Below are 115343 nucleotides of genomic sequence, written 5' to 3'. Positions count from 1 at the left end.
ACAATCAGATTGAAGCGTACCAGAAATCAATTGCGGACAAAGATGATCACATTCGCCAAAAGAATGCTTTGATTATCGTGTCTGTAGTCGCCGCGCTATTATTTGTTGCTGTTAGCGCTTTGATTTTTAAAATGTATCGGCGAAAAGATCATGACAATCGCCGACTTGATCGGATGGTCAGTGAAAGAACACAACAACTCGTTGAATTAAATAATCGCACGCAAAGTTGCTTAAACTCCGAACGATTATCTTTTGCTAAACGCGTGTCAGAAGTCGAAAACCTGCTCGTGAAAATTGACACACTCTGTGCAATGGGCCAACGGCAAAATCGAAATGAGTATCTCGACAAGATTAAGAGTGCCGTGTGTCAAGCACGATTGCGTTAATCATTGTTACCTCTCTTCATTATTTATTTGTGCGTCTCGCAGTGTACAACCGTCAACTGAGCCTACAATCCAGGTTTGCGCCGTCTTCCCTCATAAGGTAAGAGAACCTTGGGTTTGATGTGGTAACCATTTTTTGGCGACACTTTTCATCTTGAACAGCCCAGCGTATTGTAATTCACGAATCTTTCCTCGCTTTGAATAATCCATGGCCAGAGGCTAGCAATTTGCCATTTACCTAACGCATGTAAGCTTCTTAAAGCAACAATTCTACATGTAATGTTTGCTGGCGATTCGTCACTTTTACATACATAAAGTATTACTTTAAGTATGCTATTACATCGTTAGTTAAATTCACTGGAATGAATCTTCCAGCTCTAGTCCGCCAACGGATTGGCTAGTTATAGAGCCGTTATCATCTTTGGGAATACGAGATTTTTGAGGCGAACTGATAGTAAATGAAAGGGTTGCGATTGCGATTATTCCCATAATACTCAGGATGGCATATTTTGTTTTCATAATTTTTGACAGTTTAAATGTTCAACATTGTATACATTATCTACCAGAGATTAACGTTTGTCATCTTCAGCTGTGCCTCCGGAAATTATAGTCGATTGGGGCGTTGGCTCAATCTGTTCCTCAGTACAAGAAACGAAAGTGGTAGAAGCCACGAGAACGATAGTAAGAACGTAAAGGACTTTTTTCATAGTGTAAAGGTTTATAGGTTTTTCAATCTTTGTGATTAAATTGTGAGTTCAAAGATGGTTGGTAGTATGCAAATTTTTCGTTTATTAAATTTTTGAAAATCACCTGTGTACCAATTTTTTTTCAAAGGGATCAAGCACGCGTCTCCATTAATTTTTATTTTTTTATCGCTGCATCTCTCGGCGCAAAACTTTTCCGTAATTGATTCGCTGAGAGATGCTGTAAGGGCGGCAAATGGTTCAGGTAAATTTGACCCGCTATATAATCTTTCGTACGAGTTACTCGATGTTGATAATAAGCAAGCATTAAGCTATGCGATTGAAACATTCAGAGTTGCACTTGAAGCGGGAGATAGCTTGAATATTGTCAAGGCAGGTCGGCTGCGAGGATTAGCGCAAAGAAAAGCTGGAGACTTGGATGGCTCTGTCCAAACATATCAAATGGTTTTACCCATTGCGTCACGAAATGGTTTCAATGATGAGGAAAAAAAGAATCTGAATGGTTTGGCAATTGTCTACACATTTAAAGCCGAGTATGACCTGGCACTCAAAGTCCATTTTCAATCGTTGGCTATCAGGGAAGCTCAGGGATTAAAAAACGAGATAAGCATTTCGCTTAATAACATTGGACTTGTTTATTTTAAACTAAAGAATTTTGACAATGCTCTTAAATATTATTTTCGAGCTCTTGAAACCAAGAAAAGTGCGGGCGATTCTACTTTTTTAGAAAGTCTCTATGTTAACATTGGTCTTTGTTACAACCAACTGGCGGACTATAGTAAAGCGAGGACATTCATCAACGACGGACTCAAAATCTGTAAGGATCATTGTTCTGGGAAAATATTAGTCGAAGCGGAAGCCGGACTTGGCTTTTCGTACCTAACTGAATTTAGATCCAAAAAGTGGAAAAAAGATGATCAAGATAGTGTTGAACTTCTTGCTGACGCTGAAAGACATCTGATGGCGTCTTACAAAACAGCGACGGAAATTGATGATAGCCAGTTTCGACTAGAAAATCTACTGAACTTGGGACGGGTGTTTCTCAATCGCAAAAACTATAATGTGTCACGAGACTATCTTTTTCAAGCAGAGTCGTTGGCAAAAGAAACGATGTACAATCAAATCTTAATCGACGTTTACAAGGAGTTGTCGGTGTCTTATGGGGAAAACTCTGACTTTGAAAAAGCATCCTACTACCAAAAACGCTACATCGACCTCAAAGACTCCGTCTACTCCGAGCAACTCATTAAAAACATCGCCGAAGTCCAAACCCAATACGCCGAGCGCGAAAACATTGCAACCATTGCAGCCAATGAACAAATCATCAAACAACAACGTGATCTCAATATCGCCGTTGTTGTAATCGCGATGCTCGCAGGACTTCTCATTCTCGTACTACAACGCAGTAACCGTACCATCAAACGTGTTAACGCGCAGCTCTCTGAAGCGAAAGAAGTTATCGAGGAACAGAACAAACAACTCGAAGGAAAAAATAAATACCTCGACCGTGAAGTCGAGGCGAAGACCATCGATCTCGAACGCGCTAATCAATCGCTCAAACAAGTTAACGACGAACTCGATAATTTTATTTATAAAACGTCGCATGATATTCGAGGCCCGCTGGCAAGCTTGAAGGGAATGTGTAACGTCGCTTTGATGGACGTGCAAGATCCTGTCGCGTTGGATTACCTGCGAAAACTTGATAGCACTGCAGAACGACTTAACACAATCCTCACACGACTGCTCATCATCAATCAAATTAATAACTCGAAGTTGTCTATCACGCGGATTGATTTTGAGGGTGTTGTTCGTGATGTGCTCTTGCTTGAAAAGAAGAAAGGACTTCCACAGAAGCTCAACATCACGCAGCGCATCGAGAGTCATAATACAATTCAATCAGATAAAGAATTGATCAGGATCATCCTTGAGAACCTCATCGATAATGCGATCAAGTTCTATAACGACTCTGATCGTGTTGATTCGTTTGTTCAGATTCATATCGATCCACTTGAGGCGGGGCATGTTCGTATCCGCGTGCTCGACAACGGTATCGGTATCAGCGAGTCCAATCCGGGTAAGTTGTTTAGGATGTTCTTCCGCGCATCAGAGCGATCGGAGACAGGCGGAATTGGTCTTTACATCGTGAAGACGGCGACTGCAAAACTTGGCGGAAGGGTAGGACTCCGAACGACGCCGGAAGGCTACACCGAGTTTTACGTTGACTTCCCACCAACGCCGCCATCACCGGAAGACGGCCCTGACAAACCCTCAATCTACTAACGCCTCACCAACCCCAACCGGCAACAGAAACCGAAACTGACGACGGGAACCGGCAACTAGAAACTGGCAACTGAAGCCGGTAACTGAAACTGGAACCGGAAACCGCGAGCTCGTAACTCGAACTATTTACTATCTTTACCCCCCATTAGAATCGACAAGTCTTAGGAATGAAAGAATTTAAACGTACCACTGTAACGGCGGCGTTGCCTTATGCCAATGGACCACTTCACATCGGTCACATTGCCGGCGCTTACTTGCCAGCCGATACCTACGTGCGCTACTTACGCCTTCGTGGTGATGATGTGATCTTTATTTGTGGCTCCGATGAACACGGTGTGGCCATCAACCTGGGTGCAAAAAAGGAGGGCGTTACCCCTCGCCAGTTTGTAGACAAGTACCATGGCATCATGCAAAAGGCTTTCGCAGACTTCGGCATTGGCTTCGATATTTACTCGCGTACGTCGAACCAGGTGCATTATGAAACAGCACAGGCATTCTTTAAAAAGATTTACGATAAGAATCTTTTCATCGAAGAAACATCGGATCAATACTACGATGAGCAAGAAAAGATTTTCTTGGCCGACCGTTATATCATTGGCACCTGTCCTAACTGTAGCAACGCGAATGCTTATGGCGATCAATGTGAAAAGTGCGGCACTAGTTTAAGTCCGAAGCAGTTGATTAATCCGCGCTCTACAGTGTCGGGTCAAACACCTGTGCTCAAGGCAACAAAGCACTGGTATTTTCCACTCGATAAGTTCGAAGCATGGTTGAAAGAATGGCTTATCGAAGGTCACAAGGAAGATTGGAAGACAAACGTGTACACCCAATGTAAAGCTTGGATCGATCAAGGTCTGCAGCCACGTTCGATCACGCGCGATTTGGATTGGGGTATTCCAGTGCCGCTGCCGGATGCGAATGGAAAAGTTCTCTATGTGTGGTTCGATGCACCGATCGGCTACATCTCAGCAACAAAAGAATTAAAGCCCAACGACTGGGAGAAATATTGGAAAGACAAGGACACGAGACTAATCCACTTCATCGGAAAAGATAACATCGTTTTCCATTGTATCATCTTTCCATCAATGTTGAAGGCAGAGGGAGATTTTATTCTTCCTGACAACGTGCCTGCAAATGAATTTTTGAATTTGGAAGGAGAGAAGTTGTCGACGTCACGCAATCATGCGGTGTGGCTTCACGAATATCTGCAAGATTTTCCTGGCCGTCGCGACGAGTTGCGTTATGTGCTGAATTCTATTTCGCCTGAAGCCAAGGACGCAGACTTCACTTGGAAAGATTATCAGCAGAAAGTGAATAGCGAGCTGGTCTCCATCTTCGGAAACTTTGTTAACCGCGTGATGGTACTTACCTGGAAATATTTCGATGGTAAAGTTCCTTCAGAACATGAATTGCCAGTCACTAGCGACAAGCGAAATAAAGTGTTGGCGTCGTATAAACAAGCGCATGAAGATTTGAATGCGTCCATCAAATTGATGACAGATGCATTGAAGAATTTCCGTTTCCGCGAAGCACAATTTCAGATGATGAATTTGTCGCGAATTGGAAATAAGTTTCTTGCAGATACTGAACCTTGGAAACTTGCAAAGGAAGATATGGAAGCTGTCGGTTGTATTTTGAACTATGCAATCACAGTGATCGGTAACATTGGTATCGCATGTAATCCATTCTTGCCGGATGCTTCTAAGAGTATTTCACGACAACTTAATGGCGCGTCGTATGAAGAAGGATGGAAGAAGTTCTGGAAGCAAGAAGAATTGATTCACATCGTTCCACCACAACATCAATTGGCGCAACCTGAGTTGCTGTATAAAAATGTGGAAGATGCCGATATCGAAAAACAAATCGAACGACTAAAGAAATCAAAAGCACCAGTGGCAACAGAAAATACAACGGCTGAAGTAAAACCTTTGAAAGGTGAAATCGTCTTTGATGATTTCGCGAAGATCGATATTCGCATTGGGAAAGTAATCGCAGCAGAGAAGATGGAGAAGTCTGACAAGCTGTTGAAGCTTACGGTTGATTCAGGCGTCGATAGGCGCACAATCTTAAGTGGTATTGCCAAGCACTACACCGCAGAAGAGATGGTCGGTAAGCAGGTCACGTTCGTTGCCAACCTGGCCCCACGCAAGATGATGGGCATTGAATCACAAGGAATGATTCTCATGGCAGAAGACAATCAAGGCAAACTGAGATTGGTAACACCAGATGCTGACGTGAATCCAGGTGCTGGCGTGAGCTAACAATTTAAACATGATCATTGGCAAGGCTGTTTCGCAAGAGACGGCCTTTCTTATTTATTAGCGATTGTCGCCTTATCAATGCGTACTTCCGGCAACGTTTTTTTTGCACGTGAAGCAAGATCATCAATTCAGGTTGCACAAAGTCTTCAGTTAGGTTGAGACGATTTGTTTAGCTTCTCGTCTCAATCTTAGCGACGCTTACACTTTGGATCTCCTTGGTGTCAACGTCTAACGTTAATCAATTATCAATCTTAAGTGTACTAAAGTATGATCAAGTATTTAATCGCAGGATGTATCTGTCTTGGTGCCGTTGGCAATCAACTGCATGGACAATCAGCATCATGGAAAATCGCGGAAGGCAAAATAACAACGCCGTGGGCCGATGAAGTAAATGCCAATAATCCGCTGCCGGAATATCCTCGTCCGCAGATGGTGCGGGAAAACTGGGTTAACTTGAACGGTCTGTGGGATTACGCTATCATTCCGAAGGCAGCGTCAGTAAAAAATTACGATGGAAAAATTCTCGTTCCGTTTGCAGTTGAGTCTGCGTTGTCAGGGGTTTCAAAAACTGTAGGAAAAGACAGCAAACTCTGGTACAAGCGCACCATCACGTTGCCTTCAGGATTTAAAGGTAAATCGGTACTCTTACATTTTGGTGCGGTTGATTGGGAGTGTGAAGTGTTTGTGAATGGTCAAAAGATAGGCACGCATGCAGGCGGATATGATCCTTTTTCGTTTGATGCAACCGCCGCATTAAAGAAGTCTGGTGCACAAGAAATTGTTGTCAGCGTTTGGGATCCATCTGACAATGGACCACAGCCAAGAGGGAAACAAATTGAAAAGCCCCACGGTATCTGGTATACACCTGTGTCTGGTATATGGCAAACGGTGTGGATGGAAGCAGTTCCCAAAACATATGTGCAATCCACCAAACAAATTTCTAATCTCGACGAGTCATCGTTGAATGTTAGCAGCGTTGTTCAGAACGCCCAAGCGGGAGACGTCTTGCGTGTATCTGTATGGGAGGGCGCGCAAAAGGTAGCGGAAGGTGAAGGTGCCTTCGACAATGTAACGGTCAAAGTTCCGAATGCGAAACACTGGTCGCCACAAAATCCTTTTCTCTACGACCTAAAAATTGCTGTTGTGCGAAAAGGCAAAGTCGTTGATGAAGTGAAAAGTTATTTTGGGATGCGGAAAATTTCTGTTGGTGTTGATGCGCAAGGTATTCAACGGATGCTGTTGAACAATGAGTTTTTGTTTCAGTATGGTCCGTTGGATCAGGGATGGTGGCCTGATGGATTGTACACGCCGCCGACAGAGAAGGCTTTGCTTTTTGATATTGAAAAAACAAAAGCGATGGGCTTTAATATGATTCGTAAACATGTGAAAGTAGAGCCTGCGAGATGGTATTACCACTGCGACCGTCTGGGGATTTTAGTGTGGCAAGATATGCCGAGTGGCGACATTGGTAATCGCTGGGAGAACCGTCCTGGTGTTTATGGACTAGCAACGGATAAAGATCGCTCGCCTGAGTCAGAGTCTATTTTTAAGAAGGAATGGAAAGCCATCATGGATGCGACGATGAACTATCCAAGTGTTGTCGTGTGGGTTCCTTTCAACGAAGCATGGGGACAATTTAAAACAGAAGAGATCGTACAATGGACCATGAAGTATGACCCATCACGCTTAGTGAATGCGGCAAGTGGCGGAAACTTTACGGATGCCGGACATATTCTTGATCTTCATAACTATCCTGAACCTGCCATGCCCGCGCCAACACTATTTGGCGCGAAACAAATATTGGTACTCGGCGAGTTCGGTGGTTTAGGACTTCCGTTGGATGGACATACTTGGCAAACAAAAAATAACTGGGGCTACCAGAGCTTTACCTCGAAAGAAGAATTGTTTAAGAAGTATGAATCATTCATGGGTATGATGGAACCATTAATTAAGAAAGGACTTTCTGCCGCAGTCTATACCCAAACAACGGATGTCGAAGTTGAAACCAACGGGTTGATGACATACGATCGAAAAGTTGTAAAATTTCCAGAAGATAAGTTAAAGCAACTTCATGAGAAGTTCTACAATGCTTCACTTGTGAAATTGAAGAAGTAGCAAAAAAAACTTTGATTGAAATCAAAAGAAATGAGTACCACGATTGATGGTACTCTTTTTTTTAACCTTACAATTCAGGGGGAACCCATTGTCAAGAATCAACCACACAATTGCCTGGCCCGAAGTTTTTTAGCATGAATGAAAGACTTAAATTTTTTACGATATGGCAACAAAACAATTATATCCGGGAAATGCTTCGAGTGATCAGGGAGGCGGGAGTAGTAAAGATTTCCATGATGAAGAAGTAAATAGGAAATCTGGCGGAAGGAAACGCATTCGGACATCAGCAAGCCTTGCGTATTCTACAGACAAAGGTGCGCGTAAGTTTTCTGCGTAGCGTACTCAAAGAGTGCCGATGATGGCAATGAGATGTGCGATGCCGCTTTGAGCGCAGCGGGAGGGTTTTGGGTAACAAAAAAAATGGTGTGATCGTCCCGATGGCGGCGCTATTTTCGTCTTCTATGAGATGACGAACTCGTTTCATCCAAACCCTCAATCATGAAATTCAAAATTCTTTTCACTGCGGCCATTGTTGTCGGTATAACAATGCTTTCAGCGTTTGTATTTGATAGCCGCATATCACAAAACAAAACAACTTATCGTTGGACTGGCGCATGGATGCCGATGCGGATCAGCGCGGCAGATGGTGTAACTGCATTGGATACAAAAATTGGTCACTTTACGCATTTGGATAAAAAGCAATCTTACCTCAATGCGGTTAGCAACATACATAAGAAGTTTCCGACATCGCAGCCGTGGGTAACATGGACTGTAAGTGATTTGGCGCGCGCAATTCCTGTAGGCCAGAATTTAAGCGACGCACAGCATGATCAATATTTATCCGCCATGGATGAGCATAAGGTCGCTGTGTTTCTCGAAGTGTTTCCAATAAAAGGCGATAAAGCCAATAGCGCGGTGGATGCCGTCGCTGAAATCGATAAGTGGTTAAGGAAATTGAAACACCATACTTCAATTGTAGGTGTAGGTGTTGAACTTGAATATTTTGGTAAAGCGACAGATTCACTGGCCGCAGTTTGGGATCGTAGAATCAAACAACACAATCCAAAGTACAGAATGTTCCTTCGTCACTACAGCAAAGATTTTATGCCACCAACATATCGTGGTGCAGGCGATTTGATTTTTGTTTGTGATGCGTCAGAAGCATCGATTGCTGACCTCAACAACGGATTCGCAAACTGGGCAAATCATTTTGCGCCGACAGCCTGTGCATTTCAAATCGGTTATCCCGCCGACGAAGATGGTATGGATGGTAGCAACAAAACTGGCTGGTGGAGATTGAAAGATCCTGTACGTGACTGGGGGAGTGCTATTCTTCCGTTAATAAAGGATGAAAAACAGGAACTTGGTTTAATATGGGTAACAGCAAAATCGGGGAAGTCTTACCATAAAGATTGGGATCTCACGAAATAGTGAAGCTTGCTGGTGATTTGTTATCTTTGCTCCGAATAAACACGCTTATGTATTCGAGAAACTGGCAAGTGATAAGAGATGATACGAAAAGAACGTTTGAGGTGTGTGGTCATGAGAGCAGTACCAATGGATTTACGAATAGTGTTTATGCGATGCAGCGTGCGGGTATGAATGTGAGTTACGTAACGCCACCGGTAACCAATAGAACGTCGAGTGCCGAACTGATTAAATTAACGGGTTATACAAAAGAAGTTGGACTGCACGAGCGATTGAAGAAAGAGTTTCGTGAGATCACCATGGGGTCGATAACTGAGTTTGATCTTGATGACGAGGGGTAATGCCTAACGCTAAATGAAAATAAATGAAGAAGCCCGAGATACCGGGCTTCTTTTGTTATCTGTGACCTATGACTACTTCTTCACGGCGAGCCGCTTGTTCACCACTTTTCCATCTTCAACTGTGGAAACGTAGTAGATGCCTGCGGGTAAAGAGGAGATATCGATCTTTCCGTTTTGCGATTTTGCACGTAAGAACTCTTTGCCACTGGTGCTCATAATTTTTACATCGATGTCTTTGTCGGTAACGATGTTTATTTCATTGCGTGCTGGGTTAGGATAGACATCAAATGACCGCTTGCTGTCGACTGCAATCGCTTCCTCGGGAGCCAATGCGGTGGTTGCCAAACGCGCGGAGCTCAGCCTTGTAATCCGGAACCAATTGATATTCCATCCACCAGTGGAAGCGAAGATGCCGAAATTATAAGTGCCCGCGTTGATGTTCACGGTATGCGATACAGTGGTCCAGTTTTGCCATCCCCCTGTGTTTGGAATACCAACTTGTCCAAGTACAATCGAACCGGCGTTAAGATCCGCCGATAATGTTCCGCCACTTGGACTCGCTACACGATATTCGATTTGATATGATCCTGTCGTCGGAATGTTGATGCTGTTGTAAGCCATCCAATCATTAGCTTCAATGTATCCTACGTTCTGTCCACCACCAGCATCGGTTGTTGTTTCTACTTGCACACCATTCATGGCGCTAAAGTTTTCAGCCTGAATGGTGGTTGAGAATCCGCTGGTAACTTGAGAAACGACAACGGAAGTTGCCTGATCATTGAAGTTATCATCAACTAAACAGGCATCGTCGCCAGTTTTAAGAACAGACGTTCCGGTGAAGTTATCGTTCGCATAAAGTCTGATCTGGTAGCCGCTTTGAACGCGTAGTGACGAGATATAGTCGTTCGCGATGCCGCGTGCCTGAAGTTGTGATAGCGTATAACTTCCTACAGGGAGTGCCGCTGCAAAGCCACCATAATTACAATCCTGATACGCCGTTACAGGACCGGTAGGCGTACCGTTGTTTTGATAAACGCGTACATAGTCTACATACATGTTTGTTGGGAAAGCGTTGTTGTCGATGGTAAAGCCAGGCCAATTTCCGCCCACGGCAAGGTTAAGCAGGAGGAAGAAGTTATTGTGAAATTCACTCGTGCCGTTAACACCATTGGCGATACTGGCCTCGTGGAATTTCACACCGTCTACAAACCATTTGATCAATGAGCCATCCCACTCGATGGTGTAAACGTGAAAGGTTGTGATGTTGTTTGCTGTCGTGTTTCCGGAGTACTGTGCGTAAGTATTGTTGTGATCTTGCCAGTGAATCGTTCCGAATACTTGGTTGCCGGTGTTCACGTGTTCCATAATGTCGATCTCACCGCATGCAGGCCATCCTACCGACGTGATGTTGTCGCCGAGCATCCAGAATGCAGGCCATATTCCTTGGAAAGAAGGCATCGCGATGCGGGCTTCGATCTTACCATACTTCCATGATTTTCTGCCCTGTGTTTTCATTCGTGCAGAAGTATAGTTCATGCCGCCAAAAGATTCGCGTCGTGCTGTGATTACCAATTGGCCATTAGAGACTGTTGCGTTTTCGCGGCGGTAGTACTGTAACTCGTTGTTACCCCAGCCTCCAGAGCCTGTTCCTGTTTCGAATACCCAATCAGAACTGATTCCATTGGTGAATTCATCTTGCCAGACAAGCTGCCAATTTTGAGCCTCCAATGAGCCTGCAGCAAAGAGTGAGACGAGGAGAATAGCGTGTCTAAGTTTTTTCATAGCAGTTCGGGTTTGTGTTTGGTTATTGGTTTAAGTCGCAATCGTTTGCGAATGCTATCGAATTTGCATCATTCATCTCTAGAATGAAAAAATATAGCTACTACAAAAGCTCACATACCGGTACATCACGGGTACGTCAGGAGGAAAAATCCGCTGGATTATTACCCATGCGTAGTTTTACATTTGCATCGACCTTATTAATACCCTCTGCTGTAATTGATCGCTGTAACATCCCTTAGCTGAAAATAAAGGTGGCAAGCGGCAAATTATTTCGTCATCAGTCTACTTTAACTTTGTGCTCATGTTCCCCAGAACCCTCTTGACACTCGTGTTTGTCATTGTAGTCGCGTACGTCCATGCGCAGCAGATACAGGCTAACGACAAACCTCACAATGGTCTCCTTAGCAACGTACCGGCTAAGCGCCAAAATGTTTTGACACGCTTGGTAGAACGGAGTACACCGTTCGTCGTGCTGCAATATCAACAGCAAGGGCGTTATCTTTTAGTGGATATAACGCCTGGACTGAAATACCAGCTTTCTGAAAAACTATCCCTCGGATTAGGCTGGAATCGACGTGTTGCCTTCAACGAATATTATCGCGCGTTTTCTAACATGCCAAGAACATTCGGGCCACGCAGTTTTCTAGCGTATGATATGGGATGGGGATTATCGCCACGCATTGAATGTGAAATGATGAATGCTCCTGTACCACCCATCGTGCAAAAGATAAGATCAGAATTTCACGATCGTCAATGGGTACCCGGCGTTTTTATAGGGGTGGAGAAAGGATGCAAATTATCGAAACACGTCCGTGGCAATCTATTGGTGATGGTGCGCACATTCAATCCGCAAGGCAAGGGTCCATATAACGACGTAATCAATATTCGTTTGGGGGTGGACGTGGTATCTAATACTACTCGTCGTAGCGCGTCGTCGTTGCCCAAGCAGTAGCGACTCGCAGATCAGTTGTTGAAAAGACTCATTGTTTTGGCAGCGCCAGCAAGGCAGAATGACATAATCATTTCATTAGCTTTCTTGATGTGTCCAGGCATTGCGTCAAATTCTTCTTTCGTAAAATTGCTCAATACAAAATCGGCCTGTTGCCCTTTACCAAATTCGTTTCCAATACCGAAACGGAGACGCGAGTATTCTTGCCCACCGAGTATAAGTTCGATGTTTTTTAATCCGTTGTGTCCTGCAGAGCTCCCTTTCGTTCGCAGACGCAAACTTCCATAGGGGAGGGCTAGGTCATCAACAATCACTAAGAGATTCTCTTTTTCAATCTTCAACTCCTGAAGCCAATACGCAACAGCTTTTCCGCTCAAGTTCATGTAAGTGGAAGGTTTGATAAGATGTATTGTTTTGCCCTTGAATTTAAATTCTGTTTTGTCGGCTAGCCGTTGCGTTGTGAACGTAGCCTTGTGTTCATCCGCAAGTTGATCAAGGGTAAGAAACCCGATATTGTGGCGCGTGAGTTCGTATTCAGGGCCGATGTTTCCGAGACCAGCAATCAGGTATTTCATTGAGTAAAGTTCAAAGTTGAAAGTTCAAAGTTGAAAGTTGAAAGTTGAAAGTTCAAAGTTAAAAGTTAAAAGTTCAAGGTCTTTGCTTCAGAATTGTGCAGGTCTTTTTGCTTCGGATTGTTCCGCAGAATTCCGCAAGGAAGTTGAAAGTTCAAAGTTCAAGGTCTTTGCGTCGATTGTTCCGCAAAGCTTCACAAAGAAATGCTCAAAGTTTCGCTAAGTAAATACCGCCAGTGTCTTTACTATTCACCGATAAGCGATAACGAAAAATGCGTTCCTCGGTTCTATTAAGATTTTCCCCGGGTTTAAACCCGGGGAAAATCGGGACCGTTACTCATAACCGTTAACTGATAACCGTTAACTGATAACCGTTAACTAAAAAAGGCCGCTCTTTCGAACAGCCTTTCTCGTATCAGTTGAATAAGAATTACTTCTTACCTTCTTCTTTCTTAGCAGGAGCAGCAGCTTTAGCAGGCTCAGCTTTCTTAGCATCTCCTTCAGCAGGTGCAGCAGCAGCTTCTTCAGCAGCAAGTTTAGCAGCGCGAGGAACTTCTACAGCAGCGATCGTAGCTTGCTTAGGATCGAGGAACTCAAGTCCTTCGATTTTCATATCACCAACTTTAATAGCGTGGTGGAAATCGAGGTGTGATACGTTCACATCGATATGATCAGGCATATCTTTCGGGAAACCGTAAACTTTCAAAGATGCTCTCTTGCGGATAAGTGCACCACCTTTAGCAACACCAGGAGCGTTACCAACAAGACGTGCAGGAATGCTCATCTTGATCTTACGATCTTCGGCGATACGAAGGAAGTCAGCATGAAGAATGATCTCACTTACTGGGTGGAATTGAACTTCTTGAAGAATAGCTTGTCCTTCCACGCCTTCAACGTTAAAGTGTACGAAGTGAGCTTCGTTCGTGTACACTAGATCACGGAAAAGAATCGCAGGAGCGTAGAAATGGATTTGCTCATTTCCACCATAAATAACGCAGGGAACATAGCCTTCAGCACGCAGTCTTTGTGAATCAGACTTGCCGAGATTTGCTCGTTTATACCCTATAATCTCAACAGTTTTCATAATTGTATAAATTTAATTTAGAGTTTCTATTACAGTTTCATGAACAGCGAACTGATCGATTCGTTGTCATGGATTTTTCTGATCGCTTTCGCGAACAGGTTCGATACCGTCAATACTTTGATCTTCGAGCTGTCACCTTTCAAGGGAATGGTGTCCGTTACGACGATCTCTTCAAGTACCGAGTTGTTGATGTTATCGTAAGCTTTTCCGGAGAGTACGCCGTGTGTACAAACTGCTCTCACAGATCTTGCACCTTTCTCTTTCAGTAGCGATGCGGCTTTGCAAATGGTGCCTGCTGTATCAACAAGATCATCTACCAGAATAACATCTTTTCCGTCAACCTCACCGATGAGTCTCATCGATTCGATTTTGTTTGCTTCTTTTCTATGCTTATCGCAGACGGCAAGTTCTGCATCGAAAAACTTTGCAAAACTGCGTGCGCGCTTAATACCACCTACATCGGGAGAAGCGAACATGATGTTGTCTAGTCCTAATGATTTGAGGTATGGAACGAAGATGTAGGCACCATCGAGGTGATCTACTGGAATATCAAAGAATCCTTGGATTTGGTCCGCGTGAAGGTCGCATGTCATGATTCTGGAAGCACCCGCTGCGGAGATCAAGTTTGCATGAAGTTTTGCAGCGATAGCAACCCGCGGTTTGTCTTTTCTGTCTTGACGTGCGTAGCCGAAGTAGGGGATGACCACATTCACGCTTTTTGCACTTGCGCGTCTGCAGGCATCGACCATGAGGAGAAGTTCCATCAAATTATCCGACGGCGGAAAAGTAGATTGGATAAGAAACACCTCATGTCCTCTCACAGAGGTCGCGATAAACGGAGACATTTCACCATCGCTGAATTGCTGGTAGATTACTTCACCTAACGGTTCACCGTAGGCGTTGGCAATTTTATCTGCCAAGTAAGCGGTAGCTCTGCCACTGAAAATTTTTACAGCCATGGGAGTCTTTGTCCTTTTATCCGTAAGAAAGCTTAAAACGATTACGGTCGACTTCTAACGAAAATCCCGATCCCCTTTCATTGGGATCGGGACTTCGTTTTAGTTGTCCGACCAGGGCTCGAACCTGGACTTTCTTGAATCAAAATCAAGCGTGTTGCCAGTTACACCATCGGACAATTTCACCCAAATCAGCATTAGCTGCCTCATTTTGGGATTGCAAAGGTAGAATTATTTTTTGAAAAACGAATTACTGCCTCTAAAAATTCGCCCTTTTTGAGGCAAAAAATAAGGAGTAGGCTGAAATAGCTTACTCCTTAATATTTTCAAGATTTTAATGGCCATTACAGCTCGTTTTCATTCTGCGCAGAAGCCGTATTACCCTCCATAAATCCTTCCGCCCAGAATCGATATTTATCCAGAATCGAAATCACAGCATTTCGCAAATGCCTGCTGTTATTGAAGTCAATCGATCCATACATCGTCGTAGCGTATCCTTGCCAAATCGAACGGTTCTGACGCCTGTCGTAAAACTGGATCAACAGTGTACCCGTCTTTAAGCTGAATTTCTGCGGATCGTAGTCGATCTCTGAATTTTGTGTTTTCACCCATTCTTCAATGTCGGGCTGGTTATAGCCGTTAAATCGAAGACTATCATTAAACATCTTAAATCCGACAATCAAATGAGGGCGATTATCAGACTGTTTGTACCCTAAGAATTTCATCCTGGCAACGATGGATTTTTCAATCACCTCGTTTACCATTGACGAATCCGTTGGGCCCGCCGGTTTCATAATGTCAAAAGTGCGATACCGCTTGAAGTTGCCTTTATAGCTGTAATCGTACTCAACAGGTAGTTCCTTGTAGCCAAGACATGAAGCTAGCAGAACAAGCAACAACAACGCAGGTAGGAGCTTCTTCATAGTAATAGACAGGTTATTAAGCTGATGAATATAAGGGTATTCGAACTGCGGAACAACAAAGGCAATTAACCTTTTGTTTTACATCGATTAAAAAATCGATGCCGGGCGCGCTTACCTCTTAAATATCTACGGAATTAGCCTGCTATACCGATTTCTGCTCAGTGAAAATTATTTTTGGTTTTTTATCCACTCACGGGCGTTAGCGAATGCCTCAATCCATGGTGATATAATGTCTCCTTTGCGCTCAGATGGATAATAGCCCCAATTCCAAGGGAAAAGCGATCTTTCAATGTGCGGCATGATCGCCAAATGGCGCCCATCCTTCGAACACAAAGCGGCAACACCAAAATCAGAATCATTTGGATTGCCCGGGTATTCCGGATGGCTGTACTCTGCTGCAACTTGGAACAACGACTTATCTGCTGGAAGCATGAAGCGTCCTTCTCCGTGAGCAACCCACGCACCCAGTCGTGTGCCTTTTAAACTACCCAGCATTACCGAGTTGTTTTCTGGAATTGTCAAGTTGATGAAGATGGATTCGTACTTGCCAGAACCATTGTGATGCATGCGTGGATGATCTTTGATTTCTGGATAGAGTAATCCGAGTTCCATCGACAATTGACATCCGTTACATACACCGAGACTCAACGTGTCTTTGCGTTTGAAGAAGTTATCAAGGGCTTCTTTTGCTTTCGGATTGTAAAGGAAAGCACCTGCCCAACCTTTCGCAGAACCCAATACGTCGGAGTTTGAGAAACCACCTACGAATACAATGATGTTTACATCTGAAAGATCTTCACGACCAGAAACCAAATCGGTCATGTGCACATCTTTCACGTCGAACCCTGCGAGGTAAAGTGAGTACGCCATCTCGCGGTCGCCGTTCACACCCTTTTCACGAATGATAGCAGCCTTAACGCCTGATGGTGTTCTACGTTTTTGGTCAATGTTGTATGATTCTAACTTGCCGTTAAAAGTTTTCGGAAATGTATAGTCAAGAACTTGGTTCTTGTAGTTGTGAAAACGCTTCTCGGCGTGTGCCTGCGGACGTTGTAAACTATCGAGTAAATACGAAGTGCGGAACCATTGGTCACGAAGCTCATCGATTGCCAACGACAACATTTGCTGCTGATGGTTGATGGTCACTTTGCGCTCGCCCGTAACATGTCCAAGAATTTTGTAATCAACACCTTCTTTTTCAAGCAATGCTTGCAATGCTTTTTCATCGCGAGCCTGAACGATTACGCCAGGATTTTCAGCAAACAAATCTTTTACCAAGTCAGTGCCGAGTACGTTCAAGTTGAGCGTGAGCCCAACATTCGGACGTGCAAAAGTCATTTCGAGCAACGCCGTAATCAATCCGCCTTCGGAGATGTCGTGTCCTGCCCACAAAAGATTTTGTCTCACCGCCTGTTGAATAGCACCGAATGCTTTCGCGAAGTAGGTGTCATCTTTTACAGTAGGTGCATCGTTGCCCAGCAAATTGAGTATTTGAGCAAAGCTGCTACCACCTAATTTTAATTCATCTTTAGAGAAGTCGATGTAGAATATTTTTGATCCTTCTTCCGCTTCGAGTACAGGAGAGATCGTTTTGGTAATGTCTTCTGTTTCGCCAACCGCAGAAATGATTACTGTTCCAGGCGCGTAAACGACTTTTCCATCAGGATATTTTTGCGTCATCGACAACGAATCTTTTCCTGTCGGAATGTTGATGCCGAGATTGATCGCAAAATCACTGACAGCTTGCACGGCATCGTAAAGTCTTGCGTCTTCACCCGGATTACGTGCTGGCCACATCCAGTTTGCACTGAGTGACACACCTTTCAATCCATACGTGAGCGGTGTCCAAACAATATTCGTGAGTGACTCAGCAATGGCAAGTTTACTTCCAGCAGCTGCATTGATTAGCGCAGCGCCAGGAGCGTGACCAATACCAGTCGCCACACCTTTCTTACCAATGTAGTCGAGCGCCATTACCGACACGTTATTCAATGGAAGTTGAATTGGGCCACACGTTTGTTGTGTTGCAACACGACCCGTTACAGAACGATCGACTTTGTTTGTAAGCCAATCTTTACAAGCCACCGCTTCTAGCTGTAATACGTTGGCGATATAGGCTTCAATTTTTGTAACGTCATACGTAACACCTTCGAACGCCGAAGATTTATGAACGTCATTCAATATGGTTTTTGGCGACGATCCAAAAAGATGAGAGAGTTGTAAGTCGACAGGTTTTTGAGCTTGGCCAGCTTTTTCGAAAATAAGTTTCTTATCACCGGTAGCTTCGCCGACAACATAGAAAGGTGCGCGTTCGCGTTCTGAAACTTTTTGAAGTGTATCAAGATCTTTCGCTTTTATCGCGAGGCCGATTCTTTCTTGTGATTCGTTGCTGATGATCTCTTTATCTGACAGCGTCGGATCTCCTACAGGAAGTTTGTCGATGTGAATCGTACCGCCTGGTTCTTCTAAGAGTTCAGACAAGCAGTTCAAATGTCCGCCGGCACCGTGATCGTGAATTGAAACGATAGGATTGTTATTCGATTCGACCATTGCGCGAATAGCATTCATGACACGTTTCTGCATCTCTGGATTCGAACGTTGAATAGCGTTCAGTTCAATCGCATTTCCGTACTGGCCAGTAGCGACGGATGATACCGCACTTCCGCCCATTCCGATGCGATAGTTATCGCCACCGAGAAGTACAATTTTATCGCCAGCTTCTAATTGTTCTTTCTTGCTATCCTTTTCTTTTCCGTATCCAACACCACCGGCAAGCATGATTACTTTATCGAAACCATATTGTTTGCCATCTTCGAAATGTTCGAACGTAAGAAGACTTCCGCCGATGAGTGGCTGACCAAATTTATTTCCGAAATCAGAAGCACCATCAGAAGCTTTGATGAGAATTTCTTCCGGTGTTTGATAGAGCCATTTTCTTGCTTCGAATTTCTTTTCCCATTCACGACCGCCTTTTAAGCGCGGATAGGACGTGATATAAACCGCCGTTCCTGCCAGTGGGAGGGAACCCTTTCCGCCAGCAAGCCTGTCGCGAATTTCTCCACCTGAGCCGGTAGCCGCACCGTTGAAAGGCTCTACCGTTGTAGGGAAGTTGTGTGTTTCTGCTTTCAACGAAATAACGGAGTCTACATCTTCGATCGTAAAGAAATCAGCGACGTCCTGACGCGCAGGAGCAAACTGTTCAATACGCGGACCCTTGATGAAAGCAACGTTATCTTTATACGCCGATACGATGTAGTTCGGATTGGCTTTCGAGGTATTCTTAATGAGTTGGAAAAGCGTCGATGTCTTCTCTTGACCATCGATGATGAACGTCCCGTTGAAAATTTTATGACGGCAGTGTTCTGAATTCACCTGCGAGAATCCAAACACCTCGCTATCGGTGAGCGGTCTTCCCAGTTGCTTACTAACTTCTTGCAAGTAATCAACTTCTACCTGACTAAGCGCAAGACCTTCTTGTTGGTTGAAAGAACTGATATCCGTTACTTCTTTGATCGACTCAACCTGATGATGAATGGTGAACAGATCTTGATCGAGACCCTTATAAAGGAATTGGAGCATGCGGTCGAAACGAATGTTTTCGGTAGCATCAAAAAACTCTTCAATGCGCTGAATACCTGCAATGCCCATGTTCTGGGTAATCTCCACGGCATTGGTGCTCCACGGTGTAATCATTTCCTTTCTCGGACCAATGAATTCTCCCGGTAAACGGTCCTCGGAGACCAACTCGGCACCGGCAAAGAGCCAGGTAAGTTTTTGAACATCAGTTTTTTGCAATGGCTGTACCGTACCAACGGCGTAGGTGACCTTGGCTTTCGAGCGGAAGAATAAAATCATGTTGGAGATTTGACGCTTTAAAGATTCGGCAAAATTAACAGGTTCTATGGTATTTAGGGATTCCAGCCAATCTTTTTTACGCACGGTTTTCAAAAGCGCTGGTTGCTTTATTTTTTTCTATCTTTCACGGTCATTTTAACCCTTACCCGATGAGTCGTCTCTTTTATGCTGTTGTATTAACGATATCGATTGTTCTCCCAGCAAAAGCACAAGAGGTTGTAGGCGATGACCGTGTGAGTGGAAATGTAGGAGCAGGCATTGGCTTAGAGTACGGCGGAATTGGAATTCGTGTGAGCGGACCGATAGCCAAACATTTTGCACTCTTTGGCGGCGTTGGCCATAATACCCTCGATATCGCACTTGCTGGTGGATTAAGTTACGAACCTTTGCTGAAAGGAACCATTCGACCTGAAGTGATCGCTATGGTAGGTGCCAATAATGTGGTCACTGATGCCGGTGATTTTCATCCGCGGTATGAACGCACTTATTACGGAGCATCGGTCGGTGCCGGTATACACTACTACGTCGGGTCAAACGATAATTTTATCAACATCAAAGCAGTTTATCCAATCGCTACCTTTCATTACAAAGAAGTGATGGACGATGCTGTCGGTGTGAAATCAATTCCGTTTTATTTCAGCGTCGGGTTTCACCTCGACTTGGGTGACTAATGCTTTGCAGCCGTTGTCCAATCATCCTGGCTTCATCCTCTAGAGAAGCTATAGATGTTCTTTCATTTTCTCCAGATGTTCTCCATACGCGTCCAGTACTTCTTTCATTAATCTATAGATGTTTATTCATTCGCCTACAGATGATCTATCATAAATTTCCATACTTGGTTCATTTTTCTATCATCGCGCGTTCATTGTTCTATCATTAATACGCGTGTTTCTCCATACATTCTCTCATTGTGCACCCATTATTCTCCCTATCGCTCCAGTAAAACCCTAGTGTTTGTTTCATAGAATGCGTCGTTTATGAAGCAAATAGACCGGCTTCATTGGAGAATGACTGAAGGATCGTGGTAGGTTGTTAGGAAGCTGCGAGTTGCGAGCTACGAGTTGCGAGAGATGCCGTAGGGTGAAAGGAGTGGCTCGGGCCACACAAAAAGGTGCAATACTTTGTTAGAAAGCTGCGAGTTGCGAGCAATGCCTTTAGGGTTAAAGGAGTGGCTCGGGTTATATAAAAAGTTGCAATAGCTTGTTAGAAAGCTGCGATTAGCTGAGGCAGTAGCTACTTTAAGCTTTCTGCTTTCTGCTTTACGCTTTACGCTTTACGCTCTCCGCTCAGCTTCCAAGATTTGAGCAGTCCGTTATGTCCCGTAGGCAAGATGATTAACTGTGGATTACGTAAATGCCTTGTCAGGCGACGCATACTTTTTACTTTAATGACGCGGTCGAATTTACCCACGATTATTTGTGTATCGATGTTTCTCGAGTTGATCACCTGCGCAATTTTTTTCATGTCGAAAGTAAGGTGCCGAAATACCACCCACGAATAGTATACACGTTCGCGTTGTTCTTCTGTATTCATTTGGCTGGCAGCGAATCGGATTAACAATTGATCGATCAACCCCATCTGACGAAGGAAATTGGCGACCGAAAAGAACAACTGAGGTTTAGTGATCATGCGCTTGAAAATCTTCCGTAAGAGAAACGGATACGTCGCTGCGCCGTACCAGAAACTGGGTTTAATTCCATCCGATGCCAGCAGGTAAAGGTGTTGTATGCGATCCGGAAAACTTTCGATCATGGCGAGTGCTAACTTTCCGCCGAGACTAAATCCGCCAACATCAAATTGATCGATTTGATTTTCTTTGAGAAACTGTGCGATGATCGCCTCCCACGCTGATTTTTCGATAGGCTTTTCGCCTTCCTTCCAAACACTATTGCCATGAAAATAAAGATCAAACAGGTAGCAGGTGTGCGTACGTTGAAGCGCTTCGGCAAGCGGGAGAAATACTTCGTGGGTTTGACCAAAACCATGAAATAACAATAGCGGGCGTGGGCCATGGCCATGTTTATGGTAAAAGAGTTGAGAGCCATGAAGCGCCGTAATCATAACGAATTCAAAGATTAAAAGAAGTTATTAAACGACCTTGCACGATAAGCGCTACTTTTTTTGTTTTCTTTAAAATAAAAAGACACCTGTCGTCGTCTCTACCATTAAAATAGGCGAAACGGCGATGGACCTGGCCATGCAAATAAAAGAACAGACATTCCTCAAGGAGAAGGACCGGCTGCTGAGCTTCATCCGCAACCGTGTGAATACCGTGGAGGAAGCGGAAGACATTCTCCAGGATGTGTTTTTTCAATTTGTCTCCGGTTTTGAAACCATTGAATCCATCGATCGCGTCACCTCATGGTTATTTTCTGTAGCGCGGAATAAAATAATAGACCGCTATAGAAGAGAGTCAACGCGACCTAAGCGCGCAGATTTTGGTGGACAAGCAGGGAAGGAGGAAGATGCGCCGCTGACATTGCAGGAGATACTGCCAGACTTCGGTAACACACCAGAAGATTCTTATTTGAGAGAAACAATCTGGGATTCGATCATGGACGCACTTGATGAGCTGCCTGCTGAGCAACGTGAAATTTTTGTGCTGAATGAAATTGAAGAGAAGGGCTTCCGTGAAATTTCGGAGGAGACCGGCGTATCAATCAACACGCTGTTGTCGCGAAAGCGTTATGCGATATTAGCGCTTCGGAAAAAATTACAACGACTTTATAACGATATATAATAGTAGACAGATCCGCTATGAAAGGATGGTATATTTTGAAATGTGTAGTGATGGGGATCATCTTCGTTGCCTTGATCGTTTGGGCAACGATGTGGTTATGGAACTGGCTTGTGCCAGTGTTGTTCAACGGTCCGCACATTACGTATTGGCAAGCATTAGGTCTTCTCGCCCTCACCAAAATCCTGTTCTGGGGATTTGGCGGGAAGCATCATCATTACCGAGATGGAGATCATCCTTGGAAAAGCAAGTTTGAAAAGTTCTCAAACATGACACCAGAAGAACGCGCAGCGATGAAACTGAAAATGAAGCAGAAGTGGTGTAGCTGGGAGAAAACGAAGCCCGACGATAACACGCCAACCTCGTAAATCGGGTTGCAGGTTTCCAGTTACCGGTTGTCAGTGTGAATCGGTAAAAGCCGGCCAACCGGAAACCGGAAACCGGAAACTGGTAACTGTAACTGGTAACGGAAACCGGCAAACTGGTACCTGGCCAACCGGAAACTGGAAACTGGTAACACTCAAACCGGAAACTGGCCAACTGGTAAACTGGCCAACCGGAAACCGGGCAAATCCTAAAAAATAATCGAAAAAAGGCCAACCAATGCCAAAAAAGGGCGTTAAAGGAAACGTTGGAAACTTTTGTAATGTTAAAAGTTTCCGTAGTTTTGCGACCCTATGGAAGAATTGGATACCAAAGAGAAAATATTAAGAGGTGCGGAGAGCCTTTTTATGCGATATGGTGTACGGAGCATTTCCATGGATGATATTGCTCGACATCTATCGGTTTCAAAGAAGACGCTCTACCAACACTTTGCAGATAAGGAAGATATTGTAACGATGGTGGCACGGGGCCACATGGAACGTAGTCAAGCGGAGTTCGAGGCAATCAGGGTGAGTTCAGAAAATGCGATTGACGAGTTAGCGCGAATATCTGTAGCCATGAAGAAGCACATGGAGGAAATGAATCCAACATTGCTGTTCGATCTTCAAAAGTATCATCCGAGAGCGTGGGGCGCATGGAACGATTACAAAGTGAAGTTCATCGCTGACTCGGTGCAGCGGAATTTACAACAGGGCATTGATGAAGGACATTTTCGCGCCGAGATCAACCCCGAGATTATCAGCATCGTGCGGGTCGCTTTAGTGGAGTTGGCGTTTGATGATCGCACGTTTCCCCAACACAGATTTAAACTTTCAGAAGTTCAGATGCAGATCTTCGAACACTTTGTTCATGGCATCTTAACGGAGAAGGGAAAAAAACAATATCAGAAGTATAAAGAGAATTTAATTGTAACAATCACGCGATAACTAACCTACTATGAAACGAGTCTATCAGATTATTTTACTACTACTATTAATAACCCCGTTGTGGACGCATGCGCAGACGGATTCAACATCGTCTTTTTCTTTGGATGATTGTATCAAGTATGCGTTGGAGAATTCTGTTGACGTGAAGAATGCAAAAATAGAAGAGCAGATTTCACAAGCGAAGGTAAGAGAGACAACAGGTATGGGACTTCCACAGATTGATGGAACGGTGAATGTTACGCATAATCCTAAATTACCACGCATGTTTATGGAGTATCCCGGTTTTTTTGCTCAGCAACCGACTCCGGAAAACCCCAATCCACCACCAGCAACGCCAGGGATTGAGGACGGCGAGGTGTTTGCTATGCCGAATCTTTTTCAATTGAAAAGTAGCGGTGACGCTGGGATCAATGCCACGCAATTACTGTTTAGCAGCACGTATCTTGTTGGATTAAGGGCTGCGAAAACGTATAAAGAATTGTCGTACAAAACGACTGAGCAAACCAAGATACAAACCGTTGAAAATGTAACGAAAGCTTATTACGGTGTCTTAATCAATAATGAACGTGTTGCTCTTTTTGATAATAATATTGGAAGGGTGGATTCATTGTTGAAGACCACCAAAGCGCTTAATCAAAACGGGTTTGCAGAGGAGATTGACGTTGATAGAATTCAGGTTACGCTCAATAATTTGAAGATTGAAAAGTTGAAGTTTCAGAATTTACAGAACCTCAGTTTGGCCCTTTTGAAGTTTCAAATGAATTATCCCATGGATCAACAGTTGGCGATTGATGGTGATTTAACCGCGATTGAAGTAAATGAAGAAACGCTCAACCAATATGTTTCTGGGTGGGATTTCAAGAACAGAATTGAATACAGATTGTTGGAAACGCAACGTGATCTTCAAAAACTCAATATCAAAAGGATGTATTCTAATGGTTTGCCTACTTTAAGCGCCTTCGTGGGAGCGGGATATCAAACAGGATCAAAAAACATCGCCGGGTTATTTAAAACTGAAAGTAGTTTTACAGAAACTCCGGATATGGGTGTTGACAAATGGTATCCATATACGAGATTCGGTCTGAACCTCAGCATTCCAATTTTCAGTGGCATGCAACGAACATACAAGATTCAGCAAGAGAAATTAGCATTGAAGAAGATTGAAAATAATTTCCAATCACTTCAACGTTCATTTGATCTGAACATTCAGCAGAACTCAATAACTTTTGAAAATGCATTGGAGTCATTGAAGTCTCAAAAAGAAAATCTCACGCTTGCGGACAAAGTAGCACGCGTTACAAAAATCAAATACGAGCAAGGTGTAGGCTCTAACATCGAAGTGATTGATGCAGAAAGCAGTCTTCGTGAATCACAAGTGAATTACTACAATGCACTCTATGACGCGATCATTGCGAAAGTAGATCTCGATAAAGCGTTTGCTAAGATCAATCCTGCGAATTACTCAACAACCGACACCCAAAAATAACACCCTATTAACAACGAAAATACTACCTATGAAACGTACTGCATATAACCATCTTTCTGTTATCGCACTGGTCGCGTTGCTTGCGGCATGTGCTCCTGATAAAAAAGAGAAGCTTAAGGAATTGAAAACCAAGCAAGCTGAACTCAACAAGGAGATCGTTGCCCTGGAAAAAGAAATTGAGGCAGAAAACCCAGACAGTGCTGATGCAAAAGTGAAGAAGAAAGAAGTATCCATCACAGAAGTAGCACCCAAACCTTTCGATCATTATATCCAGACACAAGGAAGAGTTGAAGCGGAGAACAATGTTGCCGTTACGGCGCAGTCTCCTGGTGTTGTTACACAAGTTTATGTGAAAGAAGGACAGCAGGTAAGCAAAGGCCAGGTGTTGGCGCAAACTGAAAATTCGATGATCATTCAGGGTATCGAAGCGCAGAAAGCTCAACTTGATTTGGCAACAGCAGTGTTCCAGCGTCAGAAAAATCTGTGGGATCAGAAGATCGGAACAGAAGTTCAGTTCCTTCAGGCGAAGTCAAACAAAGAAGCATTGGAGAGACAAATCGCTTCACAGCAACAGCAACTGGAGATGACGAAAATCAAATCACCGATCGCCGGTACAGTTGATCAGGTTGTTGCAAAAGCTGGTGAAGCTGTATCACCAGGGATGCCTGCATTCCGTGTGGTGAATGTTTCCGATTTGAAAGTTGTCGCTGAAATTTCTGAAGCGTATATCAACCAGGTAAAATTAGGCAACAAGGTAATCGTACAGATTCCTGAACTGAAAAAGGACATTACCTCTAAAGTCACCTTCGTTGGTAAAACAATCAATTCTCTTTCACGCACTTTCACAGTTGAAGTGAAACTCGACTCACGCAGCGAGTTCCGTCCGAACATGACAGGTGTGATCAAACTCGTGTATCAAACAGCACAGGACGCCATTACTATTCCGGTAAGTGTTGTTCAGGAAATCAAAGGTGAGAAAGTCGTATACATCGCTGAGACGAATGGAAAGCAAACTGTAGCCCGCAAGAAAGTAGTTACAGTAGATGGTGTGTTTAATGGTGTAGCCCAGGTTCAGGGTCTTGGTTCAGGTGATAAAGTAATCACCTTTGGATATCAGGGTCTCAACGATGGCGAGTTCATCAAAATCTAAAAAGCGATAACCCTAATCGAACTTATTATATGAAAGACTTAGACAATAAAGGGTTTGGGCCCACCAACTGGGCCATTGATAATAAGATGACCATTTACGTTGCCAGCGTACTCTTAACGCTGGGTGGTATCTGGGCTTATATGACACTTCCGAAGGAGAGTTTCCCAGAGGTAGTGTTCCCGCAGATTTATGTTGCTACAGTGTATCAGGGTGCGCCACCAACAGATGTGGAGAATCTGATCACAAAGCAGATTGAGAAACAAGTGAAGTCGATTGCCGGTGTGAAGAAAATCACCAGTAATTCAGTACAGAACTTTTCGAATGTTATCATCGAATTCCAAACGGATGTTGATGTAGACGTAGCCAAGCGCGATGTGAAAGATGCGGTAGACCGTGCCAAGCCTGATCTTCCGACGCTCGAGGATGATCCTGAAGTAATTGATATCGACATTTCTGAAATGCCAATCATGTTTGTGAACCTTTCGGGAGATTTCGATCTTCAGTCGTTAAAAAGGTATGCTGAACAGATGCAGGATCGTTTCGAAGCGGTTCGTGAAATCAGAAGAGCAGATATCGTGGGTGCGTTGGATCGTGAGTTTCAAATCAACGTAGATCTCTATAAAGCATCGCTTGCTGGTGTTTCGATGATGGACGTGATGATGGCAGTGTCGAAAGAGAACGTTGTCATTCCCGGTGGTCAGCTTTCGGTGAACGGTGTGAAACGTTCTATTAGTGTGAGTGGTGAGTATGCCGATGCAACCGAAATATCTGAAACAGTAGTAGGATCAACCCCCGGTGGAAAAATCCTCTTGAAAGATATCGCCGAAGTATTGGATACACATAAGGAACAGGAAAGCTTTGCACGTCTTGACAAGAAGAACGTAGTAACGTTGAACATTGTAAAACGTAGTGGTGAAAACCTTATCCTTGCTTCTGATCAGATCAATGCGATCGTCAAAGAATTTAAAGAAGGTGTTTTACCTCCTGGTGTAGAGGTTACAATCACAGCCGATCAATCGGATAATACGCGTGTTACTTTACACGATCTGATCAACACAATCATCATCGGGTTTATCCTTGTAACCGTGATCCTGATGTTCTTCATGGGCGCAACCAATGCGATCTTCGTAGGACTTTCAGTGCCGCTGTCGAGCTTCATCGCTTTCCTCGTGTTTAAGCCAATTGGTTTTACGCTCAACATGATGACGTTGTTCTCTTTCTTGCTCGCACTCGGTATCGTTGTGGATGATGCGATTGTGGTAATTGAAAATACACATCGCGTATTCGATAATGGTAAAGTGCCGATTCGCAAGGCAGCAAAAATTGCAGCAGGCGAAATATTCTTCCCGGTATTCTGGGGAACAATGGTTGTACTTGCACCATTCATTCCATTGGCATTCTGGCCCGGTGTGATCGGTAAGTTTATGATGTATCTTCCGGTAACGTTGATCATTGCTTTGCTGGCGTCACTCGTGGTTGCTTATCTTATCAACCCGGTATTCGCGGCTGATTTCATGTCAGAGCATGATCACGATAACCACAAGCCAACAGCCACCCGTGGATTCAAAATCACAGCCGTAATTTTCGGTTCGATCGCGCTGGTGTCTTATATCATAGGCGCATTTGGAATGGGGAACTTTGCAGTATTCCTTTTTGTGATCTATGCGCTGTATCACTTCTTCATCGTTGGTGTTATTTCAAGATTCCAAACGGACACATGGCCTGGCGTACAACGTCGCTATAAAAAGATTGTGACCTGGGTTGTAAAAGGACGCCGTCCTATATGGGTAGTCTTAGTGGTATTCGGATTGCTTGTCTTCTCTGTCATATTTACTGCAATCAGAAAACCGCCTGTAGTTTTCTTCCCGAACGGTGATCCTAACTTTATCTATACCTATGTACGGATGCCAATTGGAACGGATCAGCGTGTGACGGATTCGGTTACCCAAATTGTTGAAAACAAAGTAATCGCGGTTGTAGGAAAAGATAACCCGATCGTTGAGTCTGTAATTTCCAACGTAGCAATCGGTGCCTCTGAAGATCCAATGGAAGGCGGTAACAATGCGAGTCCTCACCTTGGTAAGGTAGGTGTAGCATTTGTGAAATTCGCACAGCGTGATGGTCAGTCTACGAAAGTATACATGGATAAAATCCGCGAAGCTGTAAAAGGTATCAAGGGAGCAGAGATCTCTGTAAATCAGGAACAGAATGGACCGCCGACAGGTAAGCCGATCAACATTGAAATTGCTGCTGAAGATTTCGAACTACTGACTTCAAGTGCGGATCGTTTGAAACGTTATCTGGATTCACTTCAGATTCCTGGCGTCGAAGAATTGAAATCAGATTTTCAAGCCAACAAACCTGAAGTAACAATTAAGATCGATCGTGAAAAGGCAAATCGCGAGGGTATTTCAACAACAGATATTGGACAATTACTCGGTTCTGCGGTCTACGGTGTTGAAGTATCGAAGTATCGTGATGATAACGATGACTACCCTATTCAACTTCGGGTATTGGAACGTCAACGAAATGATGCCAATGCATTGATCAATCTGCCCGTGATTTATCGTGATATGAGTGCTGGCGGACAAGTTCGTCAGGTGCCATTGTCTGCGATTGCTACCGTAGAGTATACGAACAGTTATGCCGGTATCCGTCGTATCGATCAGAAGCGTGTAGTGACATTAGCATCAAACGTACTGAGTGATTACAATGAGAACGATGTGGTGGCACAGATCACACAGCATATCAATGACCTCAATTTTCCTGACGGGGTAACCGTGAAAATGACAGGCGCCCAGGAAGAGCAGGCTGAAACTGGAGCATTCCTGTTTATGGCATTAATTGTAGCGATATTGACGATCTTTATGATCCTCGTAATTCAGTTCAACTCAATCAGCAAGCCGGTGATTATTATCGTCGAGATTTTGTTCAGTATCATTGGTATTCTGATTGGATTTTCACTTTTCAAAATGGAGATCTCAATCGTAATGACTGGCGTAGGATTTATGGCGCTTGCAGGATTGGTTGTACGCAACGGTATCTTGTTGGTGGAGTTCATCGACTTGCTCCGTGGTCAAGGTTTGGAGTTACGTGAGGCAATTGCCGAAGCATCCATGACACGTATGACACCAGTAATGTTAACAACCATTGCCGCAACGATTGGTCTTATTCCACTCGCTGTAGGTTTGAACATCGACTTCGTAACAATGTTTACAGAGTTGAACCCGCACATCTACTTCGGTGGTGACAACGTAGCATTCTGGGGACCACTTTCATGGACGATGATCTTCGGATTGATTTTCGGAACGATCCTCACCCTTACTGTTGTACCTGCGATGTATTTGCTCATCACGAGACTAAAAGAGCGCGTCTACAAAACTTTTGGTTGGACAATGCCTCAGATTGCGATGGATAAACCATCAGAAGAAGTTAAACCAGCGGTTTAATCTGAGTGATAAAATAAATTATTCAAAAAGTCGTCTTACCTAGTAAGGCGACTTTTTTTATGAAAGCAAGAATTATGGTGATGGTGATAGCGCTGTTGATCCTGTTGGCGATCGACTATTATGTTTTTCAGGCAGTACTTGTGGTAAGCAAAGATTGGACATCCGTTTGGAGAAATGTAATGCGTATTGGTTTTTGGGTTCCGACGGTGTTGTCCTTTTCGGCTATCGCGTGGTGGGCGTTTGGTGATCAGTATACGATGACACCGCAGATGCGAACAGTAATCTTCACGAGCCTGATCGGACTTTACTTCTCGAAAATTTTCGGCGTGCTTGTATTGTTTGCTGAAGATGTTTTCCGCGGAATGAAATGGGTTGTTAACTATTTCTACAAAGGAACGGAAGAAAACTTGCCAGGTGTTTCCATATCACGCTCGGAATTTATTTCTAAAGCGGCACTCGTGGCATCTGCAATTCCCTTCGGCACGATGGCTTACGGAATCATTTCCGGTGCACATGATTATCGTGTGAGGCGTAAGACAATTTATCTCCCGAACCTACCGAAGGCATTTGATGGTATTCGACTCGGACAGATTTCGGACATTCACTCGGGAAGCTTTTTTAACAAGACTGCCGTTAAAGGTGGCGTGGAAATGATGATGCAGGAGAAACCTGATCTGATCATGTTCACCGGCGATCTGGTGAACAATGAAGCCAGTGAGGTAAAAGATTACATTAACATCTTCGATAAGTTCAAAGCGCCATTAGGTGTTTATTCTGTAACGGGTAATCACGACTATGGTGATTATGTGATGTGGAAGTCGAAGCAGATGAAGCAGGATAATTTTAACAATCTCATCGAAGCACATCGGCTGATGGGATTTGATTTGCTCATGAATGAAAATCGCTTTGTTGAAATCGGCGGCGAAAAACTTGCCATCATCGGTATCGAGAATTGGGGCGGAGGGCGGTTTGCTAAGTATGGCAAGTTGGATGAAGCATACAAAGGAACAGAAGAAGCTGCTACCAAGATTTTGCTCTCACACGATCCAAGTCATTGGGATGCACAAGTTCTTTCCATGTATCCCGATATCGACCTTGCACTCGCTGGACATACACATGGTTTTCAATTCGGTGTTGAGATAGGTGACTTCAAATGGAGTCCTTCGCAATACGCGTACAAGCAATGGGCAGGTTTATATCAAACCGGCTCGCAATATCTATATGTGAATCGTGGCTTCGGTTATCTTGGCTATCCGGGAAGAGTTGGTATGCCACCGGAGCTAACGATCCTGGAATTGAAACGAGCTTGATGATGAACGTGTTGATGTGTTGACACGTTGGCGTTGGAAAATGTTATTCGATATCGGACTGCTCGTCAGCGACTTCACCTTGAAATCAACACACTACTTACTTATTCTTCATCATCTTCATCGTGAAAAATCCAAGCACAAGGATCATGATACCCATGATCGACCAAAGCCAAACGGGGTTTTGAAACAGCGGCGTTTTTGTTTCAACTACATCTTGCTTCAATGCGATTTCATCTTGGAGTTCAAGCGTGGGTAATGTATCCGGAATGTTTTTTTCAAAGTGAACGATATCGTAAGCAGGTGCAGTGCCAAATTCATCTCCATAAAAAAGGTAGTAGTCCTGGTTCGGTTCAAGTTGTGATGCCAACGTTACTTCGGGTCTGCTTGCAGAAATAGATTTAATTTCTAGCGGTGCATTATCTTCATTGAAAACAGTAAGTTTCAATTGACGTGCTTTCGTAAGTTCGAAGTTGATGTTATTCGACTTGATAGAAGTGATGTAGCCTGTGGTGAGCGTGTTGTAGTAATAGCGAATTCCTTTGTCAGTTTTTGCACTGTCTATTAAAACTTCAAGCGTATAGTTTCGATAAAAATCGGCAGAATGCTCGATGTCTATGTTTATAAAATTGATTGGCTCTTCATACTTAAATTTGATTTCGACTACACTTTGACGCGCAGTCTTTAGGTCTGTGGCTTTCCAGCGATGTGCAACATGGTGGTGAAATCCTGTGACGAGTTTGGTAGACGTGAGAGAAGCATCTACGAATGTTACCGGTGTTCCGGAAATGGTGGCGCGTAAATAGCGATAGTTCGTCGACGGAACTAACACTTCATTGTAATTGAACTGCATTCCATTTTTGTCGAGGGCAGCAATACGTTCGTTCTCAGCAAGCGTAAACCACTCTTTTTGATCATGGCTGCCTTCGAGCGTAACCATCTCATCAAAGTTTTTTTCTTTGAAGTTGAATTGAATGTGATCGATGGTCTCGCCTTTCGGAAGCTCAAACGTGATGAAAAGCTTTCCATCGCGCGTACTTTTGTTGAGCTGCTTTACCGGAATCGTATTGACTTCTGCCGATGCTTCCCGTATTCTAATAATGTATGGTATTTCAGTGGTGTCTTTTTTGGTGACCTTAAATATTCTGATATCACCATAGTCACTTTTAATATGTTTAAAAATTTCTGAAGGAAGATTTATACCGTACCAGCCTTTGCCAGTGGGTGCCGGTATTTGTCGTGCGTAATGGTATGATGATTGCGCATGGCAAAGTATTCCAATGAAAGTAAACAATACGGCAAGCAGGTCGCTACGCTTCATTCTTTGTTTTTTTGAGTTTGTTGTAAATAAACGATGCGACAAGTAACAACACACCGAGAATGATCAGCACAACGGTGTTACCAACCGCAGATAAGTCGTCGTATAAGAAAAGTTTAATAATGGTTATGCCAAAGATTACGATTGCAACGATACGAATCAGTTTTATATCTTTTTTCAATCCATAGGCAATGAGCGCAAAAGCGTATACACTCCACAACAGAGAAAGCGCGAGTCGATCGCTATTCTCAATAGATGCATGGTCGAGTAGACTGATCATTTCACTGCTGAGAATAATCAAAACGACAAAGATTGAGAATACTTTCATCACGTTTTTGAGACGTGCATCCATCGATGGATCGTTTGTTATACTATAATTTATCCACAGCAGCGGGAGTATAATAACAAGGGAGATGTAGCGAATGACAATGTTCCCAGCACCATGTATGAATGGATCTTGATCAGAAGGATACAAATAACTTGATCTCAGCTCATACAGGGCATTGACACCACCAGTGAGGAACGAAACGATGATCAGCATATTGAAGGCTAATACTGCGTTGTCAACATACTTGTTGTGGAACCATTTACGATTGAGTAGCCACAAACTGATCATGAAGAGCGCAGCATAAAGAATACTCGACAGCGTGTTGAAATATAAATAGTCATCGTTATAGGTCGAGATATCATATTCGCTAGCAGGTTTTATTGCCGTGTCATGGTAGCGTAGGCTCCAGAAAGCATCGATTTCTTGGTAGAAGGTGCAGAATAAAACGAATCCCATAAAGATCGGAACGATCCAATTGAATGCGGTAAGCAACTTGTTTTTGGCTGTGTCAGAAGTGGGGTGCGTATCTTTGATATACAAGATAGCTCCCCATGAGGCCACGACGAGTAAAGACGACAACACTGAAATGTTAAAGAATGGACGAAGCGAACTCTGTTCGCCATCGAATTCGTAGTGCATGTAGTACATCTGCCAATCGTAGAGTAAGCCTACGAAAGTGAGTACGACTAATCCGTACGATATCTTTTCGTATATCGGGAGGTTCTTTGTTCGTCCGATCCAAAACATCAACGCAGCTTCGAGCGCCCAGATTAGCGTTACCCAGCTTCCTTCAAATTGTACAGGAACAGCAAGCGTGAGGAAAACTAAAACCATTCCGGCAAGGAGATAAAACGTCTCTCGTGGTCCTTCTTGTCGTTTGTGAATCACGAGGCACGCGACAAAATGAAGTAACGCATTGAATACGGTAAATAATCCTAAATAAAGTTCACCATTCTCCGCCATGTCAATCGCGGCATAGCCAAATCCGTAGTATAAAAATGTATTAAAGGCCAGCAGAATAACGTCGGGAATATTGAGTGATTCCTTTCGCACGAGTTTGTAGGCAAGGAATGTTGTGTAGAACGTTGCAAAAAATAGTGTCGAAAATAGAAGACCGGTTACGATATGTTTTTCCGGATCATAGTCGCCGGCAAACCAAGCCATGTAAATCAGCCATGTAAGGCCAAAGGCGATATAATAAAGAACCTTCCATGCTTTTTTGAAACTCAGTATAAGTATACCGATGTTGATAATGGTCATGTAGCTGAAAAGGATATGCACTCTTCCTGAACCATCGCTGAGCATGAACGGCACGGCATAAGCGCCGACAAGGCCAATGATAGCGATAACCTTCATGTCATATTGTAGCGCAGCAAAGACGGTGAACCCTGTAAATACAACCATCAGTACGAATGCCATTGCTTGCGGAATGAGATCGTAAAACGCATACGCGGCGAAGGTCATAAAATACAAAGTGGCCATACCTCCGCTTAACAGCACAGCACTAAATGCAAGGTATTTTGGATTCGGCTTTAAGCGCATAGCCAAGGCGATTAAAACACCACCCGCTACATAGCCTAAGATGATTCGTGTTACCTCGTTGATAAGCTCAAGATCGATTGCGTATTTTGCACCGATACCTAAACCGATCACCACCGCGGCAATACCAATTTTATTTAAGATGTTGGTGCCGATAAATTCTTCTACGGCGTTACGATCGTCGGGCGATCTTCTTGGCTTAAACCCGCCACGTGTGGGTATGGGTGGCGGCATCGCAGGCTTGTTAGCAACAGGTGGCGGCGTGACCGGAGGTAGCGTTTTCTTTTCTTCGACTGGAATCGGTTTGATTTCCGGTGTCTTTTCGGCAACCGTAATGGACGGCTCATCGACAGTGGTTGGTGTTGATAATATCTTCAACTCCTGCCGTATTTGTGTGATATCAAATGCAAGTTTCTCTTGTTGCTTGCTGAGGATGTCCACTTTATCCGTAAGGTCTTTGAGCTTTTGGCGTTGTAATTCGTCCATGCTAGAAGTTTGAGGTCCTTATAAAAAGCTAAAATACATTATTCGTTCGACAATCCTTTGACGTTCGCGATCATGACTCCTGTGAGAACTGACGTCGAGCATCTCCACAAAGTCCGGTGTAATGATAGTTCGGTTCATCGAATGCCTTTTTAAGTATGGGGATGCAATAGTTGTAAGCGAAACGATTTCCCCCGATCCAGAGTTTTAACGTTGGATCAGAATGTACTAAAACGGCGTCCATAAGATCTATTTGATATCCTTGGGCATATCGCAATCGTGCCCCCAATTCATGGGGTGTTGAATGGCTACAATCAATTAAGATATCGCTCACCGCGAAGTAGCTGATGTAGTTTTCCAAAAAAAGGTCGAGTTCTTTTCCATCATTGAGAAAACTCCATACAACCCGTTTGGTGTCAATAGCATCAAAGAATTCGTCAACGTAAGCAGCAACGCGTGTGTTACCTATGGTGAAGGCTTCACGTATAGCCTTATCGTTGTCGAATGCGATAATGCGCAACCCGGCTTGGTAAAGTTTGGTGGCGAATGCAATGGATAGGGGAGTGAGCCCGATAATGCCAATCGTGTTTGTCATCGTTATTTTCGTTCGGCGATCACCATATCGTCATGTTGCATGCGTTGAAAGTCAGACCAAATCGCCATATCGAGCATGAGGTTCTTATATAGATTTTTGTACAACGGAAAAATGCGTTCTTGGTATACGCGATGGTTGTCTAATTGTGGTTTAAAGATCACGGGATCTGGTTGCTTAAGTTCATGATAATCTTGTATGACGCCAAGAGATTTCATAGCCATATAAACGGCGCCGATAGCTGAGGCATCTTCTGTGCTGATGAGTACGATTGGTTTTCCAAAAATATCAGCGAGTAGTTGAAGCCATTCTTTCGAGCGAACAAAGCCTCCACTCACGCGAATTTCTTGAATCTCAAGACCTGATTCGATGAGTGCATCACCGATGTGGTATAGTGAGAGACAAATGCCTTCGAGCAATGCGCGTGTGAAATGTGATTGTGTATGTTGTGTGCTGATGCCAAAGAAGACGCCACAGGCATCACTGTTCCAAATCGGTGCCCTATCGCCGAGGAGATAGGGGAGAAAGATCAATCCATTTGCTCCTGCAGGCGTTTCAAATAAATCATCGAAGATTTCGTGATAATCGTCGGCAGACTTCAACGCGCGTTTTAAAAAATGTTGCACATACCATTTTAAGATTACGCCACCATTGTTAATCGGTCCACCAGAGATGAACGTCTCTTCATCAAGGTGGTAGTTGAACGTCATCGCCTTAAAGTTGAAAATGGGTTTTGGGCTGGCAACGCGGATCGCACCACTCGTGCCAATGGTAAGGGCAGCAATTCCAGGGTTGATTGCAAAACTGCCAAGATTGGCCATGCATCCATCACTTGCGCCAATGACAAACGTTGTGTCAGTACTGATTGAAAGCTTTTCGGCGATAAGCTTATTGGTGAGTGTTCTTTTGAACGATGTTGATACGGGCGTAGACAGTTGGTTTATGGATATGCCGCAAAGATTCATGGCCGTTTCATTCCACTGCCTTAATTCAAGGTCGAACAATCCGGTAGCGGATGCGATGGAATGATCAACTTCAAATGTTTCAAAAAGCTTGAACCAAATAAATTCTTTGATGGAAATAAATGTCGAGGTGTTGGTAAAACATGTCGGATCATTTTCTTTCAACCACAGGATTTTACAGAGCGGCGACATGGCATGGATGGGCGTTCCGGTTTGCGTATATAATTTATCACCCAGAGCACTATTCTTAATTCTTTCAGCAATAGATGCGCTGCGGTTATCAGCCCAAGTAATCATATTGCTGACGGCATTCCTGTTGTGATCCATGCAGATTAGACTGTGCATGGCACTGCTTAGCGCGATGGCTACCGGTGTATGCTTCAGTTCTTGGATTGTATTTTGAATGCACGTTACGAACGCATTCCAGATTACATTTGGATCTTGTTCGTGGTGCTGCGGTTGAGGAACGATGGACGGGTAGGGGACCTGCGCGATGTGAATGACCTCGCCTTTACTATTGAGGGAAACGGCTTTGGTGCTACCCGTTCCGATGTCGATGCCTATAAAGTACTTCATGCGGTTGTTACAAGGCTTCAAATTACGGATTCTGAAGGCACAAATAAAAAGGGCATCTAACGGTTAGATGCCCTCTCGGTTTAGGTTAAATGAATAGGTGGTTAATCGTGCTTAGAAGTTTGAAATTCCCATTTCTTTTCTACGTTTCGCGTCAATGGAATAACGACCTGCACCAAAGATCATAAAGACGATCAAGCCCACGAGCACGATCAGTGAAAGCCATAACTCCATGTGTTGTGCGATAGAATAAAATCCTTTCGGATAGTTTACTAAGAAAACGGCACCGACAAGTATCGGTAACTGGATCAATGATGCAATTCGTGTGAAGAGGCCAAAAGCGATTAGTGGCCCGCCGAGAATATGTGCGAACACAACATAATGTGCGAGCGCAGCGCCAGCGAAGTAAACATTCACGCCAGATGTGGTTGTCTCGAGCATCTGCATGTGGGTGATAAAATATAAACCTTTGTACGTTATGAAAACACCCAATACAATTCTGAAGATATCAAGAAAACCAGGGCGGTGACTGTTACCCCATTTTTCTACATCGGTGATAACACTCATAAACTTGTGATTTGTTTATACAAAGTTTACAAAAAAATGAGCACAAGCGCAATTGAAAGTTGCAAACGATTTTGCTTCCAAAGTTGAGCGCACGGTATAAAAAAAATACCGGCTTCAATCGTTAAACCCATGATCGACTAACATTGATTTTGTTTCCGTCATGGGCTCTGACGAAGCCGGTATCGTTATGAAAGCTAAGCTTGTGGTGTATCAGAGGTTCCGCCGATATCTCTCACATCGGGGCCATTTACTTTCTTTTTAAACAGCTTCCACAGTGCGGTGATGGCAGCCATTACAGCAATCCCAATCAATTTGATATTCTTCAAGATCACGGCGAAGAAGCCTGCTTTGGCAAGAACCTTTCCTGCTACGAGTCCACCAATCGTCCAAGCTGCAACTTCGTCGATGTCTGGATCGAAATCACTATAGCGCTTGCCTTCTGCATAATTGAATGCAGTAAGAACCGATGGAATATTTTGTTGCACCGTCGCCAATTGATTGATGCCTGCAACGGCTTGTAGTTGCAAGTGTCCTTTGCGTCCGAGGATGCGAACATCGTAATTCAAAGTATTCAGTTCTGCTTCACCAAACTTAAGTTCCTTTGCCCAATAGAGTACCTTTTTATCAGCATCATAGTATGGTGTCGATGCCCAGCCAACAAGTTCAATAGGTTCGTACCCTTGCTTCTTGCGCTCTTCATTCCAAGTTGCACCGTCTTCGCGCATTTGTGTGAGTAGTTCTTCATAGTCGATATCATCGGCGTCACCATCTTCTACATAACCAGATTCATCATACGTTATGATGAATGCCCAGCTTTCGTCGTGCATCACACCACCGTTTTCAGGAACAAGCATACCCAATGTTCCTTCTCCACCCGGATTTCCCCAGAGGTCATGAATTACATACTGTGATTGCTCGGGATCTACGTAAGCAAATCCTTTCGGAACGCTGAGTGTGCCGATGTCGTCACCGATTTTTATTTCGCCAGTTTGATAGTGGAATTTTGATTCGAGGCTGTCGATAAATGCTTGAGCACTGTCGAATTCTTGTGCTTGTATGTTGAACGCGAATGCAAACAACAAAAGACAGAACAATATCTTTTTCATTGGGGTTAGATGTTAGTGGCAGCAAGAACGTATTTTATTTTTGAATTTGACGAGCCGCGTAAGTTTTTGAGTTTTCTCGTCGCGATTCAATGCGCAAAAAAAAAGCTGCCCTAGTTGGACAGCTTTTCTTCATTATCTCAGTGATTAATATTCGTTGTTGTTTCTGCGATTGAAGCCTCCACCGCCACCGCTTCTGAAACCACCACCGCCAGAGCGAGGAGCATCAGTTTTAGGTCTAGCTTCGTTAACTACAAGAGTCTTGCCTAAGAAATTAAAACCGTTGAGGCTTGTGATGGCCTGTCGGGCAGCAGCTTCATCAGCCATTTCGATAAAACCGAAACCACGGCTGCGTTGAGTAACTTTGTCCATGATGATTTTGGCAGAAGAAACTTCGCCATACTCTTCGAATAATCCCCTCAATTCCTGTTCGGATGCCTTAAAAGGGATGTTGGCAACGTAAATGTTCATTGTACTAGTAATAAATGAGAAATTAATTTTTTTAACTGACTGACTTTACAATGATCTACAAGTAGTATCGCGTGAAGAAAATCAATTAGTCGATAAAGGTAATTAGATTTTTCGAAAATAAAAGCGGGGGTTCATTTACCGCATTTCTGCAGTGATTTGGCCGTTTTTCTGCTTTTTTCAACGCTTTTAAAAGCACAATTCTCCATCGGATGTGCACCGCAATGGCCATGTTTTTGGTGATTTTGTGATGTACTATATCGCATGCGATCACGAGAATTTTTGACCTAAAATTTTTTGATTAGATGTCGTCATCATCACCGAACAATCGCACGATAAACGTTGTGTGTGATCGCAAATATTCAACCGATATGTTGAAGCATATTGAGGATGTGCGCGTGTGTTCAATAGTTTTTGTAAATGTGTCTGTGTGCTTGCTAAATTTCATTCACGCTATGAAGGGTGAATGTTCAAATCAATTTATATTGACTGCCGAATTTTCAGACACCGCTACACCACAATGATCAAAACAATTTTTACAATTATCATGCTCATGATTTCGAGCGTTACATTTTCACAACAACTGCCCGACGTTAGCAAATTGTATATCGAATGGGAGGTTGTTGAGAACAACCATCAAAATGAAACCGCTACGCTTTCAGCTTTCACCATTACCAATAAAGGCAAACAGATCTTTCCATCATCGGGATGGAGCATGTATTTCAATTTTATTCGCGATATAAAATCATCAACCGGTAGTGTGCGCGTTGAACGGTTGAACGGCGACTTATTCCGTGTGTTTCCACTAAAAAATTTCGAAGGCATAAAACCTGGAGCTTCGTTACGAATTGAATTTGTGTCGGGTGATTGGGTGGTGAACTTTACCGATGCGCCTGCGGGTTTGTATTTTATTTTTGATGCAGCACCAACGAAAGGCTATTCAATTTCTCATTACACCGTCAAGCCCTCGACTACTCCAAAACAATATCTACGTTTTGCAGCCGACAAAATCGGATTGATCACACCGGAGATGTTGTACGAGCAAAATAGAATTATAACAACGTTGCCTGAAAAGGATATTGTAAAAATTTTTCCAGCACCGCTACAATACCAAGTATTAACGGGTTCAGTTGAACTTAACGCGCATGTAGAAATTGTATCCGACCAGACTTTCTCCAATGAGGCGAGCTACCTTGCAGAAACATTATTCGGCATTCTTGGAAAGAAACCGGTTGTAGTACCCACTGCCACGTCTGGGAAAATGAAGATTCAATTTGTAAAATCAGATTTCCCGGAAGAAGCCTATGAACTAAACATAAATGATACTGGTGTAACGATTACGGCGTCTTCTGGTCATGGCATCTTCAACGGTGTACAATCTTTCTTGAGTCTGATGCCGCCGTCCACGTGGGCGTCAATAAAATCAGAGGTGGTGGTTCCGTTTGTTTCAGTGAAAGACGAACCACGTTTCCCTCATCGTGCTTTCATGCTGGATGTATCGAGAAATTTTCAGACGAAGCAACAGATCCTGCGCCTCCTTGATTTGATGGCAATGTATAAATTAAATGTATTTCATTTTCATCTCACCGAAGACGAGGGCTGGCGTCTTGAAATTCCGTCCCTTCCTGAGCTAACAGAGGTGGGTTCAAAACGTGGACATACATTGGATAGTAAACAGTTTTTACCTCCCTCTTTTGGATCTGGACCTAATGTAACAACGCCTTATGGTAGCGGATACTACACACGCGCTGACTTTATTGAAATCCTCCGTTATGCGACGAAGAGACACATCACCGTCATTACAGAAATCGAAACGCCTGGTCACGCACGTGCTGCCGTGAAATCCATGGACGCGCGTTACGAATGCTTGATGAAGGAAGGGAAGAAAGCGGAAGCTGAGAAATATTTGCTTCGCGACCTACAAGATGCCTCTGAGTATCGTTCGGTACAAGGATGGACAGACAATGTGATTAACGTCGCCGTTCCTTCTGTGTATACTTTTTTGGAAACTGTAGTTGATGATGTACTTGCGATGTACAAGGAAGCACAAGCGCCGATCAATACAATTCACTTTGGCGGCGATGAAGTGCCAGCAGGTGTTTGGGAAAAGTCGCCGGCGGTTGAGCAGTTAATGAAAGTCAATCATAACATTAAGTCGACTGATGACTTGTGGTACTACTACTATGGCAAGGTCAATGATATCGCGAAAAAGAGAGGACTTACATTGTATGGTTGGGAAGAGATTGCCATGCGCAAAACAATGCTTGACGGAAATAAAGCATACATTCCAAATCCTGATTTTGTGAGGGAGGGACTTCAAGTAGACGTTTGGAATAACGTGCTAGGTTGGGGTGCGGAAGATCTCGCGTACCAACTTGCAAATGCTGGATATAAAGTTGTTCTCTCGTGCGTGTCGAATTTGTATTTCGATATGGCCTATCATAAATCCTTCGAAGAACCAGGATACTATTGGGGCGCATTTACAGACTTGGACAAACCATACTACTTCATCCCGTATGACTATTTTAAAAACTCGAAGGAGGACAAATTAGGCAATGCGTTGGATCGTAAGATATTCATCGGCAAAGAACGTTTAACGGATTACGGAAAGAAGAACATTGTAGGCATACAAGGGTTGCTGTGGTCTGAAACGGTACAAGGACCTGATCGCATGGAATACATGATTCTACCAAAGATGCTTTCGCTGGCAGCAAGAGCTTGGGAGAAAGACCCAGCATGGGCACAAGAGAAGGATGAGAAAAAAAGTGAGGCAATGTATCAGGAGGCGTGGTCGTCATACCTCAACGTTGTTGGTCAACGCGAGCTTGTTCGTCTTGATAATTTTAGAGGCGGATACCATTATCGGATACCATCGCCAGGCGCCATTGTTGCCAACGGCAAAGTTTTAGCAAACATTCAATTGCCGGGACTAACCATTCGTTATACGACCGATGGTAGTGAGCCCACACCGAAGAGCAAAGTGTACACAGGTCCGCTGGCGGCGAAGGGAAACGTTACGCTAAAAGCATTTAACACGAAGGGCCGTTCTGGAAGATCATCTACTATTTCTAATCCCTAATCATGAGCATTTACAATTCACTGACCACACAACGCATCTTGTCGATTGATGCACTTCGCGGGATTACAATTCTTGTGATGATATTCGTAAATGAACTTGCAGGTGTTGAAGGCGTGCCACTGTGGATGAAGCACATGCCCGCTGATGCTGATGCGATGACTTTCGTTGATGTTGTATTCCCTTCTTTCCTTTTTATTGTTGGCATGTCGATACCTTTCGCGATTAACAATAGAATTGTGAAAGGCGATGGATTATTTCAACTGCAATGGCATATTCTCTTTCGAGCGATAGGCTTGCTGGTGCTTGGTGTATTCATGGTCAATGCAGAGACAGGATACAACGAAGCCGCTATGGGTATGTCAATATCCACATGGTCGTTGTTGTTTTATGTCTGTGTAATCTTGGTGTGGAATGTTTACACCTTCGACAACAAAACGTTTAAATACATCTTGCGTGGTATCGGTGTTGTAGGACTCGTAGTGCTTGCGTTTATATTTCGAGGCGGAGAAGATGGAACCGAAACACTGCAGCCGCAGTGGTGGGGCATCTTAGGACTTATTGGTTGGGCCTATCTGATTGCAAGCATGCTTTATCAATTGGTGAAAGGGAATCTAATCGGCTTGATCATTTGCTTTGTCGCTTGTATCGTATTTTTTATTGTTGGAAAGATGCCGTCGCTACAGGAGATCGATGTGCTTGCTTGGATGAAAGGTCAGACGGGGCACGCGATCCATACGCTACTCGTGTTGGGTGGAATCATTCTTTCGTTGTTGTTTTTTGATCACGCAAAACCAAAATCGATATTGCGCCGTTCTGTGGAAGCGTTTTTGTTCGCTGCGATTATGATTGTAATAGGATTCTTCTTAAGGCCGTATTACCAAATCTCGAAAATTTGGGCAACACCAACATGGGCGTTATACTCAGCAGCGATCTGTACGTTGATTTTTATTTTCTTGTACTGGTTGATCGATATTAAAAAAGTAAGTGGCTGGACAGGCTTCTTCCGACCCGCAGCAACCAATCCTTTGCTCACATACATCATTCCGTTCATTCTGATGCATTTGATGAGCATACTACACTTACATTGGCCAAGTGAACTTCATCGTGCGCCAGTAGGTATAGTATGGTCAATCGTTTTTGCCGTAATGGTGATGATGATCGCGACAGGCTTGAATAAACTTAAGGTGCGATTACAACTTTAGCCATCACGATCAACATACTATGGAGGCGCGTCATCAACCGGTTCATGTATGGGCCGGCGACTTATAACTTGAGATAGGTGTCTAGTTTTCCTTCTTGTTGCGCGGCCAGGGCCCTGTTGAGTTCCTTAAACTTTTTAATGCCATACGCATCGTTTCCACAGTAGTTTAGAAATATTTCATAAGAGCCTTTCTTTAGCTGAGCAGCATTGGATTCATTCGGGTTTGATAGGAAATACTTCGCCATTGAAGCCATGAATACTCCGAGCAGTTTGTCGTTCTTCTCCATGAAGGGTTGAAAGCTTGCATCAATTGCAAATTGATGATCGGGCGTGCCACTCATCCAGAGAATGATAAATTTGAAAGCAATCCGTTGATTTTTGTCGGTGTCGCTAGGTTTGGTAGTGAGGACGTAATTCGACATTTCCAAGATTGCAGGTTCAACCGGCTTATAATCTTCTTTTACCTTGAAGGTATAGTTGTCGTACTGGGCGAAATCTTGCGCGTGGAGAACGGTTGCGGCAAGGGCAAAGCAGAACATTCCAATAATGGCTTTCATGATCAATTGGGGTTTGTAAAAAAAAATAATCAGACAATCTCAAGTTAAGGATTATCTGATTACTTAAAAATTTGAGAAGAACCTAGTATGCGCGCTCGACGCTTCCGGATCCGTAAATCTTCTTGGTAGCGTTTTTGGTGTTTCCTTTATGCTTGATTTGACCGCTTCCCATGATTGTTGCATCGATGTTGGTAGATACATTCAGTTGAGCCGTGCCCGTACCGCTTACTTTTACTTTTGCCGTTTCGAGTGGGCAATTAAACCCAGCGATTGTTCCTGATCCACTGACAAACGCATCGATTGAAGTGGCATATCCGCGAAGGGTTAGTGTTCCACTTCCGCTAACTTCAGCCTTCACCGTGTTACCTTTTACATCGACATCAAGGCTACCATTACCTGATACGCCAACATTGATGTAATCGGCTGCGATTGAGTTTTCGGAAATAATTTTGCCACCACCATTCACTTGAAGTTCATTGATGTTTTTTACACTCACCCAAATTTTCATGGTCGGGTTAAGTTTGATGTCATCAATTTTAGCCCACAAGCTTTTGTTGGGACTTTCTGGCTTACGTTCGATGTTGATCATCAAGATGCCATTCTCTACCTTAACTTCTGTCGCTGTAAAGATTTCTGTAAGAGCCTCGATCACTACTTCCTGCTTATTGGTTTGTTTCAGGTAAACAGTGTAGTTAGAGTTAACATAAATGCCTTTAAACTCAGGTAACTCAAGTGTCTTTTTGGTGGTTTGCGCGAAGGCTACGGTGGTCACGAGGAGCAGGGCGCATAAGGAAAGTACCTTTTTCATAAGTGTTTTCAATTATTAGAAGTTCAAATAACGATTCATCGTTGAAATTATGGAATCATCCTGACGATTAAAAGGTTAGCTGGTCGGCAGTTGCACGTGTTTTTCGGTGGAAAACGCTAGAAAACTTACTTGGGGTTAGTTTCCGTAATGCGAGGTGAACGGCGAACACGAAAGCTAGCGACCTTAATCCCGCTTGCGAAAGATCGCGCGCATAATCAAGATAAATGCGATCCCGCCGATACACATCACCAACAGGGTTTCGGGCGTAATCAATTTAGTAGCGTGCATAGAAGGTGTTCAAGTTTGGAAGTGTTCATGTGTTCAAGTGAGCTTGGTATTCACTGGAACACATGATACATTAATCTCTGAGCTTCACCCGAAGGATATACATATCGTTGGTGATGAACAATGTTTTTTCGTCGTCACTAAGTGCGCAGTTGGAAGCCGGTTCTGTAAGCTTAATTTTGCCAAGGACTTTGCCTTCGCGGCTGAAGATCCAAATACCACCCGGTCCACTCGCGAAGATGTTGCCGTTCTTGTCTACACGGAAACCATCAGGAAGTCCTTTCTCTCCTGCTTTTGATTCTTTGGTGGCATCATAAAATACACGCGCATTGGTTACGGAATCATCTTCCGTTAAATCGAACGCGTACCAGATTGCTTTTTCATGATCTGAGTTCGCTACGATAAACGTTTTTTCACCCGGAAGGAATGCGATACCGTTTGGTCTTGTTAATGAGTCGACAAGCAATGTAGCTTTTCCTTGAGACGCTTTGTACACGCCATTGAACGAAGTCTCTTTTGTCGAATCATTCACGCCATTCGGTAGGCCATAGGGTGGATCTGTAAAAAAGATGTCACCGTTGCTGCGTACAACCGCATCGTTGGGACTGCTGAATTTTTTTCCATCAATATTATCGACTACCGTGATATACTTTGGTTCGGGTTTATTGAGTGGCGCATCCATGATCGCTATACGACGATCGCCATGTTGGCAAAGCACAAGCTTTCCGTCTTTGGTGAGGGTGAGACCGTTCGATCCCATTTCGCCACCACGGGGAATGGTGCCCGTGTAGCCAGAGGGCGTTAGGTATACTGATGTTCCTTTTTCTTCTGACCACTGGAAGATGGTATCGCGCGGCACATCAGACCAGATCAATGTTTTTGTTGACTCGATCCAGCAAGGGCCTTCACTCCATTCGAACCCTTCAGCGATAATCTCAGGTTGTGCCGTGGCACTCACAATTGCATCTAGTGCAGGGTCTAGTCTTTCAATGGTTCCCATCGTTTTCTTCGTTTCTTTTGGTTGGCATGCCACTGCTGCAAAAAGCGTGAGGATGCCCAGCGTCTGATATCTCATGGTTTAAATTCGGATTTCTCGGCGGTGAAGATAATACGTTTAGGCTTTTGAACACGGTCGGCCTGAAAAAATCAATCGCGTTCTAGGCGACAGGTGGGTGCTGGCCAATCGCTATTTTTTTGTTATTTGCATGGTTTTTCCAGAGCAAAGTAGCTAGGCTGAGATTTAATAGCGGTGATCAGTAAGAAATTCATTAAAAGCTCACTAACCTATACGTTGGCAGGCGCCCTTCCTATGGCGAGTGCCATCATATTGCTGCCGTTTTACATAGTCTACTTACCGCCAGAGTCTTACGGAGCCTTATCGATGTGCCTTGCATTTTCGATCTTCGTTCAGATTGTCGTCACTTATAGCTTTGACACCTCACTATATCTCCACTATCACGAACTTAAAGGTCGACCTGAAGCGCTACGATCATTCATCAGCGCGTCGTTTGTCTTTATGCTTGGATGGGGACTTCTCGTGAGCCTTTTTCTTTGCATCGGTGGTCAATTGATTTTTAGTTACTTCATCCCGAAGAAGACGTTGTCATTCTTTCCGTATGGATTGATTTCTGTTGGCGTGGGAATGTTTCAAGCGATCATCAAAGTCCATGGCAACTTGCTCCAAACGCGCGAGAAACCAGAGCCTTTCCTTTGGTCGAACGTTGGCTACTTCATCTTAATCGCGGCCACTACCATTATTGGGTTAAAAGTTTTTCCCAACTCCCTCATCGGACCCCTCGGCGGGAGACTTGTTGCTGGTTTAGTCGTATCGATATGGGTTTACTCTCGTGTGTTTGGAGAATTTGGTATTCATCTCAAAACTCCTTGGGAAAATACTTCTGCGCGCTTCAATGCTTTTACATTTATGTATCAGCTTCAGCAGTGGGCTATCAACTATTTTGATCGATTTCTCCTCGGTATTTTTTTACCACTCGCGCAAGTTGGTATCTATGACTTCGCGGTAAAATGCCTCGCAGGAATTGATTTGCTTCTCAATGGATTGAACGCTACGATTACTCCTAAGGTGATTCAATTGATCAATAAACAGGAAGTGAAAGGTACAAGTCCTGAACTTAATCGGTACTACTATGGGCAACTGTCGGTGATGATGGTGCTGATCGTTGTTTGCATTCTACTGCTTCCCATTGCTATTGTTCTACTCATTACTTTTTTTGGAAAGAAGTCGGCGTATGCACAAGCCATTCCTTACTTGCCATACCTTGCCGTTCTCTACATCTTTAAATCGATGCGTTTGTATTTTGTAATTCCTTACAACGTACTGAAGAAGATGGATCGTTTAACGCTTATTAGCATTGGGGTGTCGTTGACAAAAATTGTTTTGCTAGTGGTGATGATCAAGCGTTGGGAGATTTCTGGCGTAATCGGCGCAGCCTTTATTGTTGCTGTGCTTGAAATCTTCTTGCTCCGAATGTTATTGGCGAAAGATTACCAGTATTCATATAATGGATTTAAACTTATTGGTGCACCGCTGTTGTTGATGAGTGTAATCATTGTTTTCGAAAGCGTAGTGCTTCAGCAATATGCTTTATATGTACACATATTCTACAATGTGCTTTGCTTTGGATTGCTTTACTATGCCTACAGAAACGAATTGATGTTACTCAAGTCTACTAAATTTATAAAGTAACGATGCCTGGGTTTGTTGCGATATGTACGTCAAGAAAAGAGACCTCCAGACAAGGTGTTGATCAGGCATTGGCTTCAACAATATTTTCGTCGAAGACAAGCTCACAAAAATTGCATGATGATGCACAACTGGTAATTCATAAATCATTTTTTGATTTTATGGAGATACCGAAGCCGTCTGTAACATTGAGCGGTGTATCGGCATGGATTGATGGAGAGATTTTTAATGATCATAATTTTGTAGAACGGGACAGCGACTTCCTCTCCACACTCATTTCAAATTATGAGCGCGGTACGTTGTCACAATATTTGGCAAAGGTAGACGGCGTATTCATTGTGGTCTTGTACGACAGCGTGAAAGAGATTCTGCTTGTTATTACGGATCGTTTTGGATTAAAGCCTTCATACATTAGCCAGCAAAATGGTGCATTGATGTTGGCCGCTGACTTAAAATGTTTCACCTACCTGAAGCATTTTAGTATGAAGTTTAGAAAGGAATTAATAGACTGTTTCATCCAGCTTGAACATCTCATTGGATCGGTTACGTGGTTTGAAGGCGTAGATTTATTAAAACCAGCGTCGATCTATCAGTACGATATTAAAAACGATCGATTGTCATCTGCGGCCTATTGGACGTGGGGCGCAATTCAATACAATAGCAATATTTCTTTAGATGATGCTGCGGATCAAATGGCGGTATTGCTCGAGCGTGCCATACAATCGCGAAGCAAGACAACATCACCCAAAGTACAGTTGGGTGTATCGCTCAGTGGAGGCTTAGATTCGCGTGCGATCATGGCGAGTATTCATGGTAAGAGACCTCGTGCATATACATTTGGTCTGCCCGATAGCGAAGACGTCATCGTTGCCAAGCTCGTTTCGGCGAAAGCAAATGTTGAACATCACTATTACGACATTCGAACGGACCATTGGCTCGAGCGACGTTTTCCTAGTGTGTGGCGAACGGATGGGATGGAGAACATGTACCACTTTCATTTCTCTCACATCATTGAGCGTATTGCTGATGTTATCGATGTTAATGTAAACGGTTTTCTTGGTGACGCCGTTTTTGGTGGCTCGTATCTTGGTAAAAAGAGAAAACGATTTTTAGATACACGTGTAACGCCCGAGATTGCACGGTATTACTATGGCGCACACGCGCAATATGCTGATGCAAATGATCCTTACTTTGATATTCAAAAAACGGATCCATATTTGGTTTACAATAGGGGGAGGAGATTTGTGAATATGGGGACAGAAGATAACGCAAAATACATTCCACAGCGGCTTCCTTTTTTTGAAAATACAATCATCGAATTTGCGTATTCGCTGCCGGATGCCTATCGCGCCAATAGCTTTGTGTATAGCAAAGCGTTGGTTCGCGCGTATGGCGATTACTTTACGACGATTCGTAACGCGTCATCAGGTGTGCCGTTATCGAATGATAACGTGTTGAAGTATACGCTCATCAAGAAGTTTAATAAAGTTCGTGATATGGTGCGCTACAAGTTGGGTATGCCGGTGTCATATACCGATGTTTATAATTGGATTAAAGCGCCTGCATCATCGAAGGTGATTCTTTCTTTGCTAGATCCAAAACATGCTTTGTACAGTCAGTTTACTGAAACCAATTTCGTTGATAAATATGTTTTGCCGCATTTAAATCGACGCATGAATTATTCGAAACAGATTATGGGCGCGATCACGCTTGAAATCTGGTTGCAAGAAATTATGTTGGGAAAGTATAAGACTTCGGGACTTATCGAAAAGTCGCTATAAATACACGTGAAAAAACTATTTTTGAATTGACATGATACCTGTTACAAAACCATTTTTACCGCCAATTGAAGAGTATCAGGCATACTTGCGTGATATCTGGACGAGAAACTGGTTAACGAATAATGGACCTTTGGTAAATGAACTGGAGCTTAAGTTGAAGGATTATCTCCAGTTGAACCATTTGTTGTTTGTGACCAACGGAACGATTGCTATTCAAATTGCTATTAAGGCGCTGGGTTTAAAAGGGAAAATAATCACGACGCCGTTTTCGTACGTAGCAACAACGACAAGTATTGTGTGGGAAGGTTGTGAGCCATTGTTTGTGGATGTCGATCCTAATACTGGTAATATCGATCCTTCACGCATCGAAGCCGCGATTACCCCCGATACATCAGCCATCTTGGCGACACACGTTTACGGAAATCCATGTGAGGTTGAAGCAATTGATGCTATCGCAAAGAAGCGCAATTTGAAAGTGATATATGACGGCGCACATGCCTTCGGCGTAACCTTCAAAGGTAAATCCATATTCGAATATGGTGATGTGAGTACATGCAGTTTTCATGCAACGAAATTGTTTCATACCGTTGAAGGAGGGTCGGTATCGACGAAAGATCCGGAAGTGCTCAAGCAGATGGCATACCTGCGAAATTTTGGCCACGATGGCCCCGAGAAATTTGCAACGCTCGGTATCAATGGAAAGAACTCAGAGTTTCATGCGGGAATGGGATTGGTCAACCTCAAACACGTGAACCGTATCATGGAACGCCGTGAAATGTTGTGTAAGCACTATGATGATTTTTTGCGAAATGTGAAAGGTACACGCCCGCTGATTGCAGCGCATGTAAAATACAACTATGCTTACTATCCTGTGATTTTTGAATCAGAGGAGTTGGCGTTGAAAATCTTTGATGAACTGAATCGTAATTGGATCTATCCACGCCGCTATTTTTATCCTACACTGGAAACACTTTCGTACCTGAATAACAAAGAAGTAAAATGTGTTCACGCAGCGTCGATGGCATCGCGGGTACTTTGTTTGCCTTTGTACGATACATTATCGAAAGAAGAAATCGATATGATTTGTCGAATTATACTCAGGGTTCAGAATAACTAACATATCGTTATCGTCGAACATACTTTAGAAATAAAATACTCATTTTATAAGCTCGGTTCTAGACAGTAGATAATGAATCTTCACATCGTTCCTGATAATGTATTCATCAACAAGTTCTACGATAATCTGGAGGAGCTTGGCTTGACTAACAATAACAAAATTGTTGCGCGCACGCAGGGTGCATTAAAGTTTATCAAAAGGCCTGTATTGTCGGCCAAGTTGTATTCAAAGGACTTTGATAACCTCGTGGGAGATACGCATGCTTACGATAACGTATTCATACATCAATTCTCACCGCTGTTGTATCGCTGGGTGGCGAAGAATCATTTCAGAAAACTACATTGGATGTCGTGGGGCGCTGATATTTATAATCTTCCGGCATTGGATCATGGATGTTATGAGCCAGAAACTTATGCACGATATGTGAAAGGGGGTGTTTCTCTACATGATTGGTTATACCGTCTTAAAGTAAAGTTTACACAGTCGCCGTTTGAAAGCAAGGCCTATAGTAAGGTGAGCAACCTGTTGACATGGATGGATAGTGAATTCAAATTTGCAAAAGATAATTTACCCTCACTTAACGCTGCTCATCAATTCTTCTTTTATGAGAATCAAATGCCGTATCAGCAGTTGGATAATGTGGTGGGTACTATAGCGGAACAGAAACGCAGTCCTTTATTAATTGTCGGCAATTCTGCATCGCATGCTTTGAACCATCTTGATGCGGTGAGAAGTTTGCAAACGCAACAAGTAAAGGCAGACTTGTTGATACCGATTTCGTATGGCGATAAAAAGTATGCATCCTTTCTAAAGGGCAATCTTTCTTTCTATACGGGCGGTGAGATTACATATCAAGAAAATTATCTTGACTTTGACGGCTATCTGAAATTGCTATCGACCTCGGATGGTTTGGTGATGAACAACATTCGCCCCCAGGGTTATGGCAATATTTTTATGATGATGTATTTGGGAAAGAAAGTCTATCTAAACCCCAAGAACATTTCGATTCCTGATCTTAACGCGAATAACTTGAAGTGGATTTCGATCGATGACGTTGCCACTACGCTCAACCAATCTGCAATAAGCAATAAACAAAGTGTGAGAGAGTTGTTATCCCACGAGCGTGTTTTAGAAATCTATCCGAAGTACTTCGCTTAAAAATTTAGGCGAGCAATTTTTTGTACAGCGAAATCAAAGAGATTTGTTCGTGTTCCCAATTCAACGTTCCCTTCAAAGTCGCATTCACGCCATTGTTGCCAAGCGTTTCTCGAAGCTTTGGATCGCGATACAATTCTTTAATCTTTGCCGCCATATCTTCAGCATCATCGGCTTTAAATACGACGCCAGATTTAGCAGCGGACACCACACGATTGAGCGGTGCGCTTGAGCTCACCAATACGGGCTTTCCAACCATCATGGTTTGAAATAGTTTGTGCGGAATCGTATTGTCGGTATGACCGTTTGATTTATGTGGGATTGTATTAACATCAGCAAACTTCATGAATGAATAGAACTTCTGAAATGGCTGACGCCCTAGAAAGTGTACGCTGTGTTGAACGTTCAATTTTTCAGTGAGGCTCTTTAAATGCGCCATCACGGCCTTGCTTCCTGATCCGATGATCACGAAAATAATTTCAGGGATGTCTTTCAAATAAGCCATGGCTGAAATTCCGGTATCAACACCCCGGTGCGGTCCGATATTTCCAGAATACACCATGATAAATTTTCCGGCGTATGCCTGATAAATGGTGGGATCTTCTTGCTGTTTTACGAACGACATCTCTTCGGTATTGGAAACGATGGTGATTCGCTGCGCATCGGCGTTGTATTGTTTGATGAGTCGTTGTTTCATTTCATCAACAACGGCAATGACATGATCAGCTTGAAGAGTGGCTTGTCGTTCGAATTTTGTCCAGCGATCGGCATTCATGAACAAAGCATTCTTCAGCCTTGATAATGGATTTTTTTTCCATGCAAACCAAGTACGCAGCGCATCTGGATAGTTCTCATGGAAATCGCAGACGACAGGGATTTTAAGTGTGTCGCGTAGCTTCAATGCTGTTCCCGCCAGCGGCAAGTCGTGTACGTGGAGGATCTGAATGTTATTGTTTTTTACCCAGTTTGGAATTGCCTTCTTAAAGCGTGGGTGAACAAAAGTCATCGATAAGATGACATCCCAAAATGCCAGATGAATATCATTGGTGCCGGCATCAATACGCGTGATTTGAATTCCTTCAAACGACTCCTCGTATTTTTCGTCGGCGCGACGAAGGCAGAGCAAATGTATGGTGAAACCTGCGCGGAGTAATGCATCAGTCTCTTTTTTCACCCTAAGATCGCTGGGGTAGGGCGCGTTCAAGAGCATTCCTATGGTCATGGCAATTCGATAATGATTCGCTTACTTTGCCGCAAAGAAAGTCAATTTAATAAGATTTATAACGGTGAGAATCACATTAATAGCGGGTGCAAGGCCCAATTTCATGAAAATCGCGCCGATCATTCGGTCTATCCATAACCATAATCAAAAGCATCAGAACCAGATTACTTTTCGATTGGTGCATACTGGCCAGCATTATGACGATAAACTCAGCAAGGTTTTCTTTGAAGAACTTGCGCTGCCAGCACCAGATGTCAACCTTGGGGCCGGATCTGGCACGCAGGCAGAGCAAACGGCTCGAATTATGATCGAGTTTGAGCGTGACCTACTCCAAAATCCGACAGATCTCGTGGTGGTAGTGGGTGATGTTACATCAACACTTGCTTGTACTATCGTCGCCAAGAAGCTTAATACAAAAGTCGCCCACGTTGAAGGCGGTATTCGATCGTTTGATATGACCATGCCGGAGGAAGTAAATAGACTCGTGACCGACTCACTGTCGGACTACTTCTTTACCACGACCGATATCGCGAATCAAAATCTCAAAAAGTCGGGGGTAGCAGATGAAAGAATTTTTTTCGTCGGCAACACAATGATCGATTCGTTGCACTACAGTCTTGATAAGTTGAAAGCACCTGCAATCTGGAATACACTTCAACTAAAGGCGAAGGATTATTATGTGCTCACGCTTCATCGGCCTTCAAATGTTGATGATGGAGAAAAATTATTTACGATTTTGAAAACGATCGAGCAAAGTGCTGGGCACAAGCCAATCGTTTTTCCTGTGCATCCACGGACAAGAAAAAACTTTCAATCTTTTGAAGCAAAGTTGCCTGGGATTAAAGCCATCGATCCGTTGAGCTATTTCGAATTCATTTATCTCGTGCGCGATGCCGTTGGTGTAATCACTGATTCTGGCGGCGTTCAAGAGGAGACGACCGTGCTTGGTGTTCCCTGTGTGACCCTACGCGCAAACACAGAACGCCCTGAAACTGTTTTCACAGGAACTAACGAATTAATTGGCGACGACTATCATAAGCTTGGCGACGCGCTTGAAAAAATTGAGCGTGGAAATTGGAAAAAGGGTGAGATCCCTGCGTTGTGGGATGGCAAGACTGCGGATAGAATTGTGCAGGCAATCGCGACAACGGTTTAATAATATTGCACGGCGCTCATCATAAAGTAACACGGACAGTCGCAGTAATGGCAATCCATTTTACGATTTACATGGCGCAATGACTTACCTCAACCGACCAGGGTTCTCCTTCAAGAAAGACTCCCATGATTTTGTTTTTCCGCCGGTGAGGTCGCCATTCTGAAAGTGATGACACACTGCTACGGCGAGCGCGTCGGTAGCATCGAGCAACTTGGGAAGTTCTTTAATTCCGAAAAGCATCATCAGCATTTTTGCAACCTGCTCTTTCGATGCATTTCCATTGCCGGTAACAGATTGTTTAATTTTGCGTGGCGCGTACTCTACAATGGCAACTTCCCGCGACAGCGCTGCAGCCATCGCGATTCCTTGTGCACGGCCCAGCTTAAGCATCGACTGAACATTTTTGCCGAAGAAGGGCGACTCCAACGCGACCTCGTCAGGATGGTATTCATCGATCAAGCCTGTAACACGTTCAAATATTTTTTTCAAACGCAGTTCGTGGCTATCGTATTTGCTAAGTTGAATAACGCCGAACTGGAGCAAGGAGAGTTTGGGCTTTTTGACTTCAATAATGCCGTACCCCATCACACTCGTTCCAGGGTCTAATCCGAGAATTACTTTTTCTTTTGCTTGCTTTCCCACGTGTAATTGCCAAGTTCGACTTCAAATATGGCTATAAATTGACGTAACCCTTTGCTTTTTTGACGAATTATTCTGGTCGAAACTCCGTAAAATTGTAAGATGTATTTTCTCTTTTTCGCGGTCATATTGGCGATTGGCTACAACGTTCTGCTCACAATCATTTTGGTAGGGTGGCGCAAGGCTCTGCAAAAACCTCTGCCTGATGAAATGGATACACAACATTCGATCAGTGTCGTCGTTCCCGTTCGCGATGAGCGGTCTACCATAGGCACACTTTTACAACAACTTCAACAATCGATTTATTCCTCATACGAAGTCATTATTGTCGATGATCATTCTTCGGATGGTACTTTTGAATATGTGAAGCAGTGGATTGCAGGGAGGGCGAACTTTCGTTGTATAGCCTCGTCGGGAGAGGGAAAGAAGGCAGCACTCACGGCAGGTATCGCCATGAGTGATAGCGACATCATTGTGACAACAGATGGTGACTGTGAAGTTCACGCATACTGGCTCAAACGCATCAACGCATGCTTTCAGTCTAAGTCGGTCATGTTTGCCTTCGGCGGCGTGGCGATTCAATCGGATGGTAAATTGTGGAGTGATGTGCAAGCTATTGAGTTTGCAAGTTTAATTGGCAGCGGCGCTGCTTTGTGGGCGCATGGATATCCCGTCATGTGTAATGGCGCAAACCTTGCTTTTCGTAAGCACGCCTTTGAACGCGTGAACGGTTACGTGGGCAATATCGACATTGCTTCTGGAGACGATGAGTTTTTGATGCGGAAAATAGTACGTGAATTTCCAAAGTCAATTGTATTCGTTCCTGAAGAAGATGCCGTCGTCAAAACTACGCCTAAGTCTTCAATAGGCGCGTTTCTTCTACAACGTTTTCGTTGGGCGGGAAAGTGGAAGCACAACGATTCGGTTGCCGCTAAACTCGTGGCGGTCTATGTGTTCGCCGTGCAACTTGCACTTCTATCGATGCTTATTTTGTTGTGTACACGTACGGAAGTCAGGATCATGGTCTCTATCGCGTTGCTGTCGCGTGCCATTGCGGAAGCGATTGTGCTGCGATTTGTTTGCCGATTTTTATCGGTGCGCTGGCGTTGGGGAGCATTCATTTTACTTCAGGTATTCTATCCCTTGTATGTTGTAGTAACTGGAATGTTTTCTAACTTCATAACCGTGACATGGAAAAAAAGGAAAATTGTATGACAGTAAAGAGAGTTTTATGGATCATCGTTTGTGTTGCTTGGGTAAACGTTGCGCAGTCGCAGTCGTTGGTCAAAGCAAGTGCAATTCATTATCAGGTTGAAATTGATATCCGAAAATTTGACCCTGCAAATGGGAAGGCGTTACCCGATCCAATCATTAAGTTCGAAACCGACGCCTACTATTCCGATAGTCATGTTAGAACGTTTAACCGCCGGGTGAAGAGTGTTGAAGACTATGATCTTACGCTACGGCAACGGTTGTACGATCAGGCTTCTACCAGTGAGTATAACGTAGATCATGAGGCGAAATTCATGGTGTTAAAGGAAGCTCATGTTTACAAGCCTAAGTCGACCGGCAAGAAAAAAACGATCTTGAATTACGCGTGTAAAGAGTACACCGTCACCGACTTTCAAGGGCGACAGTTGTCGTTTTGGGTTACCGACAAGTTAGGGAAGAATGTAAGTCCTTGGGGTAACTTTCAGATCGAGGGCACGGCCTTGGAGATTACATCTTCGTTTGGCGTGCATTTTATAGCCGCTGAGTTTGCGACAGGGGAGGTCGATGGCCATTTTTTCGACGTACCCTCAGACTACCAGATCGATAAGATTCCTTTCCCAACGAAAGCTAAATAAGTGCTCAAATCACAACCTTTTCATTCGCTCCTTTCCTGAATGTAAATTAACTTTACACAAGAATACTATGGAGCAACTTGACATTCGTAAGCAATTTGAGATCAAAGAGCTTGAGCTTAACGCCCTCCTCGAGATCACTCAGGCTATCAATAGTAATTTATCGGAAGAGTCGTTGTACAAAATTTACAACTTCACGCTTCGGTCGAACCTGAATATTAAAAAGTTGGCGTTGTTCGTGTTGGATGCCGACTGGAGCTGTAAGGCCCATTTTGGAACGAAACATCATTACAACAAGGTAAGGTTGTTGCCGGAATTCAAAACGATTCAGGATATCACACACTTGAAGGATTTTGATGCCAATGAGTTCGCTGAATTCGACATCATTATACCTGTAGCGCACCAGCGGAATACACTGGCGCTCGTTTTTGTTGGCGGACTCGATAAGTATGATGTAAGCTATGAAAATGAAGATGGCATTCGGTTTATACAGGCGCTGAGCAATATCATTATCGTTGCTATCGAGAATAAGAAGCTTGCGTCTAAGCAGCTTGAGCAGGAGGCACTCCGGAAGGAACTGGAAATTGCCAGCGATGTGCAGCAGTTTTTGTTCCCTAAGAAACTACCCAACACCGATCGCCTGAAAGTCGAAGCAAGTTACTTGCCACACGATCGCGTTGGTGGCGACTACTACGACTATATTCCGATCAATAAAAACCAATTCCTTATCTGTGTGGCGGATGTAAGCGGAAAGGGAATTCCCGCAGCGTTGATGATGTCTAACTTTCAGGCTTCCTTGCGTACGTTATTGAGACAAACACCGAACCTGACTGACATTGTTGAAGCGTTGAATTTTCAGGTGTTGGAAAATACGAAGGGGGAAAAGTTTATCACTTTCTTCGCTGCCATCTACGACATCAATTTGAAAACAATGGTGTATGTAAACTCCGGCCACAATCCGCCAATACTGTTGGATCGTACACATGGAATCCGTTTGTTGGAAGATGGTTCTACCGTGCTCGGAGCGATGCATCCCTTGCCATTTTTGAACGAAGGCTTCATTACCGATCTTGAAGACTTCTTGATCTTCTGTTATACCGATGGACTCACGGAAACAATCAACGAAGAGGATAAGGAATTCGGTGCCGATGCGTTGCTGAAATATTTTCAAGAGGATAATGTCTTCAACAAGAGTTTGAAGACGATACATCAAGATATTATTGTTGCATTAGATCATTTTAAGGGACGAAACGGATATCATGATGATATCACAATATTATCGTGTAGGGTGCAATAGAGAATAACATTGTGCTCGTGCGCGATAGGCTAGATATGTACATTTCTTCTTGAATGTAAACACTGCAGATTTAACCTATAACTGAAACCAATGCCGATCATTAAGGCTTATCTGTTCGGAGCTCACGCATGATTCATCGCACGCCTTTCTTTCTTCCATGGCTCTATCCTTCACTGGTGTGGCGAATGCCAACAAGAGAGAAAGTGTTGTATCTAACGTTCGACGATGGTCCTGTTCCCGGACCGACAGAATTTGCACTTCATACGCTCGGTATATTCAAAGCAAAAGCAACGTTCTTTTGCATTGGCGATAATGTCGGAAAATATCCTCAGGTCTTCCAAAAGATAGTTGATGATGGTCATGCTATTGGAAATCATACGTTCAATCACCTCAACGGTTGGAAGACGAGCGCAGAGAAATATCTGGATAATGTGCAGCAATGTGATACAATCATGGATAGTCAGCCTGTATTATCCAAGAATCGCAGACTATTTCGTCCGCCTTATGGGCGCATCACGCGAAAGCAAATAAAAGGGCTGCCATCTTGTTCGATCATCATGTGGGACGTGTTGTCGATGGACTACAATAAATATTTGTCGCCCGAAAGTTGCTTGCGCAATACGATCAATGCGTGCAGGTCAGGTTCGATTGTTGTATTCCATGATAGCTACAAAGCCGAGCGCAACATGACCTATGTGCTTCCGCGAATGCTCGATCACTTCGCATCGATGGGATATGCATTCAAATCGATCCAACCATGAAAAGCGTGCTGGTCGCGCCACTAGATTGGGGCCTTGGTCATGCCTCACGGTGTATACCAATTATTCACGCGTTATTGAAGAAGGGCTGCGACGTTATCATCGCGGGGAATGGTAGATCACTAGAATTGTTGAAACTAGAATTTCCGCATCTGCAATTCGAAACGTTACCTGCTTATGATCCGAAATATCCCTCGCGTGGATCCATGGTATGGAAGATGCTATGTCAGATACCGAAGTTCTGGAACGTCATTCGAAGGGAACATCAGGTGATAGAACAGCTGGTGAATAAACATCACGTGGACATTGTGATTGCGGACAATCGTTATGGCTGCTGGTCGACGAAGGCGCTGTCGGTATTTATTACGCACCAAAGCAACATTCTAATGCCCAAACGCTTTGGTTGGCTGAGTGCACTTGTTCGGAGGCAAAATGAAGCATTGATCAAAAAATTTTCTTATTGCTGGATTCCGGATTTCCCAGGGCAGCATAGTTTGGCGGGCGCGCTAGCCGATGTAGAAGAAGTAAAGCGGCAAATGCCCGTGCGTCATTTGGGAACGTTAAGTAGGTTCTCACGGTCGCGACCCTCGCCGAAAAAATACGATCTCCTTTGTATACTATCAGGTCCGGAGCCGCAGCGATCGATGTTGGAAGAGATTCTCATTGCGCAATTGAAGCCGCTATCACTCGTGGTAGCTGTCGTGAGAGGTGTTCCGTCAAGAGAAGGTAAAACAAAAATAGCTGTTGAGGGAGATGTGTTTGACATGTTAAATACGGGGCAGCTTAAACAATTGATCGATCATTCAGAGATCGTTCTTGCACGCTGCGGATTTAGCACCGTCATGGATTTGGCCTCGTTGCGCAAGCGGGCAATTTTTATTCCGACGCCTGGGCAAACCGAGCAAGAATATCTTGCCGCAAGGTTGCACGAACGAAGTATCGCTTATCGCGCAACACAAAAGGCTTTCGACTTGAAAACAGCCTTGGTGGAGGCGCGAACTTTCAATGGGTTTGAAGAATTGCCAGAAGAAAGTACCTTGCTGGATGAAGCACTAATGGAAGTATTGCGATAAAGACAAAACGACTTTCGTTGGAGATTTACTATTGATTGTTTTGCCAGACAACTATTTTTCTAAAGAACTTGTTAACGCTGCAATTGACGATCACGATGATCGCGCTTCTTAGATGGATTTAAATTTTAGAAAGTATCTCGGTTAATAATGGATTTTTTTATTGATACCCATGCGCATGTTTATGCTGACGATTTTCAAAACGATCGAATGGACATGCTTCAGAAAGCAACGGAGGCAGGTGTAGGAAAAGTATACATGCCAAATGTCGATCATGCATCGATCGATAAGATGATGGAGATCGAAAGTAGATCAAATGGACAATGTATAGCCGCCATGGGATTACATCCATGCTCTGTAAAGAAAGATTTTCAGCGTGAACTCTACATTGTTGAAGAATGGCTGGCGAAAAGGAAATTTGCCGCGGTGGGAGAGATTGGTACAGACCTTTATTGGGATAAAACGTTTTGGGAGCAACAGAAAGAAGCTTTTACGATACAGGTGAACTGGGCGAAGCAATACAAGTTGCCTATCATTATTCATTGTCGTGAAAGTATTGATCAGACGATTGAATTGGTTGAGCAACTAAAAGACGAAAATCTCACGGGTATATTCCACTGCTTTTCGGGGAATGTTGATCAAGCCTATCGAATTACGCGACTAGGATTTATGCTTGGTATCGGCGGCGTAGCAACCTTTAAAAATGGTGGACTGGATAAAGTTCTTCCGCAAATCGAACTTGATCACCTCGTCCTTGAAACGGATAGTCCTTATCTTGCGCCTGTACCTCATCGCGGAAAACGTAATGAGCCGTCGTATGTTCCGTTAGTCGCCCAACGGATAGCCGACATCATGAATGTCTCTGTTGACGAGGTTCAACGAAAGACCACACACAATGCCTTGAAGATTTTTGTTTAATCGCATGCAACGTATTGCCGTGTAGGCCGAGCGTTGCAACCAATACTACAGCCAGACAACTACAGCCACCCATGAATTTAAAAACCATCCAGATTAACACCGCGCTGCCTGGAAAAGCGCGATCCCGAATTCTTATAATTTATACTGGCGGAACTTTTGGAATGATGACCGATAAAGACGGCGTTCTCATTCCGTTCGATTTCGCCTCGATTATCGAGCACCTTCCTGCACTAAAAAATCTTCACCTCGAGATTACTGTGGTGTCATTCGAATCTCCAATCGATTCCAGCAATATCAATCCTTCGCACTGGCAACTGATCGGTAAGATCATCTACGAGCATTATGATGAGAACGATGGTTTCCTCGTACTGCATGGTACAGATACTATGGCATTTACGGCATCGGCGATGAGTTTCATGCTGGAAGGGCTTCAGAAGCCAGTAGTATTTACAGGGGCGCAGTTGCCGATCAGTGAACCGAGATCTGATGCACGCGAAAATTTGATTACGGCTTTGGACATTGTGTCGAGCCGAAGAGATGGTAAGACGCTGGTTCCTGAGGTATGCATATACTTTGATTATGAGTTGTTGCGTGGCAATCGTTCCAAGAAAACGGAGAGCATGCAATTCGATGCGTTCGACTCAGGGAATTATCCTTTGCTCGCGAAGGTTGGTGTGAAAATCGATTATAATTTTTCAGCCATTCGTCCATTACCTAGCGATGATAAGTTGGTCTTGCGCAGTAAGATCGATCCTAATATTTCAATTCTTAAATTGTTCCCAGGCATTACGCAAGGAACTGTCAATGCAATTTTGAATACACCGGGATTGAAAGCCGTCGTGCTTGAGACTTATGGTTCGGGCAATGCACCCACATTGCCTTGGTTAATGGAAGAACTGCAACGCGCCATCGAACGTGACATTATCGTTGTTAACATTTCGCAATGCGGTGGCGGTCGTGTATTGCAGGGCCGATACGAAACCAGCAAGAAATTACAACAGATCGGTGTAATTGGTGGTGCCGATATGACCACGGAAGCTGCTGTTACGAAGTTGATGCTTCTGCTCGGCGAATATGGAACGGCGAAAACAAAATCGTTGATTGGTCTTTCACTAGCAGGAGAGCTAACAGCGTAGGCACTCAAATTTGCTTGTTAAGCAACAAGAAAAAATAACGATATGGAAGCGCGTAAAAGTTTTGCAGATCTTCTGGCTAGCGAATCGCTTGTGTTGGTCGATTTTTTTGCCGAGTGGTGTGGCCCCTGTAAAATGATGAAGCCTATTCTCGATGAAGTTAAATCCGCGGTAGGAGATCAGGCAAAGATCATCAAGATAGACATCGATAAGAACAACGGTGCAGCGATGCAGTATCAAATTACAGGAGTGCCAACTTTGATACTATTTAAGCATGGAAAAATCGTGTGGCGTCAATCGGGTGTTGTACAACCCGCGCAGTTGAAGCAGGTTATTCAGGCAAATGCTTCGTAACGAAAGCAGTTATTGAATGAAACGTTTGTCGATTGGCGTAGCGCTAATACTCTTGATTGCGTTGACAACATATACGATCCTTTCTCAACGCTATTACGATGCGGGAGAGGGTGATACTTTTACGCTTCGTGTCGGCGAAACGTTTTCTGTCCGGACACATTTAAATGGTTCGACAGGATATCATAATTGTTGGGTCAATCGAAAGAATGCTAAGGTGATCGAGACGAGTCGCTCATATCAATCTGGGTTAAATGAGAAGCTCGGTCTTATCGGTTCCGGTGGGGTAGAGACGATCTCTTTCCAAGCCATCGCGTCGGGAACTGATACCGTCTACATTAGTTCAATTCCGCCGAGTCGTGGTGAATGCGGTGGTGATCAGTGTATCGAGGTAGATTTTCCTATCAAACATGTGTTCATTGTAGAGGTCGTGAGTAAGCCCTAATTCATGTATTTAGACTAATTACAAATAAAACCTGCTGATTTATTGGAAATTGCCGTTGGTTACACTTAATTCGCGCTGTTTAGAATAAATCTAAATAATGCGAGCCTTTTCTTTTTCCGATTTTCGACAACGCGCATCAACGCTCTTGGTGTTACTCACCATGCTTACGTCGGTGAATGTGATAGCCACTAATTCCGTTGCTCAGGCTCGCTTTGAGGGCAAAGTGGTTGACAGCGATGGCCCTGTCGCATTCGCCAGCGTCTTTATTAAAGAAATCGGCAAGGGTGTATTGACCAACGAGGTAGGGGAATTTTCTTTTTCTGAAATCCCTGACGGCAAGTATACGGTTACAATTTCTGCGATCGGTTACACGCCGCAAATCTTAAACGTCACCATTCCAGCAAAGCGTCTAGCCGTCACGTTGCAATCAGTCGATCATCAACTTGATGAAATAGTTGTCGAGGGAAAATCGGATACACAACTCGCGATAGAAAGTCCGATCAAGTCTGCGGTAATTGATACAAAAGTTTCGGCGCGTATGCCATCAACGATGATCGAGTTGATGAATCGTTCTGCGGGTGTTCGTGTTCGCCAAAGCGGTGGACTAGGATCTAATACAAGCATCATATTAAATGGTTTTCAGGACCGCTCCATTCGATACTTCCGAGACGGAATACCCATGGACTACCTCGGCGGTGGGTACAATTTTGCCTTGGTTCCTGTAAATCAGCTCGAGCGACTGGAGATCTACAAAGGTGTTCTTCCTGTTAGTCTTGGTGGTGATGCATTAGGCGGTGGCGTTAATATGGTAACGCGACGATCGGCAACCAAGTCGCTTGACGCATCTTATGAAATTGCGTCGTTCAATACACACCGCGCCACGCTCAATCTGTATTATCCGGATACTGCGCGTCGTTTTTTTATTGGTGCTGAGACATTTTTTAATTATTCAGACAACGACTATTCGGTTACGCCTGAAACGTTTCATAAAAAAGTAAAACTCTTTCACGCTCAGTTCGAGCATTACTACGGTGAAGTCTTCGGTGGTGTTAGAAATACGTCTTGGGCTGATGAGCTTCGCGTGGGCCTGGCTGGTTTTTGGATGTTTAGAGAGAATCAAAACGGCCCTAGAATGACTGAAGTGTTTGGGAAATTTACCAGTGAACAGTATTCAGTGGTGCCAACGCTTCGCTACAAGAAAACATTTTTAAACAAGAAGATTTCCCTTGATCAATTTCTGGAGGCGAACACTATTCGCGTAAATCAAGTGGATACAGTGAAAGGATTCTACGAATGGGATGGTTCTTTTACGCCATCGGAATCTGTTAACGGCGAAACGTCTTCGACGGGGTCACTTGCCAAAATTGATTTCTCGTACATGACATCGAGAACATACGTTTCTTACCAAGTGCACCCTGCTCATAAGTTGGAGGCAAACTTTGTTTACGTCGCGAATAAACGTGTCGGCGTAGATCCTTTCGGACAAACCTTTACAACTTCTGGACGCGACATTCTTTCGATTGCTGCCAAGTACAATAAGATGGTTGCAAGTATTGGCTTAGAATCTTTTTTCTTCAATGAACGACTTACCAATACCTTGATTGCTAAATATTATCGCTTCGACGTCGAGGCTGTTGATGCCACATATCAAGGTGATGAAGTAGATCGGAGTATTGTAGCAGAACGATATGGTATTGGCGATGCAATAAAGTTTACGCTCAATGATAATTCGTTTGTACGCGTCGGCGCAGAACTCGCTACAAGATTGCCTGAGCAAGATGAATTATTTGGAGATGGAAATTTTCACGTGTCGAATTTGGAGCTCATACCAGAACGCAGTACAAATGTGAATGTCGGTTACCTCTTCACATCGAAAGGAAAGAAAACAGCACTTGAGGTTAATGCTTTTTATCGACGTACAAAAAACTTGATCAAGAACGTGCCATACAATCTCATATTCAATCGATATGAAAATGTCGATAATGTGCGCGGTATTGGTTTTGAAACAGATGTGACAGTGATACTGTTGCCATGGCTCAAAGCGAACGGAAATTTCACATACCAAGATTTTCGCTTATTCGACACAGGGAATGATCTGTTAGAAGATTCACGTCTTCGGAATACACCGTACTTCTATGCTAATCTAGGGTTACAAGGTAATGCCAAGCACTTGTTGGGAAAAAACGACGTGCTTGAAGCTTACTGGTTTTTCTCTTTCGTGCGTGAGTATTATTTCGCACCAATTGCAAAAGAGTTTGAGCCTGATTCATTTCTAGGCCTTTGGGGACGTGCGAAGATTAACGCGCCTAATTTGATTCCAGACCAAACGATCCACACGACCGGATTTACATACTATCCATTTGATCAAAACTTTGCCATCGGTGTGCAAATGAAAAATGTATTTGATGCTAAAGTTTACGACAACTTCAAAATTCAAAATGCAGGCCGGAGTTTCCACTTAAAATTGACTTATACCTTAAAATAATTAGATCGTACAAACCATACATTATGAGAAAACTACTATTCACTCTTCGATACGCGTTTGTCGCAACTGCGATCGTACTATCTTCATGCAGCGATGACAACGATGAGACAACGCCACCAGATGAAACGACTGGTCCTAAATATGTTATTCTTAATGCATCTGAGAAGTGGGAGGATGGATATTTTACCGCGTTTGATGAACTTCCGTCAGGAATTGTTAAAGCTCCTGTTTCTAAATCGTTACAAGTCGCGGCTTCTTTTGGATTTCGTACATTTAAGAACGCAATTTTTGTACGTACTAACCCTGCAGGTACTGCTGGCTTGCAGAAATATACGGTGAACGCTGATGGGTCAATCAATGTGGGTGGATTCATTAAAGATGCAACACAGTTTGTTGTGGTTGATGAAACGAACGGATTTTACTTAGACGAAAAACGTGGTACAATGAAACTTCAAACGTTTAATCCATCGACGATGGAACGTACCGGTGAAGTTGATTTGTCGTCGCTAAGAAATGCAGAAATCTCCGAATACCAAGTAGTAGGGAAGCACACACTCGCTGTTAAAGAAGGTAAACTCTATGCTGGTATCACCTATGGTACAATTAAGAACGCAGGTTATGGTGATGACGTGGTGGACTACATTGAGTTTGCCGTGATTGACATTGCGAAAAAAGAACTTGAGAAAACGATTAAGTACGAAGATACTGACGACGTTGAAAATGAACGCATCAACACCATCGGTTGGGGATCTTCTGGAAACAAAATGTGGACTGTGGGTGACGATGGCGCACTTTATCTTTACAGCACTGGACTAACGAATGGATTTTTGTCGTCGAAGGTAATTAGAATCAAGAAAGGTGAAACTGACTTTGACAAGGCGTGGGTACTTGATGCAGCAGACTTTGGAGAAGGAAAGAACACATCTATTGCGACTGGGCTCGTAAAGAATGGTAAGTTTTATCTTGAACTTGCATCTGAAGACGTAACGTTCGGTAATATGGAAACGATGATCTTCGATTATTATGTTGTAGATCTTGCAACGGGTGATGATACAAAAATTACAGGCATGCCGAAGCACCACTATGTATGGGCGAATGAGCACGCCATCACAGAGATCGATGGCAACATTTATTTCTGGGTAAGAAATACTAGCGAGGAAGGCGATTTCGATGGATACTACAAGCTCAACGCTAACGGAACAAGTGCGACAGAGGCTTTCAAAGTAGATCACGATGGATTTGTGTGGGGCTTCGCCAAGCTTGAAGAATAAGAAATAGATTTTCAAAGAGGTCCTGATAGCCGACATGGTTGTCAGGACTCCTTCATTTTAAATACAATCGCTATGGGCATCTCCAAAAAATCTGTGCGGGCATGGTTTGAAGTTCATAAATGGACGAGTCTGATCTGTACGCTATTTCTATTGATGTTGTGTGTTACCGGGCTACCCTTGATTTTCTATGAAGAAATTAATCATCTTTCTGGAAACGAAGCCGAGGCACCTGTAATGGCGGAGGGTACACCGAAGATGAAAGTTGACGATGTGCTTGCCAAGGCGAAAGCAGTTCATCCTGATAACGTCATTCGTTATGTGTTCTGGGAAGAAGAACATCCGAACATCGTTACGGTAAGCATGGCTGACTCCATCGATTCACCACCTGATGTTGCAAACTTTGTGGCACTGGATGAGCGCACGGGTGAAGTGTTGAAACAACCCAAGTTCGATGAAGGATTCATGTACGTCATGTTCAAACTTCACGTTGATATGTTTGCGGGCATACCCGGTAAATTGTTTCTCGGTTTAATGGGAATTCTTTTTGTCGTAGCCATTGTATCAGGTATCATGTTGTATAGCCCGATTATGCGAAAGTATAATTTCGGTATGGTGCGTACAGAAAAATCAACACGTCTGAAATGGCTCGACATGCACAACATGCTTGGCGTAGTCACGCTGTCGTGGGCGCTCGTCGTTGGAGCCACCGGCGTGATTAACACACTTTCTGATATCGTGCTCGGGTTGTGGCAGGTAGGACAACTATCAGAAATGGTAGCACCTTATAAAAATGCAGCGCCGCTCACAGGCGAGTTAAGTGATTTGCAAGGTGCAATTGAAGTTTCTAAAAAGGCGGCACCGGAAATGCATGTTTCTATTGTGGCTTATCCAGGAACGCCGTTCACGAGCCAACACCACTATGCAGTGTTTATGCGCGGGAACACGCCGCTCACCGCACGACTGATTAAACCAGCTTTGATCGATGCAAAGAATGGATCGTTGACCGATATGCGCGACATGCCTTGGTATGTTAATGCGCTCTTTATCTCACAACCGCTTCACTTTGGAGATTATGGTGGTATGCCACTCAAAATCCTTTGGACAATTTTCGATATCGTGACCATTATTGTACTCGTCACGGGATTGTATCTTTGGATTGCGCGTCGTAAAGCGCAAGAAGCGCAGATTGCAAGAATGGAAGAGGAAGAAGAAGAACTTGAAACCGTTAATGCTTAGCTATGAATACATTTTTTCACATCTGGAAGTATCCAATCTTGTTGGCTTTGCTTACCATGTTCGGCCTGCTGGCAGCTTTGATCGGAACAGGAGTATGGCATGTGTTGTCGTGGATCACGTTAACCATTCCGGCTATTGTGTGCATTCGTTTTGGAATGTTTCCCAAGAATAAGTAATTGATAAATTTTATACTTTGTTGAGGCTGGGATTAAATATTCCCAGCCTTTTTTATTCGTGCAACTTTCAATTTTTTGCTCCCTTGCTCTTAACCGTAGTCGAACTTTCACATTATATACAGCAATAGTCATGTTTTGTCATGTATGTTATTGTTTCACTCTCTGCAATTTTACAATTAAAAAAAACGCAGTCAGTACGATCTTTTTTCTCGCTTTTCCGTTAATGACCAGTCTTCGCGCTAACATGAATAGCGGTATTTAGTCGGAAGCCTTTTTTCGATCGTAGTGGTGAATGGCAAATGATGATGATGATGATGAGAAAAATATTCTTTAAGGCAATGTCACAGAATAAGGTTGCAATCGTTGGAATAGTAGTTTTGCTAGGGGCTTGTTCGTTGTTTGAGTACCACCCCTATGAAACCAATGTTGCGTATCGGAATCTGAACGCAAAAGCCATCGAACGTATTGCCAAGAGCGTCAATGATAAAGATACCATCACGGTGATTTCCATTGGAGATTCTCAGCGGTTCTATGATGAATTAGAAGACTTTGTTCAAAGTGCCAATCAACAACGCGCAGATTTTGTGTTTCTCAACGGTGACATCACGGACTTCGGCATCAAGGACGAATACGAATGGATTCATGACATCATGAAGAAGTTAACAATTCCCTACGTCGCTGTGATCGGAAACCATGATCTGTCGGGAAATGGCGAGGAAATATTCGAGAAGATGTATGGACCGTTGAACAATTACTTTGTGGTGAATAGACATAAGTTCATTCTATTGAATACGAATGGCAGAGAGTATCACTTCAATAAAAAGATTCCAGATATTTCTTGGCTTCAAGAACAGTTGACGAGCAACGACACCTTTGATCATGCGACGGTCGTCTCACACATTCCGCCTTTTGATAGTGATTTTGATTTAAGTCTTGAACACGATTATGTAGCTGCGCTGCAGTCGAGTGAGAAAGTTAAGTTGTCACTGCATGCACATAAGCATACGTTTAAAGATACTATCCCATATAGCGATGGGATTCGGTATTTGGTGTCAACGAGCATGGATGAACGTATGTATTTGATCATTAAAATTTATGGTGATCAATATGAATACAAAAAAGTTTATTTCTGATGAAAAGATTGATTGTCGTGTTGGGGATGCTGTGTTGTATCACGTTCAATAGCGTGAGTCAGTCACTTAATCGTCGTTGGTATATGCCGGACTTTTTAACGGCACAGTATGCTGGTAGTATCGGATTTATTTCTGGTGGCGCCGGCTATGAAATTTTTCGAAAGAAAGCAGGCGTCGAATTGTTGGTTGGTGTTGTACCTGGCTTTATTGACAGCGCACCTTTGGAAACAATCAACCTTAAATTTACAGGATCGATCATCAATGTGAAAATTAACGAGGCCGTAACGTTAACCCCGCTTACAGCAGGATTGTTTTTCTGCTATACACCTGGTATTGAATATTCGTCGGATTTGCCGTCATGGTATCCCGAAGGATATTATTGGTGGAGTGAAGCGGTACGTGTCAATATTTTTATTGGTGGTCATGTTAGTGCGATGACAGATCGATTCGGAAGATCAAGGAAAGTACAAGCCTATTATGAAATCGGTACAAACGAAATCAAATTGGTAAGCTACATCCAAAATTCTGATGCGCTTACCGTGTGGAACATTCTTCACGCAGGAATAGGTGTTCGGTACTTTTTTTCTGATATCCACCGGTGATCTTTCATTTGTTATCAGTGAATGAAGATGCCAGTTGCTTACGACAGTAGCTTAAGTTGATGAGCGGTTTTGATAAGGCTTGCAACATTCTTTACGTCGAATTTCTGCATTAAATTTCTCCTATGCGTTTCAATGGTGAGTGGACTCACTTGAAGTTCTGCTGATATTTCATTGCTCGTGCGTCCATCGGCGATCATTTTTAAAATTTGTTGTTCACGCTTGGTGAGTGGTGGAACAGTGCGTAGGTCACTAGGCGACGGCTTGGAGATGATCGTTTTAATTTCTTCGCTGAACGTGATTTGACCATTCATCGCATCCGTAATGCAACGCATAATTTCTGAGGCTGATGCATTTTTCAAAAGGTAACCGTTTGCTCCGTTGGCTAGTAATTGCATTACCAGTGCGCGATCATTGTGGTTGCTGAAACCAAGGACCTTTGTGTTGGGTGAAAGTAATTTAATTCGTCGGCATAGCTCAACGCCGTTTGTATCGGGTAAGGTGATGTCGAGTAGAAGTACATCTATCGTGTTCCTTTGCTTCGCTACATACTCAATGAAATCGTGCCCGGTGTGAAATTCCAAGAGTTCTTTCAATTGGAAATGCGTGTGTAGGATTTTTCTCAATCCCTCAATCACTACGGGGTGATCGTCTAAAATCGCGATGGTAATGCTACTGTTCATGGCCGGTATAAATTTCAATGTTCACGGTAGTTCCCTGCGATGATGAGGCGATGTCGAGCTTCCCTTTGAGATATTCAACACGATTGCGAATACTTGTAAGTCCAATCCCTTTCCCCTGCGGACTGCCAATGTCGAAACCGCTTCCGTTGTCTTCTATGGTTAGGAAAAAAACATTTTCGTTCTGGCTACATTGTACAAGTACTTGCTTCGCGTGCGCATGGCGAAGTGCATTGGTGAGCAGTTCTTGTACGATTCGATAGGTGTGTACTTGTATTTCTTGTGGCAAAGCTTCGCTGACGGAGTACGATTGGAAAACGACCTGAGTGTCTACAGTGCTCATCAGGTCGCACATGTCTTTCAGCGATGATGTAAGGCCGACTTTTAACAATGACTCCGGCATCATGTTGCGTGCAATTCTTCGCAGCTCATTCGATGATACATCCAGTTGTTCAATTACTTTTTCGAGCTCTGTTGTTACAGGGGTTGGTCCGGTGACAATACGCGATAAATTAATTTTTATTCCAGCAAGACGACCGCCGAGTCCGTCGTGTAGATCAATTGCAAGTCGCTTTCGTTCCATTTCTTCTCCTTGCATGAGCGCGCGTGTCAATTGTATTTGTTGCTTTTGTTCAACGTCTTGAATTTGTTGTTGGTAATGCAGGTCCTTTTGCTGTGAGAGTCGTTTACTGTTTCTGTAGAGTGCGATGACAAAAAATCCAGAAGCTGAAAGGAACAGAATGATTGTGGCAAGTAACCAATTTAGCAATCGGCTGTTGCGTGATTCGAGTGATGCTTTTTCTTTTTCAGTTTGCAGCGTAGCGATCTGCTTCTGATTCTCCGACTCGCGATATTTCTTTTCAAGTTCGATTATATCCTTCTGAAACTTAGCTTCATAGAGACTGTCGCTTACGTTGATGTATCGGGTAGCCCAGAGGACAGCCTCTTTTGAATCGCCCAGCTTTGAATACGTTGTGAAGAGATCTTTGTAGTAGATTTTTTTGTCGGTAACAAAAACCATGGGACTTTTGATCAAATCTTTCAAGACGATCCCCGCTGCGTGATGTTCGTTTTTGTTCGATAGTGATTTAAACTTTGCGTATTTAAGACGATTCAATGAATTAAATGATTGCAATTTGGTAGCCAGCGCAATACCCTTGTCGAGTGTCGTGATCGCGAGATCGTACTGTTTAGTTTTATGGTAGGTTACGCCTCTAGCATGGTACAATGATAGATATAAGTTCGAAGTAGGATAGTCGTTCAAAATATTTTCTGCCTTGCTGAGCACAATATTAGCGGAGTCAGTTTGCTCAAGGTTTGCGTAATTTTCTCCAGCGACAATATACGTGTCCACCAGTTCAGTTAAACTGATCGGGTTGTCGTCGGATAGCCCTTCCGTTGTTTTGATCGCTTTTACTAAATAGGCGGATGCGTTTACGCGTTGGTTGGCATTCATGAATACGATGGCGATTGCCTTGTATGCTTTGCCAAGCACGGTGGCGTCTCCGGACTTAGCGGCATAAACAACTGCCTTTTGTGTAAACGCATCCATTGCAGCTTTTTCATCGCTTTTCATTTGTTGAATGATGCCATAATTATTCCACAGTATACCACGGAGTTTGTTTGATTCGGGATTTTCGAAGTGGCTGAGCATCGAGTCTGCGCGGAGAAGTTCCTTTTCCAACGCCACCATATCGCTAGACGCAAATTGTATGATCGCGTTGTAATAAACCGCGGCAGCATTGATAAACGGATAGCGCGCACCGAGTTCTCGTCCTTTGGTTAAGAAATGTTTGCTCTTGTCGATGTCGTTCACCCTTCTCATCAGGAGCGATAGACGTAGCCAAGTGTAGGCACGAACGCTATCGTTGGTACTTTGTGTTGCTTGCTTTTCAAGCGCTGTAATATAAGATCGTTCGTCGCCGAGTGAATAGATATTCTGCGCGGAACAAAGATGCCCCCAAAAGAACAGCGCACAGAACGCAGCGATAATTGATATTCGGAAATAGCGAGGAGGTGTGGTCATGTGAAATGCGAAAGAGCGAAATTTCTTTGGTAAGATAGAATTTATGCGAATTGAATCACGCGTGTGGGGGTAAAACTACTGGAAAACCATTAGAAAAAAACAGCGCTTTTTGATGATTGATCATGAACGATACGCAACCTTAGTTTGTGCATAAAGTCATAATTAAAAATGCACATATGAAAGCAATGTTAAGTTATTTACTATTGGTGGTCGTTACAATTTCAATGTTCGGTTGTGGAAGCGATGACGATGATTCACCAAATAGCGGCGGAGGTGAATTGGGAAGTTTCATCGGTCACCTACAGGTCTCAGATGATCCACAAACAGATTTGGGGTATGTGTTCAACGCGAAAGTAACGGTAACGAAAAGCGGATCGAAAGCTACCGTGAAAATTACGGGTGATCTTGGGTTTGATCGCGAATACACAGGAGATGTGAACACGCATGTTGGTGATATGTTTGACATGACGATTACGAAGCAGACAAAGCCTACTGAAAAGAATGCCGGCGATCGCCTTGTGATATCATCTAATAAGTTGACGGTCCAATTGGATGTGGCAAATGATAAAGTGCAAGTGAAGGAAAGTGCGGCTGCCACAACCGGGTTTGAGATTGTAGGGAAGCTTCAAATGATTGGTACGGATCTTCTCAGAGAGTAAATGCTATTCTAAAGCATTAATAATCATAAGTGAATCTAAATCTTAATAAAGTTTATGCGTAAAATATTTTTGATTGTCGTTCTCGCAATTTGCTGTTTACCGGCATTTGCTCAGGGTACGCTCGGTAAAGGTGGAAAGCAGATTAATGCAGGACTAGGCTTTTCGTCGTGGGGTGTTCCAATTTATGTCGGGATGGACTTCGGTGTGCATGAAGATATTTCCGTCGGACCGAAAATTTCTTACCGAAAGTATTCTGACAACTATGGGTTTGGAGATTACAGTCAGACGTTGGTTGTAGTGGCGGTGCAGGGAAATTATCATTTTAACAGACTGCTCAAACTTCCCGAGCAGTGGAATGTATACGCGGGACTATCACTTGGTTATTACACCTGGTCCGACGTGAAGTGGGATGGAGGATCATACGATTTCGGCGGAGAAGCGTCCGGCATAGGCTTCGATGTTCAGGTTGGTGCGCGTTACTTTTTCAATGAAAACTTTGGTGTTAATCTAGAATTAGGCGGCGGTACAGGCTCTGGCGGAAACGTTGGAATTACCTACAAGCTCCAGTAGATTCACTTAAGTATTGAGTGTAAGAAAAACTCGTGAATCGAAAGCTTTCACGAGTTTTTCAGTTTCTGAATGTCTAGCGAAATGTCTTATTGTAGAATATGTTACCCGTCTATCGACCAACGTTGTTAAAATTGAGTTGAATTCTCGTTTTGAAGCGACCATTCTCCTTAAGCACGGCCACACGGAATTTCTCAACCGCTTTCCCAAAGTAAAAACGTATCGTGTACAACTTCATCGTGTCTCTAAATAATTCACGGGAGAAATCATTCTTAGATTTGTGACGCCCATCCAAAATTAGAATTGGATTTTTTACTGTCTATGAAAACAACAATTGGCTTTGCCCTAAGCACAGCATTAGGACTACTATGCTCTTTGCAAGTTTTTTCGCAAACAACAACCTCCCAAACATTAACGACAGGTAGCTGGGTTGCACCAACAGGTGTGACGAGAATCACTGTGCAAGCGTGGGGAGGCGGTGGTTCAGGCGGCGGTAGTACCGCGAACAATAGCCTCGGTGGTGGCGGTGGCGCTGGCGGAGCGTACGCTTCTTCGAGTTTGACCGTTGTGCCCGCTACAAGTTATCCATTTTTAGTTGGCGTAGCGCGTACGGGTACACAAGCCGCAGGCGTGGAAGGAAATCCTTCGTGGTTTGGTTCTGTAAACACCGTGTATGCCGAAGGAGGCGCGGGTGGAGGAGAGCCGAACGGCGCACTTGGAACGCTTGGCGGGATCGGATCTTCTAGTGCAAGTATTGGAAACATAACGGTGCAAGCTGGTGGAAGCGGAGGTTTAGGGACAGCGCTCACAGGAGGCAACGGTGGGGCTGGGGGTAACGGCGGTGGTGCTGGTGGTACGGCGCGTGCTTCTGGCGGCGATGGAAATGATGGAGCTGCTCCCGGCGGCGGTGGTGGTGGTGCATATGTGAACAGCAACACGAATAGAAATGGTGGCGATGGTGCAGCGGGGCGTATCACGTTAACTTGGGTTGTGCCGCCTACGGTAACGAATCTTTCGCCAAATAGAATGTGTGACGGAACAAGTGCAAATATCAACATCACAGGAACAAATTTTACAGGTGCATCAACAGTAACGTTCAATGGCGTATCTGTACCATTTGTTGTGAATAGTGCAACGTCTATTACAGCTACTGTGCCAGCAACGGGTATTTCAACAGGTAACGTTGTTGTTACAAACGGCGGAAACTTTAGCACGAGTACAGCAACTTTCACCGTTGCTGCTGCGGCAAGTGGACCAGGCGCAATCACAGGACTCTCATCAACATGTCCAGGTATCACGGGACTTACTTACAGCGTTGCAGCAGTGGCTGGAGCAACAACCTATACATGGACAGTGCCAACAGGTTGGACTATTACAGCAGGGCAAAATACAACATCAATAACAGCAACAGCTGGTGCACAAGGACAGAACGGAGAGATTTCTGTAATCACAAACAATACGTGTACACCTTCCAAGCTTCCTGTTTTTGTGTCTTGTAATACATGGTACTCTTATCAAAGCGGTGATTACAACGACTTCAACACATGGACACTCGATCCATCAGGATCAACATTCGATAATCCATTCAACGTTTTCCCAACAGCATTTGAAGAGATCGTGATCTTGAACGGCTTTACCGTAAACGTCAATGTCTCGAATCAAAATTTATCAACAACAACTATTCAAGGTGGTGGTATCCTCGATATGACGACAACAACGGGACACAATCTCGGGGTTATTACTGGAACAGGCTTGATGCGTATCAAAGGCGTCAATCTTCCTACTGGTACATATACAGATTTCGTATCAACGCTTGGCGGTACTATCGAATATTATGACATCGGCGGAAATCTGCCGACAACACAAACGACGACTTACAACAAACTTAAGATGACGAATAGTACTGGGGGTAATATCACCTATGTACTTGTGAGTAATTTGGTAGTGAACAATACATTTGATTTGTCTACGACTGGCGCAGGTACTGTCACATGGCAGATCAACAGCAATGCTAACGCGCAGCGCACGGTTACGTTGAACGGAAATCTAAATGTAGCGAGTGGTGGAAGGATCACTGCAGGAACCGGTAATTCGACTTCGACGACGCCGCATAGTTTGACGGTGTATGGAAACATCGTGAACAATGGTATTATCCAGTTTTTTGATCCGACACAAGCTCCTTTTACTAGTGCGTATACTTCATCAACAGTTTTGAATTCAGTATTAAAAGGAAATGCTGTAAACGTAACGTTCAGTGGTGCAAATGATCAGACTGTTGCCTGTAACAATGCGACGTATTTTTATCGTTTGATTGTAGATAAGGGAACTGGTCAACAAGCTATGCTGACGATCAATTCATCGGCAGCATCGAACATGCGTCTCTTTGGACCTGCCAATCGATACAGCACTGGTACGAGTTCGACAAGCTACTCTAACTGTGCACTCTCGCTTATTAACGGCACACTTCAATTGACAGGAACGTTAGCCATTCCAACGCTTATCGAAAACGGAACAGCTGGGTTGGGTACAGATCTTTATACAATTCCTCAAAATGCTGCATTGTGGTTGAATAGTCCAAATGTCAGCGTCACACTTACGACAAACATTTCAAATAATAATGAAGATCAACGGTTACTTGCGAACGGTTTATTTAGAGTTTCTAATGGTGCGACATTCGATGGTGGATTTTCAAGGGGGATTGGCTCAGCGGCTGGCGGAAGTGTAATTGTTGAAGGTACAAATACGGTGGTGAAAATATGGCAGTATAGACCGATCGCTACAGGGACAGGTATTTTTACATATCAGCAAACTGGTGGTACTGTTAGTGTAGGAACAACAGGTTTCAATGGTACACCGGCAACGGCTGGCCCTGATGATGGTGTTGGTGGATTTACCGATCAGTATGCGCGTTTTTCGCTGGGAAATACAAACTCGTCGTTTCAAATGTCAGGTGGTACGATCAACATTGGTTCACCTACAACGGGTGCTGCTGGTGGCGGTGCATTAGCAGGAGGACTTGATATCCAAAGTACCCCTGCAAACTTCAACGTTACTGGCGGAACGATTAACGTTTATGTTCCGCGCAATACATCGCCGACAGCGCCAAGTACAAACCCAAGTCCATTGAGTGGTTCTAATCACTTTACAATTTACTCAACAGCGCCGCTTGGAAATATAAATATCTACCGTGAAGGAACGACTGATAACAGACAAGCGATTTTGAACAGCGCGCTTGTTGTGTTAGGAAATGTTTTCATCGACGGTACCAATACGCCCATCGTGAATTGCAACAGTAAGAATGTAACGATTGGCGGCAATCTTACAATTAGTAATGGTGCAACATTTACACCCGGTACGAGCGTCATCACATTCAATGGTACTGGCGCGCAAGCACTGACCAACAACGGAAACATCTCTACTTTAGCGAATACAACAGTTGTTGTGAATAAAGCAGCAGGTTCAGTTCTAACGTTAGGTGGTACGACAAGTCCGGTACTTCCTGCTACGTTAAATTCATTGACGCTTACCTCAGGAACGCTTGCGGATGGTGGCACGACGGTTACCGTAACAACCAATCTTACAAACAATGCGATCCACACCTCTACAGGAACGGGTAGCATTACTTATACAGGAACGAATGCGATTGGCGGAGCCAACGGTGTGTTTGGTAATTTGACGATTAGCACGAACAACACTGTCGCGACGTCGGGCGCACAAACTGTTACAGGTATATTGCGTCTCTTAAACACAAACACGACATTAAATATCGCATCGCATAACCTGACGGTGTTAGGTAATATTTACAGTGATGCTGGAACGAGTACAGTATTCGGTAATACAAAAAGAATTTTAACGAGCGGGTTGCATAATGCTGGCGGTCTTACGCGTCAAGGCATCGCAGGAGATTTATTATTCCCTGTTGGATCAGGCACCCTGTACACGCCAAGTACGATCAATGTGGCGGCGACGACGCAGGGAGCATTAACGGTAAGACCTGTCAATAGTGAGCATCCTAACGTAGCCACTACTGGCCAGAGCGTTCAGTACTACTGGCGTGTGTCGAGTGTTGGGTACACGGGCATTACGTCTGTGACGCATTCACTATATGATTATAGCACGGCGACAGAAGGTAATGGATCTGCAAACTATAGGCAAGCACGCTTCGACAGAACATCGAATACTTGGGGATACAACAATACAACGACATTCAATGCAACGGCATCTCCACCAATCCCTACTTTCAATACGGGTACTGGGTGGACAATTGTTGGTGATCGTTTGGATGGAGAATACACAGCGGGTAACGCAATAGCGTTCGATGTGATCAAGGTTTATTACAGTAAGGCAAGTGGACCTTGGAGTGCGCTTTCGACCTGGACGAATACGCCTGGACACGTGGGGCCAGACGCAACGACAGCGCCATGTTCAAGTTGCCCGGTAATTGTTGGTGATGGTATTTCCAATAGCCACACCGTTACAATGGACAACCACAACCTTGGTTCAGGCTCATTAGAAATTAATACAGGTTCAACAATAGATTGCGCGGAAAAGACCGGGCTTAACTTCGGTGCGGGTAGCGGCGGCGTTGTTTCCGGTAGAGGTACGTTGAGAATCGGAACACCGAATTTTCCTGCTGGTGATTTTACAAACTTCATCGGTGCGGCAGGTGGAACTGTAGAATGGTACGCGTTTATGAACAATGGTTCATTAAGAGGAGTGCTTACATCTACCTCGGGAGCTGTGTCGGGGATGACAACAGGTATCTACACCAATGTTCAGGCCTCTGCAACAAGTGGTGTAGGAACAGCTGCACGTTTTACGGTCGTGGTGGGTGCTGCCAATACCATTACTTCCGTAACCGTAACACAACCAGGACGAGATTATGCTGCAACAAACACCGTTACTTTTAATGGTTCATTATTTGGCGGGACTGGTAGTCGTGTGTTTACGATCGGTGCAACTAACGTCGCGTATGAAATTCCATCGGTAGGGCCGCTGCCGCAGTCAATCAATTTGACATCATATTATAACCTGGCAGTAAATCCTGATGGGGCGTACACAATATTCCTCCCTAAAACTAATTTGACCGTCTACAACAACTGGACTCAGTTAGGAACAGGGACGACGACCAATAGTGGGGCATTTACGACTTCCATCGCGAACAACTTCACAATTTCGTCAGGTACGCTCACATTAACCAACCTCGGCAACAATTCGATGACGGTGGGTGCAAATGTGCTCAACGACGGAACTTTCAACGCGACAAGTGGTACGCATGGATTATCTGTCGTTGGCAACTTCACAAACAATGGAACCGTTAATTTTAATAACGCAGGTACTATTGCGCTTACGTTTACAGGGACGAGCAACACATCATTAACAGGTACAGGTGCGGGAGGAACGACCTTAGCAACACTCGTTGTTAATAAGGGTACTTCGCAGACACCAATACTCACTGTGGACGTTGGTGGAACTGTTACGGCGGCAAACTCAGGATGGCTTACGCTGACATCCGGTACGATCTTTTTCAACAATACGCAGACCTATACTTTGGTTTCTTCCGCAAACACATTTACGATCCCGGCCGCGGCGAGACTTCATGTTGGCCAAGGCACGGTAAACGTGGTGACCAACGCCAGTGATGCAGCCGACTTATTGTTAATCGGAACACTGGCAGTGTCAGATAATGGAACGGTTACCATTGCTGGTGGTACAAGTGGTAACGACATCGAGTATGCTTCGGCGGGAACGCCAACCATCAGTGTTGCTGGGAATGGTATCTTAAATGTGAATGGATCGATTAGGAGATCGACTACTACTATTACGGGCGCGTTAGTCTATAACCAGGCCGGTGGCGTCGTCACCGTCGCTGGCAGAAATGCAAATAATACGCGTGGTGTTTTTGAAATCGATGCGAATGCCGGTAGCAATTTTACAATGACAGGAAACAGCGTGTTGAATGTTCAACGTCAAACAGGTGGAACAGGATATGCTGACGTGTTTATTAATCCAATGACAAGTACTGTAGCTTCTAGCAGTACAATCACCGTAGGATTAGCAACGAATGTTACGCAGGCAACGCTTAGAATAAACATTGCGCCAGCCATTGGTAATCTTACTATCTTGAATGGAGCAGGTACAAATCCGCAGACTGTGAGAATGTACTCTAATCCGCTTGTGGTGAAGGGAAATCTTACAATTCCAACACCTTCTGTTTTGATCACTAATTCGCTCGATGTTTCGATAGCAGGAAATTTAATTTGCGACGGAACGTACACAGGCGGTACTAATAATACAACGTTCAATGGTAGTGGTGCTCAAACAGGGCAGCTTTCGGCAACGAGCACGTTTTATGATTTTACTGTAAATAAAGCTACAGGCACTACGTTGACGCTTTCTGGTACCTCACCAACATTACAAAACTTGTATATTCTTTCCGGTGTTTTAGATGTGGGTACGCTTGCGTTGGATGTTCGCAGAAATATCACCAACAACAGCGAACAGGTTGGAGACGGCTCAATTTTAATTTATTCAACAACGCCATTAAGTAATACCATTACGAGCGCGAACGGTTCGTTTACAAATATTACGTTAGGCGGTAACGCTGCTTCTAAATCGATTACTGTAAACGGTAACACGACAATTAAAGGCGTGTTGACTTTCCCGGCAGGGTTGACTAGATTTTTTAATATCCAGTCTAACCTGCTCACTTTCGATGTAAATGCTAGTGTAGCAAACGCGACTTCGTTTGGTTATGTTAGAACGAATGGAGTAGCTGGTGATTTAGGAGTAGAAAAAAACTGGGCTACTGGAGCCGCGCAAACATTTACATATGAAATCGGTGCATCCACCAATTATACTCCGGTGTCTTACACATTAGATGTGGCGACAGCAGGTACTTTATCTGTTGCACCCGTGAATAGTGCTCACCCAACGTACAACCAAAACAGCCCTGAACAAATTTTGAGATTCTATTGGGTTGTATCACGTGGCAGTACGTTAGATGCGACGGCAAGTGGTCCACATATTTACAAATACCCATCAAGCTTGATTGGTGGATCCGGGGGAACGCTTGTAGCGGGTTACCTTGATGGTAATGCAGATCCGCTCGGATGGACAACTTCCGGACATGGTGGATCTGCTGTGCTTACACAAATGACGTTTGCTGCAACACCATCGACAAATTTACCATCACCGGGGAACTATTATGATTATTCGGTAGGTACAGCCAATACGTTGCCTAATCCAATTCTGCCGTTGTATAGTAGATTGGCGACGGCCTCAGTAGCGAATACTGCGGTCGGTGGAAACTGGACCGCTGCGACAGCGTGGACTGCCGATCCTACAGGTATGGGCGCAATTTCGTCTTTCGTTCCGAATGGTGTTCCTGTTGTAATCCTTAGTGGTGCACGAATCAACACCAATTCAAATGGAAGACGCGCGTATCGTACCGTGATCAATGGCTTACTCAACAACGATGCAAGAACCGGTCATAACTTCGGTATTATCAGCGGTACTGGAACTTTCAGAACAGCGACGAATACTTTCCCTGCTGGTAATTATACTGCATTCGTTAATGCTGGTGGTGGTACAATAGAATATGTAGCACCAATGACAATGAACAATCGCGCGGTGTATAACAACCTAAGTATCTACTCGGGTTCATCAGGTGATGTTACGATGACGGCATCGGATATCACACTAAACGGAAACTTGATAATACCAGTAGGCACTACGTTAACTAACGCTGCCAATGATGCCGATATCACGATTTCAGGAAATTGGAATAATAATGGAACTTTCGTTCAAGGCTCCGCTACGGTCACTTTTGCAGGCGCAAATAACCAAACTGTGCAAGGAACAAATGCATTCCATAATCTTACTATTGATAAGACATCAGGCAATGTTACACTCGGCACTGGAACGACAACGATAGATAACACGCTTACATTGACTTCAGGCAATGTGGTAGCATCGTCGACGAACGTATTACAAGTCGGTACAGCCAACATTGTTGGAGGGTCAGCAAATAGTTTCGTTGCGGGTCCGATGACGAAGTCTGTCTCTGCCTCGAGTACTTTCCAAGCACCACTCGGAAGTGTGTCCGCTGCGCGCTACCGTCCGGCGACAATTGCAAATGCGGATGCTACCGATGTATGGAGTTTTGAATATGTCGGAAAAGATCCAACAACAGATGGTTATCCGAACGCTTCGTTAAATACAGTAAACATTGGAACAGTTAGTAAATTCGAGTACTGGCAGATCTCTCGTAGCGGAGCAACGATGGCTGACCTTACGCTCACATACAATACCGGAAGTTATGTTCCTTCTGATATCGGTGTTGTCGAGAATTTAAGAGTCGCGAGATGGAATGGAACACAATGGGATCTCCCGCCGACAGATGGTGGAACGTTCTCGCAATCAGGATCGAATGTAGCGGGTTCTGTTACCGTTACGCGAATGACAAACTTTAGTCCGCAAACATTGGCGTCGACTGATGTTGGCAGTCCATTGCCAGTGGAACTCGTTTCTTTTACAGGAAGATTAATTTCTATCGGTGCTGAATTGAAATGGAAAACAGCATCGGAAGTTGACAACGATTACTTTGATGTTGAGAAATCGGTTGATGGAAGGATATTCAAGAAGATTGCGCAAATTGACGGTTCTGGAACGTCTAACGTAGCACACAATTATGCTTACGTTGATGAAGACCTATCAACCGGAAAAACTTATTACAGATTGAAGCAGGTTAACTTCAACGGTGAAAGTACCTATTCAAGCGTTGTTGTTGTCGAATACCTTCGTGAAGGGCCAGTGACATTATCTGTTTATCCTAATCCAACAATGGGTAACGTAGTAACAATTGCATTCGAAGGTCTTTCTGGTGTGAAAGAAATGCCGGTGATATTTTACGACCAACTCGGCAAAGTTCAGAAAATAATTTCGATGCTAGTGGACGATCGTACAGGCACAGCGCGTGCTGAAGTGTCGATCGATAATTTGACAAGCGGAGTTTATATTTTGAAATTTGAGAATACGAGGTTCGTTCAAAAATTGATTGTAACAAAATAGATTGCTGGAGACATGATGAAGAGCGAGGCATCAGATTGGTGTCTCGCTTTTTTATTTTGCAACGTTTAGGAAGTCGCGATCAGACCAATACGCAGACAGACTCACATCATTAGCGACCAATAACCGAATTGCTGCGTGGATCGTATTTTAGATTGAGTGTTTCTTATTAGATTGAGTGTTTCTTATCGCTAAACAAACAGTACGTTTTTTACATAGGAAAAATACCCGTAGACAACTCGCGAATCATTTCTAGTTTAGCATGCTATCTTGATTGAATCACGTCTACACGGGATGTATTAGTATACCTTATTTTTCAGGTAAGATTGATGGTGATATTTTTCAAAGTATGCAAAGATGTCTCAATTGAAAACCACTGTTACGGATGATTATCGATTCTATCATCATCGATCAAGAACAATCACAGAGCACTTACCTGAAAAAGTGTTTGCTGGAGAAATTTCCGGAGATAAGCATTCGCGGAGAAGCGTCGACATATTCGGAAGCGAATAAACTTATCAATGCAATTAATCCTGCACTGGTTTTCTTTAACATCAATGCTTTCAAAAATGAATCATTCAGAACACTTCATGATAAAAAGACAGGATGTTTCGAATTGATTTACATATCAGAACGCCCAGAAGATGCGATCAATGCGATTCGCCAAAATGCCTGCGGATTCATTCTAAAGCCATTCAATTTTACAGACATCGTTTTATCTGTTGCCAGTGCAATCAAAAAAATGACTGAAAAGATTTCACCAGTGGAGAACTTGTCGGGGAATACACTGCCGCATACGAAACTTATTGGTATCCCTACCTTCGAGAGCATGGAGTTTATCTACGCACATGAAATAATTCGTTGTGAAGGATTGCAAAAATGTACGAATATTTTGTCTACACGACGCGGCAGTCTTGTCAGCGCGTATAACATTGGAGAATTCCGAAAGCTACTTGATCAATCTGGTTTTTTTCTTTGCCATAAATCTCATCTGATCAATCTCATGCATGTGAGGAGATTAACCCGCGATGGATTTATCGTTCTTAGTGATCATACTACCGTTCCGCTTGCCAGAAGGAAACGTCCGGAATTTCTTGAGTTGATGACTCATCTATAATGCTGCTTTCTGCGGCGCTACTCTTTTAGCGGTTTATACTACTTGCTACACTAATAATTGGGCGCTTAAGATTTTTCTACGCTATTGACGGATGTCATCTGGGCTTTGCTGCCTTGTGCATCATCGTACTCGGCTAAAAACGTGTTGGCTACGCGATCAGAAGCATAGCCGTTAATTCCGATAATACCACCGATCGTTCTAAATGTGTTGACGGAAGTCAGATACCTATTGAATCACTTTGTCGATCAGTCTAACATTGAGTCATCATGAGCACGCAACATGAATGGCGCCATCAAGGAAATTATTATCACCGCGCAGCATCAACAAGTCGCTTTAGATTATGAGAATCTAAGCACTGATGTGATCGTGCGGTTTGAAAATGGCGACCAGTATGCAGCAACGTTCTATTCTTCTAAAAGTATGGAGCGACTCGTGAATGCGATGGACGAAGGAGGTGAAGGAGTAGCGCAATATGAACTTCTGCAAGGTGTACTGGTGAAGAACTTTGAGGAAAAAAAACTTTACGCCCTCGTCGACGACATGTTAGCAGAAGGTGATTTTCAATTGATATTTAAAAAACTCTGATGGTATCGTTCAACAATTAAAAGTAATGTAATGGTTGATCAAGCATTGAACTTTTTGTCGTCTGAACTTAACGTATTTATTGGTAATAAAGATTATCACTACCGTGGATTGGAAGTGGCGATGGTCTCGGATCTTGTCGATGAGAAAGGAGAGCTAACGTTCAAGAAGCGGATGAATGCTACTACCACCGGTGACTTTCTAATAATCACTTTGATCAACGTGGAAGAAGAAGTTATTGGTAAGAGTCAGCTTCCTTATTTGAAACATCCCAATCAAAGCTTCGATGTGTTAAATCCTGAAGTTAAGGTGAATCTGTATATGCTTGTTACGGCGGTGTCGACAAAAGCTGAAACTGAACGCTATACCAATGCGCTCAAGGTTCTCTCATATGCGATCGGATTCTTTCAGTACAAAAATGTTTTTGATCGCGTGAATTCGCCCGTTCTCCCGGAGGGTATTGGTAAGCTTATCGTTGAGTTGGTGAGTCCGACGTTTGAGCAACAGAATCATATTTGGGGCGGGATGGGTGCGAAGTATATGCCTTCAGTTTTGTATAAGATCCGTTTGCTCACCTATCGCGAGCGAATGGAAACATCAGGCGCTGCTACTGTTCGGAAAATTAAGGCAACGATAAACGGTAATTAACATGAGGTGCTACTACGAACCAGTATTTCAGGTGAAAGCCTTTCATTCTTTTTTTAAGGACACAAGCTGTACGGCACTTTCATTCGAACCTACTGCTTCGTGCCAAGGGATTCTTGATGAGTTTAGACTGATTTTTAAAAATTCAACAACGGGGTTTGGTATTGTGGGAGAGAAGCGCAACATCGGAACGGAAGCTTTGCCGATCCTTGTTCCCGCCATCGATATCCCTGTCGGTACGCAATTCTATTTTCTTGTGAAAGCACTTCGTCCGGATTTTTTGAATATCACGGATGCGGTGATGAGTGGATTTGCTGGTGGAAAAAAATTCTTTGCTCGGAATACACTGGCAACACCAATTGTAGTTCAACCAAATTTGGCGACGCTGAAGATACATGATAGTACACCGGTGGTGGAAACACTGACTATTGACAGCGTAGATTTTAATGCGCCGATACAAGTGGCGGAGAACCCCTATAAACTTGTTCTACGCGATACAGATAATACTATCGTAGCGGAAAAAGTGGTTCCAAGAAATAGTGCAAATGAAATTTATGCAAATCGACTACCAATTGGCGGCCCACTGAAAGAAGGTGTCTATCGCCTTGAGCAAGTGAATGCGGCAAACGCAATCACGTCTTCGGTTCGATACTTTCTAACGTCACCGTCGCAGGCGATGACAAGCATTGGTGTGATCATGATTGATTACAATGCGAATCTTGTTCCTCACGTCGATAAGGAGATTCGACTTGAGATGATTTTTGCGAGCCGGAAAATTCGATGGATATATCAAGTAGAGATAGAGAAGTATTTAGATCCTGCGGAGGCGGGGTTTACGCACAATCCGGCATCGTTGTTTTTAAATAATGCGGCGAACAACGTTCCCTCTGTTTCGTCGGCATTTACAAAGACCATTGTTCCATCGGCGGATCCGTTAGGAAATGATAAGGTTAGATGGCGTTCTAATAATTACATCACGCTTCGGGAGACACCTTATTTGAACGTCCGACTTATCGAAAATGGTGTAAGTGATCCCATTATTTCGCACATGCCTAATCCAGATCCTATCGGTATGCGAGACGATGGCGGCGGCAATTATGAAGTACAAGTATTTCTAAAAATTAAATAGACAAAAAAAGAAACTCTAAAAACGATTCATATGGCATACAGCACTCCGGGAGTTTACGTGGTCGAGAAATCACTCTTCCCTCCATCCGTAGCACAAGTAGAAACAGCAGTACCCGCGTTTATTGGGTATACCGAAAAGGCCTTTGACAAGAAAGAAGCAGATCTTGAATTAGTGCCGAAGAAAATCGAATCGCTTCTTGAATACGAAAAATACTTCGGACGTGGCCCTGTGAAAAAGGTTAACAGTATCGACTTGGGACTTGATAACACAGTCTCATCGGTTGATATCCCACAATACTATTACATGTACGATGCCATCAGATTATTTTATGCAAATGGTGGCGGGAAATGTTACATCATCTCCATTGGGGCTTACGATGCAAATGGAAATATGACGCGCACCGATTTTGAAGATGGACTGGAGGAACTGAAGAAGAAAGACGAACCAACCTTGATTCTTTTTCCGGATGCGGTGAAGTTGACAACGGAAACGGATCTGTACGAATTGCAAAAGCAGGCGTTGAGCCAATGCAATGAACTGCAGGATAGATTTGGAATATTTGACACGTACTACGATGGTGTAGATAAGGCAACGTTCGATGCTTCTATTGAAAATCTGCGAAGCAACATCGGCGTGAATAATTTAAAGTATGGTGCTGTGTATGCGCCGTGGATCAAGTCGCAGCTGCCACGTGATTTCACATACGCTGACTTCCATGATAAGCTAACAAAACTTGGGGCTCCCATTAAGCTTTCTAGTATCACAAGTACAACGGATGCTGCAATCAAAGGGCTCATCGAGGATTATGACTTCTTACTCACAGACCGTAAGCGGATTAATGACAATATCGAAGTCTATGTTGGTAACGTGACCGGCGATGTGACAAATCTCCCAGGAAACCTGGCGTTGGTGTTAAAGAATTACGAAGGAGATCTCAATGATTTTAAACTAGAGGTGAATGTGCCTGTACCTGTGCTTGCTGATGTGCAAACAGCTTATCAAGCGCTTATCGATCGTGCATATGAATTGATTGAGTTGCTGGACACTCTTTTGGAGACAACCAATATTGTAACAGAGGACTTGAACAATGATGTATTTTCGAAAGTAACATCGTTTGCTGCAAATCCAGCATTCACGACACTTGTTACGCTTGATAACACAATCGACAGCGCGTCGGGATATATTGGAACCAATACAAATTACACGCGAAAGTCAGATACAACACTTCTTGCCGATATTACGATAGTCAGTGCGTGGGTAAACACTGCATTGCGGTTGGCGCTTAATGTTGCTGCGACGGATCCGTTGTTATTCCATCACAACGTAAGCCCAGCGACGTTGACAACGCAACAGCGGATTGATAACATGTCGTTGTCTGAGCCAGCCATTACGAAAGCGTTATTGGCTGCATTCGAAGTACTGAAGACCACCGTCGATTCGGTTAACAATGCTATCAAAACGAAAGAAGATTCCTTATACAACGCTTATTTGATCTATAAGAACATTCGTGATTACGTTAATAAAGAGCTCACGCTATTGCCGCCTAGCGGTGCCGTTGCGGGCATCTATGCGTACGTTGATGCGAATAGAGGCGTGTGGAAAGCACCTGCGAATGTTTCGTTAGCGAATGTGTTAGCGCCATCCATCGGTCTTACAGATAAAGATCAGGAAACACTCAACATCGATGTGAATAGCGGAAAGTCTGTGAACGCCATCCGATACTTTACGGGTAAGGGTAATCTTGTTTGGGGAGCACGTACGTTAGCCGGTAATGACAATGAATGGCGATATGTTTCCGTTCGACGGTTCTTTAACATGGTGGAGGAGTCGGTGAAGAAGTCTACGTCATGGGCGGTGTTCGAACCCAACGATGCCGGAACGTGGATTAAAGTGAAAGGTATGATCGATAATTTTCTTGCGCTTCAGTGGCGAAACGGCGCGTTGCAAGGTGCAAAACCAGCAGAGGCTTACTATGTCAAAATCGGCCTCGGCGAAACGATGACAAGCCTTGATATCCTTGAAGGAAGAATGAATGTCGAAATAGGGATGGCCGTTGTGCGACCTGCGGAGTTCATTGTACTGACCTTCTCACACATGCTTGCAACATCATAAGCGATCAACATCAATTTAATTAACCATAAAAGAAAATATTTATGAGCTATCCTCTTCCTTCCTTTCACTTTACTGTTCACTGGGGTGGAGCCAATATTGGTTTCTCTGAAGTGAGTGGACTCAATATCGAGAACCAAGTGATCGAATATCGCGATGGCGCTAGTCTGGAATACTCTATGCGCAAAATGCCTGGACTGCAGAAGTTCGGGAACATCACCATGAAACGAGGTATTATGAAAGGTGATAATGAGTATCACAAATGGCTAGATACCATTAAGATGAACACCATCGAACGACGCGACATCACCATTAGTTTACGCGACGAAGGTGGTAATCCCGTAATGACATGGCGCGCAAAGAATGCTTTCCCCGTAAAACTTGAAGGTGCATCCTTGAAAGCTTCCGGCAATGAAGTAGCGATTGAATCGATGGAAGTAGCACATGAAGGTCTAACAGTTGAAAACGGATAACAGAGTGCTATGGCTGAGTATTACCCACCGGTAGGATTTCATTTCAAAGTCGAAGTCAATCTTCCTGATATCGCACAAGAAGATCGTGAAGTGCGATTTCAAGAAGTTGGCGGATTAAATAAAACACTTGAGATCGAAGAGTTTAAGGAAGGCGGCGAAAATAGATTCGCACATCGTCTCCCGAACCCGGCGAAATATGCCAACCTCGTATTGAAGCGTGGTATGCTCACCAAGTCGAAACTTATCAACTGGTGCTTTGATGCCATCGATAATTTCGATTTTAAACCAGCAGACATCACCATCACGCTACTGGACGAGAAACATAATCCGCTTTCGGTGTGGAACATCAGTAAAGCATATCCAGTGAAATGGCTAACAACAGATTTGAAAGCGCAGGAAAACGCGATCGTCATTGAAACTTTGGAGCTAGCATATCAATACTTTACAAAATCAGATCAGAAATGATAGAGATCAGAGAGTTGGTGATCAAAGCAACAGTCACGCAAGGTGAGGGTGGAGATCAAGCCGCGCCACAGGGAACGTCAGCTGCAAATGGAAGTGATGCTGATGCTATTCAGGACTACGTGGAGCAAGTCGTTAAAATTTTAGAAGATAAAAAGGAACGATAGATGGCAGCGCAAGATAGTGGTAAGCTTGAAAAGATCCGCATTGAGACGTACGCTGACGATAAGTACAAGAACAAAGGCAGCGACGAATTTGTGGCGATGTTCAATGCCAACAAATACACGCTGAAGTACGAAATCGAGCAAAATGAAAAGCAAGGTGCCGGGACCTCACCAAGTGCGCCAACCTTTGCCAAGATGAAGTCACAGGAGATTGACCTTGAGTTTCTTCTTGATGGTACTGGTGTAACAGGGGAAGTTGTTAATGTTCAGACAAAAGTCGACGAGTTCCTAAAAGCTGCTTATGAGTTCAAAGGTGACAAACATAAGCCTCGTTACTTGCGTGTTTGGTGGGGAAATGCGTTCGTGTTCGACTGTGTTTTAAAATCAGCAGACGTAAACTATACGTTATTTCGTGCTGACGGTACACCACTGCGTGCCAAGATAGCTGCAAAATTTGCCGGCTTCGTCAATGACGAACTACGGGAGAAAAAGGAAGATAAGCAGTCACCTGACGTCGCACATGTTCGGGAAGTTCCACCGAAGGAAAGACTTGATTACCTAACGTTCAAAGAGTATGAAGCAAGCGAATTTTATTTACAGGTAGCACAATTCAACGGGCTGAATTCATTTCGAAAACTGAAAACCGGATCAACCCTAATTTTTCCGCCAATCGTATAGGTATGCAAACACAACAAACAAAAGATCTGTCGACACATAAAGTGTACTCGGATGGCACTGAGCTTCCAGGCACACTTCAGATCATATCCATTGTTGTTGAGCAAACCATTAATCGCGTTCCGGTAGCACGCATCATTTTCAAAGACGGCGATCCGTCGAAGCAAAATTTTGAAGTGAGTAACAACGCTTTCTTCGAGCCTGGAAAGACCATTAAAATTGAAGCAGGCTTTCATAGTCAAAACAAATTGATATTCGAGGGCATGATCATCAAACAACACCTGAAGTTGAAAGGTGCCAAAGATTCGTTGCTCGTTGTCGAATGTAAAGACAAAGCCTACCGAATGACACTGGCGCGTAAAAGTAAATACTTCCTGAATGTAAAAGACAGCGATGCGGTAGAAACGATACTTGGTGGCTATGAGCTAAAGAAAGGTGTTGACCCAACGCCGATCACGCATAAGCAACTGGTGCAGTACAATGCGACGGATTGGGACTTCATGATTTCAAGAATGGAGATGAATGGTTTTGTGGTATGGATAGACAATGGAACGGTGAATTGTAAGAAACCGGTCGTTGAGTCGTCTGGTGCTGTCACGACAACATTTGGAACGGACGTACTGGCCTTCGACGCACAATTGGATGCGACCCATCAATATGAATCTGTAACATGCGAGGCATGGGATATTAGTGCACAGGATATTGCTACCTCGCAAAATGAATCGGTCGGTATTGCTGAGGCTGGTAATCTCACATCAACAACACTGGCAGGTAAAGTTAACGAGAAGGCTATCCGTTTTATGCACTCTGGAAAATTGCCAGTAGAAGAATTAAAGCATTGGGCAACAGCACTGCAAAAGAAAAATGTGCTTTCGAAAGCACGTGGTACCATTACGTGCAAGGGGAACTTCGATGCGAAGCCGATGAGTACATTGACCATGTCGGGATTCGGCGATCATTTGAACGGCAATCATTTTATTTCTGGTGTGCGCCATGAACTCCGAAATAACTTATGGGAGACATCGATTCAATTTGGATGGTCGCAAGAAATATTTGCAGATCAATTTCAACTACATCATGCACCCGCGGCGGGAATTCTTCCTTCGGTGCACGGACTACAAGTTGGCGTTGTGACGCAAATCGAAGATGACAAGGAGAATGAATTTAGGGTCCAAGTAAAGTTCCCGCTAATGGATAATAAAGCCGATGGGATTCGTGCGCGCATCGCGTTGCTTGACGCTGGGAATGGACGCGGTTCCTATTTCATGCCCGAAGTTCACGATGAAGTAATCGTCGGATTTATCAATAACGATCCTCGTGATGCTGTTATTCTCGGGATGTTGAACAGCAGCAAGAATCCTGCGCCCTTTACGCCGACGAAAGACAACTTTGAAAAAGGGTTCGTCACAAAAAATAAGCTGAAAGTAATTTTTAACGACGATGAGAAGAGCATCTTGATACAAACACCAAAAGGAAACGAAATCAAGTTCACTGAAAAAGAAAAGAAGGTTACGCTGAAAGATCAGCATAAGAATATGATCGAGATGACAAAGGAGGGGATTAAGATTGAAAGTTGTAAAGACATCATCTTGAAAGCGAAGAAAGATATTAAAGCCGAAGGCGTGAATATAGAAATGAAAGGTAGTGGAAACTTTAAAGCGGAGGGAAGCGGTGGTGCAAAGCTTAGCTCATCAGGTTCTACTGACCTTAAGGGATCAATTGTAAACATTAATTGATAGTCTATGCCAGCAGCAGCGAGAGCAACGGATGTAACAACACATGGCGGAACGATAACAGGCCCCGGCGCATCAACGGTGTTGATAGGAGGTAAGCCTGCAGCTGTTGCAGGCGATATGCACGTGTGCTCATTGCCGCCGAATTCACATCAGCCAACAGTCAGTGCATTTCCTATGGGAAGCACAACGGTGCTGATCTCAGGCAAGCCAGCTGTGAGAACGAGTGACAGTTGTATTTGTGGGGCGATGGCAGTGATAGGTGATCCAACCGTAAACATTGGAGGGTAGTATGGAAATCAATAAAGATATCATCGGCATCGGATGGAGTTTCCCTCCAACTTTTATTAAAAGTGGTGAGGTGGGCGATGTTGTGATGACGGATGGCAAGGAGGATATTGACAATAGTCTTCACATTCTTCTCAACACTGCGTTTGGAGAACGTGTCATGAGACCCGAATATGGTTGCGATCTGCGAAAGTTTTTGTTTGATCCGATCAACGCGAAGATGGAAGCATACATCAATAAGATTGTCGAAGAAGCGATTTTTTATTTTGAGCCACGTATTCGGCCGGAAAAAGTCAAAGTTGATGTTGAAGATGGAAAACTGGAGATCACCATCCAATACATCATTAAAACTACAAACTCCAGAAGTAATTACGTTTTTCCATTCTATACTGAACGTACGCCGTTATGAGTTGTTTTCATCCTAATCCGTTACAACATGGAGGTAGTAGTCAAGACCTCCGAATGGTTCCGGCACTCAGTCCGGAGACCGCGCCTATCGACGGACGAGGAATGGATGCGCTTATTCTGTTTTTAGAAAAATATGGCGAGTTGCTTAACTACTATGATTCTTCCAATACGATACAAGGCAATTGGCGTCCTTTTGTTGGAAGAGATATCAGTACCATTCTTGCGGGAATAGCGGTCAATGACTTTAAGAATTGCCTCGCGGTCTACTACAAATATTTTGATAAGATACAGGTGTGGGATGGCGATTTACAGCAGCATACGAAAGTGCTGTTTGATATTTCTTTCACGTTAATTGATAACGTTCGCGATTGGTTTGATCGTCTTCCACCGAATACAGCCGCGAAAGAAATGATACTTCGTGAGATTGATACGGCATTGTCATACAATCTTCGGGATTTGGTGTTGTATTACCTCGCGGCCAAAAAAACTTATATTCCCGCACATGATTTTATTGATGTCTCTTTCACGTTGGCTGCGGGTACAGAACCCTTTGTTCCACGCGATAGCGAACAAATCTTGCAGACAAAATTCCAGGCCCATTGGTGGAAGAAATTTAATCAAGCTGACGTAATCTCGAGCTGGAATTTTTATCGCGATACATATCTCCCTGCAAATTTAACATCGGTAACACTTTTTGGTGATCTCGCTTGGAGCGATGAAGATGGCATTCAGTATGCGAGCTCCTCATTACGAAATTTATTCACCTCAATTTACAATACGTATGTGCGGATTATTACTTCTGCGAAGTCGTATTTTCAAGAGAGTATCACCAATCTTTCTAGTCATAGTGCGCACAATGGATTGATTCTTTCCTTTCTGCATTTGTTTGGGCATTCTCAGCGTGAGCTAAACCGGCTTACCGATCGCCACCTTAATTTTTATTATAAGGATGTCTTGCGTATCAAACGTCGGCCACCTAACCCTGACATAGCCCACATTGTACTTACGCTTGCAAAGAATGTTTCGCCTCAAATAATACCAATAGGCACTGCGTTGCTTGGTAAAGATGGGAAGGGGAAAGAACTTATTTTCAAAACAGATGGGAACATCACTGTACAACGCTGCAGTATTGGCGCGCTGAAGACAGTTTTTTTAGATGAAGATCCTGCATCAGGTGGTGTGTGGTACGCAGACGTTGCCAACTCTGCCGATGGCATGGGTAAAGATTTGCCACCAACGGATTTGTCATGGTTTGGCTTTGGAAGTAAACAGTCTGTGCTCTCCGATGATGCGAAAACAATGACTGAAGCTGACCTGGGTTTCATGGTCGCATCGCCCATACTCACGTTGTCCGAAGGGAAGCGCGTTGTAACCCTTACACTTCATGTTGCCTCGTTTGGATCGTCCGTGTTTGCAGCGGGCGATCTGGTTGGGAAGTTGGACCTATCCATTACCGGTGAAAAAGGTTGGATACAGCTCCCTGCCTTGTCGAGTTCAAGCCCATCAACACAACCGAATGCGGTTAATATTGCAAGCAACAATATTGTCTTGAAATTCACCATCGATGAAACTGCCGATGCTGTTGTTGCTTACGATCCAGAGCTGCACGAAGGAAATTATGCGACTAGCGCTCCCGTTGTAAGGGCGTTGTTCAAGAAAACAAATGATGTGTCGCTTTACAAAAAGCTGGCGAAAGTAACGATCAGTCATATACATATTGGAGTTTCTGTCGACAATGCTGTGAGTTGTGTATTGCACAGCGATCAAGGTAGCATCGACAATAAAAATCCATTCATGCCATTTGGTCCGCGTCCTAAGAAGGGGTCTGTGTTTTATTTTGGTTCACATGAGGTATTCAGTAAGAAGCTGACGTCACTCACACTGAAACTATCGTGGTTGGGTACACCGGCAGATACAACATTTTACGACTACTATGCTTATCTGAAAGGTTCAACCGAGACTAGCTATATCGGACTTTCAAATTCCAGCAGCAGTTCTTCATTTTCTATAACGGGTATGGTGAAAGACGGCGTGGAAGTTGCTAACAACCCAAGTCCGACGACACTTTTTTCTGGTGGCGACGACAGTGCGATTGTTGCGGAGAGAAATATTGTATTCTCAAATTTATTCACCGAATCCGATCCTTCGATGGATGAGTTCACTGCTTTTGATCCTGCTTTGCGCCGCGGGTTTGTGAAGCTCACTTTAGCGACGCCAACGAAAGCTTTCGGTCATCATGTATTCAGCAAGATTTACACTGAGCAAGTGATTGGTTTTAATGCAACGACGAACACTTTACCGAACGAACCATATACGCCGTTATTGAACCCGTTAACATTTGCTTATCAAGCGGAAGAGACAATTGTGCTTGGCGCAGGAAATGATAACAGCAAAGGGCAGTTCTTCCAGCTTTTTCCTTTCGGTCATTCGGAACAAAATCTAGGCGTAGCATCGTTGATGTTGCCCTTCACGGCGCTTGACAAAACAAACTCGCTTCATGATTTGCAAGGCGCGCTGCACATCGGCCTATCAGATGCCAAGCCTGGTGAAATGATTAACCTTTATATAGAGTGTTCTGAAGGAAGTGAAGATGCTGCTCTAGATGCACCGAAGGCAATCATTTCTTATCTCAGTAATAACGCGTGGAGGTCGATTGATGATTCTATCTATGTTGATACCACTAATAATTTTTTAGGCAGCGGGATTTTGCAATTCAAGGTTCCTCCCGACATGAACGATGACAACACGATTATGTCGTCAAGCATGCGCTGGCTTCGAATAGGTGTTCCAAATAATTATACAGCGTTTCCTAAGTTATATGCAATTTTTTCGAATGGTGTAAAGACGGTATACACAGGTGGCGCCGATAATGGTGAACATTTGGCGATGCCACTTGTGGCACAGTCGATCAATAAATTGCAGGTAAGCTTGGCTGAAATCAAAAAAGTTGAGCAGCCCTTTGATTCAACAGACGGAAGAATGATTGAAGGGGATCAACGCTACTATACGCGTGTGAGTGAGCGTCTGCGTCATAAGCACAGAGCTATTACGATTTGGGACTACGAGAAAATATTGCTCGAAGAGTTCAGCTACCTCTACAAGGTAAAATGTCTCAATCATACGGATGATGTTACGGAGACGGCACCCGGCGCTGTGCGGATCATCACAATTCCTGATATGAGTAAGAAGTCTACGGGCAACTTGTTCATGCCGATGATCAGTAATAATAAACGACAAAAGATTAAGTCATACGTGACCAAGTTGAATTGTCCATTCGCAGATCTTCAAGTGCAGAATCCGCAGTATGAGGCCATCAAAGTGAAGTGCGAGGTGAAGATCAAAGCAGGTTTGGACGAGACGGCCCACATTCAAATGCTTAAAGAAGATATCGATCGCTTCTTAGCGCCGTGGGCATTTGAAGAGGGTCGCGGAATTGATTTCGGCGGGAAGATGCATCGATCACAAATAATCTACTTCATGGAGAAGCTGAGTTACGTCGACTATGTTACCGACTTTCTGATGGATGTATATGTAAATGGAATTGCAGATACCGATCTCGAAGAAGTAAAAGCAAGTACGTCAAGGAGTATTCTCACGACGTATCGCAATCATCAAATTGGAACAAATGTATGCGCAAGTTAATCTAAGCAATGAGTAAGATACTGACGATACAGAAGCAAAATGACAGACTACCATTCGCGAATTTCGAATGGCTGCTTGGCGAGGGAATGGATCATGTTCGTGCATTGAGTAGTCACGTGTGGACAGATCACTTGGCGCATGATCCAGGTATCACCATTCTTGAAGCGTTGTGTTGGGCCTTGACAGAAGCCGGCTATAAGCTTTCGTTCAGCATTGAAGATTTGTTGGCGCGAATCCCAGCTGGACAACCTGATGATTTTTATACGGCAAAGAAAATTCTAACGAATAATCCGACAACGATTCTCGATCTACGGCGATTTATAATTGACCAAATCGGAATTCAAAACAGCTGGCTCTTAAAACATTATTACAACAGTACAACAACAGAGCCTTACATTGATCAGCCTACATTTTATTTTCAGTGCCAGGGCGATACAAAAGCATATGATGTCAAGTTTACCAATCCTGGCAACTATACAGCGAAGCGTTTAAATGGACTTTATAATGTGGTGCTTCAATTGGAGGAGCATCAGGAGTTTGGAGATCTGAATGCGAATGTGGTAGAATGGGTGATTGAGAAGCTCAACGGTGATGAATTTGTCGTAAAGATTGCCTTTCCTGTAATCGAGGCTGAGTTTCCATGGTGGGATTACAATCATGTAAATGTTTTGAACTACAGTGTCGTCACAAATGTGGCTGTTACTGTTTCCGGTATCGGAAATATAAGGACCATCGATACCTTCGAATTAGAATTTGATAATGACGCCACGAAAGTAATCTCTTTCACAAATCTGAAACTTGTCATTGAAACCATAGGTACACTTGACAATTCTTACATAGAAACGGTGCTATCACAGTTGGCGGCAGGCGAAAAGTCATTTGGATTTTACATCGCGGCGCGGTTACGGGAGATTATAACACGAATGAAGAACGTTCATTGCGCACTTCACGCAAAACGTAATCTATGCGAGGACTATGTGAAGTATAGCATTGTAAGGCAGCAAGAAATTTTGTTGTGTGCGGATGTTGAAGTTGAGCCAACAGCAGATTTGGAACAGATATTAGCTGAAATCTATTTCCGCATAGACAGATTCTTGTCGCCACCGGTGAGATTTTATACGCTTGATGAGATGTATCAACGAGGCCTTGCGACGGGAGCAATATTTGAAGGGTATGTTCCGAATCATGGATTTATCGATGATGAGGAGCTGTCGGAAAGTGATCTGAAAACAGAGGTACATACATCGGACTTGTACAACATCATCATGTCCATTCCAGGCGTGAAGACGATCACTCATCTGCAAATTACGAATTACTTGGACGGTGTCGCACAAACAGAGGGTGAGCTTTGGTGTTTGAAACTTGGCGGCCCTTACAGTTTGCAACTAGCAAAGGGAACAACAGAAAAAGTTCATTTTTATAAAAGCGGCTTACAGTTTTTTGCTGATCGTGCGCAAGCGGAGTTGATCATTAAAACATTACAAGCCAAAGACAGCAAGCCTAAAATCAAGGAGAGTAAAAATGATTTGCCGATACCTCAAGGACGTTTTCGTCATTTGGTTGAATACAGTTCCGTTCAAAACGATTTGCCGGAAGTGTACAAGACTGGCGTAAATGGTTTTATGACGGCGGATAGTGCGGCAAGAAAAGGCCAGGTGAAGCAACTCAAATCTTATCTGTTGCTTTTTGATCAGCTAATGGTGAATTTTTATGGTCAACTCGATCTTACAAAGGATCTACTTTCTGTCCAGCAAAGTGCGTCTTATGTGCCTACATACGCAACGCTACCGGTATACGACGTCAAGCCATTAAAAGAAGATTTGTCGTTTCATCATGTGCAAAATCTGCTGAAGGAGTTTACAGATACATTAGCCTATGGAACAGACTTAGACGATGAGCAAGGTTATGCTGTTGATTGGGACAACTTTATCACCTCACCACCGGTAAACAATTATTTAACGCAGCTTAAAGCTATTACCGAAGATGAAGCAACCTATTACAAACGTAGAAATGATTTTCTCGACCATCTCATTGCGCGCTTTGCCGAGAATTTTGGTGACTATGTGGAAGTCATGCATAAGATGTTCAACGGGAAGACAGATGCGGATCTCGTTGCTGACAAAGTTCTTTTTCTAAATGACTATCCGAAAATAAGTAGTAACCGCGGACGTGCGTTTCAATACAAATGTTGTCATAAGGATGAGGAAAATCAGGATGGCGAGACTGCCGCGGATAAAGCTATTTCGGGATTACAACGCCGCGCGTCGAGACTTCTTGGAATCAATGACCCGTCGTATCGCATGTTAGTCCCGATAGGCATTGCACCGAACTTTCTAGAAACGGGTTTTAACATCATCGAAAGCGCAGGTAAATATACGTTTGAATTTGTAATCGATGGCGACGTAGTCATGACAAGTCAACTTCCTGAATATGCAGATATCAACGACTGCAGGGAAGATATTTTTAAGGCGATTGAGTTTGGAGGCAACGCGTTGGTGTATGACATCGATGAAGCCGATGATTTTAAGTTTTATCTGACGCTCGATAACGTCGTGATCGCGGAACATACTACACCGTCGGCTACAAAGGAAGAAGCAGAGTTGTTGATAGGACTTATTGTAGAAGCGATTATCGCCACCTATCACCAGGAGGCATTTCACCTTGTAGAACACATTTTGTTGCGGCCCATCCAAGAGGGGATGATTGCGGAGAGCGACGTAAATGCCGGCTACTTTGGACTCTGTAAACTCGACGAAGACTGCGATTGTCCGATAACAGATCATTATTCCTTTAGAATCACAATTGTATTCCCTTATTGGACGGAGAGATTTCGTAACGTGACTTTCCGAACCTTTGCTGAACGTATTATTCGCTTAGAGACACCCGCACATATTCTTGCAAAAATTTGCTGGGTAGACGCACATGACCTCTATCACTTTGAACAAGCGCAGGAGAATTGGCGGTCACTACATTGTGATGATTTCCCTGATAGAGCATTGGTAGACGACGCCACACGCGAACTGATCATTAGGATTAGTGAGTTGACAAACATTTATCCAGAAGGAGTACTTCATGATTGTGAACATCCCACGAAAGATGCGCCAATTACACTCGGCCAATCTTCACTGGGAACCATGGATGATGTTGAAGATGAAAATTAATTGTAACGCATTGAAAAAAAGACCTTGCTATGGATCCAATAACCATTACGCCACTTACTGACCAGCTCAATAGCTTTCCGCATTTCATGCCCAATCAGGTATTGACGCATACGCAACTCAATGAGCTCGCGTTCTATCTGGAACAGCAAGATCGTTTTACGCGACAGCGCTTGATAGGAATTGGAATTGTCTGTGGACTTAAACCGAATTTGATTTTAGGTGGGAACAGCATCACGGTCGAGGTTGATCACGGCGTGGGGGTAACGAGTTGTGGATTTCTTATTGATATCCCTGAGAAGTTATCCTTTACGAAGAAGAAATCATACACAACGCCGGCGGACTATGAGCCATTCTTAATCGGACCTTCAGATACACCCTTCACGTGCATCGAGCTCAAGCCTGATGGCAGCACTGAAAGCGGTGTTTCTAATTTGACAAACAATGACGTCGCCAATAAGATTGTAATACTCTTCCTTGATATCGAGGACAAACCGAATGGAAAGTGCTTAGGAGAAAATTGTGATGAAAAAGGGAATAAGTGGCTTTTCACGCTTCGGGTTCTGCTGGTTGAGCATACAAAAGCAACTGGATTATCCGACGCTCAAAAGATTTTAAAGAAAGCCTACGCACCGAATGTGTTCAACAATCTATTGAACACGGACAGTGATCGGGATAATTTCTTTAACCCTGAGTATCAACTTCCACCTGTTTTTGTTGAGCGACTACACAACGCAAATAGTAATGCTGATTTTGATTTAAGGTCAATTCATTCCTATGCGGAATTGGAGAAGGCCTATTTTAATGTAATTGAAAGCAGCAGTGTGCGCGTTGCGAAAGCTCTTCATCGCACGTACGAGTTGTTTAAGCCGATATTTGATGCGCAACTTGCTTCTACGACTACACCATTCCCGAGTTTCGATCTCAACGATGGTTCCAATGGCCTGCTACAGCTTATCTACAGTCATCAACAAAAATGGACAGCACAATATTTATATGATTTTGTTCGCGATCTCGTAGAAAGTTATAGCGAATTGCGCGAGGAATTATTTGCGTTGATGGGAGAATGCTCACCAGATCCAACAAAGTTTCCCCGGCACTTGATGATTGGTGAATTGGCTAGCAATACACTTGGGCAATTTAATCCTAACGATTACGCGCCACCAACAGTGTATAGAAATCATTTCTTGTATTCGCCTGTAATGAATGGTCAATCCGGACATTTGAAAAAATCGAAAATGATTATCAGTAGGCTGGTGACGATGATCGACATGCTGAATTTTTCTGATTTGATGGAAGATGATTTGAATAAGGTACCTATTCGAATTACCCCTGATAAAAATTGTTGTTCGATGCTTAGTGATCAGCGCATACCGTTTTACTATAACAAAGAGGGGGTATACAATCTTGCAGACCTTTGGAATTATAAACTCACGATCCAAAATAGAGCGTACGCGAACCGTAGTTATTTCATCGAGGGTTACATCCCGGGCGGGCTTCCTGCTGACGTCCAAAACGCATTGAAAAACCCATTGCTTTCAGATGTTGTGAAGCTGTCAAAACTTGCCGTTGAAGGACACGTGGGCAAGAGCTTGAGTGACGCTGTGAATGAACTGAAGCGTATTCGTAGTCAGTATAACCTGAGTTTCGATATTCTCGCACTAAAGCTGGACTCGAATTTCAACGAGGTTTACATCGCGGACGATAACTTGATTGCAGATTTACAAACAACCTACTTGACGAGTAGAAACGAACTTGCTTGTTGCTTGATAGAACTAAGGAAGTATGTCGAGGACAATCGTCAGATGATCGCTGTCATGTTTGCGTGGATGATTGTCATTTTGATTTACACAACCAATAGCCAAGCGACGATCGACTACGCGGATATATACTACATCATCGGCTTACTTCTCGATGCATACATGGCGGCATTAGATGCGGCGATTGATGCCTTGCCAGCAGATATTAAACAATTCGACTTTGCAAATTTCGCTTCTGCTTTTGCTGTAGTTGACAACTTCACAAGGGTGTTCAAATATATCATCAACACATGGGGCGACGTGGAATTTTTCTTAGTAGCCAAAAGAGGTGAAGAGCAACCTGGAAACATGTGGGTGCTGAGTGATGTCGTCAGTATTTTTCTGAATTACTTCGAGATGTATCTCGATAAGATCGGTGATGACTGTGTGTTGGGTAAGTTCTATACGATCTATACGATTTTTCAAAAGCGCGTTCAGACGTTTTGCCTTTTTGATCGATTCAACAATGTCGAGACTGGCGTTCATGGTATGGAGCACATTGCTGGAACGATTCAGGGAGGAACGTTTATCCTTGTTTATGAGGATGAGGAAGAGATACAAGAGTTTTACGGAGAGATCATCGACGTGAACGAAGCGCCGGTAGCCATGGCGTATATCGTGAATGCCGAGAATGAGTCCATCGTGTATGGCATGACCGATAACAAAGGGAAATATCGCGTGAATGTTCCGAAATCTGCAACGGCCGTGAAGTTTGTAAAGCCAGGCCATGTGTCACAAGAGGTGAAGATGTACAAAAAGTCGGCGCGCAAAGTGAACATGGCTTCATATGCGGATTCCGCTGAGGGCAATGCAAAAACACCGCAAAAGAATATGTCGAAATTGGATGTTGCTTACACAAATATCCATCAGGCTGTGAATGGCGTAGCAGCGCTTGATGAAAAGTATAAAGGTATCGCTGATTTTATCAAAATAATTCTTGCTGAGAAATCAGAGAAGGCATTTGTTATCGCGGATAAGAAGTCTTTCCGTGTGGTAGCAGACTTTTATTTACCGCACCTTATTCACAATGTTAAAACTGTGGTGGATCCAATTGATGCTTGCAACGATTTCAAAGAGCCACAAGTTCTCGACTATAAGGCGATTGGAAAAATGATGAAAGCGAATGCGAAGATGTCGGCAAAGTCAATGGAAAATCACGTGAAAGCGATGTATACCCATGAAACAAATAAAAAATGATATTTTGGTTCGAACCGTGTGCTGGGATATTCACGCGAGGTCCGTTGCAACAGGAATGCAGTGGCAGGATAGCGTGAGTTCTTTTTCGCACAGTAATCTTCCAACGATCATCGAGAACACATTGCGACGGTATAATCGCGATGAAGACACGATTACGTTGAGTCGTTTAGCGTTGGATCTCGGCACGATCAGCGATGAGTTTGAGATTGGTGCACGTGTTGAGGAAATGTTAAAAAGAGCGTTTGAGGATAATGGTTCGGCAATCACAACAAAGCACGGCGAATTTCATCATGTTGCCAATCAGGGAAACGTTTCATGCTTAACGCAATTCAAATTTTATTTGATTCATGGCTATTTGGATTGGAATGCCGACACACATCAATTCAAAACCTCTGCCGAAGTATTTGGATTGTTAACAGATCTTGACGATCAAGCTTTCATTGCTTGGTACGCGCAGCTTGTGGCGTCCAGGTCATCTCGATTGGAAATAGGATGCGTAGTCAACAGATTTATAGAATTCTTCTCAGTAGATGAACTCGTCGAAATAGGGAAAAAGTTTGCGCGTGTAAGCCCCACCTTCAATCAGCTGATTGAACACATGGAGTCATTGTTGACTTCTCTTCCTGTTACGAAATCGCTTCGCTTTGCACACTTGAGAACTATAGCCGAGGTTGGGTCCAATGAAAGCGCTGATTTTGAAGATATGGTTTTGTTCTGGTGGAAATCGATGGAAGATGTATCGATATACGACGCAAGGGGTGTGAAGGAGGTGAGGCGTAGGGTGGAGAATGTTTCGGAAGAAGATGAAGGCAATGAAGCGAATGTGTTTCTTGTAAATATCCATAGAATCGTTATGCCTTCGAGCAATACTAGCGAAAAGCATTTTTTGGATGAGGCTACGTCAGAAAGCGTTAGTGTGAAAGTGAAAAGCAATCAACAACGCGTACAACAGCGAGAATTCTTTGTCGAAAATGCAGGTGTCGTGCTGTTGTATCCCTTTTTGAAGCGACTGTTTCATGACAAGGGTTTGGTCGATGAAGCAAATGATTTTATTGATCATACCAGTAGAATGAGCGCTTGTAGATTAATTCAACATTTGGTTTCGCCGACGATGCCTGTGCTTGAGTTTCAGTTGGTGCTGCCCAAAGTGCTGTGTGGCTATGGAATTGACGATGCGATCGTGGATACAGCACTAGCCAGTATGTCAATTCAAGAGTCGAATGAATTTTTGGCAAGTACCTATGATGGTTGGGAGAAAGTAAAACGCACGTCTCCAGATGGTTTTCGTGAGAGTTTTTTGAAACGCTCGGGAAAGTTATATGACGAGCAACACAATTGGCTTTTGATGGTCGAGCGAAAGGCCTGGGATATTTTATTAGAGACAATTCCTTATCCCTTAAGTGTGATCAAACTTCCTTGGATGACTAAACCGATATACGTGCAATGGTAACTGAACGCTACAAGCAGAACGCGCAGCATATTCAAGAGGATCTTCTTTGGTTGGAGAAGATTATCACGTTGCGCTTTGAGATACATCATGGGAAGAAGAGCGAGAATACAACCTTGCCGTCGGCGCCGAAATTTAAAGGTGAATCATTTTACAAAGAGATTACCAGTAAGTTCAAGTTCACGGCAGCGGAACGCGTTGTGTTATTGCTCGCGCTCATTCCTCATATCAAGCCATACTTTCTTGATGACGTCTGGATTCGTATCAGTGCGCCTGGAAAAATTGAGGGCGATAAGTTGCAAAAGGTAGGTACGATGCCTTCGGTTGATTTAGCGTTGTTTCTGTTAGCAGGCGATGACTTGGAGAAGCGATTTTACTATCGTAAGATTTTTGATCAAGAGTCATTTATGCGCACAGCAGGGATTCTTATCATGGAGAATGAATCCGCGGATACACCTTTCTTACAACAGCCCATTCGCATTACGCCAGACTATTTGCATTTGTTAACCGATGGAAAGGATTATAAGCCTGACTTCAGTATCAGTTTTCCGGCGAAACGAATCACGACGAATCGCAGCATGGAGGATTTAATTCTCAATAGTCGAACGTTGGAGCAGGTAAAGGAAATCAAATCTTGGATTACGCATGGCAAGACGTTGCTCGACGATTGGGGACTCGGCGATAAACTTGCTCCAGGATATAAAATTCTTTTCTATGGACCTCCCGGTACTGGGAAGACTTTTACAGCGGCATTGATCGGAAGAGATACAGGTCTTGACGTGTATCGAGTCGATCTTTCGATGGTTGTATCGAAATACATTGGAGAAACGGAAAAGAACTTATCGAAAATATTTGATATCGCGAATAATAGAGATTGGATCTTATTCTTTGACGAAGCCGACGCACTCTTTGGAAAAAGGACGGAGCTTCGTGATGCACATGATCGCTATGCGAATCAAGAGGTTTCTTTTCTACTTCAAAAGGTCGAAGAGCATAATGGTGTGGTTATTCTTTCATCTAACCTGCGCGCCAACATTGACGAAGCGTTCATGCGTAGATTTCAAAACACAATCTATTTCCCAATGCCCTCGGTCGAAGAGCGTTTGCGTATTTGGCAGCAGGGTTTTTCGGTTAAGTCGAAACTCGACAAGTCAATTTCATTGGAGCATTTTTCAGATAAGTATGAATTGAGTGGCGGTGCGATCATGAATGTGATACGCTATGCGTCATTGAAAGCATTGGAGCAACAAAAATATACCATTCAATTGAAAGATATGGTGAATGGTATTGCGCGTGAGTTTTCGAAAGAGGGTAGAACAATTTAAAACGATTCGCTATGGCATTTCTTGGTAAATCGAAAGGAGAAAAGAACGGATCGCAGCAAAATGCACTTGGGGGAAATGAGCTTCCATTGCAGACGAAACTCCGTTATGGTCAGGCCGATGATAGCTATGAAAAAGAGGCCGATAGTGTAGCCGACACCGTTGTTAATAATAGTTCGAAGCGCAACGCAGGGCAAGGTGCTGCTACGGCTCCATCGATTAGCAACTTTGTGCAGAAACAAGAAGCTGAAGAAAATAAAGAGACTGGAGCGGAGGCGGAGAACGAAGAGTCGAAAGACAAGAGGGAAGATTCGGCTGCAGAAAGTAAAGATGCGCCGCAAGAAGATAAAAAAGAACCAGTTCAAAAGAAAGAGGACGGCAAAAAAGACGAAGAGAAGCCCGTACAGAAAAAAGAAGACGGTAAGAAAGACGAAGAGAAGCCGGTTCAAAAAAAGGAAGACGGAAAAAAGGAAGAGGAGAAGCCCGTTCAAAAGAAATCAACGGACAATAAAGAAGACGATAAACAGGTTCAGAAGAAAGAAGAAGCGAACAAGAAGGACGAAGAGAAACCTGTGCAGAAGAAAGACGATGGTAGTAAGAAAGACGAAGAGAAGCCTGTTCAGAAGAAGGACGAAGCGAATAAGAAAGACGAAGAAAAACCTGTTCAGAAAAAAGAAGCCGGGACGAAAGATGAAGAGAAGCCGGTTCAGAAACGTGAAGCGAATAATCCGAAGGCACAAGAGCCAGCGATTGAAAAGCAAATCATGGCGAGTAAGACCGGCGGTAAGCCGTTGGAGGACGATGTGCGGAAGGAGATGGAGAAACAATTCAGCAAAGACTTCAAAAACGTTGTGATTCACAACAACCCGATGAGTTACGAATTGTGTACGAAGTTGAACGCGCAAGCATTTACACATGGTAATCACATTTATTTTGCCGAAGGAAAGTATAAGCCAGATAGTACAGAAGGTAAGAGACTACTCGCGCACGAGCTTACGCACGTGGTGCAGCAGGGAAACGAACTGAAGCGAAAGATGATTCAGAAGGAGGATAATAGTTCGTCTGGATCAAGTGAAGAAAAGAAAACGGAGTTTTCGCAAGATGGATTGGGTTCATTGAAGAAAGCTAAGAATGGACAAGTGGTTGATGTCACGCTTGACCATATCAAGGTTCCGAATTTTAAGTCCGGATTTGCATTGAAGGATAATCCCTTTAAGCATCGCGAGAGGAAGACGGCGCAGATAAAAGTTTGGGAGGATTCAATCAAGTTCAGTGGTGCAAAGACGAAACTCGATACCATGCGTAATGCCGTTATTGCGAGCCACGCGTCTATCGCACATTTACAAGGTAAAGATCTATACTTCTTGAAGGAGAAGAAAACGAAAGTAACTGATGGTAAGTTGAACGGACTGATTATCGGATCGCAGGAAGAGGTGCTCAATAAAACAAAGCGCCCGCGTTGGGATACCTCTGGAAAGTTTATGCCATTTGACGTTGATCATCAACTTGAGTGGCAGCTCGGAGGTGAGGATGTGGAGACAAACATGTGGATGCTTGAGGCCAAGCAGAATAGGTCGGCCGGATCGAACATTAAAAACGAAATTGAGAACCAGCTAGGAGAACTTACGAAAGCTGCCACAAAGGATTTGGGTAAGCTACCGACTCCTGCTACAATTCGAAAGACAAAAGCGATTAAGCTTACCAACGGTGTTAAAGGTGGGCTTCCGCCTGATGGTGAAGCAATCAGTTATTCGAAGAGCGACATTGAAGGTGGTACACAACTTGACGGTCTCGAATTTCTTTCTGGCGAAGAGATCATGAAGAATAATCTTCTCGGAAGTGAAAATAAATTGGCCCTTTATGTAAGCCCAACGGGTGGTGCCAAAGTAGATGTTAAGTTCGACAAAGCAAAGGACGTCGGTAAACCACTGAATGTTGGAAAAACCTTCGGTAATCTTACCATTAACACGCTTACCCCAAACGAAACAGGGTCTGGTACCGCGAACATTACTTTACTCAAAGGTAAGAAAGGATTTAAGAAACCGTTTGTTTATGATGTTGCTGTTGATTCTTCACCGATCGTTCAATTTGGTGGTGTCTTAAATAAAGCTGCTGTGCTTACCGGACTCAATGCACTTAAGCCTGAAGTGCCGCAGACTAGTCCAGTAGTACTCGATATGATCGAACTAAATGAGAAAGGCATCGCGGCGTCAGGAAAGATGATGCCGTCTGCAAGTATTTTTCAGAAGCTCGATATTGAGATACGCATTGATGAAGATGGGATCTGGCTCGCAAAAACATTCTCCGCACCGGAGATGAATATTCCCAAGCCTTTCAAGATCGATGAGTGTAGTTTCTCTATCATGCTCGGCCTCGGTGACTTCAAAGCAGAAGGTATTGTGGCGTTTAGTATCGAGAATGTCGGTAGTGGTGAAATTACCGCGAAGGGTATGAGCGACGGATTTACACTCGCAGGAAATTTCAAACTCGATCCCAAGATATTTGATGGTGAAGTGTCAGCGATCTATACAAAATCAGGTGACACCGAAAAGTGGAAGATCAGCGGCACTGCTCGGTTCAAGAAAGGCGCCGTCACAGGGTTGAAGTCAGGATCGATCACAGTAGGCTATGATGGAAAAATACTAACTGCCGATGGCGAAGCTGAGCTCGAAGGCAAGTGGATAGAGAAGGGAACTATAGGTGCTAAAATTTCAGAAGACTCATTCATTTTTACAGGAACATTCAAGCTCGCCAAAATGCCTGGTATCGAGAGCGGCGAGGGTGAAGTAACAATTGAAAACGTTGAAGGGCAACACCAACTCAAAGCGAAAGGAAAAGCTAAGTCAAGCATAAAAGTTGTCGACGCCGAATTGTCTATCGAGTATGACAAAGGAATACTCACGGTGAAGGGCAGCGTTGCCTATAGCAAAGGTGTCTTCTCGGGTAAAATATTTGTAACTGTTACGAATGGACCGCCACCATCGGAAGCTCCTAACGCAGGCGGTGCAGCTGGACACTTTCGTGTGTACGGTGGTGGTGAACTCACCGCACAACTTACATCATGGTTGAAAGGTACCATCGGTGTGACCTTCGATGAAAACAACCAAGTGATCTTTAGCGGTAAACTAGCGCTCTCATCGAGCATCGAAGTATTCGGTAAGAAAACAATGCCCGAGAAAGATCTCTTCAGCATGGGCTTCGACATTCCAATCTTTGCTATTCCTGTGGGACCAAAGAGTATCGGATTGAAAGCGCGTATAGAGGGTGCGTTGGTTGCTTATGCTTTTATCGGTCCAGGAAAACTTGAAGGTGTGGAGCTCGGTATCACTTATAACCCCGATAAACCAGAAGATACTGAAGTAACAGGAAAAGGAAAATTTGTGATACCAGCCGAAGCGGGATTAAAACTCGCTGTTCGCGCCTCCATCGGGCTCAGTGCTTTGATCGGTGGTGTTGAAGGAGGATTGGAAGTTGCCGGTGGACTTAAACTTGAAGCATCTGCATCTGCGGACCTCGATGTGAATTGGAGTCCATCGAAAGGACTTGAGCTCAATGCCAATCTCAATGCTGATGTAACACCGAAATTCATATTCGAAATAACCGGTTTCATCAAGGCATGGTTTGCATGGTACGACAAAGTATGGAAATGGAAGTTAAAGAGCTATGAGTTCGGATCTAACCTGAATCTAGGGGTGACACTACCGATCAAGTATAAGTCCGGACAGGATTTTAATGTCAGCTATGAAGACATGAAGTTTAGAAAACCAGACATCGATCCATCATCAGTTTTGAAAGGATTGATCAGTGAAATAAAAAATCAACGTTCATAATCAAAAGAATACCATTATGGAAACCAGCATGACACTCAATAATCTCGGCGCACAACTCTTTGCTAGTGGTGAAGTAAAAAAAGCTGAGAAGAAATTCAAAGAGGCTATCAAGCAAGATGAAACAAATGTAACGGCTGCGAACAACCTCGGATTCTTATATGCTGCAACAGGTGACCATGAGAAAGCCATCGCTTATTACCATCAAGCACTCGCTACAAATTCAGGAAGCGCCACCGTACATCTCAATCTCGGCAATGCATACGGAGCGAAAGGAGATTTTGATTTGGCGGTGAAGCATTTGCAAAAATCATTGGAGATTGATGTAACCAACGTCATGGCACTAGAAGGACTGGCTAAGATTTTTCAGCTCACCAATAATTTCGAATGGGCAGAAAATCTTTATCGTAAGGTGATCGAGATTGACACTGCAAATACCGACTATCCATTTCAGCTTGGACTTGTACTTGCTGCACAAAAGAAATATGCCGACGCGTTCGAAGTGTTTCAAACAATGCTTGCACGGGATGCAGCGCAACCAGCGGTTCTTACACAAATTGGTATTGTGTTGTTGATGAAAGAAGATTTTGGAAGCAGCATTGAATACTTACGGGCTGCACTCGCGTTTGAACCTGAAAATGAACATGCCCGTTATCATTTGTCGCTGGTGTATCTCATCACAGGACATAAAGACAATGCGTTAAAGGAGCTTAGAAGAATTTTGTTAATCAATCCTGATCATGTGAAAGCAGGAACAGATTTAGCAGTGCTTTTGCTTTCCGATAACCTCGCGAAAGAAGCACTTCCACTCTTGGAACACGTGGCTGAAAAAAGTGGTAGCGAGAAAGCTCTTTTGTACAAGGCACTTGCGTTAAAGCAGCTTGGAAAAGCAAAGCAAGCAACATTGATTTTAACGACTCTAGCAAAGCGCAATTCGGCTTACGGCCAAAAGGCGAAGGAGATGCTTGGGTAAGTTTATTGGTGACCAGAAATCTGTCCAGCACGTGTTTGGAAAGCGAGAAATTCTTGATTTCTTTGTGCCCCGTTAAGCCAAGGAGAGATGTCCGAGTGGTTTAAGGAGCACGCCTGGAAAGTGTGTATACCCCCAAAGGGTATCCAGGGTTCGAATCCCTGTCTCTCCGCTATATATCGATCATAAAAAATCAAAAGGCCTTTTTTCTAATGAAAATCGGCCTTTTTTAGTTTACGCCGAATCAATTCAAGTCAAAAGCAACCAAAAAAGAGGTGTAGAATTCGGTGTAAGTGACTTTTTTGAACTTTTTTTTGAAAAAGTTACACCGAATTGCATGTAAGTAGCTGATTGTAAGTCTCTTACAAAATCTCTTTTTGACGATTTAGGTTTTAATTCCTTCACGTTAAAAGATCAGTATGACGGTGCTGTTTTACTTGCGAAAAGATGTTGAAGACGCTGGCAAATCCAAAGCCTACATGCGTGTCACAATCGATGGAAAGCGCTTTGATGTATCAACGAACATCTCCATTGACCCAGCTCTATGGAGTCGCGCCTCAGGGAAGATGCGCGGCACAAAAGAATCCGCACGTGCGGTTAATTATCAACTTGAGTTATTCCGAACCAGAGTATTTGAAACTCAAAAGAGAATCATTGCTAAAGACGCAGTTCTCAATGTGTCTTCTTTCAGAGAAGAATGGAGAGGTCAAAAGCAGAAAAGAAAAAGTCTGATTGCAATATTTGAAAATCATAATCAACAAATAAAGAGTCTTGTCGGAATAGATTTTGCACCGGGCACGGTTGATCGTTATGAGACTTCATTGAAGCACACAAAATCTTTCTTGTGGGATAAATATCGCCGTAATGATATAGCTATTCAGGAGATCACGCACGACTTCATTTGTGACTATGAAATTTGGTTGAAAGCCAATCGCGGTTGTAATCAGAACACAACGATGAAGTACCTCGCAAATTTTAAAAAGATCATTTTGATTTGTGTAAAAAATGGCTGGTTGAAACGTGATCCTTTTATCTCCTTCAAGATGAGAAAGACAGACACTGAACGTTGTTTCTTAAATGAAGAAGAACTAAGACGTTTAGCTAATAAACTTTTTAGTATCGATCGGCTTACATTTGTGAGAGACGTATTTCTATTTAGTTGCTTTACTGGGTTGGCATACGTCGATGTAACAAAGTTGAAGTTGACTGATATTCAGCAAGGAATTGACGGCAGGAAATGGATACTGATCAATAGACAGAAAACAAATACGCCTTCAAGGATTCCGTTACTGAAGCCAGCATTTGACGTACTCGGAAAGTATCTTGGGCATCCAATATGCGCAGCTAAAAACACGCTGCTTCCAATTTTGAGCAACCAGAAAATGAATGCCTACTTAAAAGAAATTGCTGACGCTTGTGGAATTAATAAAAAGCTAACATTTCATATCGCCCGACATACTTTTGCAACAACGGTTGCTTTGACAAACGGCGTTTCGATTGAAAGCGTGAGCAAAATGTTAGGCCACAAGGATATTAAAACCACCCAGCACTATGCCAAAATATTAGATCAGAAGATAAGTACTGACACGAAAGTACTCACTGAGAAGTATGGTTAAGCTATTCGATTAAGTCGGAGAGTTCCAGAACCCTCTGTGACTGGATTTGCTCGCAGCTTAATTAGTTCTTCGTAAGAAAATACTATCATGAGCGCGACTGTTTTAACTATTGAAGATCTGGAAGCTTTCAAAAATCAATTACTTGCTGAGATTAAGTCTCTATTAGCTTCACTACCAACAAACTCTAAGCAACGGTGGCTGAAATCTCATCAGGTTCGCAGATTGCTGACGATCTCCCCAGGAACACTTCAACATTTAAGGATTACTGGTGTCATTCCATTTACTAAACTGGGCGGAGTAATATTCTACGACTTGGAGGACATTCAGAAAATTTTAATTGAAAGAAAAATTGGTGGTCAGTCTAGTCGATAAAACCATAACACGCTAAGCATCTTCGAATTCACCAGTCCGTGTCCAAGACAAGGATTCAAAAAAAATGACTAATTAACGAGCTGATAATTTACTCATTTGTATTTGTCTAAAAGTAATCTTCACCGAAAATCAAACCCGAGAGACATGGAATTCGAACTAAATTGAAAAGCCATTTTTTTCGGGTTTTAACATATGTTGATGACCTTCAAATGCGACAGATCAATAATGCATGGGGGTAACTAAGGGGCGTTCGATAGAAATAACTAGCGAGACTATCGAAGAATATCAGAACATGGGCCATACAATGCGATATCCTTTGAACAAAGAGGAATTTGACAGCCTGTACTGGTTTAAATTCAATCCTAAGCTCATTAGTGAGTATCAGAAGATTTTTAACGAAGTCAACAGGAGTAAAACCGTGACGATAATAACTAATCGCCTCTTCGTTTCATTTATCATTTCATAGATATTCTTCAATTGGGAATTAACAAGTGAGATGGTAAGACGTTCCTTTAGGGTATTGAATAGGTCACTAACTTTTTCCATCATTTTTTTGCAATTGGGATTCGTTTAAAGATACAAAACCCATGGCTTCAGTTCACGGCTTCACGCAGTTAAAAGTTTTAGCACCGGCTGTTCTGTCTAAAGTTTTAGGTGGTTGGTATCACTCCCAAGGCTGAATGAGTATTTTTACATTTTTGGGTTTACCATTATATCGGTTAAGAATTGGGGCCTGTAGTTGCTGTATCTGTGATAAATAAATTCTTTTTGTTAAGGTGTTCCTATAAGAATGATTCTCTTTGATGTGGAAATACTCATCGTGTTAATTGACCATTGGTTTTGGAAGGGCGCACACGAGACGAAAAAAGAGGTTGATTTTTTAAACAAGATTGCTGACGTGTCCAAGGGACAACAACATCTGCCTTGAGACGAAGGTATGAACCCGCACGGCTGAAAGAATTTGGGGAGATGGTGCGTTATTCCGGAGCCCATTTCTACGTAACAGTAAACAGTAAATTTGTCAATAATACTGACATGCTTTAGATAGGCTTGCTTGGAGACTACGCCCTTGCGTGATGAAAAAAAACTTTGTTTTTGGAACGTAACCACCGGCTTTTTGATTTCAAAAGAATTAAATTGATGATTCAGTAAAAGAAACCTTTTGTTATGTCATTGCCTAAGAAGCGAATTGAAGTGTTTATTTCCCTTCAACATTTAGAGGACAACCAATATCAACTGTTCGCACTAATGATGCACCGAGAAGGTGGCAACACTGGGGTCAGAACGATTTCCCTTTTTTGCCATGGGGAAAATAGCGATTTACGTGCTCTTTTTACGGGTCTGATGCGCAGGATAGCCAGAAGGACACGGCTCAGGAATCATTACATCATGTCATTTGATAGTAATGAAACGAGGAATGAATTTCTCAATTTAACACAAGAAAGGTCGCGGACCCTTAACCACCATCTTTTTGATTTTTCGAGAGACATCACTGAACACCCGGAGCACGAAGCGATCATTGCCTGTTCCGTAACTAAAGCACTCACAGCAAATCAACTTGCTCCAATGATCAATTATGGCTTTTTGCAGGCCTGGAGCTGGGAGGACCATGCTTAAAACATTTTGCTCATACGAATGTATTGCCAACACCTCGATGTTCTAATCAGCCAAAAAATTCAACAAGGATGATGAAGCCGGAATTCAGAAAGCAGGAACAGAAGAAGTTTATTGAAAAGGTGGCAACCTTAAAACTGAGTCCTCAAGAGTTGATATTTGAAAAACGCGATGAGAAGTCGTATCAGTTCAGATATCTTGATTCAGGGATTGTGTTTATTATGAACCTTCCAACAGAGAGGTTTGATAAAATTACTTATGAATACACATTATATACTCCGACGAGGAAACGTGTCACATATCTTGATAAGGATTACTACCTCACTGATGTTCTGAATAATTTTGAAAAATGGTTAAAAGAACACGTTCTCGTTTATAAAAACGAAATGACGGCGCCTGATCCATGGCAAATATTTGTAGCAAATTTTTCTGAGAATGACGGTTATGAAAAATTCACCGCAGAGGAAATAGAGTATATCGAAGCGGGGCTAGATAATTTCCCGAAGTTTCTCTTGCAAAAGAGTACAATTCACCCTGACAAGCAAATTTATATTCTTGATGAGATTAAGGAACTGAAAAAAGACTTGCATAACAAACCCAAAAGAAAATGGGCAAAGAGACTCACCCTTTTTATAATTGAAGAAGTCTGGGATGCAGTTAAAGATCAATTGGTCATGAATGAAGTTAAAAAATACTTTTTTCAACTGGTCGGCAAGTCTTTAGAATACCTCCCGAAGATTTTGACTCTTTTACCGTAAGTTAAAAGACATCTAGAACTACCATACATTACTAGTGCTGTTTTTTTTTCTTTATGCAACTCGCGACGATAGTAAATTCAACGCTCATGCTACGGTCCTGTCGCAAAAGCTTAAGCGTTATGGACGCGACGCGGTAAGGCCTCGCCAATAGTGATGACCATTCGGTTGAATTCTAAATATTAGTTAAGGTGAACTGGCAAAGGATAGCACTTCCTAGTGCCGCAAGAATTTCTCGCGCCCTTAATTTGATAAATGGTCCAAAACAACATTGGACTCTAACTTAGAAACGTTAAGGTTTTGACGTATCCTGCTTGCAATGCGAGCGGACCATCTACGAAGAATGTCTTCAACCGGCTGAGCTCAAAGAATTGCTTTCGCTGGACGATGAATCGCTACGCGCATTAGTTAATGTGGATGCCTGTGAAAATTCTACAGCAGGCCGATCTATCGAGGATCGTCTCTCTGATCTTAGAAAGCATCTTGAGTACTATCGTTCAGAAATAAACAAAGCCCGCCGTTACCAAGCAATTGCTCTGAAGTATCGCAAAGTTTATCCCGATGGCTATCGCTACACACAGTTCTGCGCTTCTCTCAATCAACTGGTTGGGAATTGCAATTCCCGCCATTCTCAATTTTTTTTTAAAATTTTGATTGACAACATAGGGTAGCCAGACGGGTTAGTAGAGTGGTTGGTAAACACGTTACTGGCAACAGACCTCAAACCCGATAATGAATACCGAAAAACTATTTCAGGAGCTTTCCTCGTTTTATCCAATTTCCCAAGATTTCAAGCATGCCGTTAGCAGTAAATTGATTCCCTTATCGCTGCCACGTAATCATTTATTGGTGGAACAACCAAAAGTATCTGATCATATCTATTACATCAACGAAGGGTCCGCGATGTGCTTTTCCTATAGGGACGACAAGAAAAAGATCGAATGGCTGTGGCGGGCAAATAATATTGTTATTTCACCCAAGAGCTTTTTCGAGCAGAAACCTTCTGAAGAATTTATTCAGCTTTTAGAGCATAGTGAACTGTTGGCCATTAGTCACGCCAACGTGCTTGAGCTGTTCAATGCTCATCCGGACGCCTATTTTATCTATCGTAAAATAATGAACAAATACTACGCGCTGAGTCGCGAACGCATCCGGGACATGCAAGACCTTAATGGTGCCGAGCGATACACCAAGCTCATCAAAAGTTTTAGAAACGTCGAGCTCCTCATGTCCCAAGAACACATTGCTTCATACCTGGGTTTGACACCTCAATCACTTAGTCGGATCAAAAGGTCTAGTCATTGATTCATTGTAAATATGAATTTGTGTTTGATGAGTTCTGAAAATGAGATAATCAATGATTTCTACACCTGTGCCTAATTTTAATCAATAATTAATATCCGTTATGAGACA

The 115343-nt window shown here is 43.5% G+C and carries 89 protein-coding genes and 2 tRNA genes (2 of these 91 cut by a window edge); 67 read left to right on the top strand and 24 right to left on the bottom strand.

Annotated elements, in window-relative coordinates; all coding sequences use genetic code 11:
* Positions 1 to 386, top strand: partial view of a tetratricopeptide repeat protein gene (locus DQQ10_RS08335; protein ID WP_165823855.1) — the 3' end only. 1144 nt of this gene lie to the left of the window's left edge; the window shows 386 of its 1530 coding nt (coding positions 1145–1530); its start codon lies off the left edge, out of view; it ends in the stop codon at positions 384 to 386.
* Between the two features lie 351 nt (positions 387 to 737).
* On the opposite strand, the gene DQQ10_RS27895 is transcribed toward DQQ10_RS08335, so the two are convergent.
* Both DQQ10_RS27895 and DQQ10_RS27890 read right to left on the bottom strand, forming a co-directional pair.
* Positions 738 to 902 carry a hypothetical protein gene (locus tag DQQ10_RS27895; RefSeq protein ID WP_165823854.1) on the bottom strand — a complete coding sequence of 55 codons (165 nt, stop codon included), beginning with the start codon at positions 900 to 902 and terminating at the stop codon, positions 738 to 740.
* A 50-nt stretch (positions 903 to 952) separates the two neighbouring features.
* Complete coding sequence (locus DQQ10_RS27890) at positions 953 to 1090, bottom strand: hypothetical protein (protein ID WP_165823853.1); 138 nt, start codon at positions 1088 to 1090, stop codon at positions 953 to 955.
* Between the two features lie 105 nt (positions 1091 to 1195).
* Between DQQ10_RS27890 and DQQ10_RS08330 the strand changes: the two genes are divergently transcribed.
* From DQQ10_RS08330 to DQQ10_RS08310, 6 genes are all read left to right on the top strand, one after another.
* On the top strand, positions 1196 to 3367 hold the full coding sequence (locus DQQ10_RS08330) for an ATP-binding protein (RefSeq protein WP_112746394.1): 2172 nt from the start codon (positions 1196 to 1198) through the stop codon (positions 3365 to 3367).
* Positions 3368 to 3534: 167 nt separating this feature from the next.
* The gene (metG, locus tag DQQ10_RS08325; protein ID WP_112746393.1) at positions 3535 to 5628 is read left to right on the top strand and encodes a methionine--tRNA ligase; all 2094 of its coding nucleotides are present in this window, start codon (positions 3535 to 3537) and stop codon (positions 5626 to 5628) included.
* 267 nt (positions 5629 to 5895) lie between these two features.
* Positions 5896 to 7743: a glycoside hydrolase family 2 protein gene (locus tag DQQ10_RS08320; RefSeq protein ID WP_112746392.1), complete on the top strand. Its 1848-nt coding sequence runs from the start codon at positions 5896 to 5898 to the stop codon at positions 7741 to 7743.
* A 163-nt stretch (positions 7744 to 7906) separates the two neighbouring features.
* A complete protein-coding gene (locus DQQ10_RS27885) occupies positions 7907 to 8080 on the top strand; it encodes a hypothetical protein (protein WP_165823852.1) in 174 nt (57 codons plus the stop codon).
* Positions 8081 to 8241: 161 nt separating this feature from the next.
* On the top strand, positions 8242 to 9174 hold the full coding sequence (locus DQQ10_RS08315) for a hypothetical protein (RefSeq protein ID WP_112746391.1): 933 nt from the start codon (positions 8242 to 8244) through the stop codon (positions 9172 to 9174).
* A gap of 47 nt (positions 9175 to 9221) precedes the next feature.
* Positions 9222 to 9512, top strand: a complete 291-nt coding sequence (locus DQQ10_RS08310) for a hypothetical protein (protein ID WP_112746390.1) — start codon at positions 9222 to 9224, stop codon at positions 9510 to 9512.
* 72 nt (positions 9513 to 9584) lie between these two features.
* Here the strand turns inward: DQQ10_RS08310 and DQQ10_RS08305 are convergent, their stop codons facing one another.
* Complete coding sequence (locus tag DQQ10_RS08305) at positions 9585 to 11294, bottom strand: carbohydrate-binding protein (protein WP_112746389.1); 1710 nt, start codon at positions 11292 to 11294, stop codon at positions 9585 to 9587.
* A 301-nt stretch (positions 11295 to 11595) separates the two neighbouring features.
* On the opposite strand from DQQ10_RS08305, the gene DQQ10_RS08300 reads away from it, so the two are divergent.
* A complete protein-coding gene (locus tag DQQ10_RS08300) occupies positions 11596 to 12246 on the top strand; it encodes a hypothetical protein (protein WP_112746388.1) in 651 nt (216 codons plus the stop codon).
* A gap of 11 nt (positions 12247 to 12257) precedes the next feature.
* On the opposite strand, the gene pth is transcribed toward DQQ10_RS08300, so the two are convergent.
* The 6 genes from pth to purL all read right to left on the bottom strand — a co-directional run bounded on the left by pth (position 12258) and on the right by purL (position 19699).
* Positions 12258 to 12818, bottom strand: coding sequence for an aminoacyl-tRNA hydrolase (gene pth, locus DQQ10_RS08295; protein WP_112746387.1), 561 nt, complete (start codon positions 12816 to 12818; stop codon positions 12258 to 12260).
* 427 nt (positions 12819 to 13245) lie between these two features.
* Positions 13246 to 13899, bottom strand: coding sequence for a 50S ribosomal protein L25/general stress protein Ctc (locus tag DQQ10_RS08290; RefSeq protein ID WP_112746386.1), 654 nt, complete (start codon positions 13897 to 13899; stop codon positions 13246 to 13248).
* Between the two features lie 29 nt (positions 13900 to 13928).
* Positions 13929 to 14858, bottom strand: a complete 930-nt coding sequence (locus tag DQQ10_RS08285) for a ribose-phosphate pyrophosphokinase (RefSeq protein WP_112746385.1) — start codon at positions 14856 to 14858, stop codon at positions 13929 to 13931.
* A 103-nt stretch (positions 14859 to 14961) separates the two neighbouring features.
* Positions 14962 to 15034, bottom strand: a tRNA-Gln gene (locus DQQ10_RS08280).
* A 165-nt stretch (positions 15035 to 15199) separates the two neighbouring features.
* Complete coding sequence (locus DQQ10_RS08275; protein ID WP_112746384.1) at positions 15200 to 15778, bottom strand: DUF4136 domain-containing protein; 579 nt, start codon at positions 15776 to 15778, stop codon at positions 15200 to 15202.
* Positions 15779 to 15946: 168 nt separating this feature from the next.
* Entirely contained in the window at positions 15947 to 19699 is a 3753-nt protein-coding gene (gene purL / locus DQQ10_RS08270; protein ID WP_394341968.1) for a phosphoribosylformylglycinamidine synthase, read from the bottom strand.
* 83 nt (positions 19700 to 19782) lie between these two features.
* On the opposite strand from purL, the gene DQQ10_RS08265 reads away from it, so the two are divergent.
* Positions 19783 to 20304 (top strand): hypothetical protein, encoded by a 522-nt coding sequence (locus DQQ10_RS08265; protein WP_112746382.1) that lies wholly within the window; start codon positions 19783 to 19785, stop codon positions 20302 to 20304.
* Between the two features lie 595 nt (positions 20305 to 20899).
* Here the strand turns inward: DQQ10_RS08265 and DQQ10_RS08260 are convergent.
* Positions 20900 to 21694 carry an alpha/beta fold hydrolase gene (locus DQQ10_RS08260; protein ID WP_112746381.1) on the bottom strand — a complete coding sequence of 265 codons (795 nt, stop codon included), beginning with the start codon at positions 21692 to 21694 and terminating at the stop codon, positions 20900 to 20902.
* A gap of 124 nt (positions 21695 to 21818) precedes the next feature.
* Between DQQ10_RS08260 and DQQ10_RS08255 the strand changes: the two genes are divergently transcribed.
* The 7 genes from DQQ10_RS08255 (at position 21819) to DQQ10_RS08225 (ending at position 31075) form a co-directional block, all read left to right on the top strand.
* Entirely contained in the window at positions 21819 to 22373 is a 555-nt protein-coding gene (locus DQQ10_RS08255; RefSeq protein WP_112746380.1) for an RNA polymerase sigma factor, read from the top strand.
* A 17-nt stretch (positions 22374 to 22390) separates the two neighbouring features.
* Positions 22391 to 22738, top strand: coding sequence for a hypothetical protein (locus DQQ10_RS08250; RefSeq protein WP_185147027.1), 348 nt, complete (start codon positions 22391 to 22393; stop codon positions 22736 to 22738).
* Positions 22739 to 23047: 309 nt separating this feature from the next.
* Complete coding sequence (locus DQQ10_RS08245) at positions 23048 to 23680, top strand: TetR/AcrR family transcriptional regulator (RefSeq protein ID WP_112746379.1); 633 nt, start codon at positions 23048 to 23050, stop codon at positions 23678 to 23680.
* A gap of 10 nt (positions 23681 to 23690) precedes the next feature.
* Positions 23691 to 25166, top strand: a complete 1476-nt coding sequence (locus DQQ10_RS08240; protein WP_112746378.1) for a TolC family protein — start codon at positions 23691 to 23693, stop codon at positions 25164 to 25166.
* A gap of 28 nt (positions 25167 to 25194) precedes the next feature.
* Positions 25195 to 26316, top strand: coding sequence for an efflux RND transporter periplasmic adaptor subunit (locus tag DQQ10_RS08235; protein WP_112746377.1), 1122 nt, complete (start codon positions 25195 to 25197; stop codon positions 26314 to 26316).
* Between the two features lie 29 nt (positions 26317 to 26345).
* Positions 26346 to 29765, top strand: a complete 3420-nt coding sequence (locus tag DQQ10_RS08230) for an efflux RND transporter permease subunit (RefSeq protein ID WP_112746376.1) — start codon at positions 26346 to 26348, stop codon at positions 29763 to 29765.
* A gap of 59 nt (positions 29766 to 29824) precedes the next feature.
* Entirely contained in the window at positions 29825 to 31075 is a 1251-nt protein-coding gene (locus DQQ10_RS08225; RefSeq protein ID WP_112746375.1) for a metallophosphoesterase, read from the top strand.
* A 97-nt stretch (positions 31076 to 31172) separates the two neighbouring features.
* Here the strand turns inward: DQQ10_RS08225 and DQQ10_RS08220 are convergent, their stop codons facing one another.
* The 7 genes from DQQ10_RS08220 to DQQ10_RS08190 form a co-directional block, all read right to left on the bottom strand.
* Entirely contained in the window at positions 31173 to 32393 is a 1221-nt protein-coding gene (locus DQQ10_RS08220; RefSeq protein WP_112746374.1) for a DUF3999 family protein, read from the bottom strand.
* Entirely contained in the window at positions 32383 to 34743 is a 2361-nt protein-coding gene (locus DQQ10_RS08215) for a DUF2339 domain-containing protein (protein WP_112746373.1), read from the bottom strand. The genes DQQ10_RS08220 and DQQ10_RS08215 overlap by 11 nt, the downstream gene beginning before the upstream one ends.
* 70 nt (positions 34744 to 34813) lie before the next feature.
* Positions 34814 to 35335 carry an NAD(P)-binding domain-containing protein gene (locus DQQ10_RS08210; RefSeq protein ID WP_112746372.1) on the bottom strand — a complete coding sequence of 174 codons (522 nt, stop codon included), beginning with the start codon at positions 35333 to 35335 and terminating at the stop codon, positions 34814 to 34816.
* Positions 35336 to 35337: 2 nt separating this feature from the next.
* The gene (locus DQQ10_RS08205; protein WP_112746371.1) at positions 35338 to 36870 is read right to left on the bottom strand and encodes a gluconokinase; all 1533 of its coding nucleotides are present in this window, start codon (positions 36868 to 36870) and stop codon (positions 35338 to 35340) included.
* A gap of 111 nt (positions 36871 to 36981) precedes the next feature.
* Positions 36982 to 37434: a DoxX family protein gene (locus tag DQQ10_RS08200; protein WP_245970326.1), complete on the bottom strand. Its 453-nt coding sequence runs from the start codon at positions 37432 to 37434 to the stop codon at positions 36982 to 36984.
* 194 nt (positions 37435 to 37628) lie between these two features.
* The gene (locus tag DQQ10_RS08195) at positions 37629 to 38540 is read right to left on the bottom strand and encodes a DUF2167 domain-containing protein (RefSeq protein ID WP_112746370.1); all 912 of its coding nucleotides are present in this window, start codon (positions 38538 to 38540) and stop codon (positions 37629 to 37631) included.
* A 144-nt stretch (positions 38541 to 38684) separates the two neighbouring features.
* On the bottom strand, positions 38685 to 39008 hold the full coding sequence (locus DQQ10_RS08190) for an RNA recognition motif domain-containing protein (protein WP_112746369.1): 324 nt from the start codon (positions 39006 to 39008) through the stop codon (positions 38685 to 38687).
* A gap of 517 nt (positions 39009 to 39525) precedes the next feature.
* On the opposite strand from DQQ10_RS08190, the gene DQQ10_RS08180 reads away from it, so the two are divergent.
* Positions 39526 to 42084 (top strand): family 20 glycosylhydrolase, encoded by a 2559-nt coding sequence (locus tag DQQ10_RS08180; RefSeq protein WP_112746367.1) that lies wholly within the window; start codon positions 39526 to 39528, stop codon positions 42082 to 42084.
* A 2-nt stretch (positions 42085 to 42086) separates the two neighbouring features.
* On the top strand, positions 42087 to 43286 hold the full coding sequence (locus DQQ10_RS08175) for a DUF5009 domain-containing protein (protein ID WP_112746366.1): 1200 nt from the start codon (positions 42087 to 42089) through the stop codon (positions 43284 to 43286).
* A gap of 61 nt (positions 43287 to 43347) precedes the next feature.
* On the opposite strand, the gene DQQ10_RS08170 is transcribed toward DQQ10_RS08175, so the two are convergent.
* The 3 genes from DQQ10_RS08170 to DQQ10_RS08160 all read right to left on the bottom strand — a co-directional run bounded on the left by DQQ10_RS08170 (position 43348) and on the right by DQQ10_RS08160 (position 46010).
* A complete protein-coding gene (locus DQQ10_RS08170) occupies positions 43348 to 43842 on the bottom strand; it encodes a hypothetical protein (RefSeq protein WP_112746365.1) in 495 nt (164 codons plus the stop codon).
* Positions 43843 to 43924: 82 nt separating this feature from the next.
* On the bottom strand, positions 43925 to 44650 hold the full coding sequence (locus tag DQQ10_RS08165; protein WP_112746364.1) for a head GIN domain-containing protein: 726 nt from the start codon (positions 44648 to 44650) through the stop codon (positions 43925 to 43927).
* 358 nt (positions 44651 to 45008) lie between these two features.
* The gene (locus DQQ10_RS08160; protein WP_112746363.1) at positions 45009 to 46010 is read right to left on the bottom strand and encodes an SMP-30/gluconolactonase/LRE family protein; all 1002 of its coding nucleotides are present in this window, start codon (positions 46008 to 46010) and stop codon (positions 45009 to 45011) included.
* A gap of 174 nt (positions 46011 to 46184) precedes the next feature.
* On the opposite strand from DQQ10_RS08160, the gene DQQ10_RS08155 reads away from it, so the two are divergent.
* The 4 genes from DQQ10_RS08155 to DQQ10_RS08140 all read left to right on the top strand — a co-directional run bounded on the left by DQQ10_RS08155 (position 46185) and on the right by DQQ10_RS08140 (position 51695).
* Positions 46185 to 47642, top strand: a complete 1458-nt coding sequence (locus DQQ10_RS08155; protein WP_112746362.1) for a lipopolysaccharide biosynthesis protein — start codon at positions 46185 to 46187, stop codon at positions 47640 to 47642.
* 2 nt (positions 47643 to 47644) lie between these two features.
* Positions 47645 to 49420 carry an asparagine synthase-related protein gene (locus DQQ10_RS08150; RefSeq protein ID WP_112746361.1) on the top strand — a complete coding sequence of 592 codons (1776 nt, stop codon included), beginning with the start codon at positions 47645 to 47647 and terminating at the stop codon, positions 49418 to 49420.
* Between the two features lie 31 nt (positions 49421 to 49451).
* Complete coding sequence (locus tag DQQ10_RS08145) at positions 49452 to 50537, top strand: DegT/DnrJ/EryC1/StrS family aminotransferase (RefSeq protein WP_112746360.1); 1086 nt, start codon at positions 49452 to 49454, stop codon at positions 50535 to 50537.
* A gap of 72 nt (positions 50538 to 50609) precedes the next feature.
* Positions 50610 to 51695, top strand: a complete 1086-nt coding sequence (locus DQQ10_RS08140) for a TDP-N-acetylfucosamine:lipid II N-acetylfucosaminyltransferase (protein WP_112746359.1) — start codon at positions 50610 to 50612, stop codon at positions 51693 to 51695.
* 4 nt (positions 51696 to 51699) lie between these two features.
* Here DQQ10_RS08140 and DQQ10_RS08135 read toward each other — a convergent pair whose 3' ends face one another.
* Entirely contained in the window at positions 51700 to 52914 is a 1215-nt protein-coding gene (locus DQQ10_RS08135; RefSeq protein ID WP_112746358.1) for a glycosyltransferase family 4 protein, read from the bottom strand.
* Positions 52915 to 52978: 64 nt separating this feature from the next.
* Here DQQ10_RS08135 and wecB point away from each other — a divergent pair, with 64 nt between their 5' ends.
* Entirely contained in the window at positions 52979 to 54070 is a 1092-nt protein-coding gene (gene wecB / locus DQQ10_RS08130) for a non-hydrolyzing UDP-N-acetylglucosamine 2-epimerase (protein WP_112746357.1), read from the top strand.
* A gap of 84 nt (positions 54071 to 54154) precedes the next feature.
* On the opposite strand, the gene ruvC is transcribed toward wecB, so the two are convergent.
* Entirely contained in the window at positions 54155 to 54712 is a 558-nt protein-coding gene (gene ruvC / locus DQQ10_RS08125; RefSeq protein WP_262511762.1) for a crossover junction endodeoxyribonuclease RuvC, read from the bottom strand.
* Positions 54713 to 54811: 99 nt separating this feature from the next.
* Here ruvC and DQQ10_RS08120 point away from each other — a divergent pair, with 99 nt between their 5' ends.
* The 15 genes from DQQ10_RS08120 (at position 54812) to DQQ10_RS08055 (ending at position 69428) form a co-directional block, all read left to right on the top strand.
* A complete protein-coding gene (locus DQQ10_RS08120) occupies positions 54812 to 55924 on the top strand; it encodes a glycosyltransferase (protein ID WP_112746356.1) in 1113 nt (370 codons plus the stop codon).
* Positions 55921 to 56556: a hypothetical protein gene (locus DQQ10_RS08115; RefSeq protein ID WP_133259579.1), complete on the top strand. Its 636-nt coding sequence runs from the start codon at positions 55921 to 55923 to the stop codon at positions 56554 to 56556. Before DQQ10_RS08120 ends, DQQ10_RS08115 begins: the two co-directional genes overlap by 4 nt.
* A 67-nt stretch (positions 56557 to 56623) precedes the next feature.
* Positions 56624 to 57850, top strand: coding sequence for a PP2C family protein-serine/threonine phosphatase (locus DQQ10_RS08110; protein WP_112746354.1), 1227 nt, complete (start codon positions 56624 to 56626; stop codon positions 57848 to 57850).
* A 128-nt stretch (positions 57851 to 57978) separates the two neighbouring features.
* Complete coding sequence (locus DQQ10_RS08105; RefSeq protein ID WP_112746353.1) at positions 57979 to 58611, top strand: polysaccharide deacetylase family protein; 633 nt, start codon at positions 57979 to 57981, stop codon at positions 58609 to 58611.
* Positions 58608 to 59681: a glycosyltransferase gene (locus DQQ10_RS08100; RefSeq protein ID WP_112746352.1), complete on the top strand. Its 1074-nt coding sequence runs from the start codon at positions 58608 to 58610 to the stop codon at positions 59679 to 59681. The genes DQQ10_RS08105 and DQQ10_RS08100 overlap by 4 nt, the downstream gene beginning before the upstream one ends.
* 147 nt (positions 59682 to 59828) lie before the next feature.
* Positions 59829 to 60596 carry a TatD family hydrolase gene (locus DQQ10_RS08095; protein ID WP_112746351.1) on the top strand — a complete coding sequence of 256 codons (768 nt, stop codon included), beginning with the start codon at positions 59829 to 59831 and terminating at the stop codon, positions 60594 to 60596.
* A 71-nt stretch (positions 60597 to 60667) separates the two neighbouring features.
* Positions 60668 to 61732: an asparaginase gene (locus tag DQQ10_RS08090; RefSeq protein WP_112746350.1), complete on the top strand. Its 1065-nt coding sequence runs from the start codon at positions 60668 to 60670 to the stop codon at positions 61730 to 61732.
* Positions 61733 to 61774: 42 nt separating this feature from the next.
* Positions 61775 to 62083 (top strand): thioredoxin, encoded by a 309-nt coding sequence (gene trxA / locus DQQ10_RS08085; protein ID WP_112746349.1) that lies wholly within the window; start codon positions 61775 to 61777, stop codon positions 62081 to 62083.
* Positions 62084 to 62099: 16 nt separating this feature from the next.
* Positions 62100 to 62525 carry a protease inhibitor I42 family protein gene (locus DQQ10_RS08080; RefSeq protein ID WP_112746348.1) on the top strand — a complete coding sequence of 142 codons (426 nt, stop codon included), beginning with the start codon at positions 62100 to 62102 and terminating at the stop codon, positions 62523 to 62525.
* 97 nt (positions 62526 to 62622) lie between these two features.
* Positions 62623 to 65010 carry a TonB-dependent receptor gene (locus DQQ10_RS08075; RefSeq protein WP_112746347.1) on the top strand — a complete coding sequence of 796 codons (2388 nt, stop codon included), beginning with the start codon at positions 62623 to 62625 and terminating at the stop codon, positions 65008 to 65010.
* Between the two features lie 23 nt (positions 65011 to 65033).
* Positions 65034 to 66281, top strand: coding sequence for a DUF4374 domain-containing protein (locus DQQ10_RS08070; protein WP_112746346.1), 1248 nt, complete (start codon positions 65034 to 65036; stop codon positions 66279 to 66281).
* Positions 66282 to 66353: 72 nt separating this feature from the next.
* Entirely contained in the window at positions 66354 to 67517 is a 1164-nt protein-coding gene (locus DQQ10_RS08065; RefSeq protein ID WP_221409698.1) for a PepSY-associated TM helix domain-containing protein, read from the top strand.
* A gap of 2 nt (positions 67518 to 67519) precedes the next feature.
* On the top strand, positions 67520 to 67693 hold the full coding sequence (locus tag DQQ10_RS27880; protein ID WP_165823851.1) for a hypothetical protein: 174 nt from the start codon (positions 67520 to 67522) through the stop codon (positions 67691 to 67693).
* A 338-nt stretch (positions 67694 to 68031) separates the two neighbouring features.
* The gene (locus DQQ10_RS08060) at positions 68032 to 68826 is read left to right on the top strand and encodes a metallophosphoesterase family protein (RefSeq protein WP_245970322.1); all 795 of its coding nucleotides are present in this window, start codon (positions 68032 to 68034) and stop codon (positions 68824 to 68826) included.
* Positions 68826 to 69428 carry a hypothetical protein gene (locus DQQ10_RS08055; protein ID WP_112746345.1) on the top strand — a complete coding sequence of 201 codons (603 nt, stop codon included), beginning with the start codon at positions 68826 to 68828 and terminating at the stop codon, positions 69426 to 69428. The genes DQQ10_RS08060 and DQQ10_RS08055 overlap by 1 nt, the downstream gene beginning before the upstream one ends.
* A gap of 38 nt (positions 69429 to 69466) precedes the next feature.
* Here DQQ10_RS08055 and DQQ10_RS08050 read toward each other — a convergent pair whose 3' ends face one another.
* Both DQQ10_RS08050 and DQQ10_RS08045 read right to left on the bottom strand, forming a co-directional pair.
* On the bottom strand, positions 69467 to 70108 hold the full coding sequence (locus DQQ10_RS08050; protein ID WP_112746344.1) for a response regulator: 642 nt from the start codon (positions 70106 to 70108) through the stop codon (positions 69467 to 69469).
* Positions 70098 to 72131 (bottom strand): tetratricopeptide repeat-containing sensor histidine kinase, encoded by a 2034-nt coding sequence (locus DQQ10_RS08045; protein ID WP_112746343.1) that lies wholly within the window; start codon positions 72129 to 72131, stop codon positions 70098 to 70100. The genes DQQ10_RS08050 and DQQ10_RS08045 overlap by 11 nt, the downstream gene beginning before the upstream one ends.
* 176 nt (positions 72132 to 72307) lie before the next feature.
* Here DQQ10_RS08045 and DQQ10_RS08040 point away from each other — a divergent pair, with 176 nt between their 5' ends.
* From DQQ10_RS08040 to DQQ10_RS07895, 29 genes are all read left to right on the top strand, one after another.
* On the top strand, positions 72308 to 72790 hold the full coding sequence (locus DQQ10_RS08040) for a hypothetical protein (RefSeq protein ID WP_112746342.1): 483 nt from the start codon (positions 72308 to 72310) through the stop codon (positions 72788 to 72790).
* Positions 72791 to 72844: 54 nt separating this feature from the next.
* Entirely contained in the window at positions 72845 to 73360 is a 516-nt protein-coding gene (locus DQQ10_RS08035) for an outer membrane beta-barrel protein (RefSeq protein WP_112746341.1), read from the top strand.
* A 318-nt stretch (positions 73361 to 73678) separates the two neighbouring features.
* Positions 73679 to 82429: a glycine-rich domain-containing protein gene (locus DQQ10_RS08030; protein ID WP_112746340.1), complete on the top strand. Its 8751-nt coding sequence runs from the start codon at positions 73679 to 73681 to the stop codon at positions 82427 to 82429.
* A 382-nt stretch (positions 82430 to 82811) separates the two neighbouring features.
* A complete protein-coding gene (locus DQQ10_RS08025; protein WP_112746339.1) occupies positions 82812 to 83543 on the top strand; it encodes a LytR/AlgR family response regulator transcription factor in 732 nt (243 codons plus the stop codon).
* 279 nt (positions 83544 to 83822) lie between these two features.
* A complete protein-coding gene (locus tag DQQ10_RS08020; protein WP_112746338.1) occupies positions 83823 to 84128 on the top strand; it encodes a hypothetical protein in 306 nt (101 codons plus the stop codon).
* A 30-nt stretch (positions 84129 to 84158) separates the two neighbouring features.
* Complete coding sequence (locus DQQ10_RS08015; protein ID WP_112746337.1) at positions 84159 to 84773, top strand: DUF4255 domain-containing protein; 615 nt, start codon at positions 84159 to 84161, stop codon at positions 84771 to 84773.
* A gap of 1 nt (position 84774) precedes the next feature.
* Complete coding sequence (locus DQQ10_RS08010) at positions 84775 to 85899, top strand: hypothetical protein (protein ID WP_112746336.1); 1125 nt, start codon at positions 84775 to 84777, stop codon at positions 85897 to 85899.
* 30 nt (positions 85900 to 85929) lie between these two features.
* Positions 85930 to 88011: a phage tail sheath C-terminal domain-containing protein gene (locus tag DQQ10_RS08005; RefSeq protein ID WP_245970321.1), complete on the top strand. Its 2082-nt coding sequence runs from the start codon at positions 85930 to 85932 to the stop codon at positions 88009 to 88011.
* Between the two features lie 41 nt (positions 88012 to 88052).
* Positions 88053 to 88481 (top strand): phage tail protein, encoded by a 429-nt coding sequence (locus tag DQQ10_RS08000; protein WP_112746335.1) that lies wholly within the window; start codon positions 88053 to 88055, stop codon positions 88479 to 88481.
* Between the two features lie 9 nt (positions 88482 to 88490).
* Positions 88491 to 88946 carry a phage tail protein gene (locus tag DQQ10_RS07995; RefSeq protein ID WP_112746334.1) on the top strand — a complete coding sequence of 152 codons (456 nt, stop codon included), beginning with the start codon at positions 88491 to 88493 and terminating at the stop codon, positions 88944 to 88946.
* Entirely contained in the window at positions 88943 to 89110 is a 168-nt protein-coding gene (locus DQQ10_RS27875; protein WP_165823850.1) for a DUF5908 family protein, read from the top strand. Before DQQ10_RS07995 ends, DQQ10_RS27875 begins: the two co-directional genes overlap by 4 nt.
* Entirely contained in the window at positions 89111 to 89785 is a 675-nt protein-coding gene (locus tag DQQ10_RS07990; protein WP_112746333.1) for a CIS tube protein, read from the top strand. It begins immediately after the preceding gene.
* Between the two features lie 2 nt (positions 89786 to 89787).
* Positions 89788 to 91518 carry a type VI secretion system tip protein VgrG gene (gene vgrG / locus DQQ10_RS07985; protein ID WP_112746332.1) on the top strand — a complete coding sequence of 577 codons (1731 nt, stop codon included), beginning with the start codon at positions 89788 to 89790 and terminating at the stop codon, positions 91516 to 91518.
* A gap of 6 nt (positions 91519 to 91524) precedes the next feature.
* Positions 91525 to 91806: a PAAR domain-containing protein gene (locus DQQ10_RS07980; RefSeq protein WP_112746331.1), complete on the top strand. Its 282-nt coding sequence runs from the start codon at positions 91525 to 91527 to the stop codon at positions 91804 to 91806.
* Between the two features lies 1 nt (position 91807).
* Complete coding sequence (locus DQQ10_RS07975) at positions 91808 to 92212, top strand: GPW/gp25 family protein (protein ID WP_112746330.1); 405 nt, start codon at positions 91808 to 91810, stop codon at positions 92210 to 92212.
* On the top strand, positions 92209 to 95853 hold the full coding sequence (locus tag DQQ10_RS07970) for a baseplate J/gp47 family protein (protein WP_112746329.1): 3645 nt from the start codon (positions 92209 to 92211) through the stop codon (positions 95851 to 95853). Before DQQ10_RS07975 ends, DQQ10_RS07970 begins: the two co-directional genes overlap by 4 nt.
* An 8-nt stretch (positions 95854 to 95861) precedes the next feature.
* Positions 95862 to 99014 (top strand): hypothetical protein, encoded by a 3153-nt coding sequence (locus tag DQQ10_RS07965; RefSeq protein ID WP_112746328.1) that lies wholly within the window; start codon positions 95862 to 95864, stop codon positions 99012 to 99014.
* A 29-nt stretch (positions 99015 to 99043) separates the two neighbouring features.
* The gene (locus tag DQQ10_RS07960) at positions 99044 to 102007 is read left to right on the top strand and encodes a hypothetical protein (RefSeq protein WP_112746327.1); all 2964 of its coding nucleotides are present in this window, start codon (positions 99044 to 99046) and stop codon (positions 102005 to 102007) included.
* Positions 101988 to 103457 carry a contractile injection system tape measure protein gene (locus tag DQQ10_RS07955; protein ID WP_112746326.1) on the top strand — a complete coding sequence of 490 codons (1470 nt, stop codon included), beginning with the start codon at positions 101988 to 101990 and terminating at the stop codon, positions 103455 to 103457. Before DQQ10_RS07960 ends, DQQ10_RS07955 begins: the two co-directional genes overlap by 20 nt.
* Entirely contained in the window at positions 103451 to 104779 is a 1329-nt protein-coding gene (locus DQQ10_RS07950; protein ID WP_112746325.1) for an ATP-binding protein, read from the top strand. The genes DQQ10_RS07955 and DQQ10_RS07950 overlap by 7 nt, the downstream gene beginning before the upstream one ends.
* Positions 104780 to 104790: 11 nt before the next feature.
* On the top strand, positions 104791 to 108606 hold the full coding sequence (locus DQQ10_RS07945) for an eCIS core domain-containing protein (protein ID WP_112746324.1): 3816 nt from the start codon (positions 104791 to 104793) through the stop codon (positions 108604 to 108606).
* Between the two features lie 16 nt (positions 108607 to 108622).
* Positions 108623 to 109576, top strand: coding sequence for a tetratricopeptide repeat protein (locus DQQ10_RS07940; RefSeq protein WP_112746323.1), 954 nt, complete (start codon positions 108623 to 108625; stop codon positions 109574 to 109576).
* An 81-nt stretch (positions 109577 to 109657) separates the two neighbouring features.
* A tRNA-Ser gene (locus tag DQQ10_RS07935) sits at positions 109658 to 109745 on the top strand.
* 247 nt (positions 109746 to 109992) lie between these two features.
* A complete protein-coding gene (locus DQQ10_RS07930; RefSeq protein WP_112746322.1) occupies positions 109993 to 111189 on the top strand; it encodes a site-specific integrase in 1197 nt (398 codons plus the stop codon).
* A gap of 87 nt (positions 111190 to 111276) precedes the next feature.
* Positions 111277 to 111561 carry a MerR family transcriptional regulator gene (locus tag DQQ10_RS07925; RefSeq protein WP_112746321.1) on the top strand — a complete coding sequence of 95 codons (285 nt, stop codon included), beginning with the start codon at positions 111277 to 111279 and terminating at the stop codon, positions 111559 to 111561.
* A gap of 1167 nt (positions 111562 to 112728) precedes the next feature.
* Complete coding sequence (locus DQQ10_RS07915; RefSeq protein WP_112746319.1) at positions 112729 to 113178, top strand: hypothetical protein; 450 nt, start codon at positions 112729 to 112731, stop codon at positions 113176 to 113178.
* A gap of 68 nt (positions 113179 to 113246) precedes the next feature.
* Entirely contained in the window at positions 113247 to 113933 is a 687-nt protein-coding gene (locus DQQ10_RS07910) for a hypothetical protein (protein ID WP_112746318.1), read from the top strand.
* Positions 113934 to 114662: 729 nt separating this feature from the next.
* Positions 114663 to 115235 (top strand): Crp/Fnr family transcriptional regulator, encoded by a 573-nt coding sequence (locus DQQ10_RS07900; protein WP_112746316.1) that lies wholly within the window; start codon positions 114663 to 114665, stop codon positions 115233 to 115235.
* Between the two features lie 100 nt (positions 115236 to 115335).
* A protein-coding gene (locus tag DQQ10_RS07895; protein ID WP_112746315.1) for a MauE/DoxX family redox-associated membrane protein crosses the window boundary here: on the top strand, positions 115336 to 115343 show its 5' end (the start). 415 nt of this gene lie beyond the right edge of the window; only the first 8 of its 423 coding nucleotides appear in the window; it begins with the start codon at positions 115336 to 115338; the stop codon falls past the right edge of the window.

The organism is Pseudochryseolinea flava (genome assembly GCF_003286915.1).
GTDB lineage: Bacteria > Bacteroidota > Bacteroidia > Cytophagales > Cyclobacteriaceae > Ohtaekwangia > Ohtaekwangia flava.
This window is presented reverse-complemented; position numbering and strand designations above follow the sequence as displayed.

Excerpts from the sequence above, each read along its gene's own strand:
- DQQ10_RS27895 (WP_165823854.1), bottom strand. The coding sequence starts at position 902 with ATGAAAACAAAATATGCCATCCTGAGTATTATGGGAATAATCGCAATC.
- DQQ10_RS27890 (WP_165823853.1), bottom strand. The coding sequence starts at position 1,090 with ATGAAAAAAGTCCTTTACGTTCTTACTATCGTTCTCGTGGCTTCTACC.
- metG (WP_112746393.1), top strand. The coding sequence starts at position 3,535 with ATGAAAGAATTTAAACGTACCACTGTAACGGCGGCGTTGCCTTATGCC.
- DQQ10_RS08320 (WP_112746392.1), top strand. The coding sequence starts at position 5,896 with ATGATCAAGTATTTAATCGCAGGATGTATCTGTCTTGGTGCCGTTGGC.
- DQQ10_RS27885 (WP_165823852.1), top strand. The coding sequence starts at position 7,907 with ATGGCAACAAAACAATTATATCCGGGAAATGCTTCGAGTGATCAGGGA.
- DQQ10_RS08315 (WP_112746391.1), top strand. The coding sequence starts at position 8,242 with ATGAAATTCAAAATTCTTTTCACTGCGGCCATTGTTGTCGGTATAACA.
- DQQ10_RS08310 (WP_112746390.1), top strand. The coding sequence starts at position 9,222 with ATGTATTCGAGAAACTGGCAAGTGATAAGAGATGATACGAAAAGAACG.
- DQQ10_RS08305 (WP_112746389.1), bottom strand. The coding sequence starts at position 11,294 with ATGAAAAAACTTAGACACGCTATTCTCCTCGTCTCACTCTTTGCTGCA.
- DQQ10_RS08300 (WP_112746388.1), top strand. The coding sequence starts at position 11,596 with ATGTTCCCCAGAACCCTCTTGACACTCGTGTTTGTCATTGTAGTCGCG.
- pth (WP_112746387.1), bottom strand. The coding sequence starts at position 12,818 with ATGAAATACCTGATTGCTGGTCTCGGAAACATCGGCCCTGAATACGAA.
- DQQ10_RS08290 (WP_112746386.1), bottom strand. The coding sequence starts at position 13,899 with ATGAAAACTGTTGAGATTATAGGGTATAAACGAGCAAATCTCGGCAAG.
- DQQ10_RS08285 (WP_112746385.1), bottom strand. The coding sequence starts at position 14,858 with ATGGCTGTAAAAATTTTCAGTGGCAGAGCTACCGCTTACTTGGCAGAT.
- DQQ10_RS08275 (WP_112746384.1), bottom strand. The coding sequence starts at position 15,778 with ATGAAGAAGCTCCTACCTGCGTTGTTGTTGCTTGTTCTGCTAGCTTCA.
- DQQ10_RS08265 (WP_112746382.1), top strand. The coding sequence starts at position 19,783 with ATGAGTCGTCTCTTTTATGCTGTTGTATTAACGATATCGATTGTTCTC.
- DQQ10_RS08260 (WP_112746381.1), bottom strand. The coding sequence starts at position 21,694 with ATGATTACGGCGCTTCATGGCTCTCAACTCTTTTACCATAAACATGGC.
- DQQ10_RS08255 (WP_112746380.1), top strand. The coding sequence starts at position 21,819 with ATGGACCTGGCCATGCAAATAAAAGAACAGACATTCCTCAAGGAGAAG.
- DQQ10_RS08250 (WP_185147027.1), top strand. The coding sequence starts at position 22,391 with ATGAAAGGATGGTATATTTTGAAATGTGTAGTGATGGGGATCATCTTC.
- DQQ10_RS08245 (WP_112746379.1), top strand. The coding sequence starts at position 23,048 with ATGGAAGAATTGGATACCAAAGAGAAAATATTAAGAGGTGCGGAGAGC.
- DQQ10_RS08240 (WP_112746378.1), top strand. The coding sequence starts at position 23,691 with ATGAAACGAGTCTATCAGATTATTTTACTACTACTATTAATAACCCCG.
- DQQ10_RS08235 (WP_112746377.1), top strand. The coding sequence starts at position 25,195 with ATGAAACGTACTGCATATAACCATCTTTCTGTTATCGCACTGGTCGCG.
- DQQ10_RS08230 (WP_112746376.1), top strand. The coding sequence starts at position 26,346 with ATGAAAGACTTAGACAATAAAGGGTTTGGGCCCACCAACTGGGCCATT.
- DQQ10_RS08225 (WP_112746375.1), top strand. The coding sequence starts at position 29,825 with ATGAAAGCAAGAATTATGGTGATGGTGATAGCGCTGTTGATCCTGTTG.
- DQQ10_RS08220 (WP_112746374.1), bottom strand. The coding sequence starts at position 32,393 with ATGAAGCGTAGCGACCTGCTTGCCGTATTGTTTACTTTCATTGGAATA.
- DQQ10_RS08215 (WP_112746373.1), bottom strand. The coding sequence starts at position 34,743 with ATGGACGAATTACAACGCCAAAAGCTCAAAGACCTTACGGATAAAGTG.
- DQQ10_RS08210 (WP_112746372.1), bottom strand. The coding sequence starts at position 35,335 with ATGACAAACACGATTGGCATTATCGGGCTCACTCCCCTATCCATTGCA.
- DQQ10_RS08205 (WP_112746371.1), bottom strand. The coding sequence starts at position 36,870 with ATGAAGTACTTTATAGGCATCGACATCGGAACGGGTAGCACCAAAGCC.
- DQQ10_RS08200 (WP_245970326.1), bottom strand. The coding sequence starts at position 37,434 with ATGAGTGTTATCACCGATGTAGAAAAATGGGGTAACAGTCACCGCCCT.
- DQQ10_RS08195 (WP_112746370.1), bottom strand. The coding sequence starts at position 38,540 with ATGAAAAAGATATTGTTCTGTCTTTTGTTGTTTGCATTCGCGTTCAAC.
- DQQ10_RS08190 (WP_112746369.1), bottom strand. The coding sequence starts at position 39,008 with ATGAACATTTACGTTGCCAACATCCCTTTTAAGGCATCCGAACAGGAA.
- DQQ10_RS08180 (WP_112746367.1), top strand. The coding sequence starts at position 39,526 with ATGATCAAAACAATTTTTACAATTATCATGCTCATGATTTCGAGCGTT.
- DQQ10_RS08175 (WP_112746366.1), top strand. The coding sequence starts at position 42,087 with ATGAGCATTTACAATTCACTGACCACACAACGCATCTTGTCGATTGAT.
- DQQ10_RS08170 (WP_112746365.1), bottom strand. The coding sequence starts at position 43,842 with ATGAAAGCCATTATTGGAATGTTCTGCTTTGCCCTTGCCGCAACCGTT.
- DQQ10_RS08165 (WP_112746364.1), bottom strand. The coding sequence starts at position 44,650 with ATGAAAAAGGTACTTTCCTTATGCGCCCTGCTCCTCGTGACCACCGTA.
- DQQ10_RS08160 (WP_112746363.1), bottom strand. The coding sequence starts at position 46,010 with ATGAGATATCAGACGCTGGGCATCCTCACGCTTTTTGCAGCAGTGGCA.
- DQQ10_RS08150 (WP_112746361.1), top strand. The coding sequence starts at position 47,645 with ATGCCTGGGTTTGTTGCGATATGTACGTCAAGAAAAGAGACCTCCAGA.
- DQQ10_RS08145 (WP_112746360.1), top strand. The coding sequence starts at position 49,452 with ATGATACCTGTTACAAAACCATTTTTACCGCCAATTGAAGAGTATCAG.
- DQQ10_RS08140 (WP_112746359.1), top strand. The coding sequence starts at position 50,610 with ATGAATCTTCACATCGTTCCTGATAATGTATTCATCAACAAGTTCTAC.
- DQQ10_RS08135 (WP_112746358.1), bottom strand. The coding sequence starts at position 52,914 with ATGACCATAGGAATGCTCTTGAACGCGCCCTACCCCAGCGATCTTAGG.
- DQQ10_RS08120 (WP_112746356.1), top strand. The coding sequence starts at position 54,812 with ATGTATTTTCTCTTTTTCGCGGTCATATTGGCGATTGGCTACAACGTT.
- DQQ10_RS08115 (WP_133259579.1), top strand. The coding sequence starts at position 55,921 with ATGACAGTAAAGAGAGTTTTATGGATCATCGTTTGTGTTGCTTGGGTA.
- DQQ10_RS08110 (WP_112746354.1), top strand. The coding sequence starts at position 56,624 with ATGGAGCAACTTGACATTCGTAAGCAATTTGAGATCAAAGAGCTTGAG.
- DQQ10_RS08105 (WP_112746353.1), top strand. The coding sequence starts at position 57,979 with ATGATTCATCGCACGCCTTTCTTTCTTCCATGGCTCTATCCTTCACTG.
- DQQ10_RS08100 (WP_112746352.1), top strand. The coding sequence starts at position 58,608 with ATGAAAAGCGTGCTGGTCGCGCCACTAGATTGGGGCCTTGGTCATGCC.
- DQQ10_RS08095 (WP_112746351.1), top strand. The coding sequence starts at position 59,829 with ATGGATTTTTTTATTGATACCCATGCGCATGTTTATGCTGACGATTTT.
- DQQ10_RS08090 (WP_112746350.1), top strand. The coding sequence starts at position 60,668 with ATGAATTTAAAAACCATCCAGATTAACACCGCGCTGCCTGGAAAAGCG.
- trxA (WP_112746349.1), top strand. The coding sequence starts at position 61,775 with ATGGAAGCGCGTAAAAGTTTTGCAGATCTTCTGGCTAGCGAATCGCTT.
- DQQ10_RS08080 (WP_112746348.1), top strand. The coding sequence starts at position 62,100 with ATGAAACGTTTGTCGATTGGCGTAGCGCTAATACTCTTGATTGCGTTG.
- DQQ10_RS08075 (WP_112746347.1), top strand. The coding sequence starts at position 62,623 with ATGCGAGCCTTTTCTTTTTCCGATTTTCGACAACGCGCATCAACGCTC.
- DQQ10_RS08070 (WP_112746346.1), top strand. The coding sequence starts at position 65,034 with ATGAGAAAACTACTATTCACTCTTCGATACGCGTTTGTCGCAACTGCG.
- DQQ10_RS08065 (WP_221409698.1), top strand. The coding sequence starts at position 66,354 with ATGGGCATCTCCAAAAAATCTGTGCGGGCATGGTTTGAAGTTCATAAA.
- DQQ10_RS27880 (WP_165823851.1), top strand. The coding sequence starts at position 67,520 with ATGAATACATTTTTTCACATCTGGAAGTATCCAATCTTGTTGGCTTTG.
- DQQ10_RS08060 (WP_245970322.1), top strand. The coding sequence starts at position 68,032 with ATGTCACAGAATAAGGTTGCAATCGTTGGAATAGTAGTTTTGCTAGGG.
- DQQ10_RS08055 (WP_112746345.1), top strand. The coding sequence starts at position 68,826 with ATGAAAAGATTGATTGTCGTGTTGGGGATGCTGTGTTGTATCACGTTC.
- DQQ10_RS08050 (WP_112746344.1), bottom strand. The coding sequence starts at position 70,108 with ATGAACAGTAGCATTACCATCGCGATTTTAGACGATCACCCCGTAGTG.
- DQQ10_RS08045 (WP_112746343.1), bottom strand. The coding sequence starts at position 72,131 with ATGACCACACCTCCTCGCTATTTCCGAATATCAATTATCGCTGCGTTC.
- DQQ10_RS08040 (WP_112746342.1), top strand. The coding sequence starts at position 72,308 with ATGAAAGCAATGTTAAGTTATTTACTATTGGTGGTCGTTACAATTTCA.
- DQQ10_RS08035 (WP_112746341.1), top strand. The coding sequence starts at position 72,845 with ATGCGTAAAATATTTTTGATTGTCGTTCTCGCAATTTGCTGTTTACCG.
- DQQ10_RS08030 (WP_112746340.1), top strand. The coding sequence starts at position 73,679 with ATGAAAACAACAATTGGCTTTGCCCTAAGCACAGCATTAGGACTACTA.
- DQQ10_RS08025 (WP_112746339.1), top strand. The coding sequence starts at position 82,812 with ATGATTATCGATTCTATCATCATCGATCAAGAACAATCACAGAGCACT.
- DQQ10_RS08020 (WP_112746338.1), top strand. The coding sequence starts at position 83,823 with ATGAATGGCGCCATCAAGGAAATTATTATCACCGCGCAGCATCAACAA.
- DQQ10_RS08015 (WP_112746337.1), top strand. The coding sequence starts at position 84,159 with ATGGTTGATCAAGCATTGAACTTTTTGTCGTCTGAACTTAACGTATTT.
- DQQ10_RS08010 (WP_112746336.1), top strand. The coding sequence starts at position 84,775 with ATGAGGTGCTACTACGAACCAGTATTTCAGGTGAAAGCCTTTCATTCT.
- DQQ10_RS08005 (WP_245970321.1), top strand. The coding sequence starts at position 85,930 with ATGGCATACAGCACTCCGGGAGTTTACGTGGTCGAGAAATCACTCTTC.
- DQQ10_RS08000 (WP_112746335.1), top strand. The coding sequence starts at position 88,053 with ATGAGCTATCCTCTTCCTTCCTTTCACTTTACTGTTCACTGGGGTGGA.
- DQQ10_RS07995 (WP_112746334.1), top strand. The coding sequence starts at position 88,491 with ATGGCTGAGTATTACCCACCGGTAGGATTTCATTTCAAAGTCGAAGTC.
- DQQ10_RS27875 (WP_165823850.1), top strand. The coding sequence starts at position 88,943 with ATGATAGAGATCAGAGAGTTGGTGATCAAAGCAACAGTCACGCAAGGT.
- DQQ10_RS07990 (WP_112746333.1), top strand. The coding sequence starts at position 89,111 with ATGGCAGCGCAAGATAGTGGTAAGCTTGAAAAGATCCGCATTGAGACG.
- vgrG (WP_112746332.1), top strand. The coding sequence starts at position 89,788 with ATGCAAACACAACAAACAAAAGATCTGTCGACACATAAAGTGTACTCG.
- DQQ10_RS07980 (WP_112746331.1), top strand. The coding sequence starts at position 91,525 with ATGCCAGCAGCAGCGAGAGCAACGGATGTAACAACACATGGCGGAACG.
- DQQ10_RS07975 (WP_112746330.1), top strand. The coding sequence starts at position 91,808 with ATGGAAATCAATAAAGATATCATCGGCATCGGATGGAGTTTCCCTCCA.
- DQQ10_RS07970 (WP_112746329.1), top strand. The coding sequence starts at position 92,209 with ATGAGTTGTTTTCATCCTAATCCGTTACAACATGGAGGTAGTAGTCAA.
- DQQ10_RS07965 (WP_112746328.1), top strand. The coding sequence starts at position 95,862 with ATGAGTAAGATACTGACGATACAGAAGCAAAATGACAGACTACCATTC.
- DQQ10_RS07960 (WP_112746327.1), top strand. The coding sequence starts at position 99,044 with ATGGATCCAATAACCATTACGCCACTTACTGACCAGCTCAATAGCTTT.
- DQQ10_RS07955 (WP_112746326.1), top strand. The coding sequence starts at position 101,988 with ATGAAACAAATAAAAAATGATATTTTGGTTCGAACCGTGTGCTGGGAT.
- DQQ10_RS07950 (WP_112746325.1), top strand. The coding sequence starts at position 103,451 with ATGGTAACTGAACGCTACAAGCAGAACGCGCAGCATATTCAAGAGGAT.
- DQQ10_RS07945 (WP_112746324.1), top strand. The coding sequence starts at position 104,791 with ATGGCATTTCTTGGTAAATCGAAAGGAGAAAAGAACGGATCGCAGCAA.
- DQQ10_RS07940 (WP_112746323.1), top strand. The coding sequence starts at position 108,623 with ATGGAAACCAGCATGACACTCAATAATCTCGGCGCACAACTCTTTGCT.
- DQQ10_RS07930 (WP_112746322.1), top strand. The coding sequence starts at position 109,993 with ATGACGGTGCTGTTTTACTTGCGAAAAGATGTTGAAGACGCTGGCAAA.
- DQQ10_RS07925 (WP_112746321.1), top strand. The coding sequence starts at position 111,277 with ATGAGCGCGACTGTTTTAACTATTGAAGATCTGGAAGCTTTCAAAAAT.
- DQQ10_RS07915 (WP_112746319.1), top strand. The coding sequence starts at position 112,729 with ATGTCATTGCCTAAGAAGCGAATTGAAGTGTTTATTTCCCTTCAACAT.
- DQQ10_RS07910 (WP_112746318.1), top strand. The coding sequence starts at position 113,247 with ATGATGAAGCCGGAATTCAGAAAGCAGGAACAGAAGAAGTTTATTGAA.
- DQQ10_RS07900 (WP_112746316.1), top strand. The coding sequence starts at position 114,663 with ATGAATACCGAAAAACTATTTCAGGAGCTTTCCTCGTTTTATCCAATT.